Genomic DNA, 113495 nt, shown 5'->3' on the forward strand with positions numbered 1-113495 from the left:
CCGCTGGTCAGCGCCCCCGGCCTGACGCTGGTTGCCATTTCCATGGTCTACCAGCTCAACGCGGCCCAGACCGCGCTGACGCTGGCGGCCGAAACCGATGCGCTGACCGGCGTTTCCAACCGCCGCTCCTTCATGGCGCAGGCCGAACTGGCCTTCGCCCAGACCCAGGCGGGCGGTCCGCCCTTCGCTGTGATCATGCTCGATATCGATCACTTCAAGGCCATCAACGACAACCACGGGCATATCGTGGGCGATGACGTGCTGCGCGATGTGGCGCATGCCTGCAAGGCGGCGCTGCGGGGCAGCGACTGCTTCGCCCGGTTCGGCGGCGAGGAGTTCGTCGCCCTGCTGCGCGTGACCGATACGGCCAGCGCGGCGGTCGTCGCGGAAGGCCTGCGCAAGACTGTCGCGGCGCTGGCCTTCGAAAGCCGGACGCCGCCAGCCGTGACAGTCAGCCTGGGAGTCGCCGGTTATCTTCCGGGCAGCGAGAGCCTGCATGATATCCTCAATGAAGCCGATCGGCAGCTCTATGCCGCCAAGGCCGCCGGCCGGAACCGGGTAATGGTGGCCGGCGGTGGCATGCGCCAGGCGTCCTGACCTCAGGCCGTCCAGCCCCCGTCGATGATGTGAACCTGCCCTGTCGTATAGGTGGCACCCGCCAGGTAAACCGCCAGGTCCGCGACCTCGTCGGGTCGCGCGATCCGCCCGATCGGCTGGCGGGCGATGAAGGCCTTCCTGGCCGCCTCGAAATCGCCCGTAGCATGCCAGCGCTCGTGCAGGCTGGGAGAATCCACCGTGCCCGGCGCGATGGCATTCACGCGGATGCCCTGCGTCGTATAGTCGGCGGCAATGGACTTGGTCAGCCCGATCACCGCGGCCTTGGAAATGGTATAGGCCGCCCGGTTGGGCACGCCCTTCACCGAGCTGGCCACCGTCGCCATGTTGATGATGCAGCCATCTTTGCGCGCAAGCATTTGCGGCAGCACCGCCTGGATGGTGCGGATCTGCGCCTTGATGTTGAGGTCGAAGGCGAAATCGAGGTCCTTGTCGCTCATTTCCAGCACCGTGCCGGAATGGACCACGCCGGCGCAGTTGAACAGCACGTCGATATGGCCGATCTCTGCCACCGCCTGGTTCACGGCCTCAGCGGAGAGCACGTCGAGCACCCTCGTCGTCACGCCGGCCATGCCCTCGAGTTCGGCCAGCTTGCCGGCATTGATATCGGTGGCGATCACCTTCGCCCCGGCCCGCACAAAGGCTTCGACCGAAGCGCGGCCGATACCCTGGGCAGCGGCGGTGATGAGGACGATTTTGCCTTTGAGGTCGGCCATAGGAGATTCCTGAATGAAGGTGGGCCGGGCGATTTGCGCCCGGCCCGTTGATCTTAGTCGTACAGCACGGCCGCGATCTTGGGATCGGTCATGTTGGTCTTGTCATAGTAGTAGAAGCCGGTGTCGATGATGGCGGGCAGGGTTTCGCCCTTGAGCGCGCTCACGGCGGCCTGGACGGTCTGGTAGCCGATGCCGACCGGGTTCTGGGTGATGGCGCCGGCGATGACGCCGCTCTCGATCAGGGCCTTCTGGGCAGCGCCAGAGTCGTAGCCGATGATGACGACATTGCTGCCCAGTTCCTGCTTGCCATTGGCAACGCCGAGGACCGAACCTTCATTGGCGCCGAAAATGCCCTTGAGGTCCGGATTGGCGAGCAGGATCGACTTGGTGATTTCGGTCGACTGCAACTGGTCGCCGCCGCCATACTGCACCGAAACGACTTCGATGTTCGGATAGGCTTCCTTGATCCGGTTCGAGAAGCCTTCCACGCGGTCGATGCCCGTGCGGCTGGTCTGGTCATGTGCCACGATGGCAACCTTGCCTTCGCCGCCGATCAGTTCGGCCATCACGTCGGCGGCCAGGGCAGCTGCGGCCACGTTGTCGGTGGTGGCAGTGGTCAGCGGGATGTCGCTATCGACGCCGGAGTCGAAGGCGATGACCGGGATGCCGGCATCCTTGGCCTGCTGCAGCAGCGGCGTTGCGGCCTGGCTGTCCAGGGCGGCAAAGCCGATGGCCGAGGGCTTGCGCGACAGCGCGGCGGCCAGCATGTCCATCTGGCGGTCGACCTGGCTTTCGGTTTCCGGACCTTCGAAGGTCACGGTCACGCCGAGATCGGCAGCGGCCTGGTCCGCGCCGGCCTTCACGGCCTGCCAGAACTGGTGCTGGAAGCCCTTGGAAATCAGGGCGATGTCATAGGCGTCCTGTGCGGTGGCAGCGCCGCCTGCGGTCAGGAGTGCAAGTGCGCTGATGGCGCCAAGCAGGGTACGTCTGGTAAGCATTTGAAGTCCTCCCTTAGAGTGTGAATTCGTCTTCTGGCGAGGCCTGATCCGGCCTTCTTGTTGGCATCCTCGGGCGCGATCCTTCCGGATCGGCCTTCGGGCGCGGGGGATCGTCGGCGCCTAAAGTGTACGGCGCCGCAGGATATCGGCGTAGACCGCCAGGATGATGATCAGTCCGGTCACGACCGTCTGCCATTCCTGGGGGACCGAAAGGATGCGCAGGCCATTGGCCAGCACGGAGATGATGAGGGCGCCGATCAGCGTGCCGATCACGGTGCCGCGGCCGCCCGAAAGCGACGTACCGCCAATGACCACTGCCGCGATGGCGTCGAGTTCATAGCCCTGGCCCAAGGCGGGCTGCGCCGAATTGAGGCGGCTGGCAATGAGCAGGCCCGCGACGCCGCAGATGCCGCCAGCGGTGGCATAGACGGCGATCTTCCAGCGATCGATGTTGACGCCCGAGAGGCGAACGGCTTCCTCATTGGAGCCCAGCGCAAAGGTGTAGCGGCCCAGTTGCGTCTTCCCCAGCACGAAGGCGGCCAGCAGCGCCACCACGAACAGGATCAGTACGCCATTGGGGAGCGGCACGGCGGGGAATATCGTCCCCACCCAGGAGCCCAGCGCGATCTGGTTGAAACCCGGCGTGTCGTTGAAATAGATCGGCTTGGTGCCTGAAATGACCAACGACAGACCCTTGAGGATCAGCATCATGCCCAGGGTTGCGATGAAGGGCGGCACCTTGAGCTTGGCGATGATCGTGCCCGAGACCAGGCCGCAGGCCGTGCCGGCCAGGATCGAGGCGACGATGCCCAGCGGCAGAGGCAGACCGAGATAGGTCAGCACCACGCCGGTGATCACCGCGCAGAAGGTCATCAGCGTCCCGACGCTGAGGTCGATGCCGCCGGTGATGATCACCAGCGTTGCCGCGATGGCGAGCACGCCATTGACCGAGGTGGCCTGCAGGATGGCCAGCACGTTCTGCGTCTGCATGAAGTTGGGCGAGGCGATCGAGAACACCACGATCAGCGCGATGAGGCCCGAGAAAGCCAGCAGCCGATGGAACGCACCCGAGATGCGAACGCCGGACTTGGTGGCGGGAGCAGTGGTGTCAGTCATGATTGGTCTCCGCGGTGCGGTGCTTGCGGCCCCCTTTTGGGGGCGCTTGGTTGGTGTGAAGTTTCACAACCACGGCGTCATTCCCGCGAAAGCGGGAAACCATTCTCTTCAAACCAGGCTCGCCCAAGAGTGGATTCCCGCCTTCGCGGGAATGACGCCTGGGGAGAAAGCCTGCCTTGGTGGGAAGCTGGCCAGGACAGGCGGCGACGATTTCCGTCACATCACCCCGCATGATGCACCTCCGCCACGGTGCTCGGCCGCATGGTGGCCAGCCGCATGATTTCTTCCTGGCTGGCGCCGCCCGGCAGCGTGCCGGTGAGCCGGCCTTCGCACATCACTGCGATGCGGTGGCTGAGACGCAGGATTTCGGGCAGCTCCGAGGAGATGACGATGATTGCCCTGCCCTGCTCGGCCAGCGCGTTCAGCAGCTTGTAGATTTCGGCCTTGGCGCCGACATCGATGCCGCGCGTCGGCTCGTCGAAGATCAGGATATCGCAGTCGCGCAGCAGCCACTTGGCGATAACCACCTTCTGCTGGTTGCCACCGGACAGCAGCCGCGCCTCCTGGGCGTCGCTGGGGGTCTTGATCGACAGCTGGCGAATGAACTTCTCGGCCACGTCATGCATGGCCCCGTCATTGATGACGCCGCCCGGCCCCACAAAGCGCTCGAGGCTGGCCAGCGCGATATTGTTGCGGACGTCGAGCCCGGTGGCGAGGCCGAAATGCTTGCGGTCCTCGGAGAGATAGCCGATGCCTGCTCGCACCGCATCCTTGGGCGAGGAAATGCCGACGCGCTTGCCGTTGACCCAGATTTCGCCGCTGTCGCGCGGGTCGGCGCCGAAAATGGCCCGGGCCACCTCGGTACGCCCGGCGCCCATCAGCCCGGCCAGGCCCAGGATCTCGCCCTTGCGCACGCTGAGGCTGACATCGCGGATGTCGCGGCCACGGTTGAGGTTGCGCACTTCGAGCGCTACGGGCGCGCTGGCGGTGTTGGGAATGTTGAGCGCTTCGTTGGTCAGCGTGCGCCCCACCATCATCGAGATGATGGTCTCGATGGGTGTATCGGCGGCGGGGACGGTGCCCACATATTCGCCGTCGCGCATCACGGTCACGCGGTCCGAGATGCGTTTGATCTCGTCCATCTTGTGGCTGATATAGACGATGCCGACGCCTTCGGCCTTGAGGCGGTTGATGATGGTGAAGAGCTCGGCGATCTCGGCATCATTCAGCGCGGCCGTCGGCTCGTCCATGATCAGCACGCGCGAACGGTAGCTCAGCGCCTTGGCGATCTCGACCATCTGCTGGCGGGCGATGGTCAGGGTCTCGACCCGCACGGTGGGCTCGAGCTTCAGATTCATCGAATCGAAGATGGCCTGCGCATCGCGGTTGAGCGCGCCTTCGTCCAATAGGCCAAAGCGGCGCGGCTCGCGGCCGATGAAGATGTTCTGCGCCGCCGTCAGGTCGCGCATCAGCGCCAGTTCCTGGTGGATAATGCCGATGCCCATATCCTGGGCCTGGCGCGGCGAGGTGATTTCGACCGGTTGGCCATCGAGCCTGATATCACCGGCATCGCGGCTATAGACGCCAGAGAGGATCTTCATCAGCGTCGACTTGCCGGCGCCGTTTTCGCCCATCAGCGCATGGACTTCCCCTGCCATCAATTCGAACCGGGCCCGGGACAGCGCACGCACGCCTGGGAATGCCTTGTCGATGTCAATCATCTCGACAAGCGGCGTCAGCTGTCCGGTCGCCGGGTTGGCGGGGGTTGGCGGCATGGGTTCTGATATCCTCCCGCGCATTCTTGCGATGCGCATGCAAACAATCTATTCATAAATGAAACGAGGTTGCAATAGCTAACATGTCAGTGCGAATGCACGAGCAGCCGAGGGTGACTACAAATGCTAACAGTCCGTTGGCGTTGGAGGGGAAAGTGGACGAGGATGCGAATGATCGCTATCGCGCGCCGGCGCTGGACAAGGGGCTCGACATCCTCGAGTTGCTGGCCCGCACCGATGACGGGTTGAGCCAGGCGGAGATTGCCAAGGCGCTGGAGCGGTCCCCCAACGAAATCTACCGCATGCTCGACCGGCTGGTGCGCCGCGACTATGTGCGCCGCACGCCCGAGGATCGCTACGAAATTACGCTCAAGCTGTTCGAACTGGCCCATGCCAGGCCACCGCTACACCGGCTGATCAGCCAGGCGACGCCGGTGCTGCGCAACTTTTCACTCCGGGCGGAACAGGCCGTGCACCTGGTGGTGCAGGATCGCAATATCCTGGTCGTCGTGGCCCAGTTCGATGGGCCCGGCTACTGGAACGTCTCGATCCGCGTCGGCTCCCGCATCGGGCTGGTCAATACCGGCTCGGGCCATGTGTTCCTCGCCTTTGCGACGCCGGAGGAGCGGAGCATGATGCTGGAGGCGCAGGATCTGGGACGGCCGCAGAAGATGCCCAACGGGCTGGAGTCGCGGTTGGCGGGCATCGCCGAACAGGGCTATGAAAGCATGCCGAGTGCCCAGACCCCCGGCGTCTTCAACCTGTCGGTTCCCATTATCGGACCGATGGGCAGCGTGCTGGCGGTCATCACCTGCCCTTACACGCAGCGCCTGGACAAGTATGATGCGCCCAACATGCAGCAGGCGCTCGAACTGCTGCAAGCGGCGGGCCAGGAGCTGTCCCGGCGGACCAAGGAGTAAACCGTGCGCATCGTCGATACCCACCTGCACCTGATCTACCCGGACCGCTTCAGCTATCCCTGGCTCGCCAGCAAGCCCAGGCTGAACTGGCAGCCCTGGACCCATGAGGCCTATTTCGCCGAAGCCGTGCCACTGGGGATCGAGACGGCCCTCCACATGGAGGTCGATGTCGCCGAGGCCGACATTATGGGCGAAACCGAATTCGTGCTCGGCCTGCCGCGCATTGCCGGGGCCATCGCGGCCTGCCGGCCGGAGCACATGAATTTCGTCGATCAGATCGAGCAGCTTTCCGAGCATGCCCATGTCAAGGGCGTGCGCCGGATCCTCCACGAATCGCCCGACGATCTCAGCCAGTCGGACCTGTTCATCGAGAATATCCGCCACCTGCCCGACTATGACCTGTCGTTCGACCTCTGCCTGCGCGACGACCAGTTGTATCTGGGCGTGGCCCTGGCGCAGCGGGCGCCCGACGTCACCTTCATCCTCGACCATTGTGGCAATCCCATCCCCAATGGCTCCGGGCTCGATCCCTGGCGCGCATCGATCACCGAGATTGCCCATAATCCAAACGTGGTCGGCAAGATTTCGGGCCTGGTCAATCACTGCGACCCCGGCTGGACCGCCGAAACCCTGCGCCCCTATGTCGAGCACATGATCGAGGCCTTCGGCTGGGACCGGGTGCTCTGGGGCAGCGACCACCCCGTCGCCACAGTCACCGGCGGCACCCTGACCGACTGGGTCAATGCGACAAGGGAAATCGTCTCCGGTGCCAGCCCGGACGAGCAGGCGCGGCTGTTCCACCGCAATGCGGAACGCATCTACAAGATATGAAGCAAGCCCGGCGATTGGCTACAGGCTTGCCCGCAGATTTCTTGTGGCTTGCCGGCAGACATATGGCTGCGCCAGACATCAGCGGCCGTCCGCGTTCGATGAATGATGTATTCATCTACGAATTTCCGTCGCGACGATCTTGCCTGACATAGTGGCTTGAACGTCCCTGAATGGCAGAGCACAGTCGGGGTAACTAGAACAAGGACAGAGCCATGGCCCAAATCAGCGCCGACCGTATCGCCGTTTCCACCTGGTCGCTGCACCGCCTGCTTGGCGCCACCTATCCGCATGATCTAACGACGTCAGAGGTCGGGCCGATGCAGGAGACCTATGGCGAGGGTGAGGAATCGTTGCTGGGCCTGCCCTCGGTGCTGGCCAATCACGGCTATCATCGGCTTGAGATCGTCTCGTTCCACCTGCGCAGCCGCGATCCGATCTATCTGGGTGAATTGCGCGATCAGCTAAGGATTGCCAATGTCCGGCTACAGACTCTGCTGATCGATGCCGGCGATATCAGCCACCCTGAACATGGCGCCCGCGACCAGGCCTGGATCGCCGGCTGGATCGAGGTCGCCAACGAACTGGGCGCCGACCATGCCCGCATCATCGCGGGCAAGCAGAAGCCGACCCGTGACGCCCTCGACCGTTCGGTCAAGGCCCTCAACGCCCTGGCGGAAGGCAATGCGGGTTCGCCCGTCCGGCTGGTGACCGAGAACTGGTTCGACCTGCTCTCGGAGCCCGCGCATGTGCATTACCTGCTCGACAGGCTCGAGGGGCGCATTGGCCTGCTGGGCGATTTTGGCAATTGGGGCGGCGCCACCAAATATGCCGACCTCAGGTCGATCTTCGCCCGGGCCGAGCTGTGCCATGCCAAGGCCAGCTTCATCGATGGCGACCTGGACGAAGCCGACTATGGCGCCTGCGTCACCCTGGCCGAGGAGGCTGGCTACAAGGGCCCCTATACGCTGATCTTCGACAGTGAAATCCCCGGTGAATGGCATGGTCTGGCTACCGAGCGGGACTTCATCACTTCGCGCGATGTCTAGCGCTTCCTAAGGCGGTATTAACGGTCCTGTCACAGAGTGGGCTTATGCCCATTCGGACGACAAAATCCATCGCCGCGCCCCTGGCCCGCTTCGAGCGGATCGGGTCCATGCTCGCCAGCATCGTCGACAATGCGGCGGTCGGCATGCTGGTATGCGACATGGAAGGGCGGCTGGTCTATTGCAACCGCGCCCTGCGCGAGATGCTCGGCCACGGCGTGGATGAGACTGGCGACTACACTATCCTTGATCTCGTGCATGACGAGGACGTGGCGGCGGCGCCGCTGCGCCTGCAGCGCCTGATCCGTGGCGAAGCCGACGACTATCGCGGCGAGTGCCGCTTTCGTCATGCCGACGGCCATCCGATCTGGGTGATGGTGGCTGCCTCGGTGCTGCATGCCGACACCGGCCAAGCCCCGCAATATCTCATCGTCCAGGTCACCAATATCGAGCTGCAGAAGAAGGCCGAGGAAGCCTTGGCGCATTCGGAGAGCCGCTGGAACTTTGCGCTCGAAAGCGCCCGGCAGGGCGTATGGGACCACGATATTCGCACCGACACGATGTTCTACTCGCGCATGTGGCGCATCATGCGCGGCATGTCGCCCGACATGCCCGTGCCTGTGGCGCATCAGGAGGAGTGGGTGAGCCGGCTGCATCCTGATGACGTGGCGCAGGTACTCGCCAATATCGGCCGCCAGGACAGGGGCGATGAGGATTTCGATGCGCTGGAATATCGCGAGCGGAAAGCCGACGGCAGCTATGTCTGGATCCTGAGTCGCGGCAAGCCGGTGGAATGGGACGAACACGGCAACCCGACACGTACCCTGGGCACCGATACCGACATCACCCGTCTCAAAACCATCGAGTTCGAACTGGCGGCGGAAAAGGAACGATTGCGCGTCACGCTCGATGCCATTGCCGACGGCATGATCTCGGCCGACCAGAATGGCCTGATCGTGCTGATGAATCCGGCGGCCGAGCTGTTGACCGGCTTCGCCTCGACCGAGGCCATTGGCAAGGATGTGCGCTCCATTTTCACCTTGCGCGACGGGATGACAGGCGACATGCAGGAATGCCCGGTCGCCAAATGCCTTGCCAGTGACCAACCGGTGCATCTTGACGACGACATGATCCTGGTCAGCCGTGATGGCGCAGAGCGGGACATCCGCTGCACCGCGGCACCGGTGCGTACGCCGGCCGGCGCGCTGACAGGCGCCGTGCTGGTGTTCCAGGACGTGACGCAGAGCCGCACGATGCAGCGCGAGCTGGCCCATTCGGCCACGCATGACGACCTGACGGACCTGCCCAACCGGGCAGCGTTCGAGCGGGTGCTCAATGGCGCAATCGGCTCGGCGCGCGATGGCGGCCGGCGCCACTGCCTGCTCTATATCGATCTTGACCGCTTCAAGCCGGTCAATGACAGTGCCGGCCATGCCGCCGGCGACGCCTTGCTCAAGCAGGTGGCACAGACCATTCGCGGCTCCTGCCGCAGCCACGACGTGGCCGCCCGCATCGGCGGCGACGAATTTGCCGTGCTGCTGACCGATTGCCCGCTCGAAGGCGGCCAGCGCATCGCCGACAAGATCGTGCGGGCCATCGCCGCCCTCGCCTTCGGCTGGGCCAGCCGCACCTATCACATCGGCGCCAGCGTCGGGCTGACGATGGTGACCAGCCAACCCGCCTCCCCGCTCGGCTTCATGGGCGAAGCCGACGCCGCCTGCTACGCCGCCAAGGGCCGCGGCCGCGGGGTGGCGGTGGCGTTCGGGGATTTGTAGCGGGGGTTCACCCGGCGAGTTAACCGCCAACAATTGCAGTCCCACCAGACGTCACCCTCGGGCTTGACCCGAGGGCTCTACACTTGCCGAGGCCAAAGAAGTGCAACGCCCTCGGGTCAAGCCCGAGGGTGACGGTCTGTGTTTGGGGAGCCCCTCACACCAGCGGCTTCAGATCCGCCAGCAGCGTCGGGAGCAGTTCGGTTACCGTGGGGTGGATGTGCATGGTGTGCATCATTGACGTGTATGGCGTGCCCGCCGCCATCAGCTGCAGCAGCGAATGGACGACCTCGTCGCCGCCAATGCCCAGGATGGCGGCGCCCAGCACCTGCCTGGTCTGGGCGTCGACCAGTACCTTCATCAGGCCCTGGGTTTCGCCACGCTCCTTGGCGCGGCTGACGCGGGACATGGGCATAACTGATATAAGCGCCTTGCGGCCGGACTTGCGGACTTCGGTCTCGCTCATGCCGATACGGCCCAGGGGCGGATCGATGAACAGTCCATAGACCGGAATCCGCCCCGCCAGCGAGCGCTTGCCGCCGTTGATGACGTTGTCGGCAACGATTTCGAAGTCGTTGTAGGACGTGTGGGTGAAGGCACCACGGCCGTTGACGTCGCCCATGGCCCAGATGCCCTTGACCCTGGTGCGCAGGTGGTCGTCGACCGGAATGAAGCCGCGCTCATCGGTCTCGATGCCGGCGGCAGCCAGATCGAGGGCCGCCGTGTTGGGCGTGCGGCCCAGCGCCACCAGCAGATGGGTGCCCTCGACAGAGGCCAGCCGCTCGCCCGATTTCAGGGACAGCAGGACGCCATGCCCGGCCTTGGCCACCGCCTCCACCGTGGTGTTGAACATGAAGGTGACGCCTTCGGCCTCGAGGATATCCCTGATGGCAGCGGATATATCGGCGTCCTCGCGCGAGGCGGGGCGCGGGCCGCGTTCGATCACGGTGACCTTGGAGCCGAAGCGCGCATACATCTGGGCAAATTCGAGCCCGATATAACTGGCGCCGGCGATGATCAGATGCCCGGGCAGGGAATCGAGGTTCATCATCGAGGTATTGGTGAGGTGCGGCACGGACTTGATGCCCGGCCAATCGGGCACGCTGGCGGTGGCGCCGGTATTGATGAAGATCTGCGGCGCGGTCAGCACCCGCTTGCCGACCTTAACCTCGGTGGGGGAGACGAAGCGGCCTTCGCCCTTGAAGTATTTGAGCGTCCTGAGGCCGCCCAGCCAATCGGTCAGGCCATTGACGGAGGCCGCCACCACCTTGTCCTTGCGGGCCTTGACCGCCGCCATATCGACGGTCACCGGACCCTTCAGCACCACCCCGAACTGGGCGGCGTGGCGGGCGCTCCAGGCCGCGCGGGCGCTGGCCACCATGGTCTTGGTGGGCGTGCAGCCATCATTGACGCAGGTGCCACCCAGATGGTCCCGCTCGATCAGCGCTACCGAGCGGCCCGCGTCGGCAAGGCGGGCTGCAAGAAACGGACCAGACTGGCCCGCGCCGATAATAATGGCATCGAACTGTTCCGGCATCGCACCTCCAAATCGGCTGCAAGTTTATGGCGGCTGAAGCACGTACGCCAGAGGGACGTTGGGTGGCCGCCTATCGTTTTCCACGGGGGAAGCTGGCGCAAAGCGCCGGGAAGAGGGGCGGGAACGGCCCAAGGACAGCTTGGCCGAGGGCCCTCCCCTCGCGGACCTATTCGCGCCTGATCTACTCGATCGGGGCGATGGGCGTGGCGCGCGGCATGCGGTTCCAGGCGTCGAGCGCGGCAATCTTGTAGGCCTCGGCCAGCGTGGGATAATTGAAGGCGTTCTCGACGAAATAATCGAGTGTGCCACCCAGGTTGAGCACCGCCTGGCCGATATGGATCAACTCGGTGGCGCCCTCGCCCACGATATGGACGCCGAGCAGCTTTCGCGTCTCGAGCGAGAAGATCATCTTCATCATGCCCGACTGCAGACCCATAATGTGGCCGCGCGAGGTTTCGCGGAAACGGGCAATGCCGGCTTCATAAGCGATGCCCTGGGCCCGCACCTGCGCCTCGGTGAGGCCGACGGTGGAGATTTCGGGCACGGCATAGATGCCATAGGGGAAAAATTCGGGTGCCGGCGGCATGGCGGCGCCACAGGCATGCAGGGCGGCGATGCGCCCCTGCTCCATCGAGGTCGAGGCCAGCGAGGGCCAGCCGATGACATCGCCGGCAGCATAGATATTACGCACCGATGTCTGGAAGGTCACCGGATCGACCTTGAGGCGGCCGCGATCGACGGGCTCGATGCCGCAGGTTTCAAGGCCCAGGCCGGCCGTGGCGCCGGAGCGACCGGCAGCGTAGAGCAGCATGTCGCTGCGCAGGCGGCGGCCATCGGTGAGAATGGAAATGGCCCAGCCCTGCTCGTCGAGCTCGACCTTTTCGACCTTGGCGCCCAGGCGGATGGTCACGCCGCGATTGCGCAGATCATGGGTGAATTCCTCGATGATCTCGCGATCGATGAAATCGAGGATGGTGTCCTTGGGCTCGACGATGGTGACGGGAACATCGAGGGCCGAGAAGATGGTGGCATATTCGATGCCGATGACGCCGGCGCCGACGACAGTGAGGCTGCGGGGCACGCGCGGCTCGGCGACCAGGGTGTCGCTATCGACGATCGAGTGGTTGTTGAAGGGGATGTTGGCGGGACGATAGGGCGTGGTGCCGACGGCGATGACCGCGGATACGAAGCCGATAATGGTCTCCTCGCCCTCGGCATTGGTCACGGCGATGCGGTTGGCATCGAGGAACCGCGCCCGGCCGCCGAAGGTCTCTACGCCGTTGCGGGCGAACTGGTGCTCGAGCACCTCGATTTCATAATCGAGCGTCATGCGCAGGCGGGCGCCGAGGTCCTGGCCACCGATGTCCTTCTTGACGCGATAGGCCAGGCCATAAAAGCCGCGCTCGCGCCAGCCCGACAGGTTCAGCACCGTCTCGCGCAGGGTCTTGGAGGGAATGGTGCCGGTATGGACCGAGACGCCGCCCAGGCGGAGGCGGTTCTCGACCACCAGCACCGACTTGCCCAGCTTGGCCGCCTGCACGGCGGCCCGGCGCCCGGCAGGGCCGCTGCCGATGACCACGATGTCATATTGCTTCAAGTGGAATGCTCCCGACTCGCCCGCGCGAATGCCTGACAGCAGAATGTGACGCTGGTGCAAACGATGCAATGGATGGCAACGGCAAGGCTGGGTTGCGGGCGATGGCGTGCGGCAATTGACACGGCGGCCTTGCCCGCTATGGTCCGCGCGCATTCATCCGGGGAACCGCACCATGTCCTATGCCGATCTCGCCAAGACCATCGATGACGCCTTCGAGGCCCGCACCGAGATCAGGTTCGGCCAGCAGGGACCGGTGCGCGAGGCGGTGGAGGAGGCGCTGCGGCTGCTCGACACGGGCAAGCTGCGGGTGGCCGAGAAGGTGGATGGCGCCTGGCAGGTCAACCAATGGCTCAAGAAGGCGGTGCTGCTGAACTTCCGGCTCAACGACAACCACCTCATCGCCGGCGCGCCGGGCGGTTCGCATTACTGGGACAAGGTGCCCACCAAGTTCGAGGGCTGGAGCGAGAACACGTTCCGCGAGGCCGGCTTCCGCGCCGTGCCGGGCGCGGTGGTGCGCAGCCCGGCCTTTATCGGGCGCAATGTCGTGCTCATGCCCAGCTTCGTCAATGTCGGCGCCTATGTCGACGAGGGTACGATGGTGGATACCTGGGTGACCGTGGGGTCCTGCGCGCAGATCGGCAAGAATGTGCATATTTCGGGCGGCGTGGGCATTGGCGGGGTGCTGGAGCCGCTGCAGGCCGGCCCCGTCATCATCGAGGACAATTGCTTCATCGGCGCGCGCTCGGAAGTGGTCGAGGGCGTCGTGGTGGGCGAGGGCTCGGTCATTTCGATGGGCGTGTTCATCGGCGCCTCCACCAAGATCGTCGACCGCAATACCGGGGAAATCCACATCGGCAAGGTGCCGCCCTATTCGGTGGTGGTCTCGGGAAGCCTGCCCGGCAAGCCGCTGCCCAATGGTAATCCCGGACCGAACCTTTACTGCGCCGTGATCGTCAAGACGGTGGACGCGCAGACGCGCAGCAAGACCGGGATCAACGAGCTGCTCAGGGACTAGTGAGAGGCCATGAAGCGGTTGCAGGGTTTGCTGTTTGGCTTTTCCGGCAGAATTGGTTGAAGCACGTCCTGGCTGACCGGCGCTGGCTCTTGTCGCGCCGGCATCCTATCTTCGCCGGGCCGGAATGATTCCGGCTCATTTTGGGGGAAGTCATGGACAAAATAATAGCCCTGCTGACAACTTCGGAGGGACGCATCGGCCGCCAGCAATGGTGGATCGGCGTGGTCGCCATGATCGTGGTTGGCATCATCGCCAGCATCGTCATCGGCATCATCAGCTTCGGCAACGCAACTATCTTTGGCTGGCTCGTCGTGCTGCTCAATCTCGCGCTGCTCTGGCCGAGCTACAATATCGGCATCAAGCGCCGCCACGACCGGGACAATGACGGCACGGACCTGAAGATCATGCTCGGCGTCAGCGTCCTTCTGAACATCCTCACGGCAACCGGCATCGGCTCAAGCGTCGTCGATATCGGCGGTGGCGTGATGATGCCGCAGCCGGCACTGTGGCTGACAATCATCAATCTGCTGTTCGCGGTCTTCGCCATCTACATGCTCGTCCAGCTCGGCTTCCTGAAGGGCACGACGGGCGCCAATACCTACGGTTCCGACCCGCTCGGCACCTGATTTCCAGGACCATTCCGTTGACCATCGATCCGCAGACCCTGCTTGAACGCCTCATCGCCTGCCCTTCGGTAACCCCCGAAGCGGCGGGAGCACTGGACCTCCTGGCCAGGGAACTCGAAGCCATCGGCTTTGCGGTGACGCATCTGCGGTTCGATGGCGACGGCTCCTACCCGGTCGACAATCTCTTCGCGATCCGCGGCAGCGGTGGGCGCAGGCTGCTTTTCGCCGGGCATACCGACGTGGTGCCACCGGGGGACCGGGGCAACTGGACGAGCGACCCATTCGTGGCTCGCCAGGCCGACGGCCGGCTCTATGGGCGCGGCGCTGCCGACATGAAATCGGGCATTGCCGCCTTCGTCGCGGCGGCGGCCGCAATTCCTCATGATGCTGGCACGGTGATGCTGGCCATCACCAATGACGAGGAAGCCGACGCCATCAACGGCACCGAGAAGCTGATGGCCTGGGCCGAGGCGCAGCAGCATCGTTTCGACTTTGCCATTGTCGGCGAGCCGAGTTCGGCCGCGACGCTGGGCGACGGCATCAAGATCGGCCGGCGCGGCTCGCTTTCGGGCATCATCACCGTCACGGGCAGCCAGGGCCATGTGGCCTACCCTGACAAGGCCAACAATCCGCTGCCAACGCTGGCGCGGATCGTCACCGCGCTCGACACTGACATCGATACCGGCACGGCGCATTTTCCGGCGAGCAACCTCGAAGTCACCTCGATCGATGTCGGCAATGCCATTTCCAATGTCATTCCGGCCGCGGGCACCATCCGCTTCAACATCCGCTACAATGACCTGTGGACGCCAGATACGCTGGCCGAATGGGTGCGTGGGCGGATCGCCAGCGTCGACCATGGCGGGGCAACCGTGAGCTTTGCCGTGGCGGGCGTGCCGTCGCGATCGTTCCTGTCGCCCCTGAGCGACGATGTCGATACGCTCAGCGACGCCATTGCCGGCGTGACCGGGCGCCGACCCGAATTCTCGACGGGCGGCGGCACGTCCGATGCGCGGTTCATCGCCCAATATGGGCCGGTAGTGGAATGTGGCCTTGTCGGCCCGTCCATGCACAAGGCGGACGAGCATATCGCCATCGCCGATCTCATCGGGTTGACCGAGATCTACCGGGCCTTCATGGTCCGCTTCTTTGGGAGATCGGCGTGAAGATCTGGGCCGCCTTGCGCCAGGCCGTGATCGGCTGGGTGATGCTGCTGCGCAGCGAGGACGGCTGGCGCGAGCGATTCAGCTTCACCGCGGCTGGGCTGGCGACGGCACTCATCATCTTCGTCTTCACGACATTCCTCGCCGTCGCCATCACCTCTGCCAGCATCGGCATGCCGAGCCTGGTTGGCGTAATCGCTGCCATGTTCGTGCTGGCCCTGCCGCTGACCTCGCTGGTGGTAGTGCTGCTGGGGACGCGCATGACGCTCAAGAGCCAGGAGCCGGCGCTCGACGTCATGGTGCCTGCGACCTATGCGCTTACGGCCTTCCTGCTGGCCGAGGGGTTCCTCGCCATGCTGGGCGGGCCGGTGGTGATGCTGGCCTGGCTGGGCCTGGCCTATATGCTCTATCAGCTGGCCCGATCGGCCACGGCATGGACAACAGCTATTTCGGCCGGGTTTGCGGTTTTGACCGTGGTGCTTCTTGTGGCCATGCGGCTGGCGCTCTACATGCTGTCCACCGCCGCCGCCGGCTCACCCATCTGACCATCGAGATCGCCCTTGGCCCAACCGACCACGACTTTCCTCGATGAACTGCTGGCTGCCGCACGCGGCTGCGTCGCCCTGGTGCTGGGTCGGCGGGAGGCGGCGAGCTATTTCGATTTCAGCCAGCGCGGCCTGGTGGGGAGCCTCATTGCGACGGTGATCGCCATCGGACTGGCGGGCTTCGGTCCGCTGCTCACCGGCATTCCGCTGCCCGCCGGGGCGGCGACACAATCGATCATCGTCAATGCCGCGCTGTTCCTCGCCCAGGCGGCCACGGCCTTCATCGCCCTGCGGCAGATGGGGCGGCAGGATGGGTTCATCCCCTATCTGGTTGCCTCCAACTGGGTGACGCTGGCATCCGCGCTGCTGCTGCTGCTGTCCACCCTGCTGGGTCCGACCGGTATCATCGTGCTGGTGCTGGTGGTCGTGGTGGCGCTGGCCACCTTTATCAATATCGGCCGCTTCATCGTTACGCTGACGCCTGTGCAGATCGGTATCCTGTTCGTATCGCAGGCGGTGGGCGTGTTCCTGGCGCTGGCCGTGGTTGCCATCATCTTCGGCGCGCCGCCGGCCTAGTAGCTCACTCCCGTCAGATAAAGCCCCGATGACGGCGCCATGGCACCGCAGCGGCTGCGGTCGCGCGCGTCGAGCGCGGCGCGGAAATCTGCTGGGGACCACTTGCCCTCCCCCACCATGCGGAGCGAACCCACCATCGAGCGCACCTGGTGATGCAGGAAACTGCGGGCGCTGGCGGTGACGATAATGTGGTCTAGCTCGCGCCGGACCGCGAAGGCATCCAGCGTGCGCAGAGGCGAGTTGGCCTGGCACTCCGATGAGCGGAATGTGGTGAAGTCATGGGTGCCCAGGATCAGGCTTGCAGCATGGTCCATCGCCTCGGCATCAAGGGTTTTTGGAATGTGCCAGACATGGTCGCGTTCGATGACCGGCGGGGCCCGCCGGGTCAGGATGCGGTATTCATAGTGCCGCGCCGTGGCAGAGAAACGTGCCTCGAAGGTGTCATCCACCGCCTCGGCAGCTATGATGGCCACGGGCTGGGGCCGCAGGTGATAGTTCAACGCCTCACGGATGCGAAACGGGTCCCATTCCTTGCTCAGGTCGAAATGGGCAACCTGGCCAAGGGCGTGCACGCCGGCATCGGTGCGGCCCGCGGCCTGGGTGGTGACAGCCTCACCGGACATGGCGTTGATCGCCTCTTCGAGCGCCCGCTGCACGCTGGGGCGATCGCTCTGGCGCTGCCAGCCGGAGAAGGGGGTGCCGTCATATTCGATGGTGAGTCTATATCTAGGCATCAACGGAGAGTTTCATGGCCTTAGTTCGCAACTTTGAAAAACTAGACGGTGAACGAACATCGCTTCACGTCGAGGTGCCAGCCAAATACTACGCCTTCGAGAAGGACGGTGTTGGTTTTGTGCAGATCAACACCTATGGCCGACCTGACAGAGAATTTCCCGACAAAGTATCACAATCGATTCAGCTCGATCGGACAGGGGCGGAGGCCTTAGTCCAAATACTGACACGTGCCTTTCGACTCTAGCTGACTCTCGCGGGCAAAATCCCTGCCCCGCGGAGGAAGGTTGCGGCGTCCATGGCGCCCTTGCCTTCGCGCTGCACCTGGGTGAGGCGCACCGCGCCGGCGCCGCAGGCGATGGTGAGGTCGTCGAGCAGCGTGCCAGGTGCGCCGCTGCCCTCGCCGAGCGTCGAGCGCAGGGCCTTGACCCGTACGGGCTTGCCGCCCAGTTCGAGTTCGAACCAGGCGCCGGGGAAGGGCGACAGGCCGCGGATGTGATTGTGCACGGCCTCGGCGGGTTGTGACCAATCGATGCGGGCCTCGGCCTTTTCGATCTTTCGGGCGTAGATCGCGCCTTCGTCCGGCTGGGGCTTGAAATCGAGGCTGCCGCGCTCGAGCGCCGCCAACGCCCGCCCCATGAGGTCGGCGCCGACGCGCATCATCTGGTCGTGCAATTCCCCTGCGGTCATATCGGGTCCGATGGGGATCAAGTCGGCCAGGGCGACGGGTCCGGTATCGAGCCCCTCATCCATCTGCATGACCATGACGCCGGTCTGCGTGTCGCCAGCCATGATGGCGCGCTGGATGGGCGCGGCGCCGCGCCAGCGCGGGAGCAAGGAACCATGGAGGTTGAGGCAGCCCAGCTCGGGCGCGTCGAGGATGGGCTTTGGCAGCAGCAGGCCATAGGCGACGACAATGCCGACTTCGGCGCCGTGGCTGGCAAAGACGAGCTGCTCGGCCTCGCCCTTGAGCGATCTGGGCGTGAAGACCGGAATGCCGAAGCCTTCGGCCGCCCGGTGGACCGGCGACTTGCGCTCCTCCTGGCCGCGCCCGGCCGGCTTTGGCGCTCGGGTATAGACGGCGACGACCTCGTGCCCCGAGGAGACGATCTCGGTCAGGGTGGGGACGGAGAAATCGGGCGTGCCCATGAAGACGACGCGCATAGGCTGGTTGCTCCTCAGCTCGGGCGGGGCCCAGGTATTCCAACCCCCGTCATTGCCCGGCTCGTCCGGGCAATTCAGGCAATGCCCGAAAATGGATCACCGGGACAAGCCCGGTGATGACGACACACAAGCGCTGTCGGAAGACCTAGCCAGCAGCCCGCTTGGCGGCCTTGTCGAATTTCTTGATGACGCGATCGCGCTTGAGGCGGCTCAGATAATCGATATAGAGCACGCCATCGAGGTGATCGAGTTCGTGCTGGATGCAGACGGCGAGCTTGCCCTCGGCCTGCTTGACCACTTCCTTGCCGTCGAGATCGGTATATTTCACCGTGACCTCGTTGGGGCGCTCGACCTCGTAATAGAGCTCGGGGATGGACAGGCACCCCTCTTCGGTCACCTGCATCTGCTCGCCGAACTGGGTGATCTCCGGATTGATCAGCACCATGGGCTCGGGCGTTTCGCCCTCGGCCGCAAGGTCCATCACCACGATGCGCTTCATCACGCCGATCTGCGGCGCGGCAAGGCCGATGCCGGGCGCGTCATACATGGTGTCGAGCATGTCCTTGGCCAGCGCCTTGATCTCGTCGTCGATCTCAATGATGGGATCGGTGACGGCTCGCAGGCGCGCGTCGGGAATGATGAGAATTGGGCGGATGGCCATGGGTAGAGGTCCGGCGGAAAGGGATTTGCCTTTCGATATGGTATTTCTCGCGCTGCGGTCAACTCTTGTGGGCAGCCCGACGAGAACATTATGCGAACACGCGAATCGCGGTAAGATGCGTGGATGGATGATGTGCTGTTTGTCATTGGCGGTTTTCCGCTAACCATTGCCCAGGCGAGCATTGCCGGCGTGGCGCTGGCCGGGCTTCTGCTGGTCGGCTTGACCATTGTCGCCATGCGGTCGGCAGCGGCGCGAACGGTCGAGGCCAGCGTACAACTGGCCGAGCAGATGCGGGCGGGCCTTGTCGCCCAGCTTGGCGAGCGGGACCGCCGCATCCAGGAACTGGACCATCAGGTGCGCGTCGAGCGCGAGCGCGGCACCGAGCAGGCCGAGCGACTCCAGGACAGGAATTCGGTGCTGCTGGCCGAGGTTGCCGGTTTGCGGGCCCAGATGGCCGAGCAGGTGGCGCAGGCGCAGGCGAGCGAAGCGCGCTTCATGGCCACCCGGCAGCAGATGACCGACGAGTTCAAGGCCATTGCTGGCGACGTGCTCAAGGTGCAGAGCGAGACGTTTACCCGGCAGAACCGCGAGCAAGTCGATACGCTGCTCAAGCCGCTCAACGAGAAGATCGGCGAATTCCAGACCGGCATGATCACCGATCGGGCGACCATGGCCGAGCAGATAAGGGCGCTGGCGGCGAGCAACCTGCAGATCACCACCGAGGCCCATAACCTGACGCGGGCGCTCAAGGGCAATGCGCAGACGCAGGGCGCCTGGGGCGAGATGATCCTGTCGACGATCCTGGAACGGTCGGGCCTGCGCGAGGGCGAGCAGTTCATCACCCAGAAGAGCCATAGCGGCGAAGATGGCGGGCGGGTGCGCACCGATGTCGAGGTGCTGATGCCCAACAATGACCGGCTGGTGATCGATTCCAAGGTCTCCCTCACCGCCTTCGAGGCCTATACCAGTTGCGAGGACGAGACGCGCGAGCAGCATCTGGCGGCGCATATCGTGTCGGTGCGCAACCATATCCGCACCCTGGGCGACAAGGGCTATCAGCGGCATGCCCAGTCCAAGATGGACTATGTGATGATGTTCGTGCCGATCGAATCGGCACTGTCGACGGCGATCCAGCACGATGCGGGGCTGGTTGAATTTGGCATGTCCCGCGGCGTCATGCTGACGACGCCGACCACGCTGATGACGGTGCTGCGCACGGTGCGCAATATCTGGGACATCGAAAAACGCCACCAGAATGCCGAGGAAATCGCCAACCGGGCCGGCGCGCTCTACGACAAGGTGGTGGGGTTCCTGGCCACCATGGACAAGATGGGTAGCCATCTCGACCGGGCGCAGCAGAGCTATGCCGACGCCAAGGGGCAACTCGCCACCGGCAAGGGCAGCGTGGTGCGCCAGGTGGAAATGCTGCGCGAACTCGGGGCCAAATCGAGCAAGCAACTGCCCGGCGGCTGGGACAGCGGCGGCGATGACGTGCCGATGCTCCGGCTGGTGGGCGAGGAGCCCGGCGACCTGTCCTGATCACGATATTCGAACTTGTTGGTCGCCCCTGCGTTGCTTGGCAATAGGCAGCCAAGGGAGACTGACATGGCACAGCATCACGACCATCACGGCACCATGGTGCCGCAGGATACCAATTTCGACAATGCCGACCAGCCGGGCATTGCCCAGCCCTATACGCAGAGCGAAGTCGAGGAGCTGCTCTATGGCGATGATCGCCCGGCCAACGAGCGGCTGGCGCGGCTGCGGGAGCTGCGGGACGAGAGCGCCATCCGCGAAAGCGGCGACTGGGGCGGCCAGGACCCGGCGGCCATGCTGGACGAGATCGACCGGGCCATCGATGAGTTGAGCGCCACGATCGCCAATGCCGAGGACAATCACGCCTTCGCTGGCCTGGCCACCACCTATGACAATGATCCGGCCGACCGGCTCGATACGCTATCGCCTGACGACGAAGAGGCCCGCTATGCCATCGAGGGGGACGAGGAAGCCTTTTTCGATGATGAGGACGACGAGGATGGCAGCCTCGAGGAGGAGGCCTGGGATGGCGGCGAGGAATTCCGGACCGACCGGGACCTGCACTAGATTTCGGTGCGGGCGCGCAGGGCCTGGCTGAGGGTGCCTTCGTCGAGATAGTCGAGCTCGCCGCCCACGGGAACGCCGTGGGCGAGGCGGGTGACCTTGGTGCCCGAGCCCGCGAGGCGGTCGGTGATGTAATGGGCGGTGGTCTGGCCCTCGACGGTGGCGTTGACGGCCAGCACGACCTCCTTGAAGGTCGGGGCGCGCTTGATCAGGTCGTCGATGGTGATGTCGTCGGGGCCCACGCCATCGAGGGGCGACAGCACCCCGCCCAGCACGTGATACTTGACCTGGCCGACGCCGGCGCGCTCGAGGGCCCAGAGATCGGCCACGTCCTCGACCACGATCAGCATGCCGCTTTCGCTGCGGCGCGGATCGGCGCAGATGGAACAGGGGCTCATGGTATCGACATTGCCGCAGACTTCGCAGGTGCGGACGGCGGCGACGGCGCGGTCGAGGGCAGCCGAGAGCGGGATCATCAGCTGATCCTTCTTCTTGATCAGCTGCAGCACCGCCCGGCGGGCCGAACGCGGTCCGAGCCCCGGCAGGCGCGCCAGGAGCTGGATCAACTGTTCGATCTCGGGTCCGCCGTTGGCCATTGGTGCCTAGAACGGAAACTTCATGCCGGGCGGCAGGGGCAGGCCGGAGGTGACTTCGCTCATCTTGCGCTGCATCTCGGCTTCGCTCTTGGCCTTGGCGTCGGCATGGGCGGCGACGATCAGGTCTTCGAGCACTTCGACATCGTCTTCCTTGAACAGGGACGGATCGATCTTGAGGCCCTTGAGATCGCCCTTGCCTGACAGCGACACGGTGACCAGGCCGCCGCCGGAGCGGCCTTCGACGACGAGATTGGCAAGTTCGGCCTGCATGGCCTCCATCTTGCCCTTCATCTCGCTGGCGGCCTTCATCATACCCATGATGTCTTTCATTCGTCGTCCTCTTCGGGTGGTGGCGGCGGCATATCTGGCGCCAGAACTTCAGCGTCGTCCTTGACCTTCACATTGACCACCTTGGCCCCGGGAAAGGTGTTGAGAATGGCCTGGACCAAGGGGTCGTCATGGGCCTGAGCGCGCTGCAATGCGGCGCGCTCCTCCTTCTCCTGCCGGAGAGTGAGGCCGTCGCTTGGCTTGCTGGAGACGGTGATCAGCCAGCGCTGGCCGGTCCAGAGCTGGAGGCGCGCTGACAGCGTGGCGATCATGCCCGGATCGGCGCCATCGGCCAGCGCCACCTCGATACGGCCCTGTTCGAAGGAAATGGGGCGCATCTGGCCTTCGAGGGCCAGCTTGATCAGCACGTCGCGCTTGGCGCCGGCCAGGGCGATCAGTTCCTTGTAGCTGGCGACAGTGGCCAGGGCGGCCTGCGGCTGGGCAGCAGCGGGCTGTTGGGCCACCGCTTCGGTCATGACCGGACGCGGGGCCTCGACACGCATGGCGGACGGGCCGCCACCACCGCCATTAGATGGTCCGCGCGACATCGGCGCCATCGGTGGAAGGCTCGGCGCGGTTGCCGGCTGGTTGGCGAGGCGGGCGAAGAGATCGTCGGGGCTGGGGAGATCGGCGGCATAGGCCAAGCGGATCAGCGCCATTTCGGCGGCCTGCAGGCCATTGCTGGCGCGGGCCACTTCATCATAGCCCTTGAACAGGATCTGCCAGGCACGGGTGAGCGCCCGCATTGGTAGTCTGCCGGCCAGCTCGGCGCCGCGACGGCGCTCGTCGGGCGTCAGCGACACGTCGTCGGCAGCAGCCGGGACGACCTTGATGCGGGTCACCAGATGGGTGAAATCGGCCAGGTCGGCCACCAGGGTCTGCGGATCGGCGCCCATGTCGTAGAGCGCGCGCATGGTCTCGATGGCGTCCCCAATCCGACCGCCCATCAGTTCCTCGAAGAGGTCGATGATGCGGGCGCGATCGCCTAGACCCAGCATGGCCTTGACGGTTGCCGAGGTAACGGTGCCGTTGCCATGGGCAATGGCCTGGTCGAGCAGGGAGAGATTGTCGCGGGCGGAGCCTTCGCCGGCGCGGACGATCATGGCCAGAGCCTCGGGCTCGAAGGAAATACCCTCCTGCCCCAGGATCGATTCCAGGTAAGCCGTCATGATCTCGGGCGTAATGCGCCGCAGATCGAAGCGCATGCAGCGGCTGAGGATGGTCACCGGCACCTTGCGGATTTCGGTGGTGGCGAAGATGAACTTCACATAGGGCGGCGGCTCTTCGAGCGTCTTTAGCAGCCCGTTGAAGGCCGCCGTCGAGAGCATGTGCACTTCGTCGATGACATAGACTTTATAAGGCGCCGAGCTCGGCGCGTATTTCACCGAGTCGATGATCTCGCGGATGTCATTGATGCCGGTATTGCTGGCGGCGTCCATCTCGATGACGTCGACATGGCGCCCTTCGATGATGGCGCGGCAATGCTCGCCCTCGACGCGGAGATCGAGCGTGGGATGGGGGCCGGACGCATCTTCATAGTTGAAAGCGCGGGCGAGGATGCGGGCCGTGGTGGTCTTGCCGACGCCGCGCACGCCCGTGAGAATGAAGGCATGGTGGATGCGGTTCTGCGCGAAGGCATTGCCCAGCGTCTGAACCATCGCATCCTGGCCGACAAGCGTGGTGAAGTCGCGCGGCCGGTATTTGCGGGCGAGCACGAGATAGGGCGAGGTCGGTGCGTCAGCCATCGAGCCCTTCTGTCGCTTGCGCTGGGAATCTGCCTGAGATCATGCTCCGACCATAAGGCAATGGCGCCCGTCCGCAAAAGCCTCAAGCCGGGTTGCGGACCGTCAAACACCATATGTGAACAGATTAAGTAGGAGGCTGGCAACGACCCGTGAAGGTCTCGTTGGGGCTGCTTCCTTCCGGACCTGACCCGGTTGGCGAGGAACACGTCCGCGCCAACCTCCCGGTTCGCTATATGCGAACAAAACGTGGCTTTGGCAAGACCTCAGGATCGGAACTATCCAGCGTACGCAACCCAGCCACGGAAGCTGAAGGCGGTGTAGAACTGGGTGATGTCGGTAAATCCGGCTTTGCGGAGCAGGGTTTCCTCCTCGGCAGGGTCGAGAATTGTCAGCCGCGTGCCGATGGCCTGGCGGGCGCTGTCCATCTGCTCGGGCGTCAATCCGGCCGCGGCGCCAAAGGCGACGTGGCGGGCGATCCACCGCGAGCGCTCGGGCTCGGCCTGGGGGAAGCTTATATGGGCGAGCACGAAAGGTGCGCCGGGCTTGAGGCGGCGGCGGAGCTGGCGCAGCGCATCGAGGCGCTGTTCAGGCGTCATGAAGTGGAAGACGAGGATGCAGGTGGCTCCGTCGAAGGGGCCATCGGGCGCGATGTCGATATAGCCTTCATGAAGCCGGATACGCGCGGCGTGCTCGGCAGTGGTTTTCGCCGCCAGATGGAGCATGGGTCCGGATGGGTCGACGCCATCGAATGACCAATGCGCATGGCCATCGGCGAAAGCCTTGAGTTCGAGCCCGCCTCCGGCGCCGAGGACGAGCATCCGGCCATCGGGAGGCACGCGTTCGGCGAGGAGGAGCATCGTCATGCGGAGCAGACCGGCATAGCCGGGGACCTGGCGGGGCGGGCCATCGAGGTAAGACGCGGCACCCTGCTCATCGAAGTAGGACATAGGCGGCACTCCGGATCATTTGTAACTTCTATTGTTACATGACTGGCGCCGGGTCAAGCCCGCGGTGCGTAAACCATGATTGCATATGGAGCCGGACGCGTGCCGCCCTTCGCGTTAAGGTTTCGTCAACCATAAGCGGGAGGGCGCCATGCGTGTTCCATCCATCGGTCTGACGCGAGACGAGCGGCATATCGTCGAAGAAGGCTACCGCCTGGCCGAGCACATGCTGCGCAACTACCAGGATCCGCCGAGCCTTGCCGCCACGCTCGGCAAATGGCTCAAGCAATTGCGCCTCATGGTACTGGCGCGCGACTGAGGCCTCGCTTACCGCTCGGGCCGATAGGGCCTTGGCAGATGCACCAGCGTTACCAGCACCACCGAAATCAGCATCAGCAGGTACCACGAGCCGAGCTTGCCCCAGCTGACCATGGCCCAGCCATCGACCTGGTCGGGATAGATCCAGGCGCGCGACCAGGTGCCGATATTCTCGGCGATCCAGATGAACATCGCCACCAGCAGGAAGCCGAGCAGCATGGGCATGCGGTGGCGAAAACGGAACACGCGATAATGCATGGTGCTACGCGCATAGAGCACCACGACCACGGCGAAGAGCAGCCAGCGGAAATCGAAGATGAAATGGTGGCTGAAGAAGTTGACGTAGATCGCCACCGCCAGCAGCACCGTCATCCAGACCGGCGGATAGCGGGTAAAGGTTATGTCGAAGATGCGCAGGATGCGGGCCATGTATGAGCCAACGCAGGCATACATGAAGCCGGAAAACAGCGGCACCCCGCCCAGCCGGAAGACGGCGGGCTCCGGGTAAATCCATGAGCCGGCCGCCGTCTTGAACAGCTCCATGCCGGTGCCGACCACGTGGAAGATCAGGATGACCTTGGCCTCGTCCAGCGTTTCGAGCCTGAACACCAGCATGCCTGTTTGGATCACCAAAGCGGCGATGAACCAGAGGTCGTAGCGGGCAAGGCCGATATCGGGCCACCACAGCCGCGTCAGCAGGATCATGCCCAGCATCAACCCGCCGAACAGGCAGGCCCAGGCCTGCTTGAGGCCGAAGACCAGGAATTCGATCGCGCCATCGGCAAGCGACCCACGCGGCAGGCGCGCAAGCACAGCATGCGCGGCCGCGTCGATCCGCGCTTCCAAACTCGTGAACTGGTTCAAGCCCCTCGCCCTTGCTCACATCGCCCCGGCTGGATATGCCCTGTCGAAGGTTTCGGAATTATGGCGGTGCGTCGCCGATCTGATACCACAGTCTTTGTCGCGTTTTCGAACCGGAAGTGGGTCACCCCCATTTCCTGGAAACGCCCAATGGAGAAGCCGGAATGGCCAGACGTCGCCCCACCTCCCTGCGGACCTCGGTTGAAGACGTCGCCGCCTCCAAACGCGCGCCATCGACGCCACAGACGCAATCGGCGGCGTTCCGGCTGGCCTTTGCCGACGACGAATTCCTGACCTCCGAGGACACGCGCGGCGTCCGCTTCCAGCTCGAATACCTCAAGACCGAATTCAGGCTGCGCGAGCGGGGCATCAATTCCACCGTCGTGCTGTTTGGCGGCGCCCGCATTCCGGCGCCCGGCATGCCGGCCTGGGCCGCCAAGAACGAGGTGCAGAAGAAGAATCTCGAAGCCGCGTCGCACTATTATGACGAGGCGCGGCGCTTCGCCCAGTTGGCCTCGTTCACCTCCAAGGCGCTCGACTTCAAGGATTATGTGGTGGTGACGGGCGGCGGCCCGGGGGTGATGGAAGCGGGCAATCGCGGCGCGGCCGATGTCGGCGCGCCCTCGATCGGGCTCAATATCGTGCTGCCGCACGAGCAGGCGCCCAATCTCTACGTGACGCCGGAGCTCAGCTTCAACTTCCACTATTTCGCCACCCGCAAGATTCACTTCCTGATGCGAGCCAAGGCGGTGGCGGTGTTTCCCGGCGGTTTCGGGACGCTGGACGAGTTCTTCGAGACGCTGACGCTGATCCAGACGGGGCGCATGGAGAAGGTACCGCTGTTGCTGTTCGGCGCGGAGTTCTGGCGCAAGGTCATCAATTTCGAGGCGCTGGCGGAGGCGGGCACCATCGCCCCCGACGATCCCAAGCTGTTCCACCTGGTCGATACCGCCGAGGACGGCTGGGACATCATCCGGCAGTTCTACAACCTGCCCGTGATCGATGAGGTCCTGCGGGGGGATTGAGCGATTGAGCGAGGGCATCGCCGGTATTGGTTAGGGATCGGCCCGGCGAGGTGATAGGCCCAGTGCCAATCAGGAGCGACCCCATGGCGACAATGTATCTCGTTCAGGCCTTCAAGCTGAGCGGCAAGAAGCTGATTGCCGACCCGGTGCAACAATCTAAATCCGCCGACAAGGCCATGGCGACGGCCGAACGGCTGGCACCCAGCCGCGCCGGCGTCATCGCCTTCTCGCAGGAAGTCGACATCGAAACCGACACCTATGACGAGCTGCGCGTGTTGCTGCGCATCGGCTCGCTGCCGCCCGGGCTGATGGAAGGCTGAGCATTCAGCTGATGCTGGCCTGCAAATACCGGTCTTCTGCGCTTCCGGTCCATACGTACCCAAACGTACGCTCCGGTCCGGTTCTCGAAAACCGGCATTCTCGGCTCAGCCTGAGCTGAATGTGCGCTCCTTGTTTTGCTGGCGGGCCGAAGAGCCTATGGGCTCTCGGCGGGGTAGACGCCGAGCACCTTGAAATAGTCGGTGAAGAACTTGAGTTCGTCGAAGGCGTGCTGCACGCCGATGTCGGAGGGGTGGCCCTCGATATCGGCATAGAACTGGGTGGCGGTGAAGGCGCCGCCCACCATGTAGCTTTCGAGCTTGGTCATGTTGACACCATTGGTGGCAAAGCCGCCCATGGCTTTATAGAGCGCCGCCGGCACGTTGCGGACGCGGAAGACGAAGGTGGTCTTGACCTTGCCATTGCCCGCCGGGGCTTCCTTGGGCTCGCGCGAGAGCACGAGGAAGCGCGTGGTATTGTGGTCGGCATCCTCGATATTGGAGGCCAGCACATCAAGGCCATAGATCTCGCCGGCGAAACGGGATGCGATGGCGGCAACCGACTTGTCGGCCTTCTGGGCGATCTCGCGGGCCGAACCGGCGGTGTCGACGGCGTTGATGGTGCGGAAGCCATGGTCGGCGATGAATTTGCGGCACTGGCCCAGGGCGACCGACAGCGACTGCACCGCCTTGATGTCGCCAAGGGTGGCGCCGCGCACGCCCAGCAGGTTCATCTCGACCCGCAGGTAGGTCTCGCCGATGATGTAGAGACCACTTTCGGGCAGCAGGTGGTGAATGTCGGTGATGCGGCCATAGAGTGAATTCTCGACCGGCACCACGGCATAGTCTGCGCGGCCCGACTGCACCGCGTTGATGGTTTCCTCGAAGGTGACGCAGCCGATCGCTTCTTCGCCGGGGAAGACATTGGTGGCGGCAGCATGGCTGAAGGCGCCGGGCTCGCCCTGGAAAGCGATCTTCTTGGTCATGGTGGATGTCCGTTGCTGATAGGCGGAAGGCTTGTGGACCGGGGCCGAAACGGAGTCAATTCAAGCCCGCCGCCAAGGCGCCACATGGCGGCGGCGAGGAATTGTCGCAGTGGGGCTTTGCATGGTTGCGCCGCCACTGCCTTGCGACTATCTTCCGCGCGCGTCGGCCCCCTCCGTTGAGGCGATTTTCCTTTGGGATATCGAAAGTTGGGACGGGATCGACTACAAGTCCACAGGGGATGGACCGGCAGAGAGACCAAATGGATTCGTTCGAGCTTAACAAGATCATGGGCGCCGTGCTGGGCACGCTGTTGTTCGTCATGGGCGCCGGCTTTGTCGCGGAAGCCATCTACCATCCTATCGAAGGCCGCGGCCCGGGCTATGCCCTGCCCGAGCCCGAGGCTACCGAAGGCGGGGACGCCGTGGCGGAAGTCGAGGCCGAGGTTCCGCTTGGCGTGCTGCTGGCCAGTGCCAGTGCCGAACGGGGCGCGACGGCCGTCAAGAAGTGCCAGTCCTGCCACAATTTCGGCGAGGGCGAACCCAACAAGCAGGGCCCGGGCCTTTATGGCGTTGTCGGCCGGCCCGAAGGCAGCCATGAGGGCTTCGCCTATTCAGAAGCCCTTATGGCGCACAATGCTGCCGGGGACATCTGGACCTACGAAAACCTCAATCACTTCCTGACCAAGCCTGCCGACTATGCGCCTGGCACCAAGATGAACTTTGCCGGCATTCGCACGGCGGAAGAGCGCGCCGATATCCTGGCCTATCTGCAGACGCTGTCGGCCGATCCAGTGCCGTTCCCGGCTGCCGATGTGGCTCCGGTCGAGGGTGGCGAAACGGCCGATCCGGCAGCGCCGGCTGCGGAAGCCGCCGGGACCCAGCAGCCCGACGCGACCGCGCCGACCGATCCGGCCGCCACCGAACCTGCCAATGCAGCAGCGCCGGCAGCTCCCGCCGAGGTCGTCGACACCCCGACAACGACGCAGAGCGAAACGCCGGTGGAAGGCACGCCGACCACCAGCGGCACCGAGGCCGCTCCGGCGCCAGCCACCAACTAGGCTCGCCGCGATACCGTCATTCTCAACAGGAGCCGCGCCCGACAGGGTTGCGGCTCCTGGCTTTTCCTAGGATCCGATCATGCTGCTGCTGCACCTGTCCGATGTCGACGAGGCGAGCTGGGCCGAGAAGCTGCGATCTGCGCTAGCGCCCTACCCCGTGGTGCGGCGCGGCGAGGCGTTCAACCCGGCCGACGTGCGCTACATCTTCGTGTGGAAACCCAAGCCCGATGCGTTCGAGGGACTTGATGGCCTCAAGGCGGTGCTGTCGCTGGGCGCGGGTGTGGATGCGTTGATGAAGCATCCAAGGCTGCCCGACGCGCCGATCGTCCGCTTCGTCGACGCCGATCTCAGCCAGCGCATGAGCGATTATGTGGTCGCCCACGTCACGATGCATCATCGGCTCTATACTCGCTTCCGGGCCGACCAGAAGGCGAAGCGCTGGAGCCAGCTCTACCCGCCCGCCGCATCGGAGACGACGGTGGGTATCATGGGCATGGGCGTATTGGGGCAGGATGCCGTGGCGCGTCTCAAGCCGCTGGGGTTTGCGCTGCGCAGCTGGAGCCGCACCCCCAAGGCCATAGACGGCGTCGAGGGCTTTGCCGGGGAGGAATCCTTCGAGGCCTTCCTCGGTGGCACCGATATCCTGGTGAACCTGTTGCCGCTGACGCCGGAAACAACAGGCATTCTCAACTACGAGACCTTCGGCAAGCTGCGGCGCGGCAACCTCAATGGCGGCCCTGTCATCGTCAATGCAGCACGGGGCGGGCACCAGCGCGAGGCCGATATTGTCAAGGCGCTGGGCGATGGTACGCTGGGGGCGGCGAGCCTGGACGTCTTCGAAACCGAGCCCCTGCCCGAAAGCAGCCCGCTCTGGGACATCGAGAACTGCTACATCACGCCCCATATCGCGGCGATCAGCAACGAGAAGAGCGGCGTTGCCTATTTCAGCAAGATCATCCGCGCGCACGAAGCCGGCGAGCCGTTGATCAATGTGGTGGATCGCAAGCGGGGATATTAAAGCTCCAGCGCCCAGTATTGGCCATTGAGGTCGGCGCCGAAGGAGTGGTGCTTATCCTCGCGGACCAGGGCGAAGCCGGCACCCTGGTAGATGCGGCGGGCCGAGACCAGGCAATCCTGGGTCCAGAGGATGATGCGCTTGTAGCCCGAAACGCGCGAGAAGCGGACGGCTTCCTCGACCAGCCGCTTGCCGATGCCGCGGCCGCGAAAGGCCGGTTCGGTATAGAGCATGCGCAACTGGGCGGTGCCCGCGGCGTCCTCGGTGGCCGGAATGATGAAGACGGAGCCAGCCACCTGGCCATCCTGCTCGGCGATCCATAGCCCCTTGGGCGGATTGGCGGGGGCGGCCTCGTATTCGGCATAGATGCGGGTGATGAGCGTTTCGAACTCGCCGTTCCAGCCCTGCTCCAGATGGTAGAGCAGGCCCTGGCGGTGAATGAGCCAACCGATCTCGCCGATGCGGTGGGGACGCAGGATCAGCGGCTCATCGCCCGGTTCGGCCAACAGGGACTCGATGCGCCGCATGGCGTCGACGAGATCGCGACGACCGAGTTCGTCCAGTGGCTCCAGCAGGCCATTGGCCGCCGCCGCATCGCTCATCTCGTTGAAGTGCCGGAACAGCGCATCGCCCTCTGATGTCAAAGCCAACGGGGTGGAGCGCCGGTCTCGGCTGCGCGGCAGCACGGCAACGATGCCCTGATCAACCAGCCGCAGGACCAGCCGGCTCATCTGGCCTCGATCCATGTCCAGTTCCTCGGCGATCGTGGAGGATGTGGCGTGGCCGCGCTTGCCCAGTTCGTAGATGACCCGGGCTTCGCTCAGGCTATGCGGGCTCTTGTGCATACCCTCATCGAGCAGTCCGATAATCCTGGTGTAGAAGCGATTGAAGGCGCGCACCTGCGCGATATCGGCGGGGTTGACGGCCACGAGTGCGACTCCAACTGGCTGACTGTTGATATAGTCAACTAACTAGTTGTCAAAGTCAATTAAATGGGTATCGCGCCTTCAGAACTCCATAGACGGCTCGGATACCTTGGTCGGTGCCGCCGACGGGGCGAGCCGGTCGGGCTTCGGGGGCCCAGCCAAAGATGTCCAGGTGCACCCAGGCCGCGGCATTGTCGACAAAGCGGCGCAGGAACAGGGCCGCGGTAACCGATCCGGCAAAGCCGCCGCTGCTGGCATTGTTCACATCGGCGATCTTGGAACTCATCATGGCGTCGTAGGGCGACCAGAGCGGCATCTGCCAGAGGGGATCGTCCGCGGCCGCGCCAGCATCCATCAGCGCCCGAGCCAGGGCATCGTCGGTGCTGTAGAGCGGCGGCAGGTCGGGGCCGAGCGCAACACGGGCGGCGCCGGTCAGCGTCGCCATGTCGAGCAGCAGCTCGGGCCGCTCCTCATCGGCCAGAGCCAGCGCGTCGGCCAGGATCAGCCGCCCTTCGGCGTCGGTATTGCCGATCTCGACGGTAATGCCCTTGCGCGACTTGAGCACGTCGCCAGGCCGGAAGGCGGCGCTGGCGATGGAGTTCTCGACAATGGGGATCAGCACCCGCAGGCGCAGGCGCAGCTTTGCCGACACAATCGCGTGGGCAAGGCCCAGCACATTGGCGGCGCCGCCCATATCCTTCTTCATCAGCAACATGCCCGAGGCAGGCTTGATATCGAGACCACCGGTATCGAAGGTCACGCCCTTGCCGACCAGGGTGACCCTGGGGTGATTGGCATTGCCCCAGGTCAGGTCGATGAGCCGCGGCGCCTGCACGCTGGCGCGGCCCACTGCATGGATCATCGGGAAATTGGCGCGCGGCAGTTCGTCGCCCGACGTGACCTTGATCTTCATCTTGCGGGCGGCGGCAAAGGCCCGGATCTCGCTCTCGAAGGCATCGGGGCCAAGGTCATTGGCCGGCGTATTGATGAGATCGCGCGCCAGCATCGCAGCCTCGACAAGGCGGGCGACCTCGTCTGGGTCGGCGCGGCCGGGGACGGCGAGCTCGGGCGGGGCCTTGCCTTGACGATAGCGGTCATAGCGATAGGCTCCGAGACGGAAACCAATGGCGGCGAGCGTCGGATCGCCATAGGCGCCTTCGAGCCGATAGGTACCGGGGCCGAGCGCCGCGCCGGCAAGGCCGGTGACCAGGGCGGGACGATCGCCAGATTCGCCGAGGCCGAAAAGGTAGCCAGACAGGGCGCCCTCGGCACCGGGAAGTGCCAGAAGGCGTCCGCGCTGGCCAGAAAAGCCATTGGCCTCGGCCCAAGCCCCATGGGCCGCGGGCAATCCGGCCTCGGCGAGCTTGCCATCCTCGACGCAGATCAGCGGGATGATTTGGGTCTTGGGCATGGCGGACTCCGGAAGGTGACACATCTGTTGTACCGTGTCGGGGTCATTCAAGTCACCTGCCGTAACCCATTGTTTTTCCTAGGCCCTGCCAGGTCGACCCATCGCTGTCTCTCAAGAGGGATAGCTTGTGCCGTGCGGTCATGGAGAGCCCGCGGGGGCACCTTTCCCTGAAGCACGGACACGAATGGCCAGATACGGCCTCCCGGGCAATTCAACGGCAAATGCCGCATCGGGCTTGCGCGGTCGGACGATCGCGCCATGCCGGGTCGGGTGGTTTTCCGGCGCTGGCACGATCCTGGCCGGCACCACCGTCATATTCCAGGTATCGATCAGGTCGACCTCGTACGTGCCATCGTCCTGCGGCAGGCCGCTGGCCCAGATTACCGGTTGGTGTTCACCGAAATAGATGATGGTCGTCTCGCCATCGCGAGCGCCCGAGACACGGTTCCAGGGAAAACCCATCTTGTTGTCGATCGGCTCGAAGCCGAGGCGAATGCTCGCCTCCATCACGTCGCGCAGAAAGCCGATACGCTTCCAGGCCTCGCCATGCAGTTCGCCGCCCTTGGCCCACCAGATCAAATCCTGAGGGTGGCTGTAGGTCTCGCCATGTCCGGCATAGCCGCCGCGCATCGCCGTGGTCCAGAACCGATGCACCAATTCCTGCGCCGAGATATTCCCCCAGCTCGGGGCGATGTTGCCCTCGTATTCCGGCTCGTCATTGACGACGGGCTTGCCATAGGCGTTGCGCCACTCGATGGTGCGCTTCACATCCCAGTTCTGGATGCAGGCATGGGTAACCCAGGCCTTGCGGTGATCGTAATTGGCTTCAGGATCACCATTGTGGATGGAGCGCAGGTGACCGTAGGGGTCGTTTTCCTCGATGATGTGGAAGTAGCGGTCCCATTGGTGCATCGGCTTGGTGTCGAGCAGGAAATCGTATTCGTTGGCCAGCGACCACCACACGTTGTGATAGGCGGCCAGCCGCGCCGTCAGATAAGCGAAATAGCGATAGTCCTGTGCCTGGCTCATGCCGCTATAGCCCCAGCGATCGTAGGGGTGCAGGATGATGATGTCAGCCTGGATGCCCATATCGCCCAAGGCTTTCACCTGGTTTTCGAAATGGCGGAAGCTCCCCGGATTTGGCCGGTCGAAATCCAGTTCGCCATCGGCGCCGCGCTGGTAGACGTCATGCAGCGGCTCGTTGATATTGTAAGGGTAATCCTTGGGAAACACGCCCATGCGCAGCTTGTTGAAGCGCGTGCCCGCCAGCGTGTGCAGGGTTTTGTCCTGCTCGCTCAGAGGCTGATGAGTCCAGGCATAGCAGGTGGTGCCGAATGACAGGAACGGTGTGCCGTCGGCATGGGCAAAATGGTAGCGGTTGGCCACCTGCACCGGACCATGATTGCCCGGGCGTGGCGCGGTGACGGTGAAGCTGCCGGTTTGGCCATCGAGCTCTGTGGCGCTCGATTTCGTGGTGAAGCTCCATGTGCCCTCATTGTCGGGCATGAAGCGCAGGCGAAAGGTGCCGTTGCCGTCGTAGAAACCGGGTACGCGGACAGTGCGCGCATGCTGGCTGAAGAAACCCTCCAGGGTCACGTCAAGGAAAGGATTGCCGTTCGAGGGGCCGGCGAAGCTCACCTCGAACATGTCCCACTTCGCGATGCTCTGCGTCATTTCAGGCATCCTCAATCGATCCGCTTCAGCAACAGCGCCTGGTAGGGTTTGGGCTTGAAGTGCAGCAACTGGCCGCGCTCGACATCGTGGGCAATTTCGGTTTCGGTCATCTCCCAGGTGTCGATCAGCGTGGCGCTGTAGCGCTCGCCGGGCGGCACGATGGCAGCGACTTCGCCTGGCTGGTTCTCGCCGAAGTAGGTCAGGTAGTAGCGGTGTGGCTGGCCGGCCGTGGCGAAATGCATGCCCACGCGCGACCAACCTTCCTGACCGGGGAATGGCGCAATCAGCTTGCGCAGGTCGGCGTGATCGAGCCCCCCGGCGATTTCGATCTGGTAGTGGCCGGTGCTTGGCACCGGGTCGAGGCCCTCGTCGGGCCCCTCTGCCATGATGCGCTTGAGGAAGGCGATGCGTTCAACGCTGTCACCGACCAGCGTGCCGCCCTTCGCCCACCACAGCGTTTCGCCGTCATTGTAGTAGGTCTCGCCATGGGTCGCGTAGCCGCCGTTCACGGTGGCCTTCCAGAAGCGATGCACTAGCTCGCGACCAGAGATATTGCCCCAGGCTTCGGCGATGTCGCCTTCGTAGCAAACCTCGTCGAGCGAGACCGGCTTATGAAACTGCTCCCGCCAGATCATGCTGCGCTCGGTATAAGGGCGCTGGATACTGACATGGGTCAGTTTGGGATGGCTGTAGTCGAAGGGCGCGAAGCCATTATGCACCGACAGCAGGTGCTGATGCGGATCGGTCTCGGCGACGATGTCGATCCAGCGGTTCCAGTCATCCAGGGTCTTGTTGAACATGAAGTCGTATTCGTTGGCCATCGACCACCAGACATTGGGGAACGCGGCCAGCCGCGCGACCAGGTAGCGCAGATAGGCGTCATCCTGGCTGGCCGACATGCGAGCAAAGCCCCAGCGGTCATAGGGATGAAAGATGATGAGGTCGGCTTGGACGCCGATCGCCGCCAGGTCGTTGATACGCTGTTCGAGGTGACGGAAATAAGCGGGTTCGAATGTATCGAAGTCGAACTCCCAGCCCTGGACGGCCATCGAACCCAGCCAGCGGTGGTCACCCTGCTTGAGCAGCTTGAACGGGTAGGTCTGCGGCTCGACCTCGTTGTAGCGATAGTGCTTGGGAAAGACGCACATGCGGATCTTGGTGAAGGGCGCCTCGGACAGCGTCGCCAGCGTTTGCTGTTCCAGGGCCTCGCCCTGGAGGTTCCACACATAGGCCGTGGTGCCGATATTGATGTAGCGCGTGCCGTCGGCGTAACGGAAATGGTGGCGATTGGAGACTCGCACCGGACCGTGGTGACCCGGCTTGGCCGGACCAACCGCGAAGCTGCCCTCGATGCCGTCCAAGGCAGAGACATTGCTGGTGGTGCGGTAGCTCCACGCCCCTTCGACATCGGGCAGCAGCCGGAGCTTGTAGGACCCTTCGCCATCATAGAAGCCGCGAACGCGCAGCGACCGATCGCCCTGGCGGAACACAGCCTCCAGCGTCACGTCCTGAAACGGGTTGCCCTCCGATGGTCCTGCAAGCGCCAGCTCATAGGTGCTCCATAGCGACGCGGCGCCGTTGGCAATGGCAGATTGGGTCATGGCTGTTCCGTACTCAAAATGGGCGGCGCTGGACGCGCCATATGAAATGATCAGCCGGCGGCCAGGGCGCGCGGGCGCCAGCGGCTGTTGGTGGTCGGAATGGAATCGAGCAGCAGGCGCGTATAGGCGTGCTGCGGGTTGGACATCACCTCGCGCGCCACCCCGAACTCGACCACCTGCCCCTTGTTCATCACGGCGATGAAATCGCTGATGTAATAGGCCGTGGCCAGATCATGGGTGATGTAGAGGAAGCTGCGCCCCTGTTCGTCTCGCAGGCGCTTGAACAGGTTGATGATGATCATGCGCCGTGACGCGTCGATCATGCTGACGGGCTCGTCGGCGACGATCAGCCTAGGCTGCGGAATCAGGGCCCGCGCCACCGAAATGCGCTGCAACTCGCCACCGGAGAACTGACTGGTATATTTGCCGCGCACCTCGCCATAGTTGAGGCCGACGCTATCGAGCGCATGGGCAACGGCGGCTTCGGCCTGGCTCTCGTCCATGCCGGCAACGCGCCGCGCCGTCTCGTGCAGATAGGCATCGACGGGCCGGTAACGACTGAAGGCCTCGAACGGGTTCTGGAAGATGGGCTGCACCAGCCCCAGAAATTCGCGCCTGGTGGGCGTCGCGCCTTTGCCCGCTACAACGCGGTCATAGACGATGGCGTGACCCGAGGTTGGCGTCTCGAGCCGCAGCAGGGTCTTGGCCAGCGTCGTCTTGCCGCTGCCCGATTCACCGACCACCGCGATCACCACCGGCCGGTCGCTCTCGACGGTGATGTTGACGTCCCTGAGCGCATGCACCTGCCTGGCGCGAACGAGTCCACCCTGGCGGTAGACCTTGTTCAGCCCTTCGGTCTTGAGGATGAGCGTCATGCCGCAACTCCGGCACTGTGCTCGCCGCGTGCCACGAAATGACCCGGCTTGACCTCGACCAGATGAGGCTCGACCCGGAAGGCGCGATCACCGCCCGCCCCGGCTGTGCTGGCCAGCACGCCGCGCAGGCTGTCGTCGCCGATGGTCGGCAGGGAGTCGATCAGCATTCTGGTATAGGGGTGCTGGGGGTCGGAGAAAATTCCGTCGGTGTCGCCATATTCGACCACCCTGCCCGCATACATGATGAGCATCTTCTGGGTTACCTGATAGTGGACGCCCATATCGTGTGAGACCACGAGGATGGTGTTTCCCATCTGCTCCTGCAGTTCCATCAGCAAAAGCAGGATCTCCTTCTGGACGACCACGTCCAGCGCCGTGGTCGGTTCGTCGGCAATGATCAGCTCGGGCTGGAAGAAGGTGGCGAGCGCGATCATCACGCGCTGACGCATGCCGCCCGATAGCTGGTGGGGGTAGGAATCCATGGCTTCGGCCGGCAGTCCCAGCTTGCCGATATAGGCTCGCGCCCGCTCCAGCACGCGCTTCTTGTTGCTGTCCGAGCCAGGAAAATCGATGAACTGCTCACGGATGCGGATGACCGGATTGAGCGAGTTCATCGAGCTCTGCGGGATGTAGGAAAGGGACCTGAACCATTCCCGGCGGATCGTCTCTGACGTCACGGGCCGGCCATCGGCGCCCTTGAGGCTATAGTCGATGCGGCCCTGCGACAGATACATGGGCGACTGGATATCGCCGTAGATGGCCTTCATCAGCGTCGACTTGCCAGAGCCGGATTCGCCGGCAATGCCGACGATGCAACGGTCGGGAATGGTGAGCGTCACGCCATCGACTGCGTCGATGACGCGGTTGCCGATGCGATAGCTGATCTTGAGGTCGGACAGCCGGATCATGACACACCGCGCTTGCTGGCAAAGGCGGCGTTGAAGCCGGTGGAGGTGAGGAACAGGCCCAGGAACAGCGTGATCGTCGCGATGATCGGCGCCACCAGCCAGACATATTGCCCGGTGAACAGCGCGTTGTAGTTCAGCGCCCAGAAGATGATCGATCCCAGCGTGGGGACCTCGACCTTGGAGAGACCGATGACCGACAGCGTGGCCTCGGTATTGATCGCGAACAGCACGGTATTGATGAAGCCGACCACCATATAGGCCGATACGTAGGGGAAGATCTCGCGCAGGATCACCTGGACGGTATTGGCCCCCGAAAAGCGCGCCATGTTGATGAACTCGCGCTCGCGCAGCGACAGCGCCATGGCCCGCACCGTGCGCGCATCCCAGGCCCAGCCGAAGATGACGATGATGATGCCGACACTCAGGAAGGAGGTATTGCCGCGGATCAGGGCGCCCAGGATGATCAGGATGGGCAGCAGCGGCACGGTAATGAAGGTATCGACCACCAGCATCACGACCCGCTCGAAGCCGCCGCCGATATAGCCGGCGCTGAGTCCCACGGCCGTGGCGATGATGGTGACGCCGAGGGCCACAAGGACGCCGAGCGTCAGTGAATTGCGCACCGCGAACACCAGGAACCAGAAGATATCCTGTCCCAGCGAATTGGTGCCGAGCAGATGTATTCCGGATGGCGGCAGGTTGCGCATGTAGCTGGCCTGGATCGACGGATCGACCGGCGCGAACATGGGCAGGATGAAGCTGCCCACGCCCATAATCAGCAGGATTGCCAGCCCGATCCCCAGCCGTGGATTGAGCAGCCACAGCAGGTTGCCGCCGGACTTGCCCGGCAGGGGCGCGGCACTCACCACCGGCGGCGCGACGACATTGGTCTCGATGGTCATTTGTGGCGGATCCGCGGATCGAGAAGGGGATAGAGCAGGTCAATCACCAGCCCCGCGGTCGCCACCGCGATGATCGAGATGGTGATGGCACCGTAGAGCACGTTGTAGTCGCCGCCATTGGCCGCCGTGCGCATGATCAGTCCTATGCCGGGATAGGAGAAAATCATCTCGGTAAGCAGCGCGCCGTTGAACACCATGCCCAGCGACAGAGCGAGCGCCGTCACCTGCGGCAGCAGGGCATTGCGGAATACGTAGCGGGTCATCCGCGTCCAGTTCGACGCACCCTTGAGGCGGGCATAGGTGACATAGGCCTCTTCCGTGGTCGCCACCGCGAGCGCCTTCATCGACAGGATGTTCCAGCCGAAGCCGGCCAGCACCAGGGTGATGCCGGGCAGCAGGGAATTGTAGATGACCATGCCGAACTTTTCGGGCGTCATCTGGCCGACCGGGAAGGTCGCCGATAGCGGGAAGATCGGAAAGATATAGGCCAGCAGCAGCAGCATGCTGACCGCCAGGATGTAATAGGGAATGGGGTAGAGCAGGATGCCGACGAATTCGAGGATCGATGCGGCCTTCTTCTTGTGGAAGTAGCCGGCGACCAGCCCCACCATATTGCCCAGCAGCCAGGCAATGACGGTTGCGGTCAGCAGCAGGCCAAGCGTCCAGGGCAGCGCATTGAAGATCATGGCCGAGACGGGCTGCGGGTAATAGGTGAAGGACGGCCCGAAATCGAAGCTGAAGACGATGCGCTTCAGGTAGGACACGTATTGCGTGAACAGGTCGCCCTTGAGCCCATAAAGCGTTTCCAGCGTGCTGCGCAGTTCGGTGATCGCTTCGGCAGTCATCGTGCCATTGGCGCGGCTCTGCAGCTGGCCGATATAGCCATCCACCGGATTGATCGGCATCAGCCGGGGCAGCAGGAACGTGATCGTGAGACCGATGAACAGCACGGCGAAGTAGATGCCGATGCGTTTGGCCACGAAGGCTAGGACACCCATGGATCGGACCTCAAGGAGAAAAAATGGCGAGGCAGCCCGGAGGACCTGGGCCGCCTCGCCGCGGGCTTACTGCTGCCCGGTAGGCTCGATATTCACAACCGTCTGCTTGAAGGAGCTCCACCAGGTGTAGGGCGCCGCGTAGAAGTTGTCCTGCTTGGGGAAGTTGGTCCAATAGGTGCTGTTGGTGGGGATCGTGGTCGGGATGTTCATCAGGTTGATGATCTGCATGTCCTTGACGATCTCCATGGCAATCCCGCGTCCATTCTCGAGGAACTTGGGATCGTCCAGCGGTAGCGAGGCACCTTCCGACACCAAGGCCAGGACTTCTGGATCGGTGATGCGGGCATAGTTGCCGCTCAGCGGATCGGTCGAGTCGGCCGGCTTGATGTTTTCCTCGCGGAACTGGTTCCAGTTGCCCAGCCAATTGGCATTGTAGACGCAGGTGTTGGACCAGTTGATCTGCAGCTCGTTGCGCGCGTTGGTGTTCTGCACCGTGCTGTATTCGCCGTTATCGACCTGGCGAGCATTGACGTTGAACCCCGCCTGCCGCCAGCTATCGGCGATCGAGAAGCCCATGCGCTGCAGCACTTTGTTCCAGTCACCCGGAATGACGAATTCGATCACCCAGGGCGATCCATCCGGCAGCGCATAGAAACCGTCGGCGCCCTTCTCGATACCGACCGATGCCAGGAGCTTTTCGGCTTCTGCCGGATCGTGGTTCCACCAGCCCTGCCCGAACCCTTCATTGACCGCGTCGCCGGTCGGCAGTTGCGCGGGATCGATGCCCTGAGCGGTCAGTGCCTCGACGAGCTTGGTGCTGAAGGCCGGGTCGAACGGCTTGTAGCCGTCGCCCAGCGTCAGCTCCTGCAGGCCGGCAACGAGGGGATCGTAGAAGGCCGGGCCGGTGATCGGTGTGTCGGGCAGCGGCAGCACTCCGGCCTTGAACTGGCCGCTCATGGCGCTGATGCCAACCTGTTGCAGGTTGAGCGACAGGGCCAGCGCCCATCGCACTTCGGGCATGTCGTAGGGTGCCCGCTGCTGGTTGATGTAGACGCCGTAGGAGCAGGCATCGTTCATGTCGTGGAACGGGAAGGTCGGCGAGAAGCTCTCCACTGCCGGATTACGGGCCTTGGCAGCCTGGATGGAATCCGGGCTCATGAAGGTATCGACGTCGTACTGGTTCTGCACGAAAGCCAGGGCGCGCGTCTCTTCGGTACCGAAATCCTTGTAGTAGATGAATTTTGGCTTGGGCTGGCCAAGATTGCCCCAGCTTGAGCGTTCCCAATCTTCGCGCAATTCCCAGAGTTGCCAGAAGCCGTTGGGATCGAATTCCTTGATCTTGTACGGCCCCAGCGTCACCGCCGGCGCGTTCTGGAACGACACGACCTCGTCGCCCAGCGGTTCGAACACATGCTTGGGCACCCAGTTGAAGGGCGTGCCCCAGGTATAGACGCCCAGACGCGTCACCAGGTCATAGGACGGTTTCACCGTCTCGACTTCGAACGTGTAGTCGTCGATCTTCTTGTAGCTCTTCACGAATACCGTGGCGCTGGCGACGTTGGTGAGCTGCTCGCGGTACTTGAAGGCGGTGTCGTAGGAAAAGATGATGTCGTCGACAGTGAACTCGACGCCGTCGCTCCAATAGATGCCGGGACGAATCTTGATGCGGAACTGGGTGTTCTCGTCGTTCAGCACCTCGGGAAAGCCATCAGCCATTTCCGGGTAGGATTCACCGGTCGCCGTGTTCATTTCCCACAGATAGCCCCAGCCCAGCTCGCGGAAACCGCGCCAGATGGCATAGGAATTGAGCGGGTTCTGCGCCGCCGGGTTTGCCACGCGACCATCGAAGGTCTGCACGATGAGTGTTTCGGCACGCGGCGTGCCGACATCGGTCATTGCCCCCTGCGCAAGGGCGGTGGTGGTCAGAAGCGCGCCCAAAAGCGGCGCCATCAGAAATCGGCCAAGCCGTGCCATGTTACGTCCTCCTCGACTGACTGGACCCTCTAAGCCCGCCGTCTCTGTTTGGGTGCTTCCGAGTCCCTCGGCCGGCATACCTGTCCATCAATGCCGCGCCGACGATGGCGACAGGCAGTCGATCCCAGGACAGAGCCTCCCTCGGGCCTTCGCGCATACCCTGACGCGCATCGCAGGTGTTTTTTGACTAGTTTCGTTTCTTTGCGATTTCTAACGAATATGATTGAGTATATGCGATGTCAATGCCCCTGACGGCAGCCAGTGGCGCAATTACCAAAAAAATGAAAGCTGAAACTCAGTTGGCGACGATGACGTCGACGCCGCGCCGTTCGAATTCTGCGCGGTCCTCGTCCCTGATACCGCTATCGGTGATCAGGGTATGGACGATCTCCACCCCGCCCAGCGCTGAGAAGGAAACGCGGCCGATCTTGGTGGAGTCGGCCAAAAGATAGATGTGCGAAGCTGCCTTGACCATGGCCCGCTTGACGTAGATGTCGCCGATTGCCGGATAGGTGAGGCCGGCGTCGAAGGATATTCCAGCGGTCGCCAGAAACAGCTTCTGGGCATATATGCCGACAAAGAACTCGGCCGACTTCTCCCCACTCAGCGACAACGTTGGCGCCTTGAACTGTCCTGCCGGCATATGCACCGTATTGGTGGGCATGGCACCCAGGATCAGCGCGATGTTGAGCGCATTGGTGATGATGTTGAGATCCCGGCGGCTCTTGAGATTTTCGGCGAATTGCGTGGTGGTGGTGCCAGAATCGATGATGATGGTCTCGTTGTCACCCACCAGGGCCGCAGCGGCGATGCCGATGCGCAGCTTCTTGTCCATGTTCTGCCCGTGCTGCAGCGTCATGGACTGGACTTGCTGGGGCACCGAGCGCAGGTAGGCGCCGCCATGTTCCCGGGTGATATAGCCCTCGCTGTCGAGGCGCTCCAGATCCTGCCGGATGGTGGCTTCCGACACGGCGAAAGCGGCCGACAGGTCGCGCACGCGGGCGCTACCCTCTTCCTGCAGCCATTCAAGAATCTTCATCCGCCGCGGCTCAGCCAGCAATTGCGGACGGCCGGCATCGGATGCGGCAATCCGCTCGCGAATGGGCCTGGTCTTGCCAGCCTTCTGCATCATCACCCTCTGTGTGACGGAGCACTTTCAGCCCCAATCCATCCATTCTGTTTGTCACTGGCGGCACCGGATTGCAACGCATTCAACGCGCAACACACCGAGATTGCCGAAGGGGATCGAAAGTAAAACTCAAAAATCGAAACTTTTCCGTATTGCGTGATGGAAGGACGCATTATAGCTTCCGGCTAACAAGAGACGGCGACTGACATCGTCGCGCCTTGAGCCGGCGGCAAAGAATGCCGTTTCACGGACGCTGAAGCCGGCTCACCGCTGTTGCCTGGGAGGCTGCATTGACATTGTCCGCGCCGGATCAAACAACCCTGCCCAATGATCTGGTCGCGCTTGTTCGCGACAAGGCATTGTGGATTCGTCGGCGCAGCTTCCAGATGGTCTATGAGGCACAGCTGGGACATCCCGGCGGCGACTTCAGCTCAGCCGATATCCTCGCTGCGCTCTATTTTGGTGTGCTGCGCTTTGATGCCACCAAGCCCAATGATCCTGCGCGCGACCGTTTCGTCATGAGCAAGGGCCACTGCACGGGCGCCTTCTATTCGGTACTGGCAGCGGCTGGCTATTTTCCCGAGGTCGAGCTCACTACCTACATGCAGCCGCTGAGCCGGCTCAACGGCCACCCCAACCGCAACTATCTCCCCGGCGTCGAAACCAATACCGGACCACTGGGTCACGGCCTGCCGGTTGCCACCGGCATCGCCATTGCCGGCCAGATGGATGACGCCGATTTCCGCACTTTCGTGCTGACCGGCGACGGCGAATTGCAGGAAGGCAGCAATTGGGAGGCGGCGCTCACCGCCGGCCACCGCAAGCTCGAAAACCTGACGCTGATCGTCGACCGCAACCGACTGCAACAGGGTGCGAGGACCGAGGATACGGCTTCACTCGACCCGCTCGACGATAAATGGCGCGCCTTCGGCTGGCATGTGGAAAGCATCGATGGGCATGACCATGGGCAGCTCCTGGAGGTGCTGAATACCAGCCCCAAGGGGCGCGGCAAGCCGCTCTGCATCATCGCCAATACGTTCAAGGGCAAGGGCGTCAGCTTCATGCATGACAATGTCGCCTGGCATCATGGCGTGCCCAACCAGGCGCAGTATGAGCAGGCCATGGCGGAGTTGGTTTGATGAGTGCAGCAGCCCCCGACAGAGCCGGCCTGTTCGATTGCCGCGACAGTTTCGCCGCCACAATAGAGTCGCTGGCCGAACACGACAGCCGTGTCGTCACGGTGGTCAGTGACAGCCTGGGTTCATCCAAGCTCGGCGGCTTCAAGAAGCGCTGGCCCGAACGCATGGTCAATGTCGGCATTGCCGAGCAGACGCTGGTGGCCGTCGGCGCAGGGCTCGCCAATGGCGGCAAGGTGCCGTTTGTCTCGGCCGCCTCATGCTTCATCACCGGCAGGGCCATGGAGCAGGTCAAGGCGGACATCGCCTATTCCAATGTCAACGTGAAGCTGATCGGGCAGTCGAGCGGCGTCGCCTATGGCGAACTGGGGCCGACCCACCACTCCATCGAGGATATGGCCTGGCTGCGGCTGTTCAACAACCTGACGCTGATCGTGCCCGCCGACCCCTGGCAGACCGAGCAGGCGATCCGCGCGGCCGCTGCCATGGACGGCCCGGTCTTCGTGCGCATCAGCCGCATGCCGGTGCCGGCGCTGGAGCGCAATAATGCGCGTTTCGAGATCGGCAAGGCTGAAATTCTGGCCGAGGGTGCCGATGCTGCCATCATCGCCAATGGCACAATGGTGCACCGAGCCGTCGCTGCGGCAAAAATCCTTGCCTCAGAGGGCATATCGGCCCGGGTGGTCAACTTGGCCACGGTCAATCCACTCGATGAAGCGGCCATTCTGGCAGCCGCCGATACAGGTGCGATTGTCACGGTCGAAGAGCATTCCGTCCGTGGCGGCCTTGGCGGCGCGGTGGCCGAAGTCGTCACCGCCAATACGCCTGTACCGATGCGGATCATGGGTTTCCCCGGCTTCGTGCCGACAGGCTCGGCCGAATGGCTGATGGAGCATTTCGGCTTGACCGAAACCGGCATCGCCGACGCGGTGCGGCAGACCATCGCGCGCAAGCGATGAGCACCGATCTCGTCCTCGCCATCGATCAGGGCACCACCAATACCAAGGCCTTGCTGGTGACAGCGGACGGCCGCGTGCTGCGCCAGGCTTCGGTGCCCAATGTCGTCACCTATCCCAGGCCGGGCTGGGCCGAGCAATCAGCCACGGCTTTGGTCGATGGGGTATGCCAGGTGATCGACGAAGTCGTTGCCAAAGCCGGCGGCAGCGACGAGATCGTGGCACTGGCTATTTCCAACCAGCGCGAATCCATCGTGGTCTGGGATGCCATCAGTGGCGAGCCGATCGGCCCCTGCATCATCTGGCAGTGCCGGCGCTCTGCGCCTGCTTGCGATGCCTTGCGGGCTGACGGCCATGCCGGGGCCATCGAACAGAAGACGGGCCTGGCCCTTGACCCGCTCTTCCCTGCCGCCAAGATCGCCTGGCTGCTCGACAATATCCCTGGAGCGCGGAACCGTGCCGAACGCGGTGAGCTGCGCGCCGGAACGGTGGATAGCTGGCTGCTCTGGTCGCTGACATCAGGCGCGGTGCATGCCACCGATCACTCCAACGCCTCGCGCACCCAGCTTTTCGACACTGCAGCGCTGCGCTGGGATGAGGCGCTGGCCGGTCTTTTCAACGTGCCAATGACGCTGTTGCCGGAGGTGCGCTCGTCCGACAGCAATTTTGGTCGGCTCGCCGCTGGTGTTACGGTTCTTCCTGCCGGTATTCCCATTCATGCCATGATCGGCGATTCCCACGCCGCTCTCTTCGGTCACGGTGTCCGCGCACCCGGCGCGGTGAAGGCCACCTACGGCACGGGTACCTCGCTAATGGCCCTTACCCCCGGGCGCGTGCTGTCGGGTCACGGACTATCCAGCACCATTGCCTGGAGCCAGGGCGACAGTGTCGCGCATGCGCTGGAGGGGAATATTTCCGTTTCCGGCCAGAGCGCCGCCTTCATGGCCGAGATGCTCGGCCTCGCCGACCCGGCGGCCCTGTCCTCCCTCGCCCAGACCGTGCCAGACAGCAATGGCGTCGCTTTCGTGCCCGCCCTTGTCGGCCTGGGTGCACCCTATTGGCGCGCAGAGGCTCGCGGCACAATTACCGGACTTTCCCTGGGCACAAGGCAGGCCCATCTGGCGCGCGCCGCCATCGAAGCCATCGCCTTCCAGGTCGCCGACGTATTTTCCGCCATGGAGCAGGATATGGGCCTGTCCATGAGCGAGCTGCGGGCCGATGGTAGCGCCTCGCGGAATGGTTTCCTCATGCAGTTTCAGGCCGACATCATCGACCGCCCGGTCGCCATCGCGGCCGCGCCAGAGGTCAGCGCCCTGGGGGCCGCAGCGCTTGCCTTTGCCGGCCTTGGCGTCGCCATGGCGCCGGTTCCCGCCGTGGGGCGCCACCTGCCAAGCATGGCAGAGGCCGATCGGCTGGCCCACCGCGCCCGCTGGCAAAGCGCCATCACGCAGACTCTGACCACACATGCCCCGAACGGGCGGCCCCATGGAGGACACCAATGAGCAACCAGCGTTACGGCGCCGGCATCTGGCATTTCGCCACCTATCTCGATCGCTACGCGACGGACGGCTATGGCACGCCACGCAATATTATCGAGGCCATCGACCTCGCCGGCCAGGTGCGCGACCTGTCGGTCGTGGATCTCAACTGGCCCTATTTCGGCGGCGAATTCAGCAATGAGCAGGTCAAGGCTGCCCTCGATCGCAACAAGCTCGGCGTCATCGGCATCACGCCGGAAATCTACACGCGCGATTTCGTCAAGGGCGCCTTCACCAATCCCGATGCCGGGCTGCGCCGCAAGGCGCACGAACTGGTCACCGCCGCGTGCGACGTGGTGCGTTTTCACAGGGCCGACTATGTCAAGCTCTGGCCCGGTCAGGACGGCTGGGATTATCCTTTCCAGGTCGACTACAGCACCCAGTGGCAGCGCTCGCTCGACGGCGTCGGGCAGCTGGCCAGCGAGAACCCCGATCTCAAATTCGTCATCGAATACAAGCCACGCGAACCGCGGGTGCGCATGAGCTTTGGTTCGGTTGCCCGCACTATTCTGGGTATCGAGAAGATCGGCCTGCCCAATATCGGCATCCTGCTCGATTTCGGCCATGCCATCATGGGCGGTGAATCGGCGGCCGACAGCGCACAGCTGGCGATCGATTACGGGCGCCTGTTCGGCATGGACGTCAACGACAACTACCGCTCCTGGGACGACGACCTGGTGGCCGGGAGCCTGCATCCCATCGAGCTCTTCGAGTTTTTCTACGTGTTGCGCAAGAACAAATGGGAGGGCGTCTGGCAGCTGGACCAGTTCCCCTTCCGCGAGGACAGTGTTGCCACTGCCAACCACGCCATCGACTTTCTCAAGGCGGCGGCAAAGGGGCTGGATGCCCTCGATGTCGATGCCCTCAAGGAGGCACAGAGCAAGCACGACGCCATCGGCGCCCTCAAGATCGCCCAGAAAGCGCTCTTCGGGGCAATGTAGGGCAGGTTAGTGGCAATCCCGTCCGCGACAGGCTTCCAGTTCGCTAGCGCCCAATGCCGACGTCACAATTGGCGGCGCGGTCGCCCCGACCAGCGCCGCCATCGGCTAGATGGCTTGCGGGGAGCCGAATTCGGCGCCATTGGAAGCCGCAGCTTCATCCAAAGGCGGAATCCTGCCCGTACTGCCGCGCCCGACCACCTTGGGTTCGGTCACCACATGAACGGCCTCGGTGCGGCCGCCGATCCGTTCAAGCAGGAGTTGCGCGGCTCGCCTGCCGATCTCCTGCCCGGACTGATCGATACTGGTGAGGTCGTTCTGGGTGTAGGAACACGGGTCGGAATTGTCGTAGCCGATAATGCCTACATCTTCGGGAACCCGGTATCCCAAGGCCCTGACCGCGCTGAGAATTTCGAGTGCGTAATAGTCCGCCCAACCAAAGAGGGCGTCCGGCGGGTCCTCGCCTTCGAGCAGATGCCGGATGGTGGCAGTGACGTCGTCGAGCATGTCGGCCGAGGCAACCACGCGCGGGACGGAAATGCCGGCCGCAGCGAGCGCTCGGCGATAGCCTTCGACGCGAAGCTGGTCGACGTCCATGCGCACGATGTCCTGGCGTGTAATCGTCACCATTACCGGGTTCTTGTAGCCCTGCTGAAGCAGATGGTCAGCGGCCAGTTGACCGCCGCGCAGGTCGTCATTGTTCACCGTATCGAAGGTGAGGGCATCGGGTTCATGATGCGCAACGATCACGGTTGGCAATGCGCTTGCAACCAGCTTCATCTCCTCGGGCGGCAGGCGCTGTCCGATCATGATGATACCATCCATCTGCCGGTCCAGCATCGCGTTCACGATGGAAACGACCTTGCCCGGCTTCCCGACTATGCCTGTCAGGGTGACATAGGGCGTTTCCGCGAGCACGGCCTCTACCCCTTCCAGAATGGTCGGGAAGAACGGGTTGCGCACATCGGGCATGACAATGCCGATCGTGTAGGTCTGTCCGCGCATTCCCCGGGCCGACGCGCTCGGGCGATATTGCAGCTGGTCTATGGACGCCAGAACCCGGGAGCGGGCCTTGGCGCTGACGCCATAGGCGTTGCGCAACACCTTGGAGACGGTGGGAACCGACACGCCGGCATGTTCCGCAACGGTCTTGATCGTAACTCTCACGTCCTTCTTGGGCGCAGATTGAGTGGTCTTCATTAGCGGCTCCGAGCTGAACACCGATCTAGGACCGTTACCCGCCGCGATCAAGCGCGGCGAAAGGGGGTTGATTTGGATAACGATATCTGGATAACGTTATCCAAAATCGACCGGGAGGGGAATGACGGATGTTTTCGAAGCCGCTAGATCGTCAGCACGGACAGATCGACACCGGTTCCTGGGCTGCGAGGATGATCCATCCCCTGGCGGACAAAGGCGTCGGCACGCCCGCCAGCTTCGTTGCCAAGAGGTTCACGCTCGATAGCGTGGCCGGGCAGGAAACCCTGCTGATCAGCGCCCTTGGCCTCTATCGCGCCTTCATCAATGGCCATCGGGTCGGCAATGATCTGCTTACCCCAGGCTGGACGGTCTATGACAAGCGCCTAAGCTTCCAGACCTACGCGGTCGCAGAGCTCCTGCGCGCCGGCGAGAACCACATCGAGATCTGGCTGGCCGATGGCTGGTTGCGTTCGCAGATGATGTGGGGTCGCTCCCCGATCTTCAACACCTGGGGCGACAAGATCGCCGCCTTCGCGGAATTACGGACGGCGCCGAATGCCGGCAGTGTGCTGCTGGCCACCGACGACAGCTGGGGCAGTGGCGAACTGCCGATCCGCAAGTCGGGCATCTATTTCGGCGAAGTGTTCGATGCCCGCATCGTGCCGAAGGTCACTGCCGGCACGGAAGCCATGGCCTTTGATACCGCCACGCTGGTGCCGCACGAGACCACGCCGGTCCGTGAGCTGGCCCCGATTGCCGTCGTCAGTCAGCGGACTGATGACAGCGGCCGCACCACCTATGACTTTGGCCAGAATGTTGGCGGCAATGTCGCGCTGACCGTCAGCGGGGCCGCGGGCGCACGCATTACGGTGGAGCACGGTGAAGTCCTCGACAAGGACGGCCAGTTCTACAACGGCAACTATCGCACCGCCGCCGCCCGCATCGAGTATGTCCTGGCCGGCACCGGCAAGGAACACTATCGCCCCTATTTCACCTTCCAGGGATATCGCTATGTCCGCGTGACCATTGAAGGCAATGCCACGCTCGAGAGCATCGTTTCGGTGCCGATCAGCTCCGTGACCGAGGTCAAGGCGGACTTCACCAGCGGCAATCCACTGGTGGACAGGTTGTTCCTCAACACGCTCTGGTCGCAGCGGGCGAACTTCATCGAAGTGCCGACGGACTGTCCGCAGCGCGACGAGCGTCTGGGCTGGACCGGCGACGCGCAGGTCTTTGCCGGAACGGCATGCTATCTCGCCGATGCCCAGGCCTTCTTTCGCAAGTGGATACGCGACCTCGTAGCCGACCAGAGGGAAGACGGCGCCGTTCCCCATGTCTGCCCCGACCCGACGCGGCTCAACCCGGAGAACTATCCCGGTTTCTTCGGCTCGACCGGCTGGGGCGATGCGATCTACGAAATCCCCTGGCAGATGTATCTGCATTACGGCGATACCGACATCCTGCGCGAAGTGCTGCCGGCAATGGTCAAGTGGGTCGACTTCGTCTGGTCGATCAGCGATGGCCCGGTCGTATCGCCGCCACGGGCCTGGGGCGCCAGAGGCTTCAGCTTTGGCGACTGGCTACAGCCCAGCGGTCCGAGCGCCAAGCCACTTCCAACCATCGGCGATGATGCGGCTGCAACCATCTATCTGTTCATCGCCGCAACCAAAGTGGCGGGGATAGCCCGCATCGTTGGCGACAGCGCCTTGGCCGAAAGGCTGGAAGGAATGGCGCGGCTGGTCAAGGCCGCCTTTGCCGGTGAGTTCATCACGCCGTCAGGACGCCTGGCCTATGACGACCAGACCTCCTACGCCCTTGCCTTCCTGCATGACCTCATCCCCGAGGACAAACGGGAATCGGCGAGGAAGTATTTCAAGAACACCATCGCCCGCTCCGATGGCCGCATCGGCACCGGGTTCATCGGAACGCCAGCATTGCTGCCGGCCCTGGTCAAGATCGGAGAGCCTGGTCTTGCTGCCGACGTCTTCCTTCAGGAGGACGTGCCGGGCTGGCTGTACCAGGTGAAGATGGGCGCTACGACCATCTGGGAGCGCTGGGATGCCATCCAGCCGGACGGCACGATCTACAATCCGCAGATGAATTCCTACAACCACTATGCCTATGGCGCGGTGTGCCAGTGGCTGCTCGAAGCGGTGGCGGGATTCCGGCCGGATGCAGCGGATCCGGGCTTTGCCACCATCGTGTTCGAGCCGACGATTATCGGCGACCTGTCGCCGGTCAAGGCCAGCCACGACAGCCCGCGTGGCCCGATCCGGGCGGAATGGACAGCGACGGGCGAAACCGTGCGCTACGCGGTCGAGGTGCCTGCCGGTTCGCGCGGCGTGCTGCGGCTGCGCGACGATTACTCAGACGTTCTGGTGGATGGCGCAAGCTGGAACGGGCGGGGCGACTTTGCGCTCACGCCGGGCAGCCACGTCATCACCTTCACCTACACCCCGGTGCCGCGCGCGATGCGGAACCACAACGCCATCAATGCCCGAACGCCCTGAGCAACAGGCGGCGGCAGTGAAAACAGTCCGCATGGTGCGGGCAAAATGGGAGAGAGACCAATGACCAAGACGACCCGCAGGACCATGCTGACCGGCTTCTCGGCCGGCTTGCTGGCCATGACTGCCCTATCAGGCACTGCCTTTGCGCAGAGCATCAACCTCACTTACCTCGTTCCCAGTGGTGCCGACGGCGTCGCCATTGCAGAGGAACTGGTGAAAACCTTCGAGGCCGCCAACCCCGACATCAACATCGATATCGAGACGCGTCCTGGCGGGTCGGAGGGCGACAACCTGATCAAGACGCGCCTGGCTACTGGTACGATGGCCGACATCTTCCGCTACAATTCCGGCTCGCTGTTCCAGGCCATCAACCCCGCGCAGTTCCTTGTCGACATGACCAACGAACCTTGGCAGGCCGATGTGCAGGCCTCGTTCAAGCAGGTGGTGACGGCCCCCGATGGTACAGTGCGCGGTGCCCCGATGGGCGCGGCAATGGGCGGTGGCATCTACTACAACAAGGCCATTTATGAAGAACTGGGCCTCGCCGTGCCCACGACCTGGGCCGAGTTCATGGCCAATAACGAGAAGATCAAGGCTGCCGGCAAGGTCGCGGTCATCCAGACCTATGGCGATACCTGGACCAGCCAGCTCTTCGTGCTCGCCGACTACTACAACGTCTCTGCCAAGGATGGCTCCTTTGCCGGCCGCTACACCGCGGGCGAGGCCAAGTTCGGGACCGATGCAGCGGCACTGCGCGGCTTCGAAAAGCTGCAGGAGACTTTTGAAGCAGGCTTCTTCAATGAGGATTTCGGCGCCGCCAAGTATGACGACGGCATTCGCATGGTTGCGACCGGCGAGGGTGCGCATTATCCGATGCTGACCTTTGCAACGACCGCCATCGCCTCGACCTACCCGGAAAATATCAATGATGTCGGCTTCTTCGCCCAGCCTGGCGACGAGGCAGAGCTCAACGGCCTGACTGTGTGGATGCCGGATGGCCTCTATGTCCCGCAGACGACACCGAATCTCGAGGCGGCCATGAAGTTTGTGGCCTTCGCCGCCAGCGTTGAAGGCTGTGAGGCCCAGACCCGCGCAGGTGGCGCTTCGGGTCCCTACCTGATCAATGGCTGCAGCCTGCCCGAAGACGTGCCGCCCGCCGTGAGCGACATGCTGCCCTACTTTGCCGAAGGCGGGCAGAACGGTCCGGCGCTCGAATTCCTGTCGCCCATCAAGGGGCCCGCGCTCGAGCAGATCACCGTTGAAGTCGGCTCGGGCATCCGCACCGCCGCCGACGGCGCCGCGCTCTACGACGAGGACGTGCGCAAGCAAGCGCAGCAGCTCGGCCTCCCCGGCTGGTAAACCCCGAGTGGAACCACTCCCTGGCGGTCAATTGACGGCGTCTTCTGCGCTTCCGGTGCTCACGTATTCAAGTACGCTACGCTCCGGCTCTCGAGATCGCCGCCAATTGCCACACCGGGGAGCGGTTCCAAGGCGGGGTCATGCGCCCTTGCACATGAGGCGGTTCCGGGTGTCTGGTCTCATCCGGGGCCGCCGACCTTGAGGAGGAGTTGATGGCCGATATGACGCAGAGCGGGTTGGCTGTGACCCCCGCCAGGATTGCCGCACCGCGGCGACGCTCGCCCTATCCGGGCTGGTTCTTTCTACCCGCAGCCATCATCTATGGTGTGTTGTTCCTGCTACCCACCGTGGCGTCGCTGTATTTCAGCCTGACGCGCTGGACATTGTTCAACTCCACCTTCATCGGCCTGGACAATTTCGCTCAGTTTCTGCGCGAGCCGTTCCTGATCAAGGGGCTCATCAATACCGTGATCTATGCCGTGATCACATCGAGCATGAAGGTTGTGCTTGGTCTCTTGCTGGCGGTGCTCCTGACCAGCCAGATCGCGGCGCGCGGCTATTTGCGCTCGGTGGTGTTCTTTCCGGTCCTGGTCTCGACGGTGGGCGTGGGCATCACCTTCACGGTGCTGATGCATCCCACCAATGGCATGATCAACGAGGGCCTGGCGCTGTTGGGCATCAAGGGTCCCGGCTGGCTGGTGAACCCCAATCTGGCGCTCTATTCGGTGGCGCTGGTGGATGTGTGGAAGGGCGTCGGCCTGGCCACCGTCATCTACATTGCGGGCATTGTCGCCATCCCTAGGGATTACTACGAAGCCGCGCGTATCGACGGCGCGACCAAGCTGCAGAACTTCTTCTACATCACGCTGCCGCTCTGCCGGCCAGCGACCTCGACGGTGATTATCCTGAGCTTTATCGGCGGCCTTCGCACCTTTGACCTGATCTGGGCCATGACGCGCGGCGGTCCGGGTTTTGCTTCCGATACGGTCGCCTCGGTGATCTACAAGCAGTACCAGTCAGGCTTCTATGGCCTGTCGACAGCGGGCAATGTGGTGCTGTTCGTGCTGATTGCCGTGTTGGTGGTGCCGCTGACCATGATGCTCAACCGCAAGGAGGGGCATGAATGAGCTTTATCCGCAAATACTGGCTCAGCGCCGTCGCCATACTGGTATCGGTCGTGGTGTTCCTGGTGCCCTTCGCCTTCATTGTCCTGACCGCGTTCAAGGACCCGAAGCAGGCCTCGCTGCTCGATTTTTCGTGGCCTCAGGGCAATTATCTATGGGGCAACATCGTCGAGGTGGTGACCACCCGCAACTGGATGCTGGTGACCGCCTTCGTCAATTCCAGCATCCTGACGGTGGCCAGCGTCGCCCTGCTGGTGATCTTCGGCGCCATGGTCGGCTTCGTGCTGCAGCGGCGCAAGACGCGGCTCAACGGGCTGATCGAATTTCTGATCCTCGCCGGTCTGATGATCCCGCCCGCCGTTGTGCCGACGATCTGGCTGCTGCAGGGCATTCAATTGTTCGGGCGGCTGCATGGGCTGATCCTGATCGAGGTGGCCTATGGGCTCCCCTTCACAATCCTGCTCTACCGCGCCTTCATCTCCACCATTCCGCGCGAGCTGGACGAGGCGGCGATCATCGATGGGGCGCGGCCGTTCGATGTGTTCTTCAAGGTGATCCTGCCGCTGCTCTGGCCGGTGACCGTCACCAATATCGTGGTGCAGTCGGTAGCCATCTTCAACGACTTCACCAACCCGCTCTACTACCTGCCGGGCAATGCCAATGCGACGGTGCAGCTGACGCTCTACAATTTCCAGAGCCAGTTCAACACGTCCTACAATCTGCTCTTCACCAATATCGTGCTCATCACCATTCCGCCGCTGATCGTGTTCCTGTTCTTCAACCGGCAGATCGTGGCAGGCATGACCGCGGGCGCCGTCAAGGGATAACGACATGGCCGGACTGGAACTGAAATCGCTCTACAAGAGCTATGGCGAAGTCGAAGTCATCAAGGGCGTCGACCTGAGTGTCGACCATGGCGAGTTCGTGGTGTTCGTCGGGCCTTCTGGCTGCGGCAAATCCACCCTGCTGCGCATGATCGCGGGGCTCGAGGAGATTACCGGAGGCGAGTTGTGGATCGGGGACACGCTGTGCAATGCGGTCGAGCCACGCGACCGCGGCATTGCCATGGTGTTCCAGAGCTATGCGCTTTATCCGCATATGACGGTTTACGAGAATATGGGTTTTGGCCTCAAGCTGGCCAAGACGCCCAAGGACGTGCGCGACGCCAAGATCCGCGAAGCGGCACGCATCCTGCAGATGGAGAACCTGCTCGAGCGCAAGCCGGGGCAGTTGTCCGGCGGCCAGCGCCAGCGCGTCGCCATCGGCCGCGCCATCGTGCGCAAGCCGGAAGTTTTCCTGTTCGATGAACCGTTGTCCAACCTCGACGCAGCCTTGCGCGTCGACATGCGCATGGAACTGTCCAAGCTGCACGACGAACTCGGTTCAACCATGATCTATGTCACCCATGATCAGGTCGAGGCCATGACTTTGGCGGACAAGATCGTGGTGCTCAATGGCGGCGTGGTGCAACAGGTGGGGTCGCCGATCGAACTCTATCAGCGCCCTGCCAATCTCTTTGTCGCCGGTTTCATCGGCTCGCCAAAAATGAACTTTGCCCCGGTCAACGTGGACAGGGTCGAAGGCACTTCTGTGACCATCAGCGGCAAGGACATTGCCGCCATGACACTCGAAATCCCCTTGAATGCGGTCCAGGCCGGGGATGTCTTGACAATCGGTGTCCGACCGCACGATCTGGTCCCCTCGCCGAGCGGTGCCATTGTCGGGCGCATTGGTCTTATCGAGCGGCTTGGCAACGAGACCAATGTCAATATCGAGCTTCCATCAGGCGCATCCTGGCTGGCGGTTCTCGACGGCGACCAGGCCCTTCAGCGTGGTGCGTCTCTGATCATGAACCTGGACCGCGCCAAGATCGCCGTTTTCGACGCCGGCGGCCAAGCCGTAACGGCCGAGAAACCTCTGGCCTAGGGCGTTGCAGCCTCAGGATTGGTCCCGGCCAGTGCTTCGGGGGCGTCCAAGGGCCGAACCGATCGACCCGGCAACCAGCAATAGAACGCTGCGCCTGCGGCGCCACGGGCCGTACCGCCCACAACTGCGCCAGCATTAGCGTCCTGCGCGCAAGCCCGCCTTTAACCGGCTGTTAGGGTTAATGATTTATTGAAGGGCATATCGTGCCGCCTGGCTCGAGGAGTTGCTCGTGACGTCGCTGAACCGCCTTTACACACCGCTGCGCAACCTGCTGCTTGCCGGTGTGGCAGTCGTGGCGATCAGCGCCTGCGCATCCAACCGCGGCAACATGCCTTCGCCCGACTATTCCGGCATGCCGGCCAGCCAGAGCCAGCAAAGCCTCGCAGAGCTCACTGCCCGCTACAAGGCCAACCCCAAGGACAAGGGCCTAGCCATCCATTATGCAGCCGCATTGCGCGCCGTGGGGCAAAGCCAGCAGGCGGTTTCGGTGCTCGAAATCAGCATGGGCCAGTATCCTGGCGATGCCGATATCGCGGTCGCCTATGCCAAGGCCCTGACGGCGGAGGGCCGGTTCGAGCAATCACTACAGGTGCTCGACAATGTGATCCGCCCCGAAGCGCCGGACTGGAATGCCCTGCTGGTCAAAGGCGCGACGCTGGACCAGTTGGGCCGCAACCAGGAAGCCCGCACCCTCTATACGCAGGCTCTGGTCTTTGCCCCGGGTGAAGCCTCGATCGAGGCCAATATGGGCCTCAGCTATGCGATGACCAGCGAGTTGCCGGCGGCCGAGCAGCATCTGCGCCGGGCCGTGCAGATGCGCGGCGCCACCAGCCGCATCCGGCAGAACCTGGCACTGATCGTGGGCCTGCAGGGCCGGTTCGAAGAATGCCGGGCCATCTATGCGGCAGAACTGCCGCCCGAGCAGGTCGAGAGCAACATGGCCTATGTGCGCGCGCTGCTCACCCAGCAGAACCGCTGGGACCTGATCCAGGGCTGAGGGTCGCGCTTCGTTTCGGGACGGTCAGTGAATGGCTGGTTCCGACCCCATCTCGGTCATTCCAGCCCTAAGCTCGAAATCCTAAAAGCTGCCATTTTTTCGCTACTGGGCAACAGCAGCAACGCGCCCCATATCTGCCGTTCGGGCAGGCATTTCGATTTCCCGAAAGCGGTCGGTCTGGTTAGCGTCTCGCCCGCGTCAAAATGGGGTGGAATGCGGTCTGGCGGCTTTTAGACGCCACTATCGTAAAAGCTGCCGTCGACAGTCTTGATTGAGATGGGAGAGGTCCGTGCGAGTTGAACTAACCAAGGGGAACTCTGCGTCTGAAAAGGACATCGCCTTCCTTGCACAGAAGCTTGGAACGCAGCTGCCGCCTGACCTTTTGGCATTTCTGCATCTATACGACGGTGCGGAACCAGAGCCGAATATTTTCAAGGTCGGGACAACCAACGAAGCGGGTGTGAATGGCTTCATACCGGTACGGGATATTGCCAGAGAGGCGCAAAATATCGAGAATCTCGGCGCTGGGTCTTTCCCAATCGCTTGGGCAGAAGGCGGAAACTACATCATCATCGATCGAGCATCGGGTGGTGCCGTGTTTTTCTGGGACCATGAGCTGCCCGGCAGCCCTACCAAACTGGCGGACAGTTTCCTGTCGTTCCTTGACCTTCTAGAGCCGTTCGATGCCACGACTATTCAGTTGAAGCCCGGTCAAGTGATTACAACATGGATTGACCCAGACTTCCTGAAGACCCTCAAGAAGTGAATCCCCAGCATCGCTAATTTCCGGCCGTCCAGACCGTGTCTGCTAGCAGGGTCGCCGGACGGACGTCCTGATGACCGAGATGGGGTCGGTTGCCGACCGGAGAGACTAGATCCTCTGCCCGCCGGATTGCGTTCGGCGAGGCGTGGAGTTTTTCTCAGAACTGACATCTTGCTCATATCCCCGATATGCAGCCGCCAATAGTCTTTATCGACAAAGACGTTCCCGCACCTGCAGCCCAGATTGCGCTTCGGCACGGAAGGAACGAAATCTCCGCACTCGTCACAACGATAAAATATGTCGTGGTCTTTTGGAATATCGCCGGTAGAGGCGTAGTTTGTACCGACTAATTGATGGGTGTGCTCGATCGCTTCAAGGTGGATATCTACCATCTGCGGATCCACCTACCCGATTGTGGCCTGCCAAGTGTATGCTGAGGACTATGAGCCAACAATGTCCGATTTGTCACACGCTTGTCGCTGACAATCCTCGGTACCCCAAGTATCTTTGCCGCAACTGCGCCGCGAGGGCCGCTGACATAGACGGTCGGCCGCTTGTCCCTCGGGATGTCGGCCCCCAGGGCCTTTACAGCGCGAGCTACGCGGAAACCCGCGCACCTTACGACAGCAATGAGGTGTACGTGGATGGCGTGCCTTGCTGGGCCAGAGAAGCGCATTTCGGTGGCATCGTGATTCAGACTCGATGAAGTCGTGGCGCGGATCGCGGTGTGTTTTCCATATGCGCTGCTGGAGCACGGACTGCTTATTCAACGTCCCTATTCGGCAGGCTCGGGTTAAGCCGCCCGCCCTGCGGGAGGGCGCCTTAGGGTTGCGATATGGTGGTGACGTTTAACGTTTCTTTTCACGAACATTTGCCAGATGACCAAATCTCGAACCTCAAAGCGATACTGCTAAGCGCCGGTATCGCAAGGGATGGAACCGACGATTTCGTCTTTGACGTCCAGGGCCCGTCCCGTGTCTCGGGAACAGCAATAAAATTGAACAACTGGGTGGAATGCGGCTTTGTGTCGTCATGGACATCTACACCGCAGCTATCTTCCGATACGCCCGGACTCGATCAATTCGCATCAGCACCCTTTCTGAATGACTGACCAACAAATGCTAACTGAGATCAGTGGATCCACGCTGGCCAAAGCGTTCTCGTCCAAGCACGGTCCTGCCGCACTAATAGCGGGGGACGCCGTGGCTCGTCAGCTGGCACCGCGGCAGCTCGGGAAGCAGTTCGTTGTGCAAGCCGAGGGACAAAGTGTACTGATCCCGCAAAGACTGAACTTTGCCTCAGATGACCTGCAGCTTACCGAGAGCGACGACGCCTGGCAGCTTGCTCGTGCACTTCAAACCCGCAGCAACGACGGTTTCCAACGTCAACGGGCCGCGCGGGATCTGCTAGCTGACTTGCAGCCGTGGGCAGCACCCTTCGTTGTGTCGCTTATTGGGGAGTACATCGTCGAAATATTGGATGACGTTGCTACTGCGCTTACGCCCGAATCGACCCACACACTCGGCACTTTCATCAGCCATAACAAGGCCTACTGGAATACTACCAAGCGCCGGGTGATGAGCTATTGGAACGAATATTATCGCTATCAAAGCGCTCAAATGGGTGGTGCTAACCGTCGAAACCAATATGTCGGGTTCAAATTGATTGCCGAACTCGAAACGGCAGCTTTTAAGAGGACGCAATCTCCAACTTGGTGACCGCTAAGGGTCGAAAGCTGCCGAACTGCAATGCGCCCCATTCCGGCCGTTCAAGCTCCGCGGGCCAATGCCTGAAAGCGGACGGTCGGCTTTGTCGAGTGCGACGTCCGCAAGGGGTGGGAAACGGACTGGCAGCTTTCGGGTGCCAGACCACTAAAGCGGACGCTGGACGATCGTCTCGTTCGAGGCCGCAAGCGGAATGACGGCTTCTGGTGGCTGCCAGTTGATAGCGGACATTCGGCGTGCGGCAGACCGATGGCTTACGGGGGGCCGATTGCGGTCTGTCAGTTTCAGGCAGAAAAAGAACTGCCGTTGCGCGGACTGCGAACGGGCTACCTGGTTGGCGAGGAGGATGCACTATGCACTATGCCTTCAGCTCTCTGGTCCCGTCGATCGCCAAGTGCTGCGCGAGTGGATGACCGCTGGTCGCCGCAGCATTGGGGCGCTCAGGGGTAACTGCAAGCCGAGCGTGGTCGCGGAATGTCCATGGCGACCTCGCACACGCCTGCAATCACCAGCCAGCATGATCACTGCAGCGGCGTCGCGCTGGCGGCTAACACTTTGGCAATGCGAGAGGTCCAGCATAGGGCAGTCATCCCAACCCTTGATTCAAGTTGCTCAGTCCACGCGTTTCGGTAGTCATCCCCGCCTTCAATGCGGCGGCCACGCTTGCCGACACGCTTGACGCCGTGCGCGATCAATCGGTTGCCGACCTCGAGGTCATCGTCGTTGACGACGGCTCGACGGATGACACGCGCGGCATTGCCTTGCGCTACGCCAGCCAGGACAGGCGCTTCAGGTGCATTTCCGTGCCCAATGGGGGCGTCGCCTCTGCCCGCAATACCGGAATTGCGGCGGCGCGTGCACCATATGTCGCGCCCCTCGACGCCGACGATCTATGGCACCCCGACAAGACAGCTCGGCAACTGGCGGTCCTGATGGCCAGAGCCGAAGTCTCCATGGTCTATTGCAGCCGCCGAAACGTCGATGCGCAGGGCCGCGTGCTCAAGACGATCTCGAAAGCCACACTTTCCGGCTGGGCCTGCCATCGTATGACCGCGTTCAACGCGGTGGGCAATGGCAGCGCCATCATGTTTCGTAAGGCCGATGCGTTGCGGGCCGGAGGGTATGATACGCGCCTGCGGCAGCAAGGCGTGCAAGGCAGCGAGGACTACCTGCTGCAAATACGGTTGGCCGCGATGGGGCAAGTTGCGGTAGATGGCGACTATCTGGTGGGTTATCGGAAGAGTGCCAATGCCATGTCCAATGACGACGCTGGCATGCTGCGCTCCCGAATGGCGGCGCTACGGATCGTAGCGGACGAATTGCCCGAATTGGCGGCGACAGCGCGAGCAACGTACAAGCGGTGCCAGTTCATTCTGGCGCTGAAGCACCTAGCCGCAGGCAACTGGGGCAAGGGGCTGCCCCAGGCAGCGGACTGGGCGCGCGGCATCAATCCGAAGCTGGTGGGCGACAGCCTGGGCTATCTGCAGCATCGCCGACGCACCCGCGATCCCGTTGCGATTGCCAGCGAACCGGGCCGCCCTTTCGGCACCTATCGATGCAACGAAGCTCCGGAGGAAGGCACAAGTGGCTATCTGGAGCGCATGCTGGCAGAGCTGGAACCTCTTGACCTTGCCTATGGGGTGGGCCGGGCCGCGGCTCAGAGCTTGACCGGGTAACCAGCGAACTCCAGCCACGTCAGCGTTCGACGCTGCGCTTCGGCCAAGGAGACTATGGGCTCGTATCCCAGTTCATCGGTGGCCCTGGTGTAGGGTAGTTTCCAGCCACAACGATGCAGCAGGCTCATTTCAAGCGTAGCAATCGGCGCGGCGGGGGCCGACCCCCTGCCCGCTTCGCCGGTCTTGCCGATCCTCATTTCCCGCATTCCTGCCCGCATGGCGGCCTTTATCGGCCGGGGCAACCGCCTGGCGAAGCCTTTCAGTATTCGGTTGTTTCGCAGGAGAGAGACCAGGCCGGGCGCCTGTTCAGCTGTCGGTGGCGGCAACTGCTCCAACGGATATCCCAACGCCTCCCCAATCGGGGCCAGCAGGTCTCGCCAGCTATAGGTCTCGCGATCGCCCAGGAGGTAGGCCTGTCCATCCGCGGTTTCGCTGGCAACCGCCAGGGTGATGGCATGAACCAGGTTGTCAACGTAGATGCCGTTGCAGATGCCCATGCCGCCATCGACGAGGTAAGCCTGCCCGGCAAGGAGGGCGTCCGCAAACCCGCCCACCCAGAACGAGCGTGGCCCGTGCACGATACCGGGACGCAAGATGACGACCTCAACATCCCCCTGCCGCCGCAAAGACAGCAGGCGCTCTTCTGCCTGCACTTTGGCGTTGTTGTAAGCGATCGGCTGGTGTTTCGAGAGCGCGGTCGCCTCGGTGGTATGGGGTGCCGGATCCTGGCCGTGAACCGAGGCGGAACTCAGATAGATGATGCGCCTTACGCCTGCCGCCCGGGCCGCATTGTAGACCGGCTCCACAGAGCCGACGATGGTCTGCAGGTCGCCGGCAATCGCATGGAGTACACTGTCGCAGCCACGGAAGGCCTCGGCGAGCGCGGCCTTGTCGCGGCCGTCCGCGACGCGCGAGTCCAGTTCAAAGCGGCTCGCCAGCGCCAGCGATTGGGCGGTGCGCACCACGGGTATGACCTCGAACCGGCCACCCAGATGCAGCATTTCGACCGCCCGGTTGCCGATGAAGCCTCCCGCCCCCAGAATGGCCATGCGCTCCATCAGCGGCTACCCGCCAGCGATTCTGCGCGGGCGGCCTCTACCGGGGCCAGCCAGGGAAGGTGCATCGATATGCGATCGGCGTAGCAGCGCTCGATCAGGGAAACGCTGGCAGGCACGGATGTCACACTCGCTCCCCCCGTCCCGCCAGGCAGCGCACCCTCGATCTGACGGACAAAGGCCTGCTGAAAGTCATCCTTGTCCGAGACCATCATGCTGACCTTTGCAGGCACGTTGCCCAACACTTGAAACTCGTAATTGAATGGGTCGTTGACTTGCCAGGCAAGCCAGCCGCCGGAGCCGACGATCCTGTAGACGTTCGGCTGCGCCCAGTCCCGGCTGAGCCGCACGGTCGCCCGAAACGAAGGATAGTCGAGCCGAACCAGGCAGTTTGCCTCCACGCCGCCGAATGCGTCGTCCAGGTAGTCAAACCGGTCCGGAGCGCCAAACCACCAGTGGAGCAGATCGAGGCAGTGTGTGCCGATGTCCTGCAGCACGCCGCCACCTGACGAGGAGCGGGAGAAGTATGTTGGTCCTGCGACGGGCCAGGCGAACGGCCCTCCCTCGAAGCAGGTAACGCCGGTTATCTCGCCGAGCAGACCCGACCGAACAATGTCCCCGATCGCCTTGGTGGCAGGAAACTGCCGCCGCACATAACCGGCAGATAGCCGGGTGCCCGTACGCGTTGCAGCGTCGATCATCGCCTGGGCCTGGGCGGCGCCGATCGCGAGCGGCTTCTCGCATAGCACGTCCATCCCCGCCTCCATGGCGGCGATCGATTGAGCCATATGCAACATGGGCGGAGACGCGACGATCACCAAGCCGGCCCCAAGCTCGAGAAGCTCGTCGAAGCTTCCGACGGGCTTCCCGTCCACCAGCTCTGCAAAGGTGTGCGCCCTGCCGGCATCCGGATCGAAAGCAGTTATCCGGCCCACGACGCCGCCGCGACGAAGACGCATCAGCGCGGGCGCGTAATAGAGCGTGCTTACCGCGCCACACCCCACGACCGCAACATCAGTACCAAGGGTCATCTAGGTCTCCCCCGCCCTGAGGAGGGACCGCAGCACAGCGCCAAGGCCCGCACGCGCAACGCCGGGAGATGGGCGGAAGCGGATCGCCTGCCAGGCCTGCGCCAGCGCCGCCGGGACGTCGCCCGAGCCGGCGACACGGCGTGCCATGGCCAGCGCGGCCTTCGCATATGTCTGCCTTGCGCGCCTGACGGTGCTGCGGCGATCTGCCGGGGGTAGATAGTGGGCGAAAATATCCATGGCTCGACGTGTATAGGCCATGTCCGCGCCCGATCGGATATGCCGGCCGGTGTTAGAGTGCACATGCATGCGATAGCTCGCCAGCGGCCGGGGCTCGTACCAGAAGGCATAGCGTGCCGCCAAACGCACCCACATTTCCCAGTCCTCGCTGCAGACAAGCCGGCGATCGAATCCCCCCAGCTCCACATAGGCGTCGCGGCGGACGGCGATAGACGGCGTCATGATGCGTTGCTCGCGGGCCAGACGGATCAGATGATTGGGCAGAGGGCCGGCCCGATCCTCCTCCTGTTCGGTGGTGCTCAACTCCTCGCCAGTCTCGTCGATGAGCCGAGCTCGGCAGAATGCTGCCCCAATCTGCGGACTCGTCCGAAAGCCCCTCTCCAACGCTTCGTAATAGCCTGGCCCGACCAGATCGTCGCCATGCAGCAGGTGGACCACCTCGCCCCGCGCCCGCTGCAGGCAGGTGTGGAAATTGGCGATATGACCGACATTGGTGGGTTGGCGGGTGAAGGTCACCCTGCCGCCGCCCAGTTCCTCGACAATGGCTCGTGGCTCATCACTATCGGATGCATCGTCGACGACCTCGATCTGCATCCTGTCGGGGCCCTGATCCTGAGACAGCACGCTGGCCAGGGTCTGGCGGAGATAGGCGCCGCAATTATACGTCGGGATCATCACCGACCAGAATGGGCGAACCACGTTGTCTGCGACCGGCTCGACGACGTCGCGATGGCGCATGTCATGAAGGGCACTGTCGCTCATGGCCTACCCTCGGTCCGCGCGAGCTTGAGCGCCAGACTCAAAAATTGCCGCCAGCCGACTTCGCTGCCGATGCCGCCACTGCGCAAGCTATGGAAAAGCGCGCGCCGGGCTAGCGATACCTGTCGGTGGTCGAGATAGTCTGCCGCCCAGTCGAAGAACAACCGGGTGGCGCCCGCCCTGGCGAGATCATGATGGCGCCGCCCCAGGCAGCGGTCCATCCTAATGAGGAAGGTGAAAGTGCTGTCGAGCTTGGCCGTTTCCGAGCCGGTGCTGAACATGCCGCCCTCATGCAACCGATAGACCGCTGTCGGCTCCGGATCGAAAGCCAGATCCCCAGTCATCGCGCACAGGATGTAGAGAGGCCAGTCCGTGCGCGGAAAGAAGTCATCGTACCACGATGGGACGTCACGGATCGGCGCCAGTCGCATCATTCCGCCGGCCGTTGCGTAGGGATTGCCGTGCCAGATTTCCCGGAGATCGACCCGCTTGGCCTGGTTGGGGGGCGTCCACAGGGCATCGGTCAAGATAGCAGCGTGGGCAACTCTGGCATTGAAGAAATGGGCAGCGCAGTCGGCATGGCGCAGCAGAAAGCCAGCCTGGCGCTGCAGCTTATCCGTGGTGCTCCAGTAGTCGTCGCCATCCAGCAGCGCGACGAACTCGCCTCGGGCAGCCCGCAGTCCCCGGGCCACCGTCTGATTGCTGCGAAGGTTAGTCTGGGAAAGAAGAAGCCGGATGCGCTCGGGGAAGCGGCGGGCATAGTCCTCCACGATTGTCCGCGTTCCGTCGGTGGATGCGTCCTCGCTTATCAGGATTTCGACGTCGAAATCGGTCACCTGAGCAAGAGCGCTGTCGATGGCCTCGGCGATGTAGCGGGCATGGTTGTAGGTGACGATCAGGACGGTGACGAGGGGCATTACGGACGCCTTCGTAGCGTTCGAAGTAACGCCCTTGCGGCGCGTACTGGCAGGCGGCGCAGTTGGCGGACCAAGCGCTTGAGCCGCAGATAGAGCATGTCGAGCGAGCGTTGCGGGCCTGGCTCGGCGTATGGAGCACGAGCCAGGCGCAGGGCCCGCTGCACATCAGCCGCCGTCAGGTTCATCGCCGAAATGTGCTCCGCCGACCAATTGAGAAAGGCAGCACGGGCATGATGACTGCCTTCCCGCTTGTATTCACCCGACTTCGTCGCTGCGGCCGATACCGAGGCCTCGTGCTGGCGGTAGCGCGCCAGGCAATGCGCGTGCACGAAGACGGGATAGCGCAGGAAAAGCTTGGTCCAGAGAGTCTGGTCTTCGTAAAGCGTGAACCGCTCTTCGAAGCCGCCCACTTCATTTATAGCGGAGCGACGAATGAGAACGCCGCAGGTGCACGGCACGTGCCAGTCAAGCGACAGGATAACCTTGGACACTAACGCAGGCGGCATGTGCAGCCGACCCGCTTCACGGTGCATGGGCTCCACCCAGCGCCAGGGATGTTCTCCGTCTCGCCACCATTGGGTGGGGCCGTAGACCATCGCCGCCTGCGGATGCCGGGCGAACAGCGTCAGCTCGAAGGCAAGTTTCGTCGGCTCATAAAGGTCGTCGGCATCCAGAAAGCCGATGAACTCGCCCGTGGCAATCGCCAGTCCGGCATTTCGCGCCGCCGCAGCACCCCGCTGGCGGCCGTCCGGGCGGCTGACGGAACGGATGCGCCCGTCATCGCGGGCTGCGGCTTCGGCAATCGCCAGGCTGTCGTCAGTGGAGCCGTCGTCCACCACGATCAGTTCCCAGTCCGTTTCGGTCTGCGCCTGAACGCTCGCTATGGCCTCCCCCAGAAAGGCCTCAGCATTGTGGACCGGTGTAATGATCGAAACCCTTGGCATCTAGGGCCTCCTGGACCAGGTTGGGCGCCTTGGCCGCAGCACAGCCCAGCATTGCCGCAGGCCCAGCCGAAGGATCTGCGCCAGGATTGCCGGGTTTGCAGGCGCCGTGCGGAGCACATAGCCGAAGAACCAGGCGAGGAATTTCAGGTGAGCGCGGTCGACCACGCGGTCTTTGGCAGCGCGCGCGGAGAAGCTGGCAGGATGCTGGCGGTAGAGGGCCCAAGTTCTTGACGACACGTAAGTTGGAGCGGCCAGGAGAACCTTTGCGAAGAAGACTTGGTCCTCGAACATATTGCGGAAACGGTTTTCGAACCCGTCCACATCGCGCACGAGGTCCGTTCGCATCAGGGCATTGCAGGTGGTCGGCGTCTGGCTCTTGTTCTCGAGTAATACGGTCAGGAGGCGTGGCGGGTCGATGACACTGTCAGGCGACACGCCCAGATCGTAGTAGTGGTCGTCCGCCTGGACCCCGGTATGCCAAGAGTGCCAGATCTGCGTCCGCCCATAGATCATCTGCACGTTGGGATGGGCATCCATCACTTCGACCTGTTCGGCCAGCTTTGTGGGCAACCAGACATCATCGCAGTCCAGAAAGCCAATGAGGGCCGAACGCGCTGCGGCGATGCCAAGATTGCGGGCGGCGCTCATGCCATGATTGCCCGCGTCGGGATGGGCAATGCTGAACACCCGGTCGGGGTAGCGCGCGGCGTATTCGCGGGCAATGTCCAGGCTGCGATCGGTGGATCCATCATCGGCGATGAGCAGTTCCCAGTCGGAAAAGCTCTGCGCGAGCACACTCTCGACGGCCTCCGCCAGGTAGCGATCGCCATTGAAAACGATAATGATCACGCTGACGCGGGGAGACAGTGACTGATTATGCATGGCCGGCAAGCAGGCGCTCGAATGCGCCTGCCTCCAGCCGCCCGATAGCCAGTCGGGGCAGCGCATAGGGGGCATCACCGGGCCGTATCGCACCTGCACGGGTGGTGCAGGCGAACGGGAAGCCGGTGGCCGCGGCCGCAGCCATGCTGTCACGGTCATAGTCGCCATAAGGATAGGCCAGTCCAACCGGGTCAATTCCAAGATGCTCGGAAATCCACTGGCGGCTCCGCAGCATTTCGCTCTGCTGGTCGGTTGCATTGAGCTGCGATAGCGAAGGATGGCTCATGGTATGGGCGCCGATATCGAGATGGCCGGGCCGCGAGAACGCCTGGAGCTGCGGGAGGGACATGCAGCGATCACGCGCTGGAGCCTCCCCGGGCAGACCCGCCCAGTCGATCAGGCGGGCCAGTGCGCGCCGGCGTTGCTCGGGATTCATGGATTTGAGGAGAGCCCAGACCTCGTCGTGAACGATCCGGCGGCTGGTTCTCGGCAGGTGCCAGGACCGGCGCTGGCCAGCCGCGTCAAGCTCGAGCAGGGTTGGCAAGTCAGGCGCAGCCAGGAAGAGCCGCGCCAGCGTGTCCCACCAGAACCCGGCGGCAGAGCCGACGAAATCGGGTGGCAGGAACATGGTGGCCGGACAATCATGTTGCTCAAGCAGGGGCTTCGCCGTGTCCAGGACGTCGACATAGCCATCGTCGAAGGTTATCGCCACCATGCGGTGGGCCGGTCGTCCCTCAACCAGCCGGCGGACCAGCCACGACAGCGGTACTACTGACCGGTTCGCACTTAGCACCTGAAGTTGGGCAGCAAAGAGCGCCGGGGGGACGGCAAGGTCCCAGGGGTCGTGGTCCAGATCGGCGACACGGTGATACATCAGAATCGCGGGGCGCTCTGCCGACAATGCCGTGCGGAAGGTGCGCGCCAGCCGCCCCAATGCCGCACGGGCCTTCATGAGCGTTTCCTCGCGCTGGCCGCGACAAGAACCGGGCAATAGGGATCATCGACGTCGAGGTCGTCCGGGTGCATCTCGTGTTCGGCAAGGCCGTAGAGAAACGCGGATGCGGACAATGCATTGCCATAGCTATCCACGGCGATGTCGGCGACGTCAAACCAGGTTTCCAGAAGCTTTTGCAGCCCGGCCGGCGAAATGGCCCAATACCAGCTTCTGCCCCACTCGCCCTGGTCGATAGGTGACAGCCATGGAACCGTAATCAGCACCGAGCCACCAGGCCTGAGGGCCTTCCAGATCGTGGCGATGGCGGTGGGCATGTCGAAGATGAGGTGGAGAGTCTGCGTCAGGACGATACAGTCAAAGCTGTCGTCGGGGAGGTTGTGGGCGCCTGACAGGTCGCCGACATAGGTTACCCCGGCCTGTCCTTCGAAACGATGGAAGGCCTCGGCCGATGTCACCCGGTCACCGCCGAACTGTCGCGTATAGGCGGTATCCCCGATCTCGAGCACGGTGCCACGGATCAGCTCGGCATTTCGGGCGAGAAAATCCTCTATGTAGTAGCGGTCCAGTGGCTTGCCGCGATCATAGCCGAATTCCGTGCTGATCCTGTGTGTGCCGATGGCGGCCGCTGACTTCAAACCAGCAAAGCGCCGTAGCCGGGTCTGGCGCCCAAGGCGCCGCCTGACGCCCCGCCCGACCCGCGAGAGGCAAAGCCGGATGGCTCGTGCGGGGCTGGCAAGCAGCAGGGCAATTGTCTGCCGAAGGGCTTTGCCGATATGCCTGCGGGTCTGCAGAGCGGACTTAAGCTGCCCGAGTTGCACGGAGCCATAGTAATCGAACCAGCGGGCCTGGCCGCGACGGCGGGCGGCGTCCCATGCGGGACTGGTGCCGGCAATGGCGCTCTGCTTATCGAGCACCCTGCGTGCCGCCCGCAGCATGCGAACGGTATCGGAAGACATATTGTCTGTGTGCTGGCGGTATTCGGCGACTATTTCAGACCCGCAGGCTATCGGGTAGTCCTTGGCGATGCGCAGGTAGACATCATAGTCTTCGCAGGCCGGCAGAGCCGTGTCGAAGCCTCCTATGCCGACTAGGGCATCGCGACGATAAAGGACCGTCCCGTGCATTCCGATGCAGTTCTGGGACAACAGCGTTCGGTAGGGGTCGCGCCCAACGGGACGCAGCGCGCAGTCCCTCTGCCAGTCCGGATTGGTACCGAACAGACGGTAGGCACCGTAGACCAGGCCGCATGCAGGTTGCCGCTCGAAGCGGCGCAGCAGCGTCTCCAAGGCAATTCCGGTCAGCCGGTCGTCGGCATCGAGGAACAGGACGTGTCGAGACTTGGCGATTGCCAGCCCGGCATTTCGCGCGGCGGACAATCCCTGATTGGCCTGCTGGATGATGCTGACGCCGGCGAATTTGGCCACGACGGTTTCGGGGTGATCGGTGGAGCCGTCATCGACCACGATGATTTCGTCTGCCGGCCGCGTCTGGGCCAGAATGCTGTCAAGCGCTTCCCCCAGGTAGCGGGCGTGATTGTAAGTGGTGACGACGACTGAGACCGAAGCGGCTCCGGTCGCTCCTTGTGGCTTCGTCATGAAAGCATCTCGGTTGACCATTCCAGCCGGGGACGAACGGCGCCCTGCCATTTCCCGTGCCAGCCAAACCGGCGCTGCGGATTGTCGAGAATATCGAAAGTCAGCAGATCGGGCACAGACAGGATCAGATCGCCCCGGTCGCGGAGCTCCAGCGATATCCGGTGCGGCCCGTCGTTCATCAGGTCGGCGGGCACGATACAACGTTCGCGACAACGACCAGCTGGCACGGGTCCCGGCTCGTTGTTGCGCCCCGCATCGAAGATCACCAGGCCCTCCTCGTTCTGGACAATGAGGCTGGGATTGATGTGGGCACCATCGCGCAGGTTGTCGTATTCGAAGCTCACGGCGAAAGGGGTACCGACGTCGATGGGCGCCCCTGCGGACCTTCCCACAGCCTCGACCCGCGCATTCCGCAATCGGACGGATTCATTGCCCGCCGCATCCTGCCCGTCCCAGTTGCGCTCCATGCCGCTGCCGACGCGATCAAAGCCGGTATATCCCGCGATCACATCGGCTGTGGGTCCGTCCGCGGATATCTTTCCATGATCGAGCCAGATGGCACGGTGGCATATGGATTGGACGGCAACCAGACTGTGGCTGGTGAATATGATCGTGCGCCCGTCACGAGCGATGGAGTCCATGCGGTTCAGACATTTCTGCTGAAATTTGTGATCGCCGACAGCGAGGACCTCGTCCACGAGCAGTATGTCCGTGTCCAGGTGCGCCGCTACCGCGAAGGCCAGCCGCATGTACATGCCACTTGAATAGCGTTTCACAGGCGTGTCGATGAATGACTCGACGCCCGAAAAATCGACGATCTCGTCGAAGTATCCGTTCACCTCGGCCCGCGACATTCCCAGAATCGCCCCGCTCAGAAAGATGTTGTCCCGCCCGTTCAGCTCAGGGTGAAATCCGGTACCTACCTCCAGCAGGGAACCAACCCGACCGCGATAGGTGATGGCGCCGCGCGTCGGGGGCGTGATGCGGGAGAGAATCTTGAGCAATGTGCTCTTGCCAGCGCCGTTCTCCCCGATGAGACCGACCACCTCGCCCCGCTCCACCGAAAACGAAATATCATCGAGAGCCCAGATCTCGCGACGATCCTTGCTGGCGGACCTGACGCCGCCCGGGCGCCACGATGATGCCGTCGAACCAATCAATTCGGCCAAGGTGGAGATTCCGGCGCCCTCGCCAAGCTGGTAGCGCTTGGAAAGCTGTTTGACTTCAATTGCCGGCAACAACATTGTGCTCCTAGATCAGGTCGGCGAAGCCGCGTTCAAGTCGCACGAAAATGTAAAGACCTGCCCCCAGGATGACCGTGGCTGACACGGCCGATACCGCCACGAGGGACCAAGGATCGCCGGACCCGCCCAGCAGTGCCCAGCGGAATCCTTCGACCACGCCGGCCATCGGATTGAGCCCGAGCAATGGCCGCAGATGCTCCGGCACCAGGTTGGACGAATAGACCACCGGGGTGGCGAACAAACCCAGTTGCAGCATGAGCGGAACCAGATGACGGACGTCGCGATACCTGACGTTGAGGGCCGCAAGGATCGCACCAAGACCGAGGGCAGAGAATAGCGCGATGACCACCAACGGAATGATCGCCAGGGCGCGTGGCGTGGGCAGAATTCCGGCAATGGCGAGGACGGGCACCAGAAACGCGATGGTGATTGCGAGATCGATCAATGGCGACAGCACCGCCGACACGGGCAAGCTAAGACGCGGAAAATAGACCTTCTCGATAAGCGAGGCATTGTTGACGGCACTGCTGGCCGCATTGGTCAGAGCCTGCGAGAAGTAGGTCCAGGCGGCCAAGGCGCAAATGCTGAAGGCCCAGTATGGCTGACCATCGGAGTCGAGCTTGACCAGCGTGCCGAAGACCAGGGTGAAGACCACCATGGTGAAAAAGGGGGGCACCAACGCCCATGCAGCACCGAAGAAGGTCTGCCGGTAGCGCACCTTGAGGTCGCGCCACAGCAGAAAGACGACAAGGTCTCGACCGGCCCAGAGTTCCGCCAGCTGAGCAAGGGCCGCAGTCCGGTTCGGGCTTATGGTGGTCAACGATCCGTCTGGCTGATCCGACATGGGATCCTCACTGATGCCCCACTGTTCTTTACAAATGTTCCGGCGCTGCACCGCCTTGGGCCACGCTAGAGACGCATCTCCCGGCGGAACCAGTCCACGCTCCTGAGCACCCCCTCCTCGTACGGGATCTGGCACTTCCACCCCGGCAGCACCTGGTTGCAGAGGGTGAGATCGGGACGGCGATTGGTGGGATCCTGGGGGACCGGCGGCAAGAACACGATGGGCGAGCCGGGAAAGCTGGCATTGATGAATTGCGCAACCTCGAGAACGGAGATTTCGCGATCGTTGCCAATATTGAGGGGCCCGGAATAGTCCGTGCCGTCGCTCCAGAAGTAGCGCTCCAAGCCATCGACGATGTCATCGATATGGCCCCAGCTCCGGCTTTGGGAGCCGTCGCCATAGACCGTCAACGGTTCGCCACGCAGGGCCTGGGTGATGAAGTTGGAGACGGCGCGACCGTCGTCGGGACGGGTGCGGGGGCCATAGACATTGAACAGGCGGGCGACCTTGACCCGTGTACCGTGGACGTTGCTGGCCCCGAACAACATGGCCTCGACGCAGCGCTTGCTCTCGTCGTAGGAGGATCGCGGCCCGGTACAGTCAACCGAGCCCCGATAGGATTCGGGCTGCGGATTGACCAGTGGATCGCCGTAGACCTCGGATGTCGAAGTGTAGCAAATCACGCCCCCCGGCTTGAGCATGCCCAGCAAGTTCATGGCGCCGAGGACATTCGCCGAAATCGTCCTCAGGGGCTGGGCCATGTACCATGGCGGTGATGCCGGGGAGGCCAGATGGTAGATTTCGTCGAACTGGGTATCCGATTTGAAATGCTCGACGTCGGCCCGTACGAATTCAACCCGTATATCGTCAATTGCACTAAGGTTCTCTATGCGGCCGGTCCACAAATTGTCGACGACAACAATTCTACTGACGTCGTTGCGGCGGCAGAGCCTGTCCGCCAAATGCGAACCGATGAAACCGCACCCTCCAGCCAAAAGAACTTCAATCATTGTTATTCCACCATGGCGGGTCCACCAATGATTGATAGGCGCTTCGGGAACCTCCGGCAATTTCATTGGGTCATTTACCCTAATGACTTGGTTGCAACTCGCAAGATGGGCGAGCTTCTTCGTATGGTCACCATATGACGTGAGAATGTGGCATATCCCGCAGGTTGGCGATCGCCGCGCTGGCGAGGCGGGTTCAGCGGGCTGGTGACGCCCTAGAGTGGAGTGCGATCGGGTCCGCGGACTAGCATGGCTGCTTTCGGGCACTGCGGCTTTATGTCGGAATAGCCGGAATGGGGTCGAAAGCTGACCCACTAACGACTTCGTTTCCTCTTTGGCCATTTCGGCCAGAGGAGAACAGTTATGGGTATTTCTCAATATGACCCTGCTGCAGCACGAAAGTCGGCTTGGAACGCCGGCAAAACAGGTTGGCGACGGTGGTAGCGATGACGGCGGAGATAATGCCAGTGACGCCTCAGACACCGGAGATACGGCAGATGCCGACTACTTAGTCGACGCGAATGGAGACTTCATACTCGACGCGAACGGCAAGAGAATCAAAAAGCCGAAGACGGTAGACTTCTCCACACTCGACGTGGGGGGGAGAATCCCATGCTGACCACCCATGGGACCATTAGATGAGGAGGCGGCCAGCTTTTTGACCTGGCTGCAGCGGCGAGCGGACGCAACTATCCCCTGCGATCTGGCCCGTGGCAATGCGCCTGTTCGTGATCGCGACGGCGTACTCCTGGTACCGCAACTTGTACACGGTTGAGGCCTGGCCTGGCGCCACGCTGCTTCCAAGGACCAAGCTGGTTGACGGAGGCCACTTTTGGCGCTGAGTTGCCGTTGGCAGCCGGTTATCGGTATGGCACTTATCCACCCCATTGCAGACATCATCTGACGCAGTTTTCAGACGTGCGAGATCACCCGACTCAATCGCGTCGCGGAAGCGACGTGTCAGCCGCCGCCCACCGTGCTCGCCACCGGGCCGCCGAAGACCTTGATCATGGCCGGAGCCATGATGACGATGAACAGCACCGGCAGGAAGAACAGGATCAGCGGCACGGTCAGCTTGGGGGGCAATGATGCGGCCTTCTTCTCGGCGTCCATCATGCGGCCCTCGCGACCTTCCTCGGCCATGACGCGGAGCGCCTGGCCCACCGAGGTGCCGTAGCGGTCGGCCTGGATCAGGGCGGTCATCACCGACTTGACGCCGTCAAGACCGGTGCGGCGGCCCAGGTTTTCATAGGCACGGCCGCGATCCTCAAGGAAAGAAAGCTCGGCGGTGGTGAGGGTCAGTTCCTCGGCCAGGGCCACGCTCTGAGCGCCGATTTCCTTAGCCACACGCTTAAAGGCATGTTCCATCGACATGCCCGCCTCGACGCAGAGCAGCAGCAGATCGAGGCAATCGGGCCAGGCCTTCTTGATCGATGCCTGGCGCTTGGACGTGGTATTCTTGAGCATCAGGTTGGGCAGGTAGACGCCCAGCAGGCCGGCGCCGATGGCATAGACGAGGTTGAGATAGAGCGGCCGGTCGCCGGGCGAAAGCACCATGACATAGACGCCGACCAGCGCGAACACGACCAGGGGCGTGATGAAGCGCATGAACAGGAAGGTGGTCAGGTGCCCCTGCCCGCGATAGCCGGCCATGGCCAGCTTGTCGACGGTGGCATCGTCCTGGAACGCCTTCTTGAGATCGAAGCGCTCCACCACGTTCTTCATATAGGTCTTGGTTTCGGCGCTGCGGCGAATGCCCCTGCCCTCGGCAGCGACGCCGCCGCGCAGGCGGGCCATTTCCTCGGCGCGCATCTTCTCGCGTTCGAGCGCCACGCGCTTGATGCGGTCACGCATCTCGGACTTGACGATGAAGCTGGAGCCGAAGGTGAAGACCACGGCAGCCATCGAGATGGCGGCCAGAATGGCGATCAGGGAATCACGCTGGGTCAGAAGCTCGATGATGTTCACGACAGCGCTCCCCGGTCAGTAATCGAACTGGATCATGCGGTTCATGATGAAAATGCCCAGCGCCAGCATGAACACGCCTATGCCCAGCCAGATATGGCCCAGCGGGGTAAAGAACAGTGGCGCGAGATAGGCGGGCGACACGACGCTCACCAGGATGCCGACGACAAAGGGCAGCGAGCCGATAATGCCTGCGGAGGCCTTGGCTTCGGACGACATGGCCTTGATCTTCTGCTTCATCTTCTTGCGGTTGCGCAGCACCTTGGCAAGGTTGCCCAGGGCCTCGCTGAGATTGCCGCCGGCCTGTTGCTGCACGGTGATGACGACCACGAAGAAGTTGACCTCGGCCAGGGGCACCCGATCGAGCAGGATGCCTACGGCTTCCGTCATGGACTGGCCAAAGGCCTGCTGATCGAGCACGCGGCCGAATTCGGACTTCACCGGCTCCTTGGCATCCTTGGCCACCACGCGGATGGAATCGTTGAGCGGCAGGCCGGTCTTGACGCCGCGCACGATGGCTTCCACCGCGTTGGGCAATTCGTCGAGAAAGCGGTCCTGATACTTCTTGCGCTTGCGGCCGGCCCACCAGCGCGGCAGCAGATAGCCGGCGGCCAAGGCGAAGACGGGCGCCAGATAGATCGGCACCTGCACCAGCACCAGGATGACCAGCACCACGACGCCGAAGATGATGCTGTTGCGGATGAAGGCTGCCGGCTTGATGGTCATGCCGGCCTGGAACAGCAATTGCGGCAGCTTGAGGCGCTTCTTGGCGTTGAGGGCGTCGGTCTGCGATTTCAGCGCCTGCTGCACGCTCTTGCGTCGGTCGTCGCGGCTGCGGGCGGCGCTGGCTTCCAGGCGATTGACGCGGATGTCGCCCTGCAGCGCCTTGCGCCGCTTTTCGGCGCGACCGCCGCCCAGAGCCGAAGGCACCAGGGCGAAGCCCGCCGCGCCGACGGTGATCATGGCCAGGATGACGAGCAGGATGGTGGTCATCAGGAATCCAGCAGCTGATGCTGTTCGGTATTGGACTTTTCGAGGGCTTCGATGAGGTTGGCTTCCTCATTGAAATAGCGGGCGCGCTCGGCGAATTGCGGCTTGGTGATGCCGGTGGAGCGATGCTTGCCGACCAGCATGCCGTTCCCGTCTTCGCCCAGAATGTCGTAGAGGAAGATGTCCTGGGTGACGATGACATCGCCTTCCATGCCCAGGATCTCGGTGATGTGGGTGATGCGGCGCGAACCGTCGCGCAGGCGGGCGGCCTGGACCACAACATCGATGGAGGAGGTGATCATCTCACGGATGGTGCGGCTGGGCAGCGAGTAGCCGCCCATGGTGATCATGGATTCGAGACGGCTCAGCGCCTCGCGCGGGCTGTTGGCGTGGAGCGTGCCCATGGAGCCATCGTGGCCGGTGTTCATGGCCTGGAGTAGGTCGAAGCTTTCGGGGCCGCGGACTTCGCCGACGATGATGCGTTCTGGGCGCATACGCAGGCAGTTCTTGATGAGATCGCGCATGGTGATCTCGCCTTCGCCTTCGAGATTGGGCGGACGGGTTTCGAGACGCACCACATGCGGCTGCTGCAGCTGCAATTCGGCTGAGTCTTCGCAGGTGATGACGCGCTCGTCCTTCTCGATAAAGGCGGTGAGGCAATTGAGCAAAGTGGTCTTGCCCGAACCGGTACCGCCCGAGATCAGCACATTGGCGCGCACCCGGCCGAGGATGCGCAGCACCTCGGCGCCTTCGGGCGAGATGGAATTGTATTTGACCAGCTGCTGGAGGGTCAGCTTGTCCTTCTTGAACTTGCGGATGGTGAGCGCGGCGCCGTCGATGGCCAGCGGCGGGGCGATGACGTTGACGCGCGAGCCGTCGGGCAGGCGGGCGTCGCAGATGGGAGAGCTTTCATCGACGCGGCGGCCGACCTGGCTGACGATGCGCTGGCAGACATTCATCAGGTGGGCATCATCACGGAAGCGCACGTTGGTGAGGCGCACCTTGCCAGCGACTTCAATGTAGCATTTCTGGGACCCGTTCACCATGATGTCGGCGATGTCGTCGCGCGCCAGCAAAGGCTCGAGCGGACCATAGCCGAGCACGTCGTTGCAGATGTCCTCGAGCAGGTCTTCCTGCTCGGAAATGGACATGATGATGGACTTGAGCGCGATGATTTCGGCGACGATGTCGCGAATTTCCTCGCGCGCCGCGTCCTGGTCCATGGTCGCGAGCTGGCTGAGATCGATGGAGTCGATCAGCGCGTTGAAGATGGCCGACTTGGTGTGGAAGTATTCCTTGTCACGCGCGGCATCGGCCGGGGCACGGACGTCGACCACATCCTCGCTACCGGCCCGCATGCGGCCAGCCATCGTATCGGTGTCGGCAGCACGGCGCGCCGGCGGCGGCGGTTCGGCGCGGGGGGCGGCACTGGGAGTCGGCCGCGGCATTTCGCCGACGCCCGGTGTATTGCCGCCAAAGGATACGCGCTTGCCAAACATGGTCGTCCTACCGTTCGAGAGACCGAGCCGCCTCAGGCCCGCTTCTTGAGGAACGAGGGCAGCTTCATCAGGCTTGATGACTTGCCCCCGGCATGTGTCGCCTGCCGCCCCGTCACATGCATGCTGATGGCGCGGTAGACGTCGTTGATCTTGTTGTTGGCAGCGACCTCGGCGATCATCTGCCCATTGTTGGCGGCGGTGCCGAACAGGGCCGCGTCGAATGGCAGCTGACCGATGAGCTGGCATTCCACTGAACTGGCAAATTCGGCCGGGTTGATCTCCGGACGACGCGGCATGGCCACCTTGTTGAGCACCAGGCATGGCGCATTTTCGGTGGGCCGCAGAGCGCGCACCGTATCGGCCAGGTTCTTGGCATTGCGCAGGTTGGCCAGATCCGGCTCGGCGACGATCACCACCTCGTCGACAGTGGCCAGGGTCTGCCGCACCCAGGCATTCCAGGCGTGCGGGATGTCGAGCACGACCATCGGCATGGTGTTCTGGCAGAGCTCGAGCACCTGCTCGAATTCGCGCTCCTCGAAATCGTAGGTGCGGTCGAGCGTGACCGGAGCGGTCAAGAGGCTGATATGGTTGGCGGCCTTGCTCATCAGGCGGTCCAGCATGGTCTGGTCGACCTTCTGGTTGGCCATCAGCGCGTCGGCCAGGCCGTGTGGCGGATCCTGGTTGAAGTTGAGGCCGGCCGTACCGAAAGCCAGGTCCATGTCGAGGATCAGGCTGTCCTGCCGCAGGACCGTGGCAATCGCCCAGGCCACGTTGTGGGCAACGGTCGAGCTGCCGGCGCCGCCCTTGGCAGAGACGAAACCCACAGTGCGGCCGATCGGGGCGGCGTTCTCGGAGGCGAAGAGCTCGGTGATGGCGCCAACGATCTGTTGGGCGGTGGCGGGCAGCACGATATATTCGGAAATACCCGAGCGGATCAGTTCACGATAGAGCAGCACGTCGTTGACATGGCCTAGCACCACCACGCGGGTCGAGGCGTCACAGACTTCGGCCAGTCGCTCGAGTGCGCCCGGAATTTCATCGGGCGCCAGCAGGGTTTCGACGATGATCAGGTTGGGTGTCGGATTGGACTTGTAGGTTTCCACGGCACCGTCGATGCCGCCATTATGCGTTGTCAGGGCAACCTTGGACATGCGCCGGTCATGGATGGCGCTTTCCACCAGCTGGGCCGTCTGGGAATGCTCGCAGAAGGCCTGAATGGTGATGCGCGGGATGAGCCGCGCGCCTGGCGCAATGTCGGCGGCGGGCTCTTCGCTCCGCTTGGGCTCTGATGACAGGAAACTCATGAAACGAAAACTCCTTGACGCTGGCCTCAGTCGAGGACGAAGCCGACCGAACCGCTGAAGGTGCCACGCATCTCGCCGCTACTGCCGACCCCGTACATGGTCTCCAGCTTGCCCAGGAATATGGCCTCGGCATCGCTGGCCACCGCCGTACGGTCGGTGGGCACCGGAATGGAATTGGCGGGGCTGGGGGCGACCAGATAGGGGGTGACCAGGATCACCAGCTCGGTCTGTTCGGTCTGGAAATCCCGCGAGCGGAACAGCGCGCCCAGGATCGGGATATCGCCAAGCCAGGGGAACTGCTCGATCTGCTGGGTGGACTTTTCTTCCAGCAGGCCGCCGATCGCGAGCGTGGTGCCGCCAGGCAGCTCGACCGACGTACTGGCCTCGCGCTTGGTGATCGAGAAGTCGGCCTGGGGCTCCGATACAGAAGTCTGCACCTTGAGCGCGATGATGCCGTTGGACTTGACCACCGGGGTGAAGGCCAGCTCGACGCCATAGGGTTTGAACAAGACCGTGCGGGTGGTGCCGCCATTATCGTTTGGTTCGAAGACGTAGTAGGGCATTTCGCCGCCAGCCAGGAACTTGGCCTCCTCGCCCGAGATCGCGGTCAGGGTCGGTTGCGCCAGAATGCGCAGAGCGCCGTTCTGCTCGAGCGCGCGGATGCCCGCGGTGACATTGTTGCCAGTAGCCGATCCGAACCGCGCATCGGCCCCGTGCGGAATATCGCCGTCGATCATCACGTTGGCGATGTTGAAGACATTGGAAATGCCCACGGTGAAGGCGGCGCCCAGATTGATGCCGAACTGCTTGGCGACGTCGCGCTTGACCTCGGACACGGTGACCTGGAGCATCACCTGCTGGGAGCCCGCCACATCAAGGATATTAGCCACGTTACCCGGATCGCCCGCGAACTGGACAGCCACTTCGGTGGCCCGTTCCCGGTCTTCGCCCGACAAGACGTTGCCGGTCAGCACGACACGATTGACCCCGCCACCCAGGGTGACCGATTCAACGCGGATGTTGGAACCGGGCAGAATGCGGGCAAGGGCAATCTGCAGCGCATTGCCGACCTGAGACGGTTCTTCAATGACCTGCACGTCGAGCACGGCAATGGTCTGGCCGCGGTCATCAAGGAAGAAGATGTTGGTGTCGCCACCCGTGATGCCCTGAATGATGGCCCGCGTACGGGTTCGCATGATTGCCGCGGCGACCGTCGGCTGCGAAACGATGACTTCGGCGGCGCCGGCCGGCAGGTCGACCAGGGCCGTCTTGTTGATCTCGATCTCGAACTTGCGCGTGGCGCCATAGGCTGCCGGCGTAATGGTGACATGGGTTTCCTCGGCCAGCACGACGGGCACGCCCGCCGATGCCAGCAAACCGATGGCCAGCAGCGGCGCAATGAGAAGACCGGCGGTCCGGCGGCTGAACTTGGTGAACTGATTGATCATGATCATCTCCGCCCCTACTGGGGCACCACCTGGGGTTCGACGGATGTGCCGGATTCGGGGGCCATCTGATGGCCGGCCAGCTCTGGATTGGTGCCCGTGAGGACCGACTGTTCCTTGCCGAAGCGGATCAGCCGCACGGCCTGGTTGGAACTGGTGGCCTCGGCGACTGTGTTGTTGTTGAAATCGACGACGGACCGCAGAGCCAGCGAGAGCTGTCCCAGGGTGGAGGCGTTGATGAGGGTTTCGGCCTGCCCCGGCGTGAGTTCGAGCGTGGCGATGGCCGCATTGTCAAAGGTGACCGGGGTGGGCGCGGGTGAATTGGGATCCTCCTGGCCGCCGGTCGCCCCCATTTCGCCCAGGCGCGCACCGATGGCGAGGACTCGGACATTGGACAGGATGACCTCGGACTGCTGGCCCGACTGGGTCTGCGTGGTCAGCAGCACATCGACATGGTCGTTGGGGACGACGAAGCCGCCCGCGCTGGACACGGCGGAGACGCCAACCGACACGCCGCGCATGCCCTCGGCGAGCACGGCGGACAGGTAGCCCTGGTCGGCACGCACCAGTTTGGCTTCGCGGATCGGTTCGCCGGGGAAGAATTCGAAACGCGCCACGGCGCCCGTCAGATCGACCGGAGCCTCGGGCATGGCGGAGATCGTGACATATTCCGGGCGAACGGCGCCCTCAGGCCAATCCTGCCATTCAAGCGATGCCACGCTTAGCCGCTCGCCGACGCCGATCGGGGTCTTGGCGACGAGAATCTGGGTCTTGGCTTCCTGGACCAGCTCGGTCTGTACGACCTGCTGGGGTGCCGGACGACCACCGCGCGTGACCAGAAATGCCGCCAGGCCGCCAGCGACGAGCGCCACGAGCAACAAGATGATACGGGCCGGCTTCATGACTCACTCCGGTTGCACGCGGGCGCAATTGGCCCAGTTCCACCGGTTGAACTGTGGACGCAAAGGGTCAAAGTTTGGTTAACCGGAGCTTTGCGGATGCGGTTAACAATATGTAAATTTTAGCTTTTTGCGACAGAAGCAGCAAAACCGGCTGTTGGGCGCGGCTTACTGGGCCAGTCGGAGAACATTACTTGCGCCAGCCTGATCAGGCGGCAAGACGCTCGAAGATGATGGAATTGGAATAGGTGAGCATGCCCGCCATGGCCAATGCAATGCCATAGGGCACGCCGCTCTTGCGATCGTGCAGGCGCTCGAGCCAGCGGTAGCGGGCCAGGAACGGCGTCAGCGGCAGGCGGCGCAGGACGAGGATGGCCAGGGTCAGCACGCCGCCCAGCAGCGCGGCATAGACCAGATAGGGCAAGGTCAATCCGAAACCCAGCCACAGGGTGGTCGCCGCTGCCAGCTTGGCGTCGCCGCCGCCGATAACGCGCAGGGCGAAGAGGGCGAAACCGGCGGCGAGCACCACCAGCGCGCAAGCCACATGCAGAGCAAACTGCTGCAGGGGCAAATTGATGGTTATGGCCACCACGAAAAAGCTGGCGACCAGGAACAGGACGAGCTTGTTCGATATCCGCATGGTCAGCAGGTCAGATGAGGCCGCGAGCGCCATCGCGGCCGGAAACAGCAGCAATGCGATCGTGGACATCTTCTTTCCTCCCTAGTGGCACGAAACCTCGATGGGACATCCTGCCAGTGCGCCGTTAAGAAAGCTCAAATGGAAAGGGAGGAGCGCATGCGCCCCTCCCCCCAAACTTTCGCTGTCGGCTTGTGCCGGCTTACGGCACGTCGACGTCGAGCTGGCCGGCGATGTCGTTGAACAGGGTGCCCAGATTGGTACCCAGTGTCGTTGCGGCAAGGATGATACCGACAGAGATCAGAGCGGCGATAAGGCCGTATTCAATAGCGGTCGCGCCAGACTCGTCCTGCGCGAAACGTGCGAAGATGTTCATTCCCAGGCTCCATTTTTACGTCATCAAGGACGTCATCGTTCGACACGTAAATCATCGAACACGCCGGACCCTAGCCGCCAGTTCTTGAAATTGCGTTAATTGAGCAATGCATCTCACGATCCGTAAGCGCTGATTTCCTATCGTAATCAGAGAGTTAACAGAGAATATTGTATCTTACCTATGCAGTTTGATGTGAGTTTTACTATGCGGTTTGCAGACGATATTTCATAAATTGCCAGATGTTCCTACGTGGCTCCTTGTTTGTTCTATTCTCCGCCATATGTTCATGCGTCATTTCCAGGGTTGCTTTCGGACGGGCATTTGCCAAAAATAAACCATTCTGGCGGAAAGTGACTGCATCGAGTATCAGTCCGCCGGAACCGCCCCATGCGCCCCATGCTTGCTGCCGCCTTCGCACTCTGCCTGTCGCTGGCAACAGGTTTCGCCACGGCGCCCGCCATCGCTGCCGATGGCGCGCCGATCAATGTCAACGTCAACATGGCGCGCATCCTGCGCATCAATGCCGCCGCGGCAACCGTGATCGTGGGCAATCCGGGCGTGGCCGACGTCACCATCCAGGATCCGCAGACGCTGATCCTGACCGGCAAAAGTTTCGGGCAGACCAACCTGATCGTGCTCGACAGCGCGGGCAATCCCATCGCGGACACGCTGATCGAAGTCGTGCAAATGCAGGCCGGGGTGGTGACTGTTTACCAGGGCCAGGCGCGCACCAGCCTGGCCTGCGCGCCAGTTTGCCAATCGGTGGTGATGATGGGCGATGACACCAATTTCTCGTCCCAGGCCATCGCCTCGTCGCAACTGGTGCAGCAGCTCGCCAACTGATCTTCATTTTCGGTTAACCGTCGCCGCAGTCGCGGTCTCCATGACAATCCATCCTAACCTTCGGTTATCCATGGCAGGCTAGGGTCGGCCGGTCGCAAACCGGACGCGGATTCATGGCTGGTCGACCCGCATCGCCGATAGTTCAACCGCCGCTTCGGTGGCGGCGCGGCTTTGCGCGTGACGAAAGCGGCGTGACGGCCATCGAGTTCGGCCTGCTCGCTTTGCCCTTCTTTTCCATCCTCGGTGCCATCCTCGAAACCTCCCTGGTCTTCCTGTCGGGGCAGGTTCTCGAAAGCGCCGTGCAGGATGCCAGCCGATTGATCCGCACAGGACAGGCGCAGGAAGCGTCGGTAACCGCAGACGGTTTCAAGACCCTGGTCTGCGACCGGGTCTTCGGGCTCATCCGCAACTGCGAGGGCCTGCATATCGAAGTGGACGTGATCGACGCGTTCAGCGAGGTCGATGTGTCGGCCCCTGTCAACTGGTCCTGCGCCGCACCGGGCCCCGGGCAAACCGAGGCCGAGGCGAGCGCCGCCTGCGCCGACTGGACCCGGCCGGAAAGCTACACGCCCGGCAATGGCTCGAGCATCGTCATGGTGCAGGTCTACTACAAGTGGCCGGTGATCGTACCTTTCGGCGGTCTGGGCCTCTCCAATCTGCCGGACGGAAAACGCGTCATGGGCGCGGCAACCGTGTTCCGCAACGAGCCGTTTACATCGTGAGGGCGCTGCGTCGATTGCTGGCCGATATGCGCCGGCTGCGGCTCGCCGAAGCCGGCACAGCGGCGGTAGAGTTCGCCCTGGTTCTGCCGATCATGCTGATGCTCTATATCGGCTTTGTCGAAGTCAGCGCGCTGATCTCGGTGGATCGCAAGCTGCAATCGGCTGCTGGCGCGCTGGGCGACCTGGTGGCGCGCTCCGATACGACGATTGCCGCCGCCACACTCACCGACTATTTCCAGGCGGCGGGCGGCATCATGACGCCCCATCCCACCGATGACCTGCGCCAGGTGGTCACGCAGGTGGAGGTTCGAGCCGACGGGTCCACCAGCGTCAGGTGGTCGCGCCAATATGTCGACGGCGCCTATGGCGTGGGCCCGCATGCCGTCGATTCCAGCTTCGTCCTGCCCACGGCGATGCGGGACATCGCCAGGGGTAAGTTCGTCATCGTTGCCGAGGGCTACTACGACTACCCGCCGCTCTACGGCTTTGCCTTCGACCAGACGATCAACCTGTACCGCGAAAACTTCTTCATGCCCCGCTTTGGCGGCAGCATCACGCTCAACTAGGGCCGCTTGCGCGGACCAACCGCCCATGCCACAAGCCGGGATCCCTCTCCTGTCCGGCGGTATGCTCATGAACGATACGCTTGTTCCCGTGTTCGACCTTGGCGGCGTGTTCGTCGACTGGAACCCGATGTACCTGTTCCGCAAGCTCTTCGAGACCGAAGAGGACGCGCATTGGTTTCACCAGAACATCTGCACGCTGGACTGGAACCTGGAATTCGACGCCGGCGAAATCTACTCCGAAGGCGCGGCCAAGCTGATCACCCGCTTTCCCAAATACTGGCGGGAAATCCAGGCCTATGACCTGCGCTGGAAGGAAACGCTGGGCGGCTTCATCCAGGGCACGATCGATATCCATGACGAACTGATCGAGCAGGACATCCCCACCTTTGCCATCACCAACTTCTCCTGGGAGAAGTGGGTGAGCTGCCTGGGCGAATGGCCGTTTCTGGAAAAATTCGATGGCGTGATCGTCTCGGGCCTCGAAGGCCTGGTGAAACCCGATCCGCGGCTCTATCGCGTGTTCTGCGAGCGCTACAGCCTGGCGCCCGACAATTGCGTGTTCATCGACGACAGCGAACCCAATATCATTTCGGCCCGCAAATTCGGCATGCACGGCGTCCATTTCAAGGATCCGGCGATGCTGCGCAAAGAGCTGATCGCCCTGGGCCTGCCGCTCAAGGCGAAGTAGGCATTATTAGCCGGCAGAATACACCCGCGTCATTCCCGCGAAAGCGGGAATGACGCTGTGGATCTGAGGTTCCCGACGAGCGCAGCGAGGACCACGCGCGTAACCCACCCTGTCCGGAGCGCGGCCGACCGCGTGTGGCCTATTTCGTCCCGTACATCCGATCACCGGCATCACCCAGGCCGGGCACGATGTAGCCCTTCTCGTTGAGATGGCTGTCGATCGAGGCGGTGAAGACCGGCACGTCGGGATGGGCGGCGGAAAAGTTCCTGATGCCTTCGGGCGCCGCCAGCAGGCACAGGAAGCGGATGTTGTTGGCGCCGCGCTCCTTGAGCTTCTCGATTGCCGCCGTGGCCGAATTGCCGGTGGCCAGCATGGGATCGACGACGATGATCAGGCGGTCTTCCAGATTGGACGGCGCCTTGAAGTAGTATTCCACCGGCTCGAGCGTCTCGTGATCGCGATAGATGCCAATATGGGCGACGCGGGCGGCGGGCACCAGGTCAAGCATGCCATCGAGCAGGCCATTGCCGGCGCGCAGGATGGAGGCAAAGACCAGCTTCTTCCCCTTGATGGCAGGCGAATCCATGTGCGCCATCGGCGTTTCGATGGGGATCATCTCCAGCTCGAGATCGCGCGTCACCTCGTAGCACATCAGGTGGGCGATCTCGCGCAGCAGGCGCCGGAACCCCGCGATGGAGGTCTCCTTGTTGCGCATGATGGTCAGCTTGTGCTGGATCAGCGGGTGATCGATGACGGTTACGTTGCTCATGAGATCACCCTTGTTCCGCTACAGGAAGGATTTGCCGTGGCGGCCGGGCGCGAGGCCGAGCCAGTGGGCAATGCTCTCACCTATATCGGCGAACGTCGAGCGAATGCCAATCTCGCCTTGCGACAGGCTTGGGGAAAAGACCAGGATCGGTATCTGTTCGCGGGTGTGATCAGTGCCCGGCCAGGTCGGATCGTTGCCATGGTCGGCAGTGAGGGCCAGAAGGTCGTCATGCCGGAGCTTGGCAATCAGCTCGGGCAGGCGGGAATCGAAGAATTCCAGCGCCGCGGCATAGCCCGGCACGTCGCGCCGATGGCCGTATTCGCTGTCGAAGTCGACGAAATTGGTCATGATGAAGGCGTGGTCGTCGGCCATTTCCACGGCCTCCAACGTCTTGTCGAAGAGCTGGCCGAGGCCCGTGCCCTTCATTTTGTGGGTGACGCCGTGGCCGGCATAAATGTCGGAAATCTTGCCAATGGCATAGACTTGGTTGCCGGCTGCCTGATTGCGATCGAGCAGGGTCGGCTCGGGCGGCGAGATGGCAAAGTCGCGGCGATTGCCGGTGCGCTTGAAGCTCCGCGCATCCTCGCCCACGAACGGCCGGGCGATGACGCGGCCGATCATCAGCGGCGCGGTGAGTTCGAAGGCGATCTGGCAGATTTCGTAGAGCCGTTCGAGACCGAAATGGGTTTCGTGGGCGGCGATCTGGAACACGCTGTCGATCGAGGTGTAGCAGATGGGCTTGCCTGATCGGATGCTCTCCTCGCCCAGTTCGGCGATGATCGTCGTCCCCGAGGCATGCTTGTCGCCGAGGATGCCGGGCAGTTTTGCCCGCTTGATGAATTCGGCGATCAGCTCCGGCGGAAAGGTCGGCTCGGTCTGTGGGAAATAGCCCCAGTCGAAGGGCACCGGCACACCCGCGATCTCCCAATGACCCGAGGGCGTGTCCTTGCCGCGTGAGACTTCGCGGCCGACGCCAAAGCGGCCGCCTTTTGATGTGGCGGAGAGGCCGGGCGGAAGAGTGCCGGTTGACAGCGCGATGGCGGCACCGATGCCGAGAGCATCCAGATTGGGCACCTTGAGCGGCCCTGCGCGCAGGCCGGCACGGTCCGCCTTGCCCGATGCGGCCCATTCGGCGATGTGGCCGAAGGTGTTGGAGCCGACATCGCCATATTTATCGGCGTCCGGCGCGCCGCCAATGCCGACACTGTCGAGAATGCAGAGAATGGCGCGTGGCATGGGGACGGCTCCTGTGAAGCGTTTGTCGTACTCTGCGTCATTCCCGCGAAGGCGGGAATCCATTCTTGGTCCGTTGCCAGAAAGAGTGAATTCCCGCCTTCGCGGGAATGACGCCGTGGGTGATGACTAGGTTGGCGGAATGGTTGCCGCGATCAACGGAAAACTTGGCGCCTTGTCGCCGAGGCGATAGGCGGATTTGAGGCGGGCTTCGGCGTCGGCGGCCGAGGCCTCGTCGCGGGCGTGGATGCGGGCGATGGGGGTGCGGGCATCGACCCTAGCGCCAAGGCCGAGGAGGCGATCAAAGCCCACCGAGTGGTCGATCTTGTCTGTTGGCATGGTGCGGCCGCCGCCCAGGGCAACGACGGCCATGCCGACACCCCTGGTGTCGATCTCGGCGACCAGGCCCTGCCCTGTCGCGAAGACATCGCGGATGATCGGCGCTGGAGCGAGGTGCTGGTCCATGCGCTCGACGAAATCGGTGGGACCGCCGAGAGCGGTGACCATCCTGCTGAAGCGTTCGGTGGCGCGCCCGCTATCGAGTGCATCATCCACCAGCTTGCGTGCCGCGGTGACGCTGGCGGCTATGCCGGTCATGGCGGCGACCTCGGCGCAGAGGGCAAGCGTCACTTCCCTGAGCCTGGCATCCTGATGCTTGCCGGTGAGGAAATCGACGGCATTGCGGACCTCGAGGCCATTGCCGGCGGCCGATGCCAGCGGCTCGTTCATATCGGTGATCAGGGCCCCGGTCTTCAGGCCCGCGCCATTGGCGACCTCGACGAGGCTTTTCGCCAGATCGCGGGACTTTTCCAAAGTCGGCATGAAGGCGCCAGAGCCGGTCTTGACGTCGAGGATCAGCGCGCCGAGGCCGGCCGCGAGCTTCTTGGAAAGGATCGAGGCGGTGATCAGCGAAATGGACTCCACCGTGCCGGTAACGTCACGGATCGCGTAGAGCGTCTTGTCGGCCGGAGCGAGATCGGCCGTCTGGCCGATTATGGCGCAGCCGACATCCTGCACCACCTTGCGGAACAGGGTATTGTCGGGGTTGGTAGTGTAGCCGGGGATGGAGTCGAACTTGTCGAGCGTGCCGCCGGTATGGCCGAGACCACGGCCGGAAATCATCGGCACATAGATGCCGATAGCGGCGAGGATCGGCGCCAGCATGAGGCTGACATTGTCGCCCACACCACCGGTGGAATGCTTGTCTGCCACTGGGCCATCAAGGTCGGACCAGTCCAGCACGGTGCCGCTGTCGCGCATGGCGACTGTCAGCGCCACGCGCTCGGGCATGGTCATGTCCTGGAAATAGACCGCCATGGCGAAGGCGGCGGCCTGCGCATGCGAGACGGTGCCCTGGGCGAAGCCGGCGATGAACTGGGCAATGTCCTCCGCAGCCAGGGTCTCGCCATTGCGCTTCTTGAGGATGACTTCTTGGGGGAGGAATACCATGTTGCTTTCGACTGTTGCGACGTCCCCCTCATCCGCCCTTCGGGCACCTTCTCCCGCAAGGGGAGAAAGGGAAGCGCGGGGAGTTCTCGTCGTATCCTTCTCCCGTCGTGGGAGAAGGTGGCACTTTGCGCCGGATGAGGGGTCTAAGCCCCGTAGGGAATCCACACATTCTTGACCTGCGTGGCCTTGGCGAGGAAATAGTCCCCCTCAAAGCGCCGGTCGGACAGGTCGTAGTTGAGCCCCCGGCTGGTCCAGGTCTGCTTGAGATTGGTGATGGAGGCTTTCTCCACCATGGTCGAGGCATCGGCGCTGCCGGCGAACCAGAGGGCATCGACGCCGTCATGTTCGGCCAACGTCTTGGCCAGCGCGACGCTGTCGCCGGTCACGATGTTGACGACGCCGGCGGGGACATCGGAGGTTTCCATGACCTGGTAGAGGTCAGTCATGCTGAGCGGCGACTGGCTGGAGGGCACCAGCACGACCGTATTGCCCATGGCCAAAGCCGGGGCGATCAGCGCGACTGACCCCAGCAGGGGCAGTGCGGCGGGGGCGACGATGCCCATGACGCCAAGCGGCTCGACCATGGCGGCGGCCACGGCGCGCAAGGGCGGATTGTGCACGGCGCCATCATATTTGTCGGCCCAGCCGGCAAAGGCGAAAAGCCGTTCTACGGACAGAGCGACTTCCTTGGCGCCGTCTTCGCCGGTCTGGGCCTTGATGCGAGCGGCGAATTCGTCGCGGCGGTAGTCGAGGTTCTCGGCGAGGAAGTAGAGGATCTGCGCGCGGGAATGAGCTGCGGTGGTCGACCAGCCGAGCGCAGCGCGGGCGGCTTCCACCGCGTTGCGGATATCCTTGCGATTGCCGTCGCCGACTTCGCCGATCAGGTCACCCTTGGGGCCGAGCACCGGGCGGGAATAGCCGCTGTCGGGGCGGGCCTGCTTGCCGCCGATATACATCTTGGCGGTCTGGTCGAGATGGCTTGCGTCGAGCGGGTTGGCGGGTTTGGCCGCAACGGCCTTGGCAACCGGAGCGGGCTTGAGGTCCTTCTCCCAGGCCGGCTTGAGATAGGACGACATGCCTTCGCGGCCACCCTCGCGGCCGAAGCCGGATTCCTTGTAGCCACCGAAGCCGACGGCGGCGTCGAAATTATTGGTGCCGTTGATCCAGACCACGCCGGCCTTGATCTTGGGGGCGATATCGAGGGCCAGATTGATGTTCTCGCTCCAGATGGTGGCGGCGAGGCCATATTTGGTATTGTTGGCCAGCGCGACGGCCTCTTCGGGTGTGCGGAAGCTCATGGCGACCAGCACGGGACCGAACACCTCCTCGGCCACCAGCGTATTGGCGGGCGAGACTTTGGTGACCAGAGCCGGCTTGAGGAAACAGCCCCGGGCCGGAAGTTGGCCATCGGGCTCATAGACCTCGGCGCCTTCGGCCACGCCCTTCTTCATCAGGTCGCGGATGCGTTCCACCTGTACCGGGGCGACCAGCGCGCCGATATCGATGGACTTGTCCAGCGGATCGCCGACGCGCAGGCTCGCCATGCGCGTCTTGAGCTTGGTGATGAACCGCTCCTCGATGCTCTCCTGCACCAGCAGCCGCGAGCCGGCGCAACAGACCTGGCCCTGGTTGAACCAGATGGCATCGACCAGGCCCTCGATAGCGCTGTCGATATCGGCGTCTTCGAAGACAAGGTAGGGCGACTTGCCGCCCAGTTCGAGGCTGAGGCCTTTGCCGGTGCCCGCCGTGGCGGCGCGGATGATCTTGCCGACTTCTGTCGAGCCGGTGAAGGCGATCTTGTCGATATCGGGGTGATTGACGATGGCAGCGCCGGTATCACCCTCGCCGGTGACGATATTGACCACGCCCCTGGGCAGGCCGACGCGCTCGCAGATTTCGGCAAACAGCAGGGCAGTGAGCGAGGTGAATTCGGCGGGTTTCAGCACCACCGTGTTGCCGGCGGCAAGGGCCGGGGCGATCTTCCAGGCCAGCATCAGCAGCGGGAAATTCCACGGGATGATCTGGCCGCAGACGCCATAGGGCACGGCATCGGGAAATTCGCGGGCAAGGTGCTGGGCCCAGCCGGCATGGTGGTAGAAGTGACGGGCGACCAGCGGGATATCGACGTCGCGGCTTTCGCGGATCGGCTTGCCATTGTCCATGGTTTCGAGCACGGCAAAGAGCCGGCTGTGCTTCTGGATGGCGCGGGCGATGGCATAGAGATACTTGCCGCGCTCGTAGCCGGACAGCGCACTCCACGGCTTGAAGGCGGCGCGGGCGGCCTTGACCGCCGCGTTCACATCCTCGGCTGTGCCGTCGCTGATCTGCGCCAGGCTCTCGCCATTGGCGGGGTTGTCGGACGAAAAGGTCTTGCCCGGCTTGGTCCAGACGCCGTCGATGAAATGGCCGAACTTGCGACTGTGGCTATCGAGCCAGGCATTGGCCTGCTCGGGGCCTTCGGGGGCCGGGCCGTAATCAAGCGACTGGAAGATTTGCGCGATCTTGTTCATTTCAGATCCTCCCGCAGGGTCTCGGACCACCGCGTCATGCCGGTTCTATTCACCGCGTCATTCCCGCGCAGGCGGGAATCTATTCTTGTTTGCTCACGGCGCCGAAAGAGTGGATTCCCGCCTGCGCGGGAATGACGCCGTGGGTGAGACGTCTTGCGCGCTAGACCATCGGCTGGCGATAATCCGCCGAGTAGTGCCCGGTCAGCCCGTGCTCCAGCTGCCGCTCGATATCGGTCAGCAGCGAACTCGCGCCAAACCGGAACAGGTGCGGCTGCAGCCAGTGGGTGCCCAATTCTTCCTTCATCAGCGCCATGTAGTTGAGCGCGTCCTTGGTGTGGGCGATGCCGCCGGCGGGCTTGTAGCCGATCTCAATGCCGGTTTCCTCGGCGAACCAGCGGATCATGCGGATCATGGTCAGGCTGGTAACGAGGTTGGCGTTGACCTTTTCCTTGCCGGTGGAGGTCTTGATGAAATCGGCGCCGGCCAGCATGCAGACGAGCGAGGCCTTGGCGATATTGGTCTGGGTGGCCAATTCGCCGGTGCCCAGGATGGTCTTGATATGGGCGTCGCCGCAGGCCTTGCGGAAGGCCTTGACCTGGTCGTAGAGCGCCTGCCAGTCGCCGCGCAAAACCATGCCGCGCTCGATGACGATGTCGATTTCCTTGGCGCCATCGGCGACGGAATATTCGATTTCCTTGAGCTTGGTCTCGATGGGCGCCAGGCCATGCGGGAAGGCGGTCGAGACGGCAGCCACGGGAATGCCGGTGCCCTCAAGCGCGTTCACCGCCGTCTTGACGAAGGGATGGTAAACACAGACGGCGCCGGGCAGGATGCGGAGGTTGCCTACGTCGAGCCGGTCGAGAATATCCTGGCGCAGCGGGTGGCGCGCCTTGGCGCAGAGGCGCTCGACGCGGCCCTCGGTATCGTCGGAATTGAGCGTCGTCAGGTCGATCAGCGTGATCGCCTTGAGCAGCCAGGCGAGCTGATAATCCTTTTTGACGGTGCGGCGCGCGCCGATGGAGCCGGCACGGCGTTCCAGCGCCGAGCGGTTCATGCGGACGCGTTCGACCCAATCGAGATCGAGCGGATAGCCGGGATTGCGCTTGTGCGGCGTATGGGTCGCTTTGTTGTCGACGACACGCAGGTTCATAGCTCCTCCACCAGCGCGGGAATGAGCCTTTTCAGCTTCTCCGCGCCCTGCACGGCCATGGTCTTGGTGTGCTCATGGCTGATGTTTTCGGTCGAAAGGCCCGCGCCCATATTGGTGATGGACGAGCAGGCACAGACTTTCATCCCCAGGAAACGCCCGAGGATGACTTCTGGTGCCGTCGACATGCCGACGGCGTTGGCGCCCAGGCGAATGGCCATCTGGATTTCGGCGACTGTCTCGAAACTGGGGCCAGAATACCAGAGGTAGATGCCTTCGCCGAGCCGGATATCCATGCGCTCGGCCAGGCCCTGCGCCTTGGCGCGCAGGTCGGGGGCATAGCAGTTGACCATGTTCACAAAGCGGCGGTCGGTGGGTTCACCGATGAGCGGGTTCATGCCGGCATAGTTGATGTGATCGGAGATCAGCATCAGGTCGCCAGGGCGGAAGCGCTCGTCGAGCGAGCCGGCTGAATTGGTCAGCAACAGCGTCCCTGCCCCGAGTTCGGCCATGGTTTCCAGTGCCGGGCGCATGGCGGCGGCATTGCCGTGCTCGTAATAGTGCTCGCGGCCGGACAGGATGGCGACGCGCTTGCCGCCCATGGTGCCAATAAGGAGGTCACGGCCATGGCCGCTAACCCCGCCGCCGGGAAAGCCCTTGAGCTCGGAATAGGGAATGGCGACCTTGTCGGCCAGCAGGTCGCCGATGGCCGAGAGGCCCGAGCCGAGCACGATGGCGGCTGCGATCGGCTCCTTGCCCGCGATCTTCTGGATGGTCTTGGAGGCTTTGGTCATTTGGGGAGGTATTCCGGGCCGAAGGAATGCGGCAGCAATTGTTCGAGGGTGCAGACGAGCGGTTCGCCCTCGACGCCATGCGAAATGACTTCGACATCGAGATCGGCGAATTCGCGGATGCGCTGGCGGCAGCCGCCGCAGGGGGTGACCGGCATGGTGCCGGGGCCGGTGACATAGATGCGCTTGATGCGCTTGCCTCCGCCAGCCAGCATGGCAGCGATGGCGCTGGGTTCGGCGCAGTTGCCTACCGGATAGGCGGCATTTTCGACATTGCAGCCAGCATAGATCTTGCCGTCGTCAGCGAGGATCGCCGCGCCCACCGTGAAGCGCGAATAAGGCGCATAGGCCCTGGCGCGAACGGCTTCGGCGGCCTCGAACAGGGCTTGATCGGTCGGGGTCTTGGTCATCAAAAGTCCTCAGTAGACCTCATCCTGAGCCTGTCGAAGGACGAGGTCGTGGCGAGATCGGTGTACCCGACCTCCTGGTTCGACAAGCTCACCATGAGGTCTCAGTTTGTGGTCGCGCGCTAGCGCTCCTTGGTATAGGGCACGCCGCCGGCCTTGGGGCCCACGGCCTTGCCGATGAAACCGGCGAGCAGCACCACGGTCAGCACATAGGGCAGTGCCTGGATGGCCTGGACCGGGATCTGCACGCCGAGGATGTCGGTATTCTGCAGCCGGATTTGCAGCGCATCGAGGAAGCCGAACAGCAGGCAGGTCAGCATGGCCGGCACCGGCTTCCACTTGGCAAAGATCAGCGCGGCCAACGCGATGAAGCCCTTGCCGGCCGTCATGTTGTTGCCGAAGCCCGACCCCTGGGCGATGGAGAAGAAGGCGCCGGCGAGGCCACAGAGCAGACCAGTGATCAGCACGGCCTGATAGCGCAGCCGGGTGACCGAAATGCCCGCCGTATCGACGGCCTTGGGATTTTCGCCGACAGCGCGCAGGCGCAGGCCGAAGCGGGTGCGATAGAGCACGAACCAGGTGATCGGCACCGCGAGGAAGGCGATATAGACCAGCAGGTTATGGCCCGAAATGAGGTCGGCATAGATCGGGCCGAGGATCGGAATGCCCGACAATTCATTGGCGAAAGGCAGTGTCAGGTTCTGGAAGCGGCCGCCGGGGGTGAGCTGGGGCGTGCGACCGCCCTGGGCGAACCACTGGATGCCGAGGAAGGTGGTGAGCCCGGCCGCCAGCATGTTGATGGCGACGCCGGCGATGAGCTGGTTGCCCTTGAGGGTGATGGCCGCAGCGCCCTGCAGGGCGGCCGTGGTGACGGATACGCCAATACCAGCCAACAGGCCCAGCCAGACATTGCCGGTGACGGCAGCTACCGCGGCGGCGCCGAAGGCGGCCGCGAGCATCTTGCCCTCGAGGCCGATATCGAAGACGCCAGCCCGCTCGGAATAGAGGCCGGCAAGGCAGGCGAGCAGCAGGGGCGTCGAAAGCCGGAGGGTGGCGTCGAGGGTCGAGAGAATGAGCGCGAGATCCATGGCTCAGCTCTCCGACTTGGCGGTGTTGCGCGCTTCCGCCTCGGCCTTCTGGGCCGGGGACAGCAGCATGAAGGCGCGCTGCAGACCGGGGCGGAACATGCCTTCCATGGCGCCGGTGAACAGGATCACCAGGGCCTGGATGACGACGACCATTTCCTTGGACAATCCCGGGATCACATATTGCAGCTCGTTGCCGCCCTGGTAGAGCGCACCGAACAATAATGCGGCAAACAGGATACCGATGGGGTGGTTGCGGCCCATCAAGGCCACGGCGATCCCCACGAAGCCGGCATCGGCGACATAGTCGAGCACCAGCCGGTATTGCACGCCCACGATCTGGTTGACGGCGACCATGCCGGCCAGCGCGCCTGACAGCGTCATGACGATCATGATGGTGCGCGAATTGGAAATGCCGGCATAGGTGGTGGCGGTCGGGTTATGGCCCAGTGCGCGCATGGTATAGCCGAAGCGGGTGTGCCAGATGAGCACATAGACACCCACCAAACACAGCAGCGCCAGCAGCAGGGTGAAGTTCACGTCGGTATTCTTGAACCATGGAATGAACGTGCCGAGCTTGGGCATGCGGCCCGCCGGGTCGATCATGGCCGATTCAGGCGCCAGCACGCCGGCGGGCTTGAGCACGTTGACCACCATGTAGACCATGATCGCGGCAGCGATGAAGTTGAACATGATGGTGGTGATGACGACGTGGCTGCCGCGCTTGGCCTGCAGCCAGCCCGGGATAAAGGCCCAGAAGCCGCCGACGGCAGCGCCGGCCAGGATGGCGATCGGGAAGGTGATCCACCAGGGCAGGAACTGCAGTGGCAGCGCAACGAGGATCACGCCCAGCCCGGCAATATAGGCTTGGCCATTGCCGCCGATATTGAAGAGGCCCGCATGGGCGGCGACGGCCACAGCAAGGCCGGTAAAGATGAAGTTGGTGGAGTAGTAGAGCGTGTAGCCGAAATTGTAGCCGCTGCCGAAGGCGCCGCCGACAATGGCTTCGAGCGCGGCCAGTGGATTCTGGCCGATGGCCAGCACGACCAGCCCGGAAATAACGAAGGCCAGGACCAGGTTGATGATTGGCAGGAGCAGGATGTCCGCCCAGCGCGGCAGGGGTCGCAAAGCGCTCATTTGGTCTTTCCTTCGGCCGCTTTGGGCGCCGGGGCCGTCTTTTCGCTGATGCCGGCCATCATCAGGCCGAGTTCGCCTTCCGTGGCGGTGGCCGGATCAGCCTCGCCGACGATATGGCCGTCAAACATCACCAGGATCCGGTCGGCCAGCGAGCGGATTTCGTCGAGCTCCACCGAGACGAGCAGGATGGCCTTGCCCGCATCGCGCATCTTGATGATCTGGTTGTGGATGAATTCGATGGCGCCGATATCGACGCCACGGGTCGGCTGGCCGACGATCAGCACGTCCGGATTGCTCGACATTTCGCGGGCCAGCACGATCTTCTGCTGGTTGCCACCGGAGAAATTGGCAGTCTTGAGCCGTTCATTGGCCGGGCGGATATCGAACTGGGCGATACGTTCACGGGCCTTGGCCCGTGCCGCGTCGATGTCGAGAATCCAGCCCTTGCCGTAGGCCGGGTCGTCCTGGTAGCCGAGAATGGCGTTTTCCCATTCCTCGAAGGCGGTGACCAGGCCCATGCGCTGGCGGTCCTCGGGAACATGGGCCAGGCCGGCCTCGCGGGCGCGGTGGGCGCCATCGTCGCCCTCGAGCGAAAGCGGCTTGCCCTTGAGGCTGACGACACCGCTCGACTGGTCGCGCATGCCGGAGACCGATTCCAGCAGCTCGCTCTGGCCATTGCCGGCAACGCCGGCAATGCCGACAATCTCGCCGCTGCGAACGGTGAAGCTCACATCCTTGACGCGGGTAATGCCCAGGTCGTCCTTGACCACGAGGTTTTCGACGGAAAGGAAGACCTCGCCCGGCGTGGCCGGGCCCTTGTCGACTTCCAGCAACACCCGGCGACCAACCATGAGTTCGGCGATCGCTCCAGGGTCAGTCTCGGAGGTCTTCAGCGTTGCGACCATTTCGCCCTGGCGCATGACCGACACATAGTCGGTGATGGCCATGATCTCGCGCAGCTTGTGGGTGATCAGGATGATGGTCTTGCCCTGGTCGCGCAGCTCCTTGAGCACGCGGAACAGGTCGTCGGCCTCCGACGGGGTCAGCACGCCCGTAGGCTCATCGAGAATGAGCACGTCGGCACCGCGATAGAGGGCCTTGAGGATTTCGACGCGCTGCTGGGTGCCAACCGACACATCCTCGATGATGGCATCGGGATCGACGTCGAGCCGGTATTCTTTGGCGAGGCGCACCAGTTCCTTGCGCGCGCGGGTCAGGCTCGGCCCAAGCAGGGCATTGTCCTCGACGCCGAGCACGACGTTTTCGAGGATGGAGAAATTGTCGACCAGCATGAAATGCTGGTGCACCATGCCGATGCCCAGGGCCAGGGCATGGCGGGAATCGGTGATGGCATGGGTGGTGCCGTCGACACGGATTTCGCCCGAGTCAGCGGTGTAGAAGCCATAAAGGATCGACATCAGCGTCGACTTGCCGGCGCCGTTCTCGCCGACAATGCCATGCACGCTGCCGCGGCGGATGGCGAGGTCGATATCCTTGTTGGCGTGGACCGGGCCAAAGCTCTTGTTGATCTTGATGAGCTCGATGGCGAATTCGGAAGCAGCAGCGGCCCCGGAGGGCCGCTGCGCAGGACTATTACCCATGTGGGTGTCAGATGCCACGGTAGGACTCAGACGCCGGGGCAGGTCGAATCGGTGGTGTAGTCGTGCACCGTGATGGCGCCGGACTGGATCTGGGCGCTCAGCTCGTCGACCTTGGCCTTGGTGTCGGCATCGATCAGCGCTTCGTTGTGCTCGTCCAGCGAATAGCCCACGCCGCTTTCGGCCAGGCCGAGAACGGTGATGCCGGGCTTGAAGGTGGCATCGTCGCCGCCTTCCTTGAAGGCGGTGGTTACGGCGACGTCGACGCGCTTGAGCATCGAGGTCAGCACCGAACCGGGATGGAGGTAGTTCTGATTGCTGTCGACGCCGATCGAGAACTTGCCGGCATCGGCAGCGGCCTGCAGCACGCCCAGGCCCGAACCGCCAGCAGCGGCGAAGACCACGTCGGCACCGGCGTCAAACTGCGCCTTGGTGAGCTCGCCGGCGGTGACCGGGTCGTTCCAGGCGGCCGGGGTGGTGCCGGTGTAGTTTTCGATCAGCTTGATGTCCGGGTTGGCCGCCTTGGCGCCCTGGGCATAACCGCAATAGAACTTGTGGATGATCGGCACGTCCATGCCGCCAACAAAGCCGACGGTACCGGTTTCCGACTTCAGCGCTGCCAGGGCGCCGACCAGGAACGAGCCGGTATGCTCGTCAAAGATGATCGACTGCACGTTGGGCTGATCGACGACGGCGTCGATGACGACGAAGTTGGTGTCGGGGAATTCGGCCGCAACGGTGCCCAGAGCAGTGCCCCAGGAGAAGCCGGCCATCACGATGGGATTGGCACCCTGGCTGGCAAAGCGGCGGAGCGCCTGTTCGCGCTGGGCATCATTCTGCAGCTCGAGGTCGATATAGGCGCCCCCTGTCTCGGCCTTCCACGCTTCGGCGCCGTTATAGGCGGCCTCGTTGAACGACTTGTCGAACTTGCCGCCCAGATCATAGATGATCGCGGGATCGGCAAGAGCAGCACCGGTGAGAACCGCGCTCAGCGCGACGCCGCCGGCAATGGCCTTGGTGATGGATGAGAATTTCATTGAGGTAAGTCTCCCTGTCTCGCACATGAGCGTTGGCCTGAGCTCCAACGGACAATCCCCGTGCGCTAGCGATCGATACAATCGTGCAAACGAAGCGCCTGCAAGAGGGAATCGCGGAAATTTTTCCGATTGGTCAAATTTTGGCTGCAATGCCCAGGGGAGCGGCACCCATGCCGGCGCGGAGACCGGCGCCTACAAGCGGGACAGGATGGCCTGGAAGATCGCGCCCAGGTCAGCGTCGGCATAAAGCACCGCGAGAATGGCAGCCGAGGCGATAGCAAACAGGGCGATAGTATCTCGGGTGTGGGCGGACATGTCGGATTTGCTTCAAATTGACTCGATTTGCCACTCATAACCCGGCTTTGGGCGTCCGATTATGATGCTTTGAGGGCAGAAGCGGGCGTGGTTAAGGAGAGGTTAAGGCGGTGTCTCCGCCGCGTTACTCCGCGCCCAGGGGCGTGACCCCTGCCCCCATGGCGTCGCCGAAGCGCTCGAAGAAGCCGTCGATCACCTTTTGCGCCGAATTGCCGATAATGGCCTTGCCCAGCCGCATGATCTGGCCCGAGGCGCCACCATGGGCATGGAAGATCAGGAGTGTATCCTCGTCCAGGTCGGACAGCACGATGTCGGCCGAGCCTTCGGCCAGCCCCAGCAGCCCGCCCTTGCCCTTGCCGGACAGCGTATAGTGCCTGGCGGGCATGATATTGGACAGGGTCAGGCCGCCCTTGAAGATGGGATGGACCACGCCGAGGTTGACCTTGATCTCGAGATCGAGGGCGCTGTCGCCCGCCCAATCGATGCGGTGACACCCCGGAATGGCGGACTTGAGGACCTCGGTATCGTTGAGCGCGGCCCAGACGGCGGCGCGAGATGCGGCGATGCGATAGCGGCCACCAAATTCCATCAGCGGCGACCCGCCGGACGCTGCGGCGACGCCGCCGTATTGCCGCCTTGTTGCGCCCCGAAACAAGTGCCTGACATTGTGTGCCTCTCGCGCTCTTTACGTGCGGCTTTTTCGCACCAATATGGTCTAAATAGTGGTGCTGGCACGGCCTTGCAATTGTCATGGGGACGGCGAGCAGCAATCTATAGCGCGAACAGCGCAATCCGCCGGATGGGCGTCAGACTACGGGGAGCGAAACATGGCCGATGAAGTGACCACAGCACCGACAACCGAGGTGGCGCCCATGGCTGTCATCGCCGAGAAGCCGCTGCAGTATCTGGACAAGGCGGTCAATGCCATCCGCGACCTGGGCGTCTGGCCCGAGCAGCAGGGCGAGCAGCCCATTACCGGGCTGCTCAGCCAGATCACCGAGCTGGACGAGACCCGCGTGGTGCTGATTGGCCGTACGCTGAGCCAGGCCAGCGCCTTCAATGAAGTGGTGCGCGAGCAGATCGCCGCCATGAAGATCGGCGAACGCTACGAGGACATCACCAAGGGCTTCGATTCCATCCGTGACGATGCCAAGGGCATGGTCGACCAATTGGCCGACAACAGGCTCGACCTGATGGAGCGCGCCAGCAATGTGTGGATGAAGGTGAGCCGCGGCGACATCGCCACCCGTTTCAACAAGATTCGCGACACCTATCTCGATGTCACCAAGGACACCAAGGACCAGATCGACCGCGAGCACACCATCCTGGAGGCCTATCGCGATTTCCGCGGCGCGCTGAAGCAGGCCGAGGTGATGGCCCTCGAAGTGCTCGCGACCGCCGAGAAGCGCCTCGAAGACAAGAAGAATATCCTGCAGGCGGCATCGGCCGCCGTTGCCGGCTATGCCGGCACCGTGCCGGCAGACCGCGCGCGCCTCGAAATGGATCGCGACGAAAAGCTGCGCGAAATGCAGAACGAGGAGAAGCGCTACCAGATCGCCAAGGACCTCTCGGACAACCTGACCATTTCCTACAATACGTCCGAAGTGGTGATGGCGCGGCTGATGCAGACGACCAATGCCAAGGAACGCGTCTATCAGCAGTCGATCTCGTTCTTTTCGACCAACGAGACGGTGCTGACGGCCCTATCGGCCTCGTTTACCGGCATGTTCGGCCTGCATGAATCGACCGAAACGCTCAATGCCATGAAAGAGGGCATGAGCAAGAGCCTCGAGACGCTCTCCGAAATTGGCGACAAGGTGCAGGAAGAGGCGGTCAAGGCTGGCTATGGCCCGACAGTGCGCGCCGATGCGGTCAAGAAGCTCGTCGATTCGGTGGTGAATTTCCAGGAGAAGAGCCGCACCATCATCAACGAGATGCGGATCGCCTCGACCAAGAACTCGGCCGAAATCCGCGACGCGGTGGAAGACGGCAAGCGGCGCCTGGCAGCGCTTGCCGCCGATGGCAACGCGCTGCTGCTCGAAACGCGTAAGTAGCGGAGTGAACCGACCAAGGGTGAACGCCAACAATGAGTGACGTGACAGCGAAGCCCGCTGCGCCCCTGGATGAAGTCATGCTGGCGATGGACGTGGTCGACACGCTCCGTCACCGGCAGGATCTGGCTGTGCGTGAACTTGGCACCGATGCCAAGGAAAAACAGCTCATCGACAAGCTGCGCGATATCTATCACCATCAGGGCATCGAGGTGCCCGACCACATCCTGCGCGAGGGTGTGGCCGCGCTGCAGGAAAGTCGTTTCGTCTATGACCCGCCCGCGCCCGGCCTGGGCACGACGCTGGCGCGGCTCTATGTCGGCCGCAAGCGCTGGGGCAAGCCAGTCGGGGCGGCGCTGCTGGCGCTGCTGGTGCTCGGTGTCGGCTATTTCGGCGTCTGGCGGCCCTATCAGAACGGGGTGGCCGAGGCGGCGCGGATCGAGCTCAGCGAGGGCCTGCCGGCGCAGATGGATGCGCTTTACCAGACGATTTTCGAAGAGACCAAGGTGCAGCAGGCAGTGCTCCAGGCCGAGGCCCTGCGGACGCGGGGCAAGACGCTGGCCGCCGAGGGCAACCGGGCCGGCGCCGAGGAAGCGGTGACCGATCTCACGGCTTTGCGCGACCAGTTGCGGCAGGAATATACGTTGCGCGTGGTCAACCGCTCCGATGTGAAGTCGGGCTTCTGGACCTTTCCCGAGGTCAACACCGCTGCCACCAACTACTATATCGTGGTGGAGGCGCTGGACGCGGACGGCAATGCGCTGAGCCTGCCCATTCTCAACGAGGAGACCGGGTCGACCGAAGTCGTCAGCATCTGGGGCGTGCGCGTGCCGGAGGCCGTCTATGAAGGCGTGGCCGCCGACAAGCTGGACGACGGCATCATCCAGGCCAACGAGGTCGGCCGCAAGTCGGATGGTTTCCTCGAAGTCGAATACAATATGCCGGTTCTCGGCGGCGCAGTAACGCGGTGGTAAAGCAATGAGCATCCGCGGACCCGAAGCGCTGGCGAGCCTGGACGAGGCGATGCGCGACATTCGTCGCGAGGAAGAAGACATCAGCAAGCGCCTGGCGCGCTCAGCCGAGAAGATCGGCAAGATCCGGGAAACCGAGGCCGAGCTGTTCCGGCAGCTGGCGCAGCTGCGGCTTGACCCGGCGGTGCAAGGGGAACTCGATGGGCGCATTTCGGCCGCGGAAGCCAAGGCGCGCGACATGCTCAAGGCCCATGCCAAGGAGCTGAGCAAGGCCGAAGGGGACATTGCTGAGCTCGACGCAACCCTGGCGCGGCTGACCGGAGAGCGGACCGAGGCGCTCAAGGTTTTCGAGGGGCACCAGAGCGAGCTCAAGGCGCTGGCCGCCCGGCTTGGCGCCACCATCGCCAAGGACCCGGCTTTTGCCGCCAAGCGCAGCCAGGCGAGCGAGCTGGAGGCCATCGCGGCCCAGTCCATGAGCAAGACCGAACAGGCGGAGACCGATCGCGAGCAGAAGGGCAAGCCCTATCGCGATGACCCGCTGTTCATGTATCTGTGGGAGGCGGGCTACGGCACTGCCAGCTATCGCGCCAACAATTTCATCCGTTATCTCGATGGCCTGGTGGCCAACCTGGTCGGCTTCCACAAGGCGCGACCGAACTTTGCCATGCTGAACGAAATCCCGCTGCGGCTGCGCGAGCATGCCGAGCGGCAGATCGCCAATGCCCGGGCGGCCGAAGCCGAACTGGATGCGCTGGAAACGGCAGCCATCGACAATGCCGGCGGCAAGCCGGTGCGCGAGGCCATGGAGGCCGCGCAGCAGAAGATCGACGCGCTCGACGCCGAAATCGTGGCGACCGAGGATCGCCGCGACGAGACGGCCAAGATGCTCGGCCAGCTGTCCCAGGGCGGCAACCCGGCCGTAGACGGCGCGCTGAACGATTTGGCAACGGCGCTGGGGCGCGAGGACATCCAGACATTGCTCGCCGAGGCGCGGCGCACCCGCACCGGGCAGGACGACACCATCGTCGCCCAGATCGACGATGCCCGCGCCCGCGCCAAGGAAGAAGAGGGCGAGACGCGCGAACTGAACGAGCGGCTCAAGACGCTGGCGGCACGGCGGCGCGAGCTCGAGGATATCCAGTGGGAGTTCAAGAAGCAGCGGTTCGACGATCCGCGCTCGACCTTCCGCGAAGACAAGCTGGTCGGTGACCTGCTCAACGATTTCCTGCGCGGCGGCATATCGGCGGCATCGTATTGGGACCAATGGCAGCGCAGCCAGAACTGGAGCGCCGGCACCAGCGACTGGGGCGGCGGCGTGGGCCTACCCAACAATGGCCGGCAGCGCGCCAATTCGCCCTGGCCCGAGGCGGGCGGCAACACCTTCAACTGGCCCGATACCAGCTTTGGCGGCAGCGGCAAGTCCAAGCCGCGCGGCAATTCAGGCGGCTTCGGCGGTGGCTGGGGCGGCAGCTCGGGCAGCGGCGGCGGCTTTTCCCGCCCGCGCACCGGCTCCACCGGCACGCGCAAGCATTCTGGTTTCAAGACCGGCGGCGGATTTTAGGATCTAGTTCGCCGCGGGCTGGGCCATCAATTCCCAGACATTGCCTTCGCTATCCTCGAAATACGCCGAGTAGCCCCATTCGGACTGCGTGCCCGCGGTGATCACGGCGCCGCCCGCGGCGAGGACCTTGCGCAGGATGTCGTCGACCTCGGAGGGGCTCGACGCCTGGTGGCTCAGCACGAAGCCAGGCGTGCCAGCCACCGCGACATCCTTTCCAGCGGTCTGGGCGATCTGCTCGCGGGGGAAGAGCACGAAGGAGAAGTCGTTGGGGAAGAAGAAGGCCACATGGTCTTCCCCTGCCCCGATCTGCTCGTCGTCCAGCTCGAACAGGGCGCGATAGAACACGAAGGCCCGCTCCAGGTCGTCAACGCCGATGGTGATGATGGAAATCGACGGCTTCATTGGGAGACTCCTCTGTTCGAAACGAGGTTTACCCCACCGCGCTCCCGGGCGGTACCCTAAGCTGCCCGATCCGGAGCTGGTCCGGACCGGGCTTGGGCGTCAGGACCGGGCGAGCAGGTTGCGCAGCTTGCCGAGCGCCGTTGCCATGTCTTCCCGATAGGCAATGGTGCCCTGGAACTGTCCGTCACGATCGAGCAGGAACACCGAAGCGGTGTGATCGATGGTGTAGTCACCACCTTCGAGCGGTACCTTTTCGTAGAACACGCCCCAGGCCCGGGCCAGGCTATCGATCTGCACCGGATCGCCGGTAATGCCGGTGATCCGGTCGCTCACCCAGCCGACATAGTCACCCAGCAGGGCCGGCGTGTCGCGTTCCGGATCCACGCTGACGAAATAGGCGCGCAGGTCCTGCCCCTCCTCGCCCAGGGCTTCGAACCAGGCCGCCATCTCCGCCATGGTGGTAGGGCAGACTTCCGGACAGTGGGTGAAGCCGAAGAACAGGGCCGAGGGATGGCCGGCGAACACGGTCTCATCGACCGGCTTGCCGTGGTGATCGACGAGGTCGAACGCGGCGACGCCGAAGCTGCCGGCCACCTTCTGTTGCGGGCGCAGCAACAAGGCACCTGCAACGGCCGTCAGCGCCAGCCCCAGCACGGCCACCCAGAGCCAGATGCGCAGGGTGCGGAGGGCCATCAGTGCACCATGGCACCGGCGGGCATGTCGGCCGCAGCGGCCGCGACGGGCAGCAGCACCTCTACCGACCCGGCCTTCTCGAAGGTCAGCGTGACGGCGACCGTCTCGCCTTCCACGAAAGCCTGCTTGAGGCCCATGAACATGATGTGGACGCCACCGGGCGCGAGAACCACCGTCTCGCCCGCGGGGATTTCGAGCCCTTCGGCGAGCTGGCGCATCTTCATGACATCGCCTTCCATGGCCATTTCATGAATCTGGGTTTCCCCGGCAACCTCCGAGGTGGCCGAGACGAGGCGATCGGCCTCCGTGCCGGCATTCTCGATGGTGAGGAAGCCGCCGCCGACGGGCGCATTGGGCAGCGTGGCGCGGGTAAAGGGCAGCGAAATGTTGATGTCGCCGAGATGGATGACGCCATTGTGGGCAAGGGCGGGGGTGACGACGAGAATGGCAGCCGCAAGGGCGGCGCGAAGCAGGCGGATCATGATGATAGTTCCGGTAATTGAATGGGTCAGGACGGCCAGGGGCCGGTGCGTCAGACCGGAACCGGAGGGGCGCGGGGGCCGCCTGAGGGTGCGACAATGCGCGGGAGCACAGTCGGGGACGTCGCCAGACGAGGCGCGGCCAGGGCGGCGCCATAGGCGGCTGGCAGGGCGTGTGGCGTGGGCAGGACGATCCCGGCCTTGCCAATGCCGGTGGCCGGACATTTGGCGATGGAGACGTCGCCGCCTTCGGTGGCGCCTGCCGCCGAGCACAGCACCCAGCTCGCTTGCGTCAGGCTGTAGCCCAGCTCTTCAAAGGCAAGCTGGCTGGCGCGGGCCTGGTGCAGCGGCGCCAGCACCGTCAGCAGATAGATGGCCAGCACGGCCAAAGCCGTCCCGATCTCCCTGCCGATGCTGCGTCCCTGGATCATGCGCAATTCCTAGGGGCGAATGGAGCATCACTCAATAGCCGATTTGTCGCGGCTGCTTGATCCAGGTCAACGTCAGGCGCTGGGAATGTAAGTCTCGCTGCAGAGCGCGATGAAGCTCTTCATCGCCGCCGACAGGGGCGAGGTCTTGCGGCGCGCCACCAGCAATTGGCGCAGCGCCCAGGGCTCGGCCAGCGGGGCGCAGACCAGATCGGTGCCGGCGAGCAGATGCAGGCTCGTCGAGCGCAGGAAGCCGATGCCGAAACCGGCCTCGACCATGCGCACGAGCGCGGGAAAGCTCTCGACGCGCAGATTCTCGACCAGCGGCTTGCCGGCCTTGCGGGCGGCCTCGCCCAGCAGCCGATCGAGCGATCCGGCCTGGTGGATGCCGACAATGGGATGGTCGATCACCGTCTCGAAGCCGATCTCCTTGCGCGGCTCGATCTGGGCGGCCAGCGGATGATCGGGCGGCGCCAGCACCCAGACCCGGTCATCCTCGAAGGCCTTGATCTCGAAGCGGGTGAAATCATAGTGGTCCGAAACGATGGCGACGTCGGCCCGGCCCTCGTCGATGGCCAGCAGCGCCTTGGCGGCGCCCATTTCCTGGATATCGAGTGCTATGCCGGCATGCTTGGCGGTGTAGCGCGCCAGCAGTTCCGGCAGCCGGCCGGTGAGTGCGGAGCTGGTACAGGCGAGCCTGAGGCTGCCGCGCAGGCCGCTGCCGAAATCGGCCATGACGGCATCAAGATCGGCAATGGCCCGCAGCACCGTGCGGCAACCCTCGGCATAGGCCTGGCCGGCGGTGGTGAGCTTGACGCCATGGGCGGAGCGATCGAACAGCACCACGCCGAGCCGGCTTTCGAGGTCGGAGACGCGGCGGCTCACCGCCGAAGAGGCGATGCCCTCGCGCTCGGCGGCGCGCCCGATGGAGCCGGTTTCGGCCAAAAGAAGGATGAGGCGCGCCGTGACGCTGTCGAATGGTGCCATGTCGTCTCCCTGCTGGCACCATACTCATCGGCGTCAGATCAGCAAGGTCACGCCGCGGATGAGATAGAAAATCCCTATGGCAGTGACGATCCATCGGGTCCAGGCGCGGAAATTGGCGTCGGTCAGGCGCTGCAGGATCCAGTGTCCGGCACTGGTGCCCGCGATGGCGAAGGGCGCCGCCACGGCAATCGCGGCCCATTCGAAAGGCGCCAGGACCATGGCGGCATTCCAGTAGAACACCACCTTGGCGGCGTGGGAGATCACCTGCGTGGCCGCCTTGGTGGCGATGATCTTGCGACGGTCCATGGTGGTGCGGATGAAGAAGATATCGACCGTGGGGCCGGAGACGCCCACCGCCAGATTGAGCCCGCCGCCGAGCAGGCCGCAGACGAAGGCATGATGGGGCTTGCTTGCATCAAGGGCCAGCCAGGATTGGGGAATCCAGACCAGTATGGGCAAGAGGCCAATGGCGATGCACACCGTCGCCAGATCGGGCGTGTAGCGCAGGATGAACAGGGCGATGCCGGCGACCAGCAGGCCGAGGCAAATGATGCCCAGAATCTTCCAGTCGATATAGTCGCGCGAGAACCAGGCGCGCGAGCCATTGGCGACGATCTGGATGGCGCCCTGCACGGCAATGGCGGTGCCCACAGGCAGAATGGCCAGCAGGATGCCCAGCAGCACCAACCCGCCCGCCATGCCGAAGACGCCAGACAGGGTCGAGGTGAAGAACACCGCCAATAGCAGGGCGGCGGCAATCGGAAGGCTCATGAATCAGTCTCCAACACCGCCTTGTCATGCGCCCATCGGCAAAACCGCGCCATGTTGGATGCGGCAAGAGGGGATGCCGGAATCCGGGTGGCGTAGCCACGCGGGCGACGCTCGATGTTTGGACAGCAGCCGGCAAGGGCCCTGCCCCCGTGAGGGGAGGGGCACGGTTGCGAGAATGGGTGCAGACGATCTGCGCGTCTGGTGCGCGTGGCCCCACCAGATAGGAACTGCCGGTTACGTACTCGCCGCCCTGGCGTTCGCCTGCGCCACCAGTTCGTCCGGAATATCGTCGAAGCTGGCATAGTTCATGTTGTAGAGCTTGGCGTAGAGCCCGCCTTTTTCCATGAGCTGGTCGTGGTTGCCGGTTTCGATCAGCTCGCCATTCTGCAGCACGATGATGCGGTCGGCGCCGCGGATCGTGGCGAGGCGGTGGGCGATGACCATGCCGGTGCGGCCCTCGAGCAGGGTCAGCAGCGCCTTCTGGATCTGCCGCTCGGTATAGGAGTCGATATTGGCGGTGGCTTCGTCGAGCACCAGGATCTTGGCATCGGCCACCAGCGCGCGGGCAAAGCTCAGCAGCTGCCGCTGACCCAGCGACAGGTTGGAGCCGCGCTGCTCCAGCATGCCGTCATAGCCGCCGGGCAGGCGGGTGATGAAATCATGCGCGCCCACGGCCTTGGCCGCCGCGATGACGTCCTCGCGGGTGGCCGAGGCCTTGTTGTAGCGGATGTTGTCGAAGACGCTGCCGGTGAACAGGAACGGCTCCTGCAGCACCATGGCGACCTGCTCGCCGAGGGATTGCTGGGTGACGTCGCGCACATCGTGGCCGCCCACCAGCACGGCGCCGGACTGCACTTCGTAGAAGCGATGGACCAGCGACATGGCCGAGGTCTTGCCCGAACCGGTCGGCCCCACCAGGGCAACCGTCTCGCCCGGATTGACCTTGAAGCTCACATTCTTCAGCACCGGACGATCGGCACTGTAGCCGAAGACGACGTCGCGGAACTCGACCGAACCATCCATGTCCCGCGTCAGCGCGATGGCATCGGGCTTGTCGTTGATGGAGGCCGGAATATCGAGCACTTCGGTGATGCGGCGGCCCGAGGTCATGGCGCGCTGCATGATCGAATATTGCATCGTCAGGGAACGAATGGGATCGAAGAAGCGCTGGATGTAGAACAGAAAGGCGACGATGACGCCGATTTCCAGCCCGCCATTGAGCACCAGCGAGCCGCCCACCACCACCACGATGGCCATGGCGATGCCGGTGAGGCTGTCCACGATCGGCACCATGACCTGGGCAAAGCGCGAGCCGGTGAGCTGGGTGAGCAGGTTGTTATAGGCCTTGTCGTCGAAGAGGTCGAAATTGACCCGCTGGCGATCCAGATTCTGCACGGTGCGCACGCCATTGATGCCTTCGGCCATGGCGCCGGCGGTGATCGAATTGGTCTCGTGCGCCGCCCAGAAGGCGCGCTTGGCCGGCGGCAGCCAGAAGATGCGCACGATGAACAGGATGGGCATGGTGGAGAGGGTCAACAGGCCCAGCCGGAAATCGAGCGTCAGCAGGACCACCACGATGCCGACGAGCAGCACCATGTCGCCGACCGAGATCACCGAGGTCTCGAGAAATTCCTGCATGGAATTGACGTCGCCCTGCAGGCGGCTCATCAGCCGACCCACTTCGGTCTTGTCCATGAAGCTGAGGGACACCCGCTGCAACTGGGCGAACATGGCCCGGCGCATGTCGAACAGCACGTTCTCGGCCACCTGCCCAACCTGGCTTTCCTGGATCCAGGAGGCGGCGTAATTGATCACGACAACGACGGCAAAGGTCGCCACGGCCCAGAGCAGGTTGGTCGAATTGCCACCCTGGGTCATGCCGCTGTCGATGGCGCGGCCGATGATCAGCGGGATGGCGAGCTGGGTGGCGGTAAAGACCAGGACCGCCGCCACCGAGAGATAAATCTTCAGGCGATAGGGCCGAACAAAGGCCCAGATGCGGCGCACGGTCTTGGGATCATAGGCCTTGCCGAAGATTTCCTCTTCGATGCGGTGCGAACCGACGCTGGCCCGCGGCGGGCGCTGGCCCGGAAAGCTGGCGACGTCGCGGTCGTCCTCTTCGATCGCTCTCATTGGGCGGCGCTCCCGATCTCGATGTCTTCAGTGGGACGGGTCTGCAGGTCATAGAGCGCGCGGTAGCGCCCGCCCTGGGCGAGCAGCTCCTCATGGCTGCCCTGCTCAACGATCTGGCCGCCTTCGAGGAACAGGATGGTATCGGCATGCAGCAGCGAACTCAGGCGATGGCTGATGACCAGGGTCACCCGGTCGCTGGCATAGCGCCGGATGGCGCTGCGGATGCGGTGCTCGGTGCCGGCATCGATGGCGGCGGTGGAATCGTCGAACACCATCACCGCCGGCCGCAGCACCAGGCTGCGCGCGATCGACAGGCGCTGACGCTGGCCCCCCGACAGGGACACGCCGCGCTCGCCCACCACGGTGTCGTAGCCCGCCGGCAGGCCCATGATGTAATTGTGCAATTGCGCGCTTTCGGCGGCTTTCTCGATCTTGGTTTCCTTGGCCCAGGGGTCGCCATAGGCGATGTTGTTTTCGATGGTGGTGGTGAAGAGGAAACTGTCCTGCTGCACGACCGCGACGGCGCGGCGGAGCGACTGCAGGGAGACCTTGCTCACATCCTGCCCGTCGATGGTAATGCGGCCGCCGCTGACATCGTAGAAGCGGGGGATGAGGTGGGCGAGCGTCGACTTGCCGCTGCCCGGCGCGCCGACAATGCCGATGGTCTGGCCGGCGCGGGCCTCGAAGCTCACCCCGTCGAGCGTGGGATGGGTCGCACCCTCATAGGAGAAGCGGACATCCTCGAAGCGCAAGGTACCCTCGGTGACCTTGAGCTCGGGCGCGCCGGGCGCGTCTGATATGGCCAGGGGTTGATCGAGAAAGGCGTAGAAGCGGTCGCCGCAGGTGGAGGCGCGGGCGAAGGAATTGACCATCAGCCCGAGCTGGCGCACCGGCATCTGGAGGATGGTCATGAAGGTGAGAAAGCTGGCCAGCGTGCCCACGCTCATCTCGCCGGCTATGACCTTGTTGCCGCCGGCCCACAGGACCAACCCCATGGCAAAGAAGAATGAGAAGGTCATGAAGCTGGTGTTGCGCACCCGCACATGCACGCGCTCATGGGCCAGGGCCAGGGCTTCCTTGGAAGCATGATCGAACTTGGCCAGTTCGAAATCCGCGCCCGAGAAGGCCCTGACGACCCTGATACCGCCGAGATTCTCCTCCATGACCCGCGACAGCGCCGAGAGCTTTTGCTGGAGCGTGAGCCAGGTGGCGCGCAAGGTGAGCTGCGCCACCGAGGAGCGCCAGGCGACGAAGGGCACGAAGCTGAGCGCCAGCAATGCGAGCACGATATCGGTGGTGAGCAGCATATAGGCGCCGACGCCGATCAGCACCGAGAGCAGCACCACGCGCACCAGGCCCGTGGCGAAGAACATGCGCAAGCCATCGAGGTCGAGCAGGCCCACGGTGATCAGATCGCCGGTATGGACCTTGTCATGATAGGAATAGGAGAGGCGCTGCACCTTGTCGTAGAAGGCCAGCCGCAATTCGTAGCCGACATGGTGGCCGACCGATTCCGAATAATAGTTCTGCACCAGGGTGAAGAAGCCGCGCGCTACCGAAACGCCCAGCAGGGTCATGGCGCTCCAGAACAAAGCCTGTTCGGCGCCATCTGCCCCGGCATCGAGAATGCCCTGCGCCTGGTCGACGGCGTGACCGAGCAGACGCGGAATCAGCAGTTGCAGGACTGACGCAATGATGGTCGCGCCGATCGCCGCGGCGGCCTGCCAGGGATGGCGGAGTGAATAAAGCGCAATTCGCGTCAGCGGCCCGCGGCCCTTGCCCGCGTGAGCGGCGGCCACGTGAGCCCGTGCATCGCCGCGTGAATGGACGCGGCCAGCCTTGTCGGTGGTCAAGGAAGTATCCAGACTTCAATATATGTGTGGGTCCAGGCGGGCGGGAGGAACTAGCCGAAGCCCGGACAAATCAACTCGCAGTGAATAATCAACGCCCATTCGCGCTGCCATTCAAGATCGAATCTATGCAAAAAGCGCAAAGAATAACGTTCCAACGCGGGTGTGGCGCGCCGGGCACGCGATCAGGGGCTGGCGTTGAGTTCGGGGTAGATCACGGCCGAGCATTGCCGGTTTTGCGCATCGAGCAGGGCCTGTTCGGCTGCGGTGACCATGCCGGTCTCGACGGCGTTCCAGAGATTATTGGTGGTGACGCCCGCAAGCCCGCATTGGCAATAGGTGACGCACATGTCGGCCGGCGTGCCGCCCGCCTCGCAGGTGCTCTGGCACGAGCGGAGAAAGGTTACATCGCGCATGGCGACCTGCGGCTGCAGCAAAGCCGCGGCGGGGTAGACCAGTCCGAGCAGGATCGGCTGATGAACCAGATAGATCAGCAGGCTCCAGCGCCCGAGAAAGGCAAGGAGGCGCGGCAGCCGGCCGGGCGGAGCAATGGCGGCGAGGCGGTTCGACCAGCCGGCGGCCAGCACCAGCCGCATGGCGATGATGCCCAGCAGCACCGCGCCAAACCAGGGGAAGACCGGCACCAGGTCATTGGCCGGCGGCGGCACCTGCCAGAAGCCGAGCCAGGACCACGCCTTCTCGTTGAACAGCGGGTCCGAATAGAAGAACGGCAAGGCGATGACCACGGCGGCGACTGTTATCGCCAGCCAGGGCGGGGTGCGCAGGAAGGCGAGACCCGTCAGGCTGAACAGGGCAATGGCATGCAGCACGCCGAAATAGACGAAGCTCTGCGGGAAGGCGAAAGACGTCGCCACCGATATTGCCAGCGCACCGAGTAGGACGAAAATCCAGCGCCGCAAGAAGCTGCGCCAGCGGATGCCGCTGCCATGCCCAAGAACAAGGCTGACGCCAGCAAGGAAGAGGAAAACCGCAAGAATGCTGCGGGCAAGCAGCACCCATGCCGGGTCGTAGCCGACATCGGCAGCGATGAAGCGGAAATAGCTGAGGTCCCAGCACAGGTGATAGGCCACCATGGCAATGATGGCGACGCCGCGGGCTATGTCGACGATGGCGAAGCGGGGGCGGGGAGCGAGGTCACTCATTTCGTCTGTCGCGCCACCACTGCCAGGAAATCCTCGCCATAGCGGTCGAGCTTGGCCTGGCCGACGCCGGGGAGGTTGAGCATATCGTGGGGATGACGGGGCACGGCCAAAGCCATGGCCCGCAGGGTGGCGTCGTGGAAAATGACGTAAGGCGGCACGCCCTGGGCCTTGGCGATGCGGGTGCGTTCCTCGCGCAAGGCTTCGAACAGCGGCAGCGCGTGTTCGGGCACTGTCGCCGCCCGGGCCAGCGCGCGACGGACTTCGACCGATTTCTTGGGCCGGTCCTTGCGCAGGGTGACGGTGCGTTCGTGCTTGAACACGGCGCGGGCGCCCTCACCCAGGGTCAGGGCGCCGTGATTGGCATGATCGACGACGATCAGCCCAGAGGCGGTCAATTGCCGGATGACCGATTGCCAGACCTTGGCATCGAGGTCGGCGCCCTGGCCGAACACGGCCTGGTTCTGGTGGCCGAAGCGCTCGACCTTTTCAGTGGCCTTCCCCATCAGCACGTCGATGACATGGGCGGCGCCGAAGCGCATGCCGGTGCGGTAGATGGCGGCCAGGGCCTTGATGGCGGCCTCGGTGCCGTCCCAGGATTCAACGGGCGAACGACAGGTATCGCAATTGCCGCAATTGCCGGGATGGGCCTCGCCGAAATGGCTGAGGATGGCCTTGCGGCGGCATTCGGCGGTTTCGCAGACGCCGAGTAGCGCATTGAGCTTGCCATGTTCGACGCGCTTGACCTCGTCAGGGGCATTGCCTTCGTCGATCATGCGGCGGCGCTGCACCACGTCGGCCATGCCATAGCTCATCCAGGCGTCGGCGGGCTGGCCATCGCGGCCGGCGCGGCCGGTCTCCTGGTAATAGGCTTCGATCGAAGCCGGCAGGTCCATATGGGCGACGTAGCGCACGTCGGGCTTGTCAATGCCCATGCCGAAGGCGACGGTGGCCACCATGCAGATGTTTTCCTCCTTGAGGAACGCATCCTGGTTGGCGCTGCGGCGCTCGGCGGGAAGGCCGGCATGGTAGGCCAGTGCCGGAATGCCCTTGGAGGACAGCCATTCGGCCGTGTCCTCGACCTTTGCCCTGGAGAGACAATAGACGATGCCGGAGCTGCCCTTGTGGGCGGCGAGGAAAGCCAGCAATTGCTCGCGCGGCTTGTCGCGCTCGACGATGGAATAGGAGATGTTGGGCCGGTCGAAACTGGTCGTGAACACCTGGGCCTGTTCGAGCCCCAGCCGCTCGATGATATCCTCGCGCGTCGTCGCGTCTGCCGTGGCGGTGAGGGCAATGCGCGGCACGCCGGGGAACAACTCCACCAGATGGATCAGCTCGCGATATTCAGGGCGGAAATCGTGACCCCACTGGCTCACGCAATGAGCCTCGTCGATGGCGAACAGCGCGATGTCGATGCCGCTGAGCATATTAGCAAAGCCCGGCGTCGCCACGCGTTCAGGTGCGACATAGAGCAGGTCGAGCTGGCCGTTGCGCAGCTTGCGGCGGACTTCGGCGGATTCTTCTGAAGACAGGGACGAGTTGAGCGCCGCGGCCGCCACGCCGGCCTGCTTGAGCGCCTCGACCTGGTCGCGCATCAGGGCGATGAGCGGCGAGATGACGATGCCGACCCCCGGCCGGCAGATCGCCGGGATCTGGTAGCACATGGATTTGCCGGCGCCGGTGGGGAACAGCACGACGGCGTCGCCGCCACCCACCACGTGCTCGACCACGTCGGCCTGCTGGCCGCGGAAGCTCTTGTGGCCGAAGACCTCGCGCAGCACCGTGAGGGGATCGCGCGAAGAAAGGCGCGGTCCCGCATCGAACAGATCGAAGCTTGATTCAACGGTGCTCACCCCGCCCTTGGATCACAGGGGCGGGGTGAGCCGCAAGGCGGGAGAAATCACGTGTCGGCGCTATCCACCGACGATCTCGCCGCCATTGGGATGCAGCACCTGCCTGTCGGCACAAGCGGATCGGGTGAGGTCCGCGCGGGTGGGATAAGGGCTCGACTGCCGTTGCGTTGGCCGGAGCGGGAAACCGGAAAAACCACTCCGTTCCCTATGCCACCATGTCCGGTTGACGCGCGCCGGACCTCTTTGTGGCAAATCGCTGGGGCTGGGATGGTTCCCACCTTGGCGACGGAGGGACGGCTCCCCTCCCCCTTGAGGGGAGGGGCGGAGGGTGGCTC

At 63.4% G+C, this 113495-nt stretch carries 107 protein-coding genes and 1 other RNA gene (1 of these 108 only partly in view); 39 read left to right on the forward strand and 69 right to left on the reverse strand.

Annotation, left to right across the window (positions count from 1 at the left end; genetic code table 11):
* A protein-coding gene (locus tag IH615_RS19640; protein WP_291364592.1) for a diguanylate cyclase crosses the window boundary here: on the forward strand, window positions 1–597 show its 3' portion. It extends 195 nt beyond the left edge of the window; only the last 597 of its 792 coding nucleotides appear in the window; its start codon lies off the left edge, out of view; it ends in the stop codon at window positions 595–597.
* A gap of 2 nt (window positions 598–599) precedes the next feature.
* On the opposite strand, the gene IH615_RS19645 is transcribed toward IH615_RS19640, so the two are convergent.
* The 4 genes from IH615_RS19645 to IH615_RS19660 form a co-directional block, all read right to left on the reverse strand.
* A complete protein-coding gene (locus tag IH615_RS19645; protein ID WP_291364594.1) occupies window positions 600–1331 on the reverse strand; it encodes an SDR family oxidoreductase in 732 nt (243 codons plus the stop codon).
* A gap of 53 nt (window positions 1332–1384) precedes the next feature.
* A complete protein-coding gene (locus IH615_RS19650) occupies window positions 1385–2329 on the reverse strand; it encodes an ABC transporter substrate-binding protein (RefSeq protein WP_291364596.1) in 945 nt (314 codons plus the stop codon).
* Window positions 2330–2449: 120 nt separating this feature from the next.
* The gene (locus tag IH615_RS19655) at window positions 2450–3445 is read right to left on the reverse strand and encodes an ABC transporter permease (RefSeq protein WP_291364598.1); all 996 of its coding nucleotides are present in this window, start codon (window positions 3443–3445) and stop codon (window positions 2450–2452) included.
* Window positions 3446–3666: 221 nt separating this feature from the next.
* Window positions 3667–5220, reverse strand: coding sequence for a sugar ABC transporter ATP-binding protein (locus IH615_RS19660; protein WP_291364600.1), 1554 nt, complete (start codon window positions 5218–5220; stop codon window positions 3667–3669).
* A 155-nt stretch (window positions 5221–5375) separates the two neighbouring features.
* Between IH615_RS19660 and IH615_RS19665 the strand changes: the two genes are divergently transcribed.
* The 4 genes from IH615_RS19665 (at window position 5376) to IH615_RS19680 (ending at window position 9789) form a co-directional block, all read left to right on the forward strand.
* On the forward strand, window positions 5376–6140 hold the full coding sequence (locus IH615_RS19665) for an IclR family transcriptional regulator (RefSeq protein WP_291364602.1): 765 nt from the start codon (window positions 5376–5378) through the stop codon (window positions 6138–6140).
* Window positions 6141–6143: 3 nt separating this feature from the next.
* Complete coding sequence (locus tag IH615_RS19670) at window positions 6144–6971, forward strand: amidohydrolase (RefSeq protein WP_291364604.1); 828 nt, start codon at window positions 6144–6146, stop codon at window positions 6969–6971.
* Between the two features lie 212 nt (window positions 6972–7183).
* A complete protein-coding gene (locus IH615_RS19675) occupies window positions 7184–8017 on the forward strand; it encodes a TIM barrel protein (protein WP_291364606.1) in 834 nt (277 codons plus the stop codon).
* 44 nt (window positions 8018–8061) lie between these two features.
* Window positions 8062–9789, forward strand: a complete 1728-nt coding sequence (locus tag IH615_RS19680; RefSeq protein WP_291364608.1) for a PAS domain S-box protein — start codon at window positions 8062–8064, stop codon at window positions 9787–9789.
* A gap of 154 nt (window positions 9790–9943) precedes the next feature.
* Here IH615_RS19680 and IH615_RS19685 read toward each other — a convergent pair whose 3' ends face one another.
* Together IH615_RS19685 and sthA are read right to left on the reverse strand one after the other, a co-directional pair.
* Window positions 9944–11323, reverse strand: coding sequence for an FAD-containing oxidoreductase (locus IH615_RS19685; RefSeq protein WP_291364610.1), 1380 nt, complete (start codon window positions 11321–11323; stop codon window positions 9944–9946).
* 181 nt (window positions 11324–11504) lie between these two features.
* A complete protein-coding gene (gene sthA, locus IH615_RS19690) occupies window positions 11505–12920 on the reverse strand; it encodes a Si-specific NAD(P)(+) transhydrogenase (protein WP_291364612.1) in 1416 nt (471 codons plus the stop codon).
* 172 nt (window positions 12921–13092) lie between these two features.
* On the opposite strand from sthA, the gene dapD reads away from it, so the two are divergent.
* From dapD to IH615_RS19715, 5 genes are all read left to right on the forward strand, one after another.
* Window positions 13093–13935 (forward strand): 2,3,4,5-tetrahydropyridine-2,6-dicarboxylate N-succinyltransferase, encoded by an 843-nt coding sequence (dapD, locus tag IH615_RS19695; protein ID WP_291364613.1) that lies wholly within the window; start codon window positions 13093–13095, stop codon window positions 13933–13935.
* A 152-nt stretch (window positions 13936–14087) separates the two neighbouring features.
* Entirely contained in the window at window positions 14088–14561 is a 474-nt protein-coding gene (locus IH615_RS19700) for a DUF805 domain-containing protein (RefSeq protein ID WP_291364615.1), read from the forward strand.
* Between the two features lie 17 nt (window positions 14562–14578).
* Window positions 14579–15727: a succinyl-diaminopimelate desuccinylase gene (gene dapE / locus IH615_RS19705; protein WP_291364616.1), complete on the forward strand. Its 1149-nt coding sequence runs from the start codon at window positions 14579–14581 to the stop codon at window positions 15725–15727.
* A complete protein-coding gene (locus IH615_RS19710; RefSeq protein WP_291364617.1) occupies window positions 15724–16269 on the forward strand; it encodes a hypothetical protein in 546 nt (181 codons plus the stop codon). Before dapE ends, IH615_RS19710 begins: the two co-directional genes overlap by 4 nt.
* Before the next feature lie 15 nt (window positions 16270–16284).
* Window positions 16285–16845, forward strand: coding sequence for a hypothetical protein (locus IH615_RS19715; protein ID WP_291364619.1), 561 nt, complete (start codon window positions 16285–16287; stop codon window positions 16843–16845).
* Here IH615_RS19715 and truA read toward each other — a convergent pair.
* Window positions 16842–17579, reverse strand: coding sequence for a tRNA pseudouridine(38-40) synthase TruA (gene truA / locus IH615_RS19720; protein WP_291364621.1), 738 nt, complete (start codon window positions 17577–17579; stop codon window positions 16842–16844). The genes IH615_RS19715 and truA overlap by 4 nt on opposite strands.
* 14 nt (window positions 17580–17593) lie before the next feature.
* Between truA and IH615_RS19725 the strand changes: the two genes are divergently transcribed.
* The gene (locus tag IH615_RS19725; RefSeq protein WP_291364623.1) at window positions 17594–17824 is read left to right on the forward strand and encodes a methionyl-tRNA formyltransferase; all 231 of its coding nucleotides are present in this window, start codon (window positions 17594–17596) and stop codon (window positions 17822–17824) included.
* Here IH615_RS19725 and fmt read toward each other — a convergent pair.
* Entirely contained in the window at window positions 17821–18741 is a 921-nt protein-coding gene (gene fmt, locus IH615_RS19730; protein WP_291364624.1) for a methionyl-tRNA formyltransferase, read from the reverse strand. The two genes, IH615_RS19725 and fmt, sit on opposite strands and share 4 nt — an antisense overlap.
* Before the next feature lie 145 nt (window positions 18742–18886).
* Window positions 18887–19402 carry a peptide deformylase gene (def, locus tag IH615_RS19735; protein ID WP_291364626.1) on the reverse strand — a complete coding sequence of 172 codons (516 nt, stop codon included), beginning with the start codon at window positions 19400–19402 and terminating at the stop codon, window positions 18887–18889.
* Between the two features lie 123 nt (window positions 19403–19525).
* On the opposite strand from def, the gene IH615_RS19740 reads away from it, so the two are divergent.
* Both IH615_RS19740 and IH615_RS19745 read left to right on the forward strand, forming a co-directional pair.
* Complete coding sequence (locus IH615_RS19740) at window positions 19526–20941, forward strand: DNA recombination protein RmuC (RefSeq protein ID WP_291364628.1); 1416 nt, start codon at window positions 19526–19528, stop codon at window positions 20939–20941.
* 66 nt (window positions 20942–21007) lie between these two features.
* Window positions 21008–21505 (forward strand): hypothetical protein, encoded by a 498-nt coding sequence (locus tag IH615_RS19745; RefSeq protein ID WP_291364630.1) that lies wholly within the window; start codon window positions 21008–21010, stop codon window positions 21503–21505.
* Here the strand turns inward: IH615_RS19745 and recR are convergent.
* The 5 genes from recR to IH615_RS19770 all read right to left on the reverse strand — a co-directional run bounded on the left by recR (window position 21502) and on the right by IH615_RS19770 (window position 25117).
* Complete coding sequence (gene recR, locus IH615_RS19750) at window positions 21502–22098, reverse strand: recombination mediator RecR (protein WP_291364632.1); 597 nt, start codon at window positions 22096–22098, stop codon at window positions 21502–21504. The two genes, IH615_RS19745 and recR, sit on opposite strands and share 4 nt — an antisense overlap.
* 6 nt (window positions 22099–22104) lie before the next feature.
* Window positions 22105–22428 carry a YbaB/EbfC family nucleoid-associated protein gene (locus IH615_RS19755; RefSeq protein ID WP_291364634.1) on the reverse strand — a complete coding sequence of 108 codons (324 nt, stop codon included), beginning with the start codon at window positions 22426–22428 and terminating at the stop codon, window positions 22105–22107.
* Complete coding sequence (locus tag IH615_RS19760; protein WP_291364635.1) at window positions 22425–24170, reverse strand: DNA polymerase III subunit gamma/tau; 1746 nt, start codon at window positions 24168–24170, stop codon at window positions 22425–22427. Before IH615_RS19760 ends, IH615_RS19755 begins: the two co-directional genes overlap by 4 nt.
* A 127-nt stretch (window positions 24171–24297) precedes the next feature.
* An RNA gene (ffs, locus tag IH615_RS19765) (signal recognition particle sRNA small type) lies at window positions 24298–24393 on the reverse strand.
* A gap of 52 nt (window positions 24394–24445) precedes the next feature.
* On the reverse strand, window positions 24446–25117 hold the full coding sequence (locus tag IH615_RS19770; protein ID WP_291364637.1) for a class I SAM-dependent methyltransferase: 672 nt from the start codon (window positions 25115–25117) through the stop codon (window positions 24446–24448).
* A gap of 148 nt (window positions 25118–25265) precedes the next feature.
* Between IH615_RS19770 and IH615_RS19775 the strand changes: the two genes are divergently transcribed.
* Window positions 25266–25433 (forward strand): hypothetical protein, encoded by a 168-nt coding sequence (locus IH615_RS19775; RefSeq protein WP_291364639.1) that lies wholly within the window; start codon window positions 25266–25268, stop codon window positions 25431–25433.
* Window positions 25434–25441: 8 nt separating this feature from the next.
* On the opposite strand, the gene IH615_RS19780 is transcribed toward IH615_RS19775, so the two are convergent.
* Window positions 25442–26296, reverse strand: coding sequence for a DUF817 domain-containing protein (locus IH615_RS19780; RefSeq protein WP_291364641.1), 855 nt, complete (start codon window positions 26294–26296; stop codon window positions 25442–25444).
* Window positions 26297–26457: 161 nt separating this feature from the next.
* Here IH615_RS19780 and IH615_RS19785 point away from each other — a divergent pair, with 161 nt between their 5' ends.
* Complete coding sequence (locus IH615_RS19785; protein WP_291364643.1) at window positions 26458–27318, forward strand: LOG family protein; 861 nt, start codon at window positions 26458–26460, stop codon at window positions 27316–27318.
* A gap of 83 nt (window positions 27319–27401) precedes the next feature.
* Window positions 27402–27638, forward strand: a complete 237-nt coding sequence (locus tag IH615_RS19790; RefSeq protein WP_291364644.1) for a hypothetical protein — start codon at window positions 27402–27404, stop codon at window positions 27636–27638.
* Window positions 27639–27793: 155 nt separating this feature from the next.
* Here IH615_RS19790 and IH615_RS19795 read toward each other — a convergent pair whose 3' ends face one another.
* Window positions 27794–28621, reverse strand: coding sequence for a prephenate dehydratase (locus IH615_RS19795; protein WP_291364645.1), 828 nt, complete (start codon window positions 28619–28621; stop codon window positions 27794–27796).
* Between the two features lie 260 nt (window positions 28622–28881).
* Here IH615_RS19795 and IH615_RS19800 point away from each other — a divergent pair, with 260 nt between their 5' ends.
* Both IH615_RS19800 and IH615_RS19805 read left to right on the forward strand, forming a co-directional pair.
* The gene (locus IH615_RS19800) at window positions 28882–29679 is read left to right on the forward strand and encodes a cytochrome c family protein (RefSeq protein ID WP_291364647.1); all 798 of its coding nucleotides are present in this window, start codon (window positions 28882–28884) and stop codon (window positions 29677–29679) included.
* A gap of 79 nt (window positions 29680–29758) precedes the next feature.
* Window positions 29759–30697, forward strand: coding sequence for a glyoxylate/hydroxypyruvate reductase A (locus tag IH615_RS19805; RefSeq protein ID WP_291364649.1), 939 nt, complete (start codon window positions 29759–29761; stop codon window positions 30695–30697).
* Here IH615_RS19805 and IH615_RS19810 read toward each other — a convergent pair.
* From IH615_RS19810 to IH615_RS19855, 10 genes are all read right to left on the reverse strand, one after another.
* Window positions 30694–31623, reverse strand: a complete 930-nt coding sequence (locus tag IH615_RS19810; protein ID WP_291364651.1) for a helix-turn-helix domain-containing GNAT family N-acetyltransferase — start codon at window positions 31621–31623, stop codon at window positions 30694–30696. The two genes, IH615_RS19805 and IH615_RS19810, sit on opposite strands and share 4 nt — an antisense overlap.
* A 55-nt stretch (window positions 31624–31678) precedes the next feature.
* Window positions 31679–33031, reverse strand: a complete 1353-nt coding sequence (locus tag IH615_RS19815; protein ID WP_291364653.1) for a leucyl aminopeptidase family protein — start codon at window positions 33029–33031, stop codon at window positions 31679–31681.
* A 138-nt stretch (window positions 33032–33169) separates the two neighbouring features.
* On the reverse strand, window positions 33170–34714 hold the full coding sequence (locus tag IH615_RS19820) for a DUF5060 domain-containing protein (RefSeq protein ID WP_291364655.1): 1545 nt from the start codon (window positions 34712–34714) through the stop codon (window positions 33170–33172).
* A gap of 2 nt (window positions 34715–34716) precedes the next feature.
* The gene (locus IH615_RS19825; protein WP_291364657.1) at window positions 34717–36306 is read right to left on the reverse strand and encodes a DUF5060 domain-containing protein; all 1590 of its coding nucleotides are present in this window, start codon (window positions 36304–36306) and stop codon (window positions 34717–34719) included.
* 50 nt (window positions 36307–36356) lie between these two features.
* Window positions 36357–37181 carry an ABC transporter ATP-binding protein gene (locus IH615_RS19830; protein WP_291364659.1) on the reverse strand — a complete coding sequence of 275 codons (825 nt, stop codon included), beginning with the start codon at window positions 37179–37181 and terminating at the stop codon, window positions 36357–36359.
* A complete protein-coding gene (locus IH615_RS19835) occupies window positions 37178–38089 on the reverse strand; it encodes an ABC transporter ATP-binding protein (RefSeq protein WP_291364661.1) in 912 nt (303 codons plus the stop codon). Before IH615_RS19835 ends, IH615_RS19830 begins: the two co-directional genes overlap by 4 nt.
* On the reverse strand, window positions 38086–38991 hold the full coding sequence (locus IH615_RS19840; protein WP_291364663.1) for an ABC transporter permease: 906 nt from the start codon (window positions 38989–38991) through the stop codon (window positions 38086–38088). Before IH615_RS19840 ends, IH615_RS19835 begins: the two co-directional genes overlap by 4 nt.
* Entirely contained in the window at window positions 38988–39989 is a 1002-nt protein-coding gene (locus IH615_RS19845) for an ABC transporter permease (RefSeq protein WP_291364665.1), read from the reverse strand. Before IH615_RS19845 ends, IH615_RS19840 begins: the two co-directional genes overlap by 4 nt.
* A 66-nt stretch (window positions 39990–40055) precedes the next feature.
* Window positions 40056–41963, reverse strand: coding sequence for an ABC transporter substrate-binding protein (locus tag IH615_RS19850; RefSeq protein ID WP_291364667.1), 1908 nt, complete (start codon window positions 41961–41963; stop codon window positions 40056–40058).
* Between the two features lie 295 nt (window positions 41964–42258).
* Window positions 42259–43095, reverse strand: coding sequence for a DeoR/GlpR family DNA-binding transcription regulator (locus tag IH615_RS19855; RefSeq protein ID WP_291364669.1), 837 nt, complete (start codon window positions 43093–43095; stop codon window positions 42259–42261).
* 317 nt (window positions 43096–43412) lie between these two features.
* Here IH615_RS19855 and IH615_RS19860 point away from each other — a divergent pair, with 317 nt between their 5' ends.
* From IH615_RS19860 to IH615_RS19875, 4 genes are read left to right on the forward strand one after another with little or no spacing between them, the layout of a single operon-like run.
* Window positions 43413–44231, forward strand: coding sequence for a transketolase (locus IH615_RS19860; RefSeq protein ID WP_291364789.1), 819 nt, complete (start codon window positions 43413–43415; stop codon window positions 44229–44231).
* Window positions 44231–45187, forward strand: coding sequence for a transketolase C-terminal domain-containing protein (locus tag IH615_RS19865; protein ID WP_291364671.1), 957 nt, complete (start codon window positions 44231–44233; stop codon window positions 45185–45187). The genes IH615_RS19860 and IH615_RS19865 overlap by 1 nt, the downstream gene beginning before the upstream one ends.
* On the forward strand, window positions 45184–46686 hold the full coding sequence (locus tag IH615_RS19870) for an FGGY family carbohydrate kinase (protein ID WP_291364673.1): 1503 nt from the start codon (window positions 45184–45186) through the stop codon (window positions 46684–46686). The genes IH615_RS19865 and IH615_RS19870 overlap by 4 nt, the downstream gene beginning before the upstream one ends.
* Complete coding sequence (locus tag IH615_RS19875; RefSeq protein WP_291364675.1) at window positions 46683–47663, forward strand: TIM barrel protein; 981 nt, start codon at window positions 46683–46685, stop codon at window positions 47661–47663. Before IH615_RS19870 ends, IH615_RS19875 begins: the two co-directional genes overlap by 4 nt.
* Window positions 47664–47768: 105 nt before the next feature.
* Here IH615_RS19875 and IH615_RS19880 read toward each other — a convergent pair whose 3' ends face one another.
* Window positions 47769–48860 carry a LacI family DNA-binding transcriptional regulator gene (locus IH615_RS19880; protein WP_291364677.1) on the reverse strand — a complete coding sequence of 364 codons (1092 nt, stop codon included), beginning with the start codon at window positions 48858–48860 and terminating at the stop codon, window positions 47769–47771.
* A gap of 191 nt (window positions 48861–49051) precedes the next feature.
* On the opposite strand from IH615_RS19880, the gene IH615_RS19885 reads away from it, so the two are divergent.
* The 9 genes from IH615_RS19885 (at window position 49052) to IH615_RS19925 (ending at window position 60939) form a co-directional block, all read left to right on the forward strand.
* The gene (locus IH615_RS19885) at window positions 49052–51370 is read left to right on the forward strand and encodes an alpha-L-rhamnosidase (protein ID WP_291364679.1); all 2319 of its coding nucleotides are present in this window, start codon (window positions 49052–49054) and stop codon (window positions 51368–51370) included.
* 60 nt (window positions 51371–51430) lie between these two features.
* Window positions 51431–52729: an extracellular solute-binding protein gene (locus tag IH615_RS19890; protein ID WP_291364681.1), complete on the forward strand. Its 1299-nt coding sequence runs from the start codon at window positions 51431–51433 to the stop codon at window positions 52727–52729.
* A gap of 221 nt (window positions 52730–52950) precedes the next feature.
* Window positions 52951–53856: a sugar ABC transporter permease gene (locus tag IH615_RS19895; RefSeq protein WP_291364791.1), complete on the forward strand. Its 906-nt coding sequence runs from the start codon at window positions 52951–52953 to the stop codon at window positions 53854–53856.
* Window positions 53853–54680: a carbohydrate ABC transporter permease gene (locus IH615_RS19900; protein ID WP_291364683.1), complete on the forward strand. Its 828-nt coding sequence runs from the start codon at window positions 53853–53855 to the stop codon at window positions 54678–54680. Before IH615_RS19895 ends, IH615_RS19900 begins: the two co-directional genes overlap by 4 nt.
* Before the next feature lie 4 nt (window positions 54681–54684).
* A complete protein-coding gene (ugpC, locus tag IH615_RS19905; protein ID WP_291364685.1) occupies window positions 54685–55779 on the forward strand; it encodes a sn-glycerol-3-phosphate ABC transporter ATP-binding protein UgpC in 1095 nt (364 codons plus the stop codon).
* A 229-nt stretch (window positions 55780–56008) separates the two neighbouring features.
* Window positions 56009–56776, forward strand: a complete 768-nt coding sequence (locus IH615_RS19910) for a tetratricopeptide repeat protein (protein ID WP_291364687.1) — start codon at window positions 56009–56011, stop codon at window positions 56774–56776.
* 289 nt (window positions 56777–57065) lie between these two features.
* Window positions 57066–57542 (forward strand): SMI1/KNR4 family protein, encoded by a 477-nt coding sequence (locus IH615_RS19915; protein ID WP_291364689.1) that lies wholly within the window; start codon window positions 57066–57068, stop codon window positions 57540–57542.
* Between the two features lie 1100 nt (window positions 57543–58642).
* A complete protein-coding gene (locus tag IH615_RS19920; RefSeq protein ID WP_291364691.1) occupies window positions 58643–59257 on the forward strand; it encodes a hypothetical protein in 615 nt (204 codons plus the stop codon).
* A 614-nt stretch (window positions 59258–59871) separates the two neighbouring features.
* Window positions 59872–60939 (forward strand): glycosyltransferase family A protein, encoded by a 1068-nt coding sequence (locus IH615_RS19925; RefSeq protein ID WP_291364693.1) that lies wholly within the window; start codon window positions 59872–59874, stop codon window positions 60937–60939.
* On the opposite strand, the gene IH615_RS19930 is transcribed toward IH615_RS19925, so the two are convergent.
* From IH615_RS19930 to IH615_RS19980, 11 genes are all read right to left on the reverse strand, one after another.
* Entirely contained in the window at window positions 60921–61997 is a 1077-nt protein-coding gene (locus tag IH615_RS19930) for an NAD(P)-dependent oxidoreductase (RefSeq protein ID WP_291364694.1), read from the reverse strand. The two genes, IH615_RS19925 and IH615_RS19930, sit on opposite strands and share 19 nt — an antisense overlap.
* The gene (locus tag IH615_RS19935; RefSeq protein ID WP_291364696.1) at window positions 61997–63025 is read right to left on the reverse strand and encodes a Gfo/Idh/MocA family oxidoreductase; all 1029 of its coding nucleotides are present in this window, start codon (window positions 63023–63025) and stop codon (window positions 61997–61999) included. The genes IH615_RS19930 and IH615_RS19935 overlap by 1 nt, the downstream gene beginning before the upstream one ends.
* On the reverse strand, window positions 63026–64024 hold the full coding sequence (locus tag IH615_RS19940) for a glycosyltransferase (RefSeq protein ID WP_291364698.1): 999 nt from the start codon (window positions 64022–64024) through the stop codon (window positions 63026–63028).
* On the reverse strand, window positions 64021–64938 hold the full coding sequence (locus tag IH615_RS19945; RefSeq protein WP_291364700.1) for a glycosyltransferase: 918 nt from the start codon (window positions 64936–64938) through the stop codon (window positions 64021–64023). Before IH615_RS19945 ends, IH615_RS19940 begins: the two co-directional genes overlap by 4 nt.
* Entirely contained in the window at window positions 64938–65882 is a 945-nt protein-coding gene (locus IH615_RS19950) for a glycosyltransferase (protein WP_291364702.1), read from the reverse strand. Before IH615_RS19950 ends, IH615_RS19945 begins: the two co-directional genes overlap by 1 nt.
* Entirely contained in the window at window positions 65883–66731 is an 849-nt protein-coding gene (locus IH615_RS19955) for a glycosyltransferase family A protein (protein ID WP_291364704.1), read from the reverse strand. It abuts the gene before it with no gap.
* Window positions 66732–66756: 25 nt separating this feature from the next.
* The gene (locus tag IH615_RS19960; protein WP_291364706.1) at window positions 66757–67716 is read right to left on the reverse strand and encodes a polysaccharide deacetylase family protein; all 960 of its coding nucleotides are present in this window, start codon (window positions 67714–67716) and stop codon (window positions 66757–66759) included.
* The gene (locus tag IH615_RS19965) at window positions 67713–69314 is read right to left on the reverse strand and encodes a glycosyltransferase (protein WP_291364708.1); all 1602 of its coding nucleotides are present in this window, start codon (window positions 69312–69314) and stop codon (window positions 67713–67715) included. Before IH615_RS19965 ends, IH615_RS19960 begins: the two co-directional genes overlap by 4 nt.
* Window positions 69311–70558: a polysaccharide ABC transporter ATP-binding protein gene (locus IH615_RS19970; protein ID WP_291364710.1), complete on the reverse strand. Its 1248-nt coding sequence runs from the start codon at window positions 70556–70558 to the stop codon at window positions 69311–69313. The genes IH615_RS19965 and IH615_RS19970 overlap by 4 nt, the downstream gene beginning before the upstream one ends.
* Before the next feature lie 7 nt (window positions 70559–70565).
* Window positions 70566–71402 carry an ABC transporter permease gene (locus IH615_RS19975; protein WP_291364712.1) on the reverse strand — a complete coding sequence of 279 codons (837 nt, stop codon included), beginning with the start codon at window positions 71400–71402 and terminating at the stop codon, window positions 70566–70568.
* A 65-nt stretch (window positions 71403–71467) separates the two neighbouring features.
* The gene (locus IH615_RS19980; RefSeq protein WP_291364714.1) at window positions 71468–72412 is read right to left on the reverse strand and encodes an NAD-dependent epimerase/dehydratase family protein; all 945 of its coding nucleotides are present in this window, start codon (window positions 72410–72412) and stop codon (window positions 71468–71470) included.
* A 376-nt stretch (window positions 72413–72788) separates the two neighbouring features.
* Here IH615_RS19980 and IH615_RS19985 point away from each other — a divergent pair, with 376 nt between their 5' ends.
* Complete coding sequence (locus IH615_RS19985; protein ID WP_291364716.1) at window positions 72789–73028, forward strand: hypothetical protein; 240 nt, start codon at window positions 72789–72791, stop codon at window positions 73026–73028.
* Between the two features lie 341 nt (window positions 73029–73369).
* Here IH615_RS19985 and IH615_RS19990 read toward each other — a convergent pair whose 3' ends face one another.
* The 8 genes from IH615_RS19990 to IH615_RS20025 all read right to left on the reverse strand — a co-directional run bounded on the left by IH615_RS19990 (window position 73370) and on the right by IH615_RS20025 (window position 81524).
* Complete coding sequence (locus IH615_RS19990; RefSeq protein WP_291364718.1) at window positions 73370–74377, reverse strand: type II secretion system F family protein; 1008 nt, start codon at window positions 74375–74377, stop codon at window positions 73370–73372.
* A gap of 15 nt (window positions 74378–74392) precedes the next feature.
* A complete protein-coding gene (locus IH615_RS19995; protein WP_291364720.1) occupies window positions 74393–75367 on the reverse strand; it encodes a type II secretion system F family protein in 975 nt (324 codons plus the stop codon).
* On the reverse strand, window positions 75367–76863 hold the full coding sequence (locus tag IH615_RS20000; protein WP_291364722.1) for a CpaF family protein: 1497 nt from the start codon (window positions 76861–76863) through the stop codon (window positions 75367–75369). The genes IH615_RS19995 and IH615_RS20000 overlap by 1 nt, the downstream gene beginning before the upstream one ends.
* A 32-nt stretch (window positions 76864–76895) precedes the next feature.
* Complete coding sequence (locus tag IH615_RS20005; RefSeq protein ID WP_291364724.1) at window positions 76896–78167, reverse strand: AAA family ATPase; 1272 nt, start codon at window positions 78165–78167, stop codon at window positions 76896–76898.
* Window positions 78168–78193: 26 nt separating this feature from the next.
* On the reverse strand, window positions 78194–79615 hold the full coding sequence (locus IH615_RS20010; protein ID WP_291364726.1) for a type II and III secretion system protein family protein: 1422 nt from the start codon (window positions 79613–79615) through the stop codon (window positions 78194–78196).
* A gap of 14 nt (window positions 79616–79629) precedes the next feature.
* Window positions 79630–80514: a Flp pilus assembly protein CpaB gene (gene cpaB / locus IH615_RS20015; protein WP_291364728.1), complete on the reverse strand. Its 885-nt coding sequence runs from the start codon at window positions 80512–80514 to the stop codon at window positions 79630–79632.
* 205 nt (window positions 80515–80719) lie between these two features.
* Window positions 80720–81220 carry a prepilin peptidase gene (locus IH615_RS20020; RefSeq protein ID WP_291364730.1) on the reverse strand — a complete coding sequence of 167 codons (501 nt, stop codon included), beginning with the start codon at window positions 81218–81220 and terminating at the stop codon, window positions 80720–80722.
* 130 nt (window positions 81221–81350) lie between these two features.
* On the reverse strand, window positions 81351–81524 hold the full coding sequence (locus tag IH615_RS20025; protein ID WP_291364732.1) for a Flp family type IVb pilin: 174 nt from the start codon (window positions 81522–81524) through the stop codon (window positions 81351–81353).
* Window positions 81525–81911: 387 nt separating this feature from the next.
* On the opposite strand from IH615_RS20025, the gene IH615_RS20030 reads away from it, so the two are divergent.
* The 4 genes from IH615_RS20030 (at window position 81912) to IH615_RS20045 (ending at window position 84343) form a co-directional block, all read left to right on the forward strand.
* Window positions 81912–82367 carry a pilus assembly protein N-terminal domain-containing protein gene (locus tag IH615_RS20030; protein ID WP_291364734.1) on the forward strand — a complete coding sequence of 152 codons (456 nt, stop codon included), beginning with the start codon at window positions 81912–81914 and terminating at the stop codon, window positions 82365–82367.
* Between the two features lie 113 nt (window positions 82368–82480).
* On the forward strand, window positions 82481–83089 hold the full coding sequence (locus IH615_RS20035) for a TadE/TadG family type IV pilus assembly protein (RefSeq protein ID WP_291364736.1): 609 nt from the start codon (window positions 82481–82483) through the stop codon (window positions 83087–83089).
* Window positions 83086–83655 (forward strand): TadE/TadG family type IV pilus assembly protein, encoded by a 570-nt coding sequence (locus IH615_RS20040; protein ID WP_291364738.1) that lies wholly within the window; start codon window positions 83086–83088, stop codon window positions 83653–83655. The genes IH615_RS20035 and IH615_RS20040 overlap by 4 nt, the downstream gene beginning before the upstream one ends.
* A 67-nt stretch (window positions 83656–83722) precedes the next feature.
* Window positions 83723–84343, forward strand: a complete 621-nt coding sequence (locus tag IH615_RS20045; protein WP_291364740.1) for an HAD family phosphatase — start codon at window positions 83723–83725, stop codon at window positions 84341–84343.
* 139 nt (window positions 84344–84482) lie between these two features.
* On the opposite strand, the gene upp is transcribed toward IH615_RS20045, so the two are convergent.
* The 13 genes from upp to IH615_RS20110 form a co-directional block, all read right to left on the reverse strand.
* Window positions 84483–85112: a uracil phosphoribosyltransferase gene (upp, locus tag IH615_RS20050; RefSeq protein WP_291364742.1), complete on the reverse strand. Its 630-nt coding sequence runs from the start codon at window positions 85110–85112 to the stop codon at window positions 84483–84485.
* An 18-nt stretch (window positions 85113–85130) separates the two neighbouring features.
* Complete coding sequence (locus IH615_RS20055) at window positions 85131–86348, reverse strand: phosphopentomutase (RefSeq protein ID WP_291364743.1); 1218 nt, start codon at window positions 86346–86348, stop codon at window positions 85131–85133.
* A 126-nt stretch (window positions 86349–86474) separates the two neighbouring features.
* The gene (gene deoA / locus IH615_RS20060) at window positions 86475–87794 is read right to left on the reverse strand and encodes a thymidine phosphorylase (RefSeq protein WP_291364745.1); all 1320 of its coding nucleotides are present in this window, start codon (window positions 87792–87794) and stop codon (window positions 86475–86477) included.
* Window positions 87795–87937: 143 nt separating this feature from the next.
* Window positions 87938–90304 (reverse strand): aldehyde dehydrogenase family protein, encoded by a 2367-nt coding sequence (locus tag IH615_RS20065; protein ID WP_291364746.1) that lies wholly within the window; start codon window positions 90302–90304, stop codon window positions 87938–87940.
* A gap of 160 nt (window positions 90305–90464) precedes the next feature.
* The gene (gene deoC / locus IH615_RS20070; RefSeq protein ID WP_291364747.1) at window positions 90465–91454 is read right to left on the reverse strand and encodes a deoxyribose-phosphate aldolase; all 990 of its coding nucleotides are present in this window, start codon (window positions 91452–91454) and stop codon (window positions 90465–90467) included.
* The gene (locus tag IH615_RS20075) at window positions 91451–92245 is read right to left on the reverse strand and encodes a purine-nucleoside phosphorylase (RefSeq protein ID WP_291364749.1); all 795 of its coding nucleotides are present in this window, start codon (window positions 92243–92245) and stop codon (window positions 91451–91453) included. Before IH615_RS20075 ends, deoC begins: the two co-directional genes overlap by 4 nt.
* Window positions 92242–92652, reverse strand: coding sequence for a cytidine deaminase (locus IH615_RS20080; RefSeq protein WP_291364751.1), 411 nt, complete (start codon window positions 92650–92652; stop codon window positions 92242–92244). Before IH615_RS20080 ends, IH615_RS20075 begins: the two co-directional genes overlap by 4 nt.
* 119 nt (window positions 92653–92771) lie before the next feature.
* Window positions 92772–93737, reverse strand: coding sequence for an ABC transporter permease (locus IH615_RS20085; protein WP_291364753.1), 966 nt, complete (start codon window positions 93735–93737; stop codon window positions 92772–92774).
* A gap of 3 nt (window positions 93738–93740) precedes the next feature.
* A complete protein-coding gene (locus IH615_RS20090) occupies window positions 93741–94871 on the reverse strand; it encodes an ABC transporter permease (protein ID WP_291364755.1) in 1131 nt (376 codons plus the stop codon).
* The gene (locus IH615_RS20095) at window positions 94868–96472 is read right to left on the reverse strand and encodes an ABC transporter ATP-binding protein (protein WP_291364757.1); all 1605 of its coding nucleotides are present in this window, start codon (window positions 96470–96472) and stop codon (window positions 94868–94870) included. Before IH615_RS20095 ends, IH615_RS20090 begins: the two co-directional genes overlap by 4 nt.
* A gap of 26 nt (window positions 96473–96498) precedes the next feature.
* A complete protein-coding gene (locus IH615_RS20100; protein ID WP_291364759.1) occupies window positions 96499–97506 on the reverse strand; it encodes a BMP family ABC transporter substrate-binding protein in 1008 nt (335 codons plus the stop codon).
* 192 nt (window positions 97507–97698) lie between these two features.
* Complete coding sequence (locus IH615_RS20105) at window positions 97699–97821, reverse strand: hypothetical protein (RefSeq protein ID WP_291364761.1); 123 nt, start codon at window positions 97819–97821, stop codon at window positions 97699–97701.
* Between the two features lie 124 nt (window positions 97822–97945).
* Window positions 97946–98410: an SRPBCC domain-containing protein gene (locus tag IH615_RS20110; RefSeq protein WP_291364763.1), complete on the reverse strand. Its 465-nt coding sequence runs from the start codon at window positions 98408–98410 to the stop codon at window positions 97946–97948.
* A 283-nt stretch (window positions 98411–98693) separates the two neighbouring features.
* Here IH615_RS20110 and IH615_RS20115 point away from each other — a divergent pair, with 283 nt between their 5' ends.
* The 3 genes from IH615_RS20115 to IH615_RS20125 are packed head-to-tail and all read left to right on the forward strand — an operon-like array spanning window position 98694 to window position 102404.
* Window positions 98694–99875, forward strand: a complete 1182-nt coding sequence (locus IH615_RS20115) for a cell surface protein (RefSeq protein WP_291364793.1) — start codon at window positions 98694–98696, stop codon at window positions 99873–99875.
* Window positions 99876–99907: 32 nt separating this feature from the next.
* Window positions 99908–100846: a DUF6384 family protein gene (locus IH615_RS20120; RefSeq protein WP_291364765.1), complete on the forward strand. Its 939-nt coding sequence runs from the start codon at window positions 99908–99910 to the stop codon at window positions 100844–100846.
* Between the two features lie 4 nt (window positions 100847–100850).
* Entirely contained in the window at window positions 100851–102404 is a 1554-nt protein-coding gene (locus IH615_RS20125; protein ID WP_291364767.1) for a hypothetical protein, read from the forward strand.
* A 3-nt stretch (window positions 102405–102407) separates the two neighbouring features.
* Here IH615_RS20125 and IH615_RS20130 read toward each other — a convergent pair whose 3' ends face one another.
* The 10 genes from IH615_RS20130 to recQ all read right to left on the reverse strand — a co-directional run bounded on the left by IH615_RS20130 (window position 102408) and on the right by recQ (window position 113133).
* On the reverse strand, window positions 102408–102806 hold the full coding sequence (locus IH615_RS20130; protein WP_291364769.1) for a VOC family protein: 399 nt from the start codon (window positions 102804–102806) through the stop codon (window positions 102408–102410).
* A 99-nt stretch (window positions 102807–102905) separates the two neighbouring features.
* The gene (locus tag IH615_RS20135; RefSeq protein ID WP_291364771.1) at window positions 102906–103499 is read right to left on the reverse strand and encodes an SCO family protein; all 594 of its coding nucleotides are present in this window, start codon (window positions 103497–103499) and stop codon (window positions 102906–102908) included.
* The gene (locus tag IH615_RS20140) at window positions 103499–103981 is read right to left on the reverse strand and encodes a copper chaperone PCu(A)C (RefSeq protein WP_291364772.1); all 483 of its coding nucleotides are present in this window, start codon (window positions 103979–103981) and stop codon (window positions 103499–103501) included. The genes IH615_RS20135 and IH615_RS20140 overlap by 1 nt, the downstream gene beginning before the upstream one ends.
* 50 nt (window positions 103982–104031) lie before the next feature.
* Complete coding sequence (locus IH615_RS20145; RefSeq protein ID WP_291364773.1) at window positions 104032–104409, reverse strand: hypothetical protein; 378 nt, start codon at window positions 104407–104409, stop codon at window positions 104032–104034.
* Window positions 104410–104481: 72 nt separating this feature from the next.
* The gene (locus IH615_RS20150; protein WP_291364775.1) at window positions 104482–105393 is read right to left on the reverse strand and encodes a LysR family transcriptional regulator; all 912 of its coding nucleotides are present in this window, start codon (window positions 105391–105393) and stop codon (window positions 104482–104484) included.
* Between the two features lie 33 nt (window positions 105394–105426).
* Window positions 105427–106164 carry a TSUP family transporter gene (locus IH615_RS20155; protein WP_291364777.1) on the reverse strand — a complete coding sequence of 246 codons (738 nt, stop codon included), beginning with the start codon at window positions 106162–106164 and terminating at the stop codon, window positions 105427–105429.
* A 234-nt stretch (window positions 106165–106398) separates the two neighbouring features.
* Window positions 106399–108297 (reverse strand): ABC transporter ATP-binding protein, encoded by a 1899-nt coding sequence (locus IH615_RS20160; RefSeq protein ID WP_291364780.1) that lies wholly within the window; start codon window positions 108295–108297, stop codon window positions 106399–106401.
* Complete coding sequence (locus tag IH615_RS20165; protein ID WP_291364782.1) at window positions 108294–110150, reverse strand: ABC transporter ATP-binding protein; 1857 nt, start codon at window positions 110148–110150, stop codon at window positions 108294–108296. Before IH615_RS20165 ends, IH615_RS20160 begins: the two co-directional genes overlap by 4 nt.
* A gap of 182 nt (window positions 110151–110332) precedes the next feature.
* Window positions 110333–111310 (reverse strand): heparan-alpha-glucosaminide N-acetyltransferase, encoded by a 978-nt coding sequence (locus IH615_RS20170; RefSeq protein ID WP_291364783.1) that lies wholly within the window; start codon window positions 111308–111310, stop codon window positions 110333–110335.
* Complete coding sequence (gene recQ / locus IH615_RS20175; protein WP_291364795.1) at window positions 111307–113133, reverse strand: DNA helicase RecQ; 1827 nt, start codon at window positions 113131–113133, stop codon at window positions 111307–111309. The genes IH615_RS20170 and recQ overlap by 4 nt, the downstream gene beginning before the upstream one ends.
* Window positions 113134–113495: the final 362 nt, after the last annotated feature.

It is taken from the genome of Devosia sp., from assembly GCF_014860165.1.
Lineage (GTDB): Bacteria > Pseudomonadota > Alphaproteobacteria > Rhizobiales > Devosiaceae > Devosia.

Coding starts and splice junctions, on each gene's coding strand:
- IH615_RS19995 (WP_291364720.1), bottom strand. CDS start 75,367: ATGACCACCATCCTGCTCGTCATCCTGGCCATGATCACCGTCGGCGCG.
- IH615_RS19885 (WP_291364679.1), top strand. CDS start 49,052: ATGATCCATCCCCTGGCGGACAAAGGCGTCGGCACGCCCGCCAGCTTC.
- IH615_RS20065 (WP_291364746.1), bottom strand. CDS start 90,304: ATGAACAAGATCGCGCAAATCTTCCAGTCGCTTGATTACGGCCCGGCC.
- IH615_RS20095 (WP_291364757.1), bottom strand. CDS start 96,472: ATGGGTAATAGTCCTGCGCAGCGGCCCTCCGGGGCCGCTGCTGCTTCC.
- IH615_RS19800 (WP_291364647.1), top strand. CDS start 28,882: ATGGATTCGTTCGAGCTTAACAAGATCATGGGCGCCGTGCTGGGCACG.
- IH615_RS19815 (WP_291364653.1), bottom strand. CDS start 33,031: ATGCCCAAGACCCAAATCATCCCGCTGATCTGCGTCGAGGATGGCAAG.
- IH615_RS19975 (WP_291364712.1), bottom strand. CDS start 71,402: ATGTCGGATCAGCCAGACGGATCGTTGACCACCATAAGCCCGAACCGG.
- IH615_RS19965 (WP_291364708.1), bottom strand. CDS start 69,314: ATGACGAAGCCACAAGGAGCGACCGGAGCCGCTTCGGTCTCAGTCGTC.
- IH615_RS19945 (WP_291364700.1), bottom strand. CDS start 64,938: ATGCCCCTCGTCACCGTCCTGATCGTCACCTACAACCATGCCCGCTAC.
- IH615_RS19685 (WP_291364610.1), bottom strand. CDS start 11,323: ATGCCGGAACAGTTCGATGCCATTATTATCGGCGCGGGCCAGTCTGGT.
- IH615_RS20140 (WP_291364772.1), bottom strand. CDS start 103,981: ATGATCCGCCTGCTTCGCGCCGCCCTTGCGGCTGCCATTCTCGTCGTC.
- IH615_RS20110 (WP_291364763.1), bottom strand. CDS start 98,410: ATGGAATTTGGTGGCCGCTATCGCATCGCCGCATCTCGCGCCGCCGTC.
- IH615_RS19830 (WP_291364659.1), bottom strand. CDS start 37,181: ATGACGCTCATCCTCAAGACCGAAGGGCTGAACAAGGTCTACCGCCAG.
- IH615_RS19740 (WP_291364628.1), top strand. CDS start 19,526: ATGGATGATGTGCTGTTTGTCATTGGCGGTTTTCCGCTAACCATTGCC.
- IH615_RS20100 (WP_291364759.1), bottom strand. CDS start 97,506: ATGAAATTCTCATCCATCACCAAGGCCATTGCCGGCGGCGTCGCGCTG.
- IH615_RS19770 (WP_291364637.1), bottom strand. CDS start 25,117: ATGTCCTACTTCGATGAGCAGGGTGCCGCGTCTTACCTCGATGGCCCG.
- IH615_RS19850 (WP_291364667.1), bottom strand. CDS start 41,963: ATGGCACGGCTTGGCCGATTTCTGATGGCGCCGCTTTTGGGCGCGCTT.
- IH615_RS19775 (WP_291364639.1), top strand. CDS start 25,266: ATGCGTGTTCCATCCATCGGTCTGACGCGAGACGAGCGGCATATCGTC.
- def (WP_291364626.1), bottom strand. CDS start 19,402: ATGGCCATCCGCCCAATTCTCATCATTCCCGACGCGCGCCTGCGAGCC.
- IH615_RS19840 (WP_291364663.1), bottom strand. CDS start 38,991: ATGACCATCGAGACCAATGTCGTCGCGCCGCCGGTGGTGAGTGCCGCG.
- IH615_RS19725 (WP_291364623.1), top strand. CDS start 17,594: ATGGCCTTAGTTCGCAACTTTGAAAAACTAGACGGTGAACGAACATCG.
- IH615_RS19920 (WP_291364691.1), top strand. CDS start 58,643: ATGACTGACCAACAAATGCTAACTGAGATCAGTGGATCCACGCTGGCC.
- upp (WP_291364742.1), bottom strand. CDS start 85,112: ATGAGCAACGTAACCGTCATCGATCACCCGCTGATCCAGCACAAGCTG.
- IH615_RS20075 (WP_291364749.1), bottom strand. CDS start 92,245: ATGACCAAAGCCTCCAAGACCATCCAGAAGATCGCGGGCAAGGAGCCG.
- IH615_RS19935 (WP_291364696.1), bottom strand. CDS start 63,025: ATGACCCTTGGTACTGATGTTGCGGTCGTGGGGTGTGGCGCGGTAAGC.
- IH615_RS20130 (WP_291364769.1), bottom strand. CDS start 102,806: ATGAAGCCGTCGATTTCCATCATCACCATCGGCGTTGACGACCTGGAG.
- IH615_RS19700 (WP_291364615.1), top strand. CDS start 14,088: ATGGACAAAATAATAGCCCTGCTGACAACTTCGGAGGGACGCATCGGC.
- deoA (WP_291364745.1), bottom strand. CDS start 87,794: ATGGTATTCCTCCCCCAAGAAGTCATCCTCAAGAAGCGCAATGGCGAG.
- IH615_RS19785 (WP_291364643.1), top strand. CDS start 26,458: ATGGCCAGACGTCGCCCCACCTCCCTGCGGACCTCGGTTGAAGACGTC.
- IH615_RS19655 (WP_291364598.1), bottom strand. CDS start 3,445: ATGACTGACACCACTGCTCCCGCCACCAAGTCCGGCGTTCGCATCTCG.
- IH615_RS20020 (WP_291364730.1), bottom strand. CDS start 81,220: ATGTCCACGATCGCATTGCTGCTGTTTCCGGCCGCGATGGCGCTCGCG.
- IH615_RS20145 (WP_291364773.1), bottom strand. CDS start 104,409: ATGATCCAGGGACGCAGCATCGGCAGGGAGATCGGGACGGCTTTGGCC.
- IH615_RS20025 (WP_291364732.1), bottom strand. CDS start 81,524: ATGAACATCTTCGCACGTTTCGCGCAGGACGAGTCTGGCGCGACCGCT.
- IH615_RS19940 (WP_291364698.1), bottom strand. CDS start 64,024: ATGAGCGACAGTGCCCTTCATGACATGCGCCATCGCGACGTCGTCGAG.
- IH615_RS20170 (WP_291364783.1), bottom strand. CDS start 111,310: ATGAGTGACCTCGCTCCCCGCCCCCGCTTCGCCATCGTCGACATAGCC.
- recR (WP_291364632.1), bottom strand. CDS start 22,098: ATGGCCAACGGCGGACCCGAGATCGAACAGTTGATCCAGCTCCTGGCG.
- IH615_RS20030 (WP_291364734.1), top strand. CDS start 81,912: ATGCGCCCCATGCTTGCTGCCGCCTTCGCACTCTGCCTGTCGCTGGCA.
- IH615_RS19845 (WP_291364665.1), bottom strand. CDS start 39,989: ATGGGTGTCCTAGCCTTCGTGGCCAAACGCATCGGCATCTACTTCGCC.
- IH615_RS19900 (WP_291364683.1), top strand. CDS start 53,853: ATGAGCTTTATCCGCAAATACTGGCTCAGCGCCGTCGCCATACTGGTA.
- IH615_RS19865 (WP_291364671.1), top strand. CDS start 44,231: ATGAGTGCAGCAGCCCCCGACAGAGCCGGCCTGTTCGATTGCCGCGAC.
- IH615_RS19795 (WP_291364645.1), bottom strand. CDS start 28,621: ATGACCAAGAAGATCGCTTTCCAGGGCGAGCCCGGCGCCTTCAGCCAT.
- cpaB (WP_291364728.1), bottom strand. CDS start 80,514: ATGAAGCCGGCCCGTATCATCTTGTTGCTCGTGGCGCTCGTCGCTGGC.
- IH615_RS19675 (WP_291364606.1), top strand. CDS start 7,184: ATGGCCCAAATCAGCGCCGACCGTATCGCCGTTTCCACCTGGTCGCTG.
- IH615_RS20120 (WP_291364765.1), top strand. CDS start 99,908: ATGAGTGACGTGACAGCGAAGCCCGCTGCGCCCCTGGATGAAGTCATG.
- IH615_RS19890 (WP_291364681.1), top strand. CDS start 51,431: ATGACCAAGACGACCCGCAGGACCATGCTGACCGGCTTCTCGGCCGGC.
- truA (WP_291364621.1), bottom strand. CDS start 17,579: ATGCCTAGATATAGACTCACCATCGAATATGACGGCACCCCCTTCTCC.
- IH615_RS19835 (WP_291364661.1), bottom strand. CDS start 38,089: ATGATCCGGCTGTCCGACCTCAAGATCAGCTATCGCATCGGCAACCGC.
- IH615_RS19985 (WP_291364716.1), top strand. CDS start 72,789: ATGACCCTGCTGCAGCACGAAAGTCGGCTTGGAACGCCGGCAAAACAG.
- IH615_RS20085 (WP_291364753.1), bottom strand. CDS start 93,737: ATGGATCTCGCGCTCATTCTCTCGACCCTCGACGCCACCCTCCGGCTT.
- IH615_RS20080 (WP_291364751.1), bottom strand. CDS start 92,652: ATGACCAAGACCCCGACCGATCAAGCCCTGTTCGAGGCCGCCGAAGCC.
- dapD (WP_291364613.1), top strand. CDS start 13,093: ATGTCCTATGCCGATCTCGCCAAGACCATCGATGACGCCTTCGAGGCC.
- IH615_RS19680 (WP_291364608.1), top strand. CDS start 8,062: ATGCCCATTCGGACGACAAAATCCATCGCCGCGCCCCTGGCCCGCTTC.
- IH615_RS19880 (WP_291364677.1), bottom strand. CDS start 48,860: ATGAAGACCACTCAATCTGCGCCCAAGAAGGACGTGAGAGTTACGATC.
- IH615_RS19825 (WP_291364657.1), bottom strand. CDS start 36,306: ATGACCCAATCTGCCATTGCCAACGGCGCCGCGTCGCTATGGAGCACC.
- IH615_RS20035 (WP_291364736.1), top strand. CDS start 82,481: ATGGCTGGTCGACCCGCATCGCCGATAGTTCAACCGCCGCTTCGGTGG.
- ugpC (WP_291364685.1), top strand. CDS start 54,685: ATGGCCGGACTGGAACTGAAATCGCTCTACAAGAGCTATGGCGAAGTC.
- IH615_RS19980 (WP_291364714.1), bottom strand. CDS start 72,412: ATGATTGAAGTTCTTTTGGCTGGAGGGTGCGGTTTCATCGGTTCGCAT.
- IH615_RS19970 (WP_291364710.1), bottom strand. CDS start 70,558: ATGTTGTTGCCGGCAATTGAAGTCAAACAGCTTTCCAAGCGCTACCAG.
- IH615_RS19930 (WP_291364694.1), bottom strand. CDS start 61,997: ATGGAGCGCATGGCCATTCTGGGGGCGGGAGGCTTCATCGGCAACCGG.
- IH615_RS20045 (WP_291364740.1), top strand. CDS start 83,723: ATGAACGATACGCTTGTTCCCGTGTTCGACCTTGGCGGCGTGTTCGTC.
- IH615_RS20135 (WP_291364771.1), bottom strand. CDS start 103,499: ATGGCCCTCCGCACCCTGCGCATCTGGCTCTGGGTGGCCGTGCTGGGG.
- IH615_RS20125 (WP_291364767.1), top strand. CDS start 100,851: ATGAGCATCCGCGGACCCGAAGCGCTGGCGAGCCTGGACGAGGCGATG.
- IH615_RS19950 (WP_291364702.1), bottom strand. CDS start 65,882: ATGCCAAGGGTTTCGATCATTACACCGGTCCACAATGCTGAGGCCTTT.
- IH615_RS20160 (WP_291364780.1), bottom strand. CDS start 108,297: ATGAGAGCGATCGAAGAGGACGACCGCGACGTCGCCAGCTTTCCGGGC.
- IH615_RS19855 (WP_291364669.1), bottom strand. CDS start 43,095: ATGATGCAGAAGGCTGGCAAGACCAGGCCCATTCGCGAGCGGATTGCC.
- IH615_RS20090 (WP_291364755.1), bottom strand. CDS start 94,871: ATGAGCGCTTTGCGACCCCTGCCGCGCTGGGCGGACATCCTGCTCCTG.
- IH615_RS19805 (WP_291364649.1), top strand. CDS start 29,759: ATGCTGCTGCTGCACCTGTCCGATGTCGACGAGGCGAGCTGGGCCGAG.
- deoC (WP_291364747.1), bottom strand. CDS start 91,454: ATGAACCTGCGTGTCGTCGACAACAAAGCGACCCATACGCCGCACAAG.
- IH615_RS19820 (WP_291364655.1), bottom strand. CDS start 34,714: ATGCCTGAAATGACGCAGAGCATCGCGAAGTGGGACATGTTCGAGGTG.
- IH615_RS19895 (WP_291364791.1), top strand. CDS start 52,951: ATGACGCAGAGCGGGTTGGCTGTGACCCCCGCCAGGATTGCCGCACCG.
- IH615_RS19870 (WP_291364673.1), top strand. CDS start 45,184: ATGAGCACCGATCTCGTCCTCGCCATCGATCAGGGCACCACCAATACC.
- IH615_RS20115 (WP_291364793.1), top strand. CDS start 98,694: ATGGCTGTCATCGCCGAGAAGCCGCTGCAGTATCTGGACAAGGCGGTC.
- IH615_RS20005 (WP_291364724.1), bottom strand. CDS start 78,167: ATGAGTTTCCTGTCATCAGAGCCCAAGCGGAGCGAAGAGCCCGCCGCC.
- IH615_RS19755 (WP_291364634.1), bottom strand. CDS start 22,428: ATGAAAGACATCATGGGTATGATGAAGGCCGCCAGCGAGATGAAGGGC.
- IH615_RS19960 (WP_291364706.1), bottom strand. CDS start 67,716: ATGAAGGCCCGTGCGGCATTGGGGCGGCTGGCGCGCACCTTCCGCACG.
- IH615_RS19650 (WP_291364596.1), bottom strand. CDS start 2,329: ATGCTTACCAGACGTACCCTGCTTGGCGCCATCAGCGCACTTGCACTC.
- IH615_RS20000 (WP_291364722.1), bottom strand. CDS start 76,863: ATGTTTGGCAAGCGCGTATCCTTTGGCGGCAATACACCGGGCGTCGGC.
- fmt (WP_291364624.1), bottom strand. CDS start 18,741: ATGCGCGTCGTCTTCATGGGCACGCCCGATTTCTCCGTCCCCACCCTG.
- IH615_RS19875 (WP_291364675.1), top strand. CDS start 46,683: ATGAGCAACCAGCGTTACGGCGCCGGCATCTGGCATTTCGCCACCTAT.
- IH615_RS20150 (WP_291364775.1), bottom strand. CDS start 105,393: ATGGCACCATTCGACAGCGTCACGGCGCGCCTCATCCTTCTTTTGGCC.
- IH615_RS19660 (WP_291364600.1), bottom strand. CDS start 5,220: ATGCCGCCAACCCCCGCCAACCCGGCGACCGGACAGCTGACGCCGCTT.
- IH615_RS19645 (WP_291364594.1), bottom strand. CDS start 1,331: ATGGCCGACCTCAAAGGCAAAATCGTCCTCATCACCGCCGCTGCCCAG.
- IH615_RS20105 (WP_291364761.1), bottom strand. CDS start 97,821: ATGTCCGCCCACACCCGAGATACTATCGCCCTGTTTGCTATCGCCTCG.
- IH615_RS20055 (WP_291364743.1), bottom strand. CDS start 86,348: ATGCCACGCGCCATTCTCTGCATTCTCGACAGTGTCGGCATTGGCGGC.
- IH615_RS19790 (WP_291364644.1), top strand. CDS start 27,402: ATGGCGACAATGTATCTCGTTCAGGCCTTCAAGCTGAGCGGCAAGAAG.
- IH615_RS19760 (WP_291364635.1), bottom strand. CDS start 24,170: ATGGCTGACGCACCGACCTCGCCCTATCTCGTGCTCGCCCGCAAATAC.
- IH615_RS19745 (WP_291364630.1), top strand. CDS start 21,008: ATGGCACAGCATCACGACCATCACGGCACCATGGTGCCGCAGGATACC.
- IH615_RS20010 (WP_291364726.1), bottom strand. CDS start 79,615: ATGATCAATCAGTTCACCAAGTTCAGCCGCCGGACCGCCGGTCTTCTC.
- IH615_RS20155 (WP_291364777.1), bottom strand. CDS start 106,164: ATGAGCCTTCCGATTGCCGCCGCCCTGCTATTGGCGGTGTTCTTCACC.